This window comes from Caballeronia sp. INML1, from assembly GCF_023631085.1.
GTDB lineage: Bacteria > Pseudomonadota > Gammaproteobacteria > Burkholderiales > Burkholderiaceae > Caballeronia > Caballeronia turbans.
Genome location: NZ_JALQDT010000019.1, coordinates 57,672 through 171,177 on the forward strand (window position 1 = coordinate 57,672; position 113,506 = coordinate 171,177).

The following is a 113,506-nucleotide window of genomic DNA, read 5'->3' on the forward strand; positions in this document are numbered from 1 at the left end:
ACCGTGTCGATGAAGCATCTGCTGCGCGTCGAGACACTCCACGGTTTCGCCTTTGCATCGAGCTATCCGAGCCGCGTGACGATCCGGCACGTCGGCAGCGGACAGACCTGGCATCTGCCGCTCAAATGGGCCGCGGACCATAGTGCCGACTCGACCTTCACCGTGCCCGTCGCGGCCAAGCTCGGCGAATACAGCGTGACGCTCGACAACGGCGCGACGTCCGAGAATGACGGCAACGACAACGACAACGCGAACGACAACGCCAACGCCAACGACAACGCCGTCACGCAGTCGTACGAATCGGGCAGCTTCCGCGTCGAGGAATTCCGCCTGCCGGTGTTCAAAGGCTCGATCAGCGCGGGTGACGGCAAGTCGCCCGGGCTCGTCGCGGCGCCGGAAGCGCCGGTCGCGGTGCGGCTCGAATATGTGCAGGGCGGACCGGCGTCGAATCTGCCGGTGCAGGTGTCCGCGCTCGTGCGCGATACGGCGCCGCCCTTCGCTTCGCAGTACGAGGCGTTCAGCTTCGCGCCATATCGGAAACCGGCGAACGATGGCGCCAGCGCGCCCGCCGAGGACGAAGACAGCGAGCAGCAGGACAACGCGACGACGAAGCTCATCGCGGACAAGCTGCGTGTCACGCTCGATCGGGACGGCGTCGGCAAGGTCACGGTAAAGCCGCTGCCGGCGGTCGAATCGCCGAAGCGTCTCGCGCTCGAAGCGAGCTTCGCCGATCCGAACGGCGAGATTCAGACGATCAGCGGCGGCACCCTGCTCTGGCCGGCCGCGGTGACCATCGGCGTGAAGGCGGGGCATTGGGTGTCGGTCGGCGGCGCGCTGCCCGTGCAGGCGCTCGCGCTCGATTTGCAGGGCAAGCCGCGCGCGGGCGTATCGGTCGATATCAAGGCCGTCGCGCGCGTGATGTCGAGCTCGCGCAAGCGCATGGTGGGCGGCTTCTACGCGTACGACAATCACACCGAGAGCAAGGATCTCGGCACGCTGTGCAGCGGCAAGAGCGACGACCACGGCATCGTCTCGTGCGAGGCGAAGCTCAAGGAACCGGGCAACGTCGATCTGATCGCGCTCGCCAAGGACGGCGACGGCCACACGGCGAACGCGAGCACATCGGTATGGGTCACGCGCGAGGACGAGTTGTGGTTCGGCGGCGAGAACACCGACCGCATCGACGTGTTGCCGGAGAAAACGAGCTACGAGCCGGGCGAGACCGCACGCTTTCAGGTGCGCATGCCCTTCCGCTCGGCGACGGCGCTCGTCGCGGTCGAACGTGAAGGCATCATGGAGACGCGGGTCGTCGAACTGAACGGCAAGGATCCGACCGTCGAGCTGAAGGTCGGGAATGCGTGGGGGCCGAACGTCTACGTGTCGGTGCTCGCGTTGCGCGGGCGTATCCGCGAAGTGCCGTGGTATTCGTTCTTCACGTGGGGATGGAAGGCGCCGGTCGAATGGGCGCGCGCGTTCTGGTACGAGGGCCGGCAGTATCAGGCGCCGACGCCGCTCGTCGATCTGTCGAAGCCCGCGTTCCGTTACGGGCTCGCGTCGATCAGGGTGGGCACGGCGTCGCACAGGCTCGCGGTGAGCGTGAACCCGGACGCGACGTCGTACACCGTTCGGAGCAAGGCGCACGTGAAGGTGAAAGTCGCGCTGCCCGATGGCAAGCCCGCGCCCGCCGGCACGCAGATCGCCGTTGCGGCCGTCGACGAAGCGTTGCTCGAACTGATGCCGAACCGAAGCTGGGACGTGCTCGAAGCGATGCTGCAGCAGCGCGCGTATGGCGTCGAGACGGCGACCGCGCAAATGGAGATCATCGGACGGCGTCACTTCGGGCGCAAAGCGGTGCCTGCGGGCGGCGGAGGCGGACACAGCGCGACGCGCGAGTTGTTCGACACGCTCTTGCTGTGGAATCCGCGCGTCACGCTCGACGCCAAGGGCGAAGCCAGCGTCGATGTCCCGCTGAACGACGCGCTCACCCGCTTTCGGATCGTCGCGATCGCTGCGGTCGGCGCGGGGCAGTTCGGCACCGGTAGCGCTTCGATTCAAAGCGCTCAGGATCTGCAACTGATCTCGGGATTGCCGCCGCTCGTGCGCGTCGGCGATGCGTTTCGCGCGCAGTTCACGCTGCGCAACACGACGGCGCGAACGATGCGCGTCGTCGTCACGCCGCGCGCCGGCACGCTCGCGCTCGACGCGCGCACGGTGCAGCTCGCGCCGGAATCGTCGCAGGAAGTGGTCTGGGATGTGACGACGCCCGATGTGCCCGGCGCGGAATCGTCCGCGAGGCTTGCCTGGGAGGTGAGCGCCGCCGAACAGGCCGGCCCGCGCGCAAGCGATGCCGTAAAAGTGGCGCAAAAAGTCGTCGCGGCGGTTCCGGTCACCGTGCAGCAGGCGACCATCGCGCAAGTCGACGGCACGTTCACGCTGCCCGTCGCGCCGCCCGCCGATGCGAGCAAGTCGAGCGATGGCGCCGTGCGCGGCGGCATCGCGGTGTCCCTGCAGCCGAAGCTCGCCGATGGCCTGCCCGGTGTGCGCCGCTGGTTCGAGCGCTATCCGTACAACTGCCTCGAGCAGCAGACCTCGCGCGCGCTCGGCCTGATGGACGCCGCGCAATGGCAGGCCGTACTCGCGAAGATGCCGTCGTATCTGGACCGCGACGGCCTCGCGAACTACTTCCCGCCCGCCGACGACGAGCGCCCGACCGGCAGCCCCGCTCTCACCGCGTATCTGCTCGCCGTCACCGATGAAGCTGCGAAGCAGGACGGCCGCTTCGCCTTGCCCGCCGATCTGCGCAACCGGATGGCGGCGGGTCTCGCGAATGTCGTCGACGGCAAGATCGAGCGCAAGTTCTGGGCGCCGCGCAACGATCTCGACTTCGAGAAGCTCGCGGCCATCGAGGCTTTGTCGCGCTATGGCCTCGCGCAGGCGCGCATGCTCGACTCGATCACGGTCGCGCCGGATCAGTGGCCGACATCGGCGGTGCTCGATTACTACGCGATCCTGTCGCACGTCGACGGCATTCCGAATCGCGAGGAAAAGCGCGCGCAGGCCGAGCAGATCATCCGTGCGCGCCTGACGTATGAGGGCACGCGCCTCACCTTCTCCACCGAGCGCGACGACGATCTCTGGTGGCTCATGACCGGCACCGAGACGAACGCCGCGCACGCGGCGCTCATTTTCGCGGACGCGCCCGGATGGAAGGACGAGATGCCGCGCGTCGTCGCGGGCTTGCTCGCACTGCAGAAGAACGGCGCGTGGCAGACGACGACCGCCAATCTGTGGGGCGCGCTCGCGGTCGGCAAATTCTCGCGGCTCTTCGAAAGCACGCCGGTGACGGGTCATACGTCGATTCAACTCGGCGCCTCGACGCAAAGCGTGAACTGGAGCGCGCCGCCTTCGAGCGCGCCCGCATCGGCGACGTCCGTCACAAAGACCGCCAGCGTGCGCAGCGTAATGCTGCCGTGGAGCAGCGCTTCGCTCACGCTGACGCAGGAGGGCACCGGCAAGCCGTGGGCGACGATCGAAAGTCTCGCGGCCGTCGCGTTGAAGGCGCCACTCGCGGCGGGCTATCGCATCGCGAAGACCGTGACGCCGGTCGATCCGGCGGTGAAAGGCGTGCTCTCGCGCGGCGACATCGTGCGTGTGCATCTCGATATCGACGCGCAGAGCGACATGACCTGGGTCGTCGTCAACGATCCGATTCCCGCGGGCGCGACGATTCTCGGCTCCGGCCTCGGACGCGACTCCGAAGCGGCGACCCAGGGCGAGAAACAGGATCGCGGCGCGTGGCCTGCTTTCGTCGAACGCAGCTTCGATGGTTACCGCGCGTACTACGGCTATCTGCCCAAAGGCAAGCTGACCGTCGAATACACCATGCGGCTTAACAATCCCGGCACCTTCGGCTTGCCGCCCACGCGCGTCGAAGCGCTCTACGCCCCCTCGTCGTTCGGCGCGTTGCCGAATGCGCCGGTGGTGGTAAAGCCGCTTGCCGCAAAGTGATGTCATGAAACGCGCCGCCGGCTTCGTCACCGCGTGCGTTCTTTCGGCGGCGGCGCACGCGTCGCCGGGCTTCGACGACGTGCGCGCGAACTGGCGCAGCTCCGACTGGGTCCTGCTCGCCCGCGACGGCGAGCCGCTTGCCCGCACGCGCATCGACAAAAGCGCGCGGCGCGGCGAATGGGTCGCGCTCTCGGATGTATCGCCGGCATTGCGCGAAGCGATCGTCGTATCGGAGGACAAGCGCTTCTACGAACACGCGGGCGTCGACTGGCGCGGCGCGGCGGCAGCCGCGTGGGGCAATCTGTGGAATACGCGCACGCGCGGCGCATCGACGGTGACGATGCAGCTCACCGGACTCATCGAAGCCGATAAATCGGCCGGCCGGCGCTCGATCGGCGAAAAGGCCGGGCAGACGATCGGCGCGCTTTGGCTCGAACGAACCTGGCGCAAGGATCAGATTCTCGAGGCGTATCTGAATCTCGTGCCGTTCCGCGGCGAGATCGTCGGGTTGTCGGCGTTGTCGCAGACACTTTTCGGCAAGGCGCCGTCCGGGCTAGACGAACGCGAGGCCGCGCTCGCCGCTGCACTCGTGCGCGCGCCGAACGCCCCGTATGCGAAAGTCGCCGCGCGCAGTTGCGTGATCCTGCGCGATATGCACGCGCTGCACGGCGTCGCCCGAAGCGTCGATCCATGCGTCAATCTCGACAGCTACGTTCAGCTCACGCTCACGCGCACGGCCGCCGCGCCCGCTTATGCGTCAGGCGACGACGCCCTCGCGCCGCATCTCGCGCGACGTGTCGCGAGCGAGGTGCATCCGGCGGCGGGCGCGCGCGTGCGCTCCACGCTCGATTCACGCCTGCAACGCTTCGCCCGCGACACGCTCGCGCGAACGCTCGCCGAACTGAACGCGCGCGCGCATCCGCGCAACGTGCACGACGCGGCGGCCATCGTGATCGACAACCGTTCGGGCGACGTGCTCGCGTGGATCGGCTCGGCAGGCGGTTTGTCGAACGCGCCGGAGGTCGATGCCGTACTCGCCCCGCGTCAGGCGGGCTCGACGCTCAAGCCCTTCCTCTATGCGCAGGCCTTCGACGAGAAGCGCCTCACCGCCGCCACGCTGCTCGACGACGCGCCACTCGATCTCGCGACCGGCGGCGGCCTCTACATACCGCAAAACTACGATCACGATTTCAAAGGCTGGGTGAGCGTGCGTACGGCCCTCGGCTCTTCGCTGAACGTGCCGGCGGTGCGCACGCTCGTGATGGTCACGCCGCATCGATTCGCGAAGACGCTGGTCGCGCTCGGCATTCCCTTGTCGCGGGCGGGCGACTACTACGGCTTCAGCCTCGCGCTCGGCAGCGCCGACGTCACATTGGCGTCGCTCGCCAACGCCTATCGCGCGCTCGCCAACGGCGGCATCGCTCGCCCCATCTTCGATCTCGCCGAACATCGGCCGACATCTGCCGCAAATCGCGTCTTCAGTCCCGAGGCGAGCTTCATCGTCACCGACATCCTCGCCGACAACAACGCGCGCACGCGCACCTTCGGCTTCGACAGCGTGCTCGCGACACGCACCTTCAGTGCGGTCAAAACGGGCACGAGCAAGGACATGCGCGACAACTGGGCGGTCGGTTTCACTTCGCGATACACCGTGGGTGTGTGGGTCGGGAACGCGGACGGCGCACCGATGTGGGACGTATCCGGTGTGACGGGCGCGGCGCCGGCGTGGAACGCCATCGTCAACTATCTAAACCGGCGATCGGATAGCCGTCCGCCGCCAGCGCCGCCGGGCGTCGTACAGACGCGCGTCACGTATCAGAACGAGATCGAACCCGCGCGCAGCGAATGGTTCGTGCGCGGCACGCAGATGAGCGCCATCGGCCTCACGGCGAATGCGTCGCAGACCGCACGCGGCGCGAATACCGATGCACGGGCGGCACGCATAGGCGCGCCCACGGACGGCACGATCTTCGCGCTCGACCCGGACATTCCGCCCGCGCGCCAGCGCGTGTGGTTCGAGCGCGCGGACAGCGGCGCGCGCCTTGCGTGGCGGCTCGACGGAAAGCCCTACGGCCACGACGCCCGCGCCGCATGGCTGCCGTGGCCGGGCCGTCACGTGCTCGAACTCATCGATGCAAAAGGCGAAATCGTCGACAAGGTCGGTTTCGAGGTTCGCGGCGCCTTCGCGAAAACGGCCTCGGCCGCGTCGAAGTGATGAAGGTCGGCAGACACCGCGACGTCATCCATCCGGCATTTCGCAACGTTAAAGATTGTGCGGAAAGCGCGGTGCGCGCGGCGGGGTCGTGCACAATGCGAACCGTTATCGTTGCGGGACCGGGTTTTTGCCCTATCCTTAACGGCATCTTTCCGACTGGCCCGAACTTATCGATTCATCCTTTCTCTCTCAAGCTGGAGTGCCGTCATGCTGAAAAAGCTGCTGATGCTGTGCATAGCGTTGATGCTGTCGATGGGTGCGGCGTTCGCCGCGGTCGATGTCAATACCGCCGACCAAGCCGCGCTGGAAGCGGTGAAAGGGCTGGGGCCGGTGAAGTCGAAGGCGATCATCGACGAGCGCACGAAAAACGGCCCGTTCAAGGACGCCGACGATCTCGCGACCCGCGTCAAGGGGCTCGGCACCAAGTCGGTGGCGACGCTGGAGCAGAACGGCCTGACGATTGGCGGCTCGTCGCTGCCGCCTACGGGCAAGACCCCGAAGCCCGCGACCACGTCGACGCAAGGCGGCAGCGCCGCGCCGAACTCGACGGTGAAGTCATCGGCGGCGGCCACCGGCGCGACGTCGCCGGCGGCCACTACGGCGCAGACCCCGGCTACGGCACCTGCCGCGCCGGCATCCGGCACGAAGGCGTCGAAGAAATCGAAGAAGGAAAGCGCGGCTGCAGAAACGGCGAGCGCTTCGGGCCCGTCCGCCGCGAGCGACGCGAAGCCCGCCAAATCGAAGCGCAGCAAGAAAGACAAGGCCGCCAGCGCCGCGGCTGCCAGTCAGTGATTCTTCGGGGAACCATGTCGAAGGAAAGTTGCCTTCGTATGACCATCGTTGAACGGCCGCTCGCGGCCGATGCCCGCGACGCCATGCCCGGTTCAAAGCCGGACGCGGCGGTGCGGGCGAACCCACCCCGCAACCTCTCGTAGTGAGACTGTCATGAGCCTACTCGATATCCTCGCCTCCTCCCTCGGCAATTCATCGCAACAACCAGGCGGCCAACAGGGCCAGTCCGGCCAGGCCGCGCTGATCGCAGCGGCGCTCGCATTCGTCAACAGCCAGCCGGGCGGCATCATGGGCCTGATCCAGCGCTTCCAGCAGCACGGCGCGGGCGATGTCGTCCAGTCGTGGATCGGCACCGGTGAGAACAAACCCATCAGCCCCGACACGCTCACCAACGTGCTCGGCCAAGACAATGTCGGCGCACTCGCGCAAAAGGCCGGCGTTTCGGGCGACCAACTCTCGGGCATGCTGGCGGCAGTGCTGCCGCATATCGTCGATCGCGCGACGCCCAATGGCGAAGTGCCGCCCGAAGGTCAGCTCGATCTGACCGGCGTGCTCGGCTCGCTCGGCGGCCTCGCCGGTCTCTTCGGCAAGAGCGAAGAGCCGAAGCAGGGTTAAGCGCGCTAATTCGGCTTGCATCGAAGGCCCCGCAGGCATCGCGCCGCGCGGGGCTTTTGCTTTTCGCACAGCGCTTTCGAGCGAGCAAAAAAGAAAAAAGGGCAACGAATCGCTTCGTTGCCCTTTTGCATGAACGGCCGCCCCGCTTGCGGGACGGCCCCGTGGCGCGTCAATGCACGACGCGATCGAACACGAACTCGCCTTCCCGCACATCGACCGGAATGACGTCCTTCGGCCCGAAACGCCCGGCGAGGATGAGCTTGGCGACCGGATTCTCGATCTCCTGCTGAATCGCACGCTTGAGCGGCCGCGCGCCGAACAGCGGGTCGTAACCGACCTTGCCGATCTGCCCGAGCGCCGCATCCGACACTTCGAGCTGCATGTCGAGCTTGGCGAGACGCTCACGCAGACGCTGCAGTTGAATCCTCGCGATCGACTCGATGTTCGTGCGGTCGAGCGCATGGAACACGACGACGTCGTCGATACGGTTCAGGAACTCCGGCCGGAAGTGCAGCTTCACTTCTTCCCAGACGGCATCCTTCACCTTCTCCTGCGGCTCGCCGACCATGCCCTGAATGACTTGCGAACCAAGGTTCGACGTCATCACGATCACCGTGTTCTTGAAGTCGACGGTGCGGCCCTGGCCATCGGTCATGCGGCCATCGTCGAGCACTTGCAGCAGCACGTTGAACACGTCCGGGTGTGCCTTCTCGATCTCGTCGAGCAGAATCACGCTGTACGGCTTGCGGCGCACGGCTTCGGTCAGATAACCGCCTTCCTCGTAGCCTACATATCCCGGCGGCGCGCCGATCAAACGGGCGACGCTGTGCTTCTCCATGAACTCGCTCATGTCGATGCGGATGAGATGATCCTCCGAATCGAAAAGGAAGGCCGCGAGCGCCTTGCACAACTCGGTCTTGCCGACGCCCGTCGGCCCGAGGAACAGGAACGAGCCATACGGGCGGTTCGGATCGGACAGACCTGCGCGCGAACGGCGAATCGCATCCGCCACCGCGCCGATTGCCTCGTCCTGGCCGATGACGCGCTCATGCAGCTTGCTCTCGATCTGCAGCAGCTTCTCGCGTTCGCCCTGCATCATGCGCGACACGGGAATGCCGGTGGAACGCGACACCACTTCCGCGATTTCCTCGGCCCCGACTTGCGTGCGCAAAAGGCGCGGACGCGTCGGATTGTTCTGCTCCTGCGATTCGGCCTGCGTCACCTGCTTCAGGCGCGCTTCGAGCTCGGGCAGCTTGCCGTACTGCAACTCGGCGACTTTTTCGAGCTTGCCTTCGCGCTGCAAACGCGTGATGTCCGCGCGCACCTTCTCTATTTCTTCCTTCAGCTGCGCGCTGCCCTGCACTGCCGCTTTCTCGGCAGTCCAGATTTCCTCGAGATCGGAATACTCGCGGTTCAGCCGGTCGATTTCCTCTTCGATCAGTTGCAGACGCTTCTGCGACGCCTCGTCCTTCTCCTTCTTCACGGCTTCGCGCTCGATCTTCAACTGAATGAGACGGCGGTCCAGCTTATCCATCTCTTCGGGCTTCGAATCGATTTCCATCTTGATGCGCGACGCGGCTTCGTCGATCAGATCGATGGCCTTGTCCGGCAAGAAGCGGTCCGTGATATAGCGATGCGACAGTTCCGCGGCCGCGACGATAGCGGGATCGGTGATTTCGACGCCGTGGTGCAACTCGTACCTTTCCTGCAAGCCGCGCAGGATCGCGATGGTCGCTTCCACCGACGGTTCATCGACGAGCACTTTCTGGAAGCGCCGCTCGAGCGCCGCATCCTTCTCGATGTACTTGCGATATTCGTCGAGGGTGGTTGCGCCGATGCAGTGCAGCTCGCCGCGCGAGAGCGCCGGCTTGAGCATGTTGCCCGCGTCCATCGCGCCTTCGGCCTTGCCCGCGCCGACCATCGTGTGAATTTCATCGATGAAGACGATCGTCTGGCCTTCGTCCTTCGCTATGTCGTGCAGCACGGCTTTCAGGCGCTCCTCGAACTCGCCGCGATACTTCGCGCCTGCGAGCAGCGCCGCCATATCGAGCGACAGCACGCGTTTGCCCTTGAGCGTTTCCGGCACTTCGCCGTTGACGATACGCTGCGCGAGCCCTTCGACGATCGCCGTCTTGCCGACGCCCGGCTCGCCGATCAGCACCGGATTGTTCTTCGTGCGACGTTGCAGGATCTGGATCGAGCGACGAATCTCGTCATCACGGCCGATCACCGGATCGAGCTTGCCCGCGCGAGCGCGCTCGGTCAGATCGACGGTGTATTTCTTGAGCGCCTCGCGCTGGCTTTCGGCGTCCTGGCTATTGACCTGCGCGCCGCCGCGCACGGCGTTGATCGCGGCTTCGAGCGCTTTTCTCGACAGACCGTGCTGCTTCGCCAGACGGCCCGCTTCGCCCCGGTCGTCGGCCACGGCGATCAGAAACATCTCGCTCGCGATGTAGGTGTCGTTGAGTTTCTGCGCTTCCTTGTCGGCGGCATTGAGCAGGCCCGCGAGTTCGCGGCTCACTTGCACGTTGCCGTCCGTGCCCTGAACTTGCGGCAGACGGTTGATCGCTTCGTTCAGCGAGGTCTGCAGCGCCTGAACCTGCACGCCGGCATGCGAGAGCAGCGAGCGCGCCGAGCCGTCCTGCTGCGCGATGAGCGCCGCGAGCAGGTGCACCGGTTCGATGTACTGGTTATCACGACCGACCGCCAGGCTCTGCGCGTCGGAGAGCGCTTCCTGAAATTTGGTGGTGAGTTTGTCGATTCTCATTTTTTGAAAGCTCCAATTCTGAATACGACCAAAATGAGGCGCTTTTTGTCACTTTCAAGCACGCTTTGGCGCAAAAAGTGCGTTTTTTGCTCTCCGACAATGACGGCGTGCACCGTCCGCACGCTCAGGATTGACTGCGGCGTTCGAGCTTTGTTCAGCGCGTGACGCGTCCGCGCGCGTCAGGACGACGCGCGGACCGGCACTAAGGCGCCCGCCGGAAGCGGCGCAATGCTGACGATGCCGAGCAGCCGCGCGAGTTCGTTCGCCGGCTGCGCGAGCTCGCCGACCGTATGCTTGTCGAGTTCGGCGAGAAAGGCGTCGCGCGCCGCCGCGAGCACGCCGCGCAGGCGGCAGTTCGGCTGGATCACGCAGCGCGGACGGGTTGCATCTTCCTGATCCGCGAAGCAACCGACGAGCGCGAAATCACTCTCGGTCTTGCGCACGATGTCACCGATCGTGAGCTCGCGCGAGCGCGACGAAAGCCGCAGGCCGCCGTTGCGGCCGCGCACCGTCTCGACCCAGCCGAGCTCGCCGAGCTGCTGGACGATCTTCATCAAGTGATTCTTCGAGATGCCGTACGCATCCGAAATCTCCTGAATCGTCGAAAGGCCCGAAGGTCGAACGCAGAGATAAAGGAGAACGCGCAGCGAATAATCGGTGTAATCGGTGAGTCGCATGATTTCGCGCGAATAGAATTGGATGAAGGCACATCGGTGATTTGACGGACCGCGCGTCTCGTCAGAAACCCTCGCGCAAGAACGTCTCTTATCGTCGCTGTTGACGTGCTACCGGCGCAGCGAACCGAGACGCATAAGATACGGACGAACGTCCATGCGTTTCGGGCAACACTCGGGCAACATTCGGACAACTCACGGCACATGCATGCCGCCCGCGCACGGAAGCACCATTTTGCGTCATCTTGATATGCTTCGTCAGCAAAATATCTGATCTACTCTCTCTTTGTTTCGCAGATCGACGATGAACACCGAACACCCGGCCACCGACGCGCCACGTGAGCGCGAACCGAGCGAAGCCAACGTCCGCGCGTTGGTGGAAGCCTTTTATCGTCGCGTCGACGACGATCCCCTGCTCGGGCCGATCTTCTCGCGCGCGCTCACGGGACGTTGGGACGAGCATCTCGCCAAAATGACGACTTTCTGGTCGAGCCTCGTGCTCGGGTCGAAACAGTATCGGGGAAATGTCCAGGAAGCCCATCGTCCGATCGACGATATCGAGCCGCGCCACTTCGCGCGCTGGCTGTCGCTGTTTCTGAACACGGTCGAGTCGCGCTACGAACCGGCCGCCGCCGTGCAGTTCATGGAACCGGCGCTGCGCATCGCGCAGAGTCTGCAACTCAGCAAGTTCGGCTGGGATTATCAGATTCCCGTCGAGCAGCAGGAATTGCTCGCGGCGCTCAAGCGCCAGCGCACGGGCGGCGCCCCCGAGCCGCGCTTTCCCGAGCGTCCGGGCGCGGAGCCGTTTCCGGCGAAATTCATCGGCACGGGCGCCGACGAAAAGTAACGCCAATCAGGACGGATAGTCCTGCCAGCGCGCGAGCGCCGCATCGTCGGATTCGCGCGCGTCGACCCAGCGTTCGCCCGCTTCGGTCTTTTCCTTCTTCCAGAACGGCGCTTGCGTCTTGAGATAGTCCATCACGAAAGCGCACGATTCGAACGCCTCTGCGCGATGCACCGCCGTCGTTGCGACGAGCACGATCTGATCGAGCGGCTTCAGCTTGCCCACGCGATGCACGATGAGCACGTCCGAGCCGCGCCAGCGCTCGCGCGCCTGATCGGCGATCGCTTCGAGCGACTTCTCCGTCATGCCAGGGTAATGCTCGAGCTCCATGGTTTCGACGGCGCTGCCCTCGTTCAGATCGCGCACCGTCCCGACGAAACACGCGACCGCACCGACCTTCGGATTGTCGGCACGCAGCGCGGCGACTTCCGCGCTGATGTCGAAATCGGCTTCCTGCACGCGGACTTTGGAACGCGTCGACATGTCAGCCACCCGTGACCGGCGGAAAAAACGCAACCTCACAGCCCTCGGTGATGCGCTGCGACGGATTCGTCATCACGTGATTGCACGCCATGCGCAACGCCCGGCCTTCGGCGAGCGCCTCTTCCCACACGCCGCCGCGCAGGCGCAGCCAGGCGCGCACATCGCCGACATTCACCACCGTGTCCGGCACGCTGACCGTCTCGTTCGCGACGCCCAGCGCCTCGCGCACGCTCGCGAAAAACCTCAGTTCGACTTTCATATCAGTTCTGAAAATGGGATGAAGCGCACGATCTCGCCAGCGCTGATCGCATGATTCGGCGGATTGTCGATGAGACCGTCGCCCCAGACGGTCGATGTCAGCACGGCCGAGCTCTGGTTCTCGAAGAGATCGAGCCCGCCCGACGCGTTCACGCGCGCGCGCAGGAATTCGTTGCGACGGTCGCCTTTTTTCTGACTGAAGTCGGCGCGCATCGAGTAGACGCGCGGCGTGACCTTCTGCACGCCCGCAAGACGCAGCAGGAAGGGCCGCACGAACAGCAGGAACGTGCAGAAACTGGACACCGGATTGCCCGGCAAGCCGATGAAGAACGCCTCGCTGCCTTCATCGCCGCGCCGCACCGCGCCGAAGGCGAGCGGCTTGCCGGGTTTCATCGCGATCTGCCACATCGAAATGCGCCCTTCGGCCTCCACCGCCGGCTTCACGTGATCTTCCTCGCCGACCGACACGCCGCCGCACGTCAGGATCAGATCGTGATCGGTCGCCGCACGCCGCAGCGTCTCGCGGGTCGCGTCCAGCCGATCCGGCACGATGCCGAGATCGGTCACCTCGCAGCCGAACTTCGCAAGGAGCGCTCGCAGCGTGAAGCGGTTGGAGTTGTAGATCGCGCCGGGTTCGAGCGGCTCGCCGGGCATGCGCAGTTCGTCGCCGGTGAAGAAGATCGCGACACGCACGCGGCGCACGACATCGAGCTCTGCGCAACCGACCGACGCCGCCAGCCCGAGCGCCTGCGGCGTGAGGCGCGTGCCCGCGGGCAGGATCACCGAATCGCGCCTGATATCCGCGCCTTGCTGCGTGATCCACTCGCCCGCTGCGGGCGTCTGCGCGAACGCGATGCGCCCGTCATCCGCAACACGCGCCATTTCCTGCATGACGACGGCATCCGCGCCGGGCGGCACCGTCGCGCCGGTGAAGATGCGCGCGGCCGTGCCCGCCGCGAGCGGCTTCCCCGCGTGGCCCGCCGGAATGCGCTGGGACACCGGCAGTGCGACGGGCGCGCCTTCGTTCGCGCCGGCGAGATCGGCGGCGCGGACCGCGTAGCCGTCCATCGAGCTCGTATGCATGGGCGGGACGTCGAGCGGCGAGGTCACATCGGCGGCGAGCACGCGGTTGAGCGCGTCGAGCGTGCCGACGCGCTCGCGGCCGTCCACCTGACGCGCGGCGTCGAGCAAACGGCCGAGCGCATCGGCGGTGGCGAGCATCGGAGGACGGTTGGAAGCGGGTGGCGTGGTTGACATGGAGTTTGCTTCAGGCGCGCGAGGCGCCCCGATCGTGAAAAGGGACACGGCAATTCTGGTCAACTATTGTAGCGAGAAGGCAGGCATCGCACCTTCGGCTTCAGGGAAGCCAGTCATGCGACGCGACTGATGCCGCAAACCGTTTGAGTGCCTCAAAGCCGCCGCGGTGCGGTGATACACTCGCAGCACATCTCCCACGTCCATTTCCATGAAATTCTGTTCCGTCTGCGGCCACGAGGTCGGCCTCGCCATTCCGCCCGGCGACAACCGTGAGCGCTTCGTCTGCAACAACTGCGGCACGGTTCACTATCAAAATCCGCGTAACGTCGTAGGCACCGTCCCGGTGTGGGACGACAAGGTGCTGCTGTGCCGCCGCGCGATCGAGCCCCGCTACGGCTACTGGACCTTGCCCGCCGGCTTCATGGAAATGCAGGAGACGACGAGCGAAGGCGCCGCGCGCGAAACGCTCGAGGAAGCGGGCGCGCGCGTCGAGATCCAGAGCCTTTTCACCTTGCTCAACGTGCCGCACGTGCATCAGGTGCATCTCTTCTATCTGGCGCGGCTGCTCGATATCGAAGTCGATCCCGGCGAGGAAAGCCTGGAGGTGAAGCTCTTCGAGGAAAGCGAGATTCCGTGGGACGAGATCGCGTTTCCGACGGTCGGCCAGACGCTGCGCTTTTTCTTCGCCGACCGCGCCGCCGGCAATTTCACGCTGCACACGGGCGACATTTTCCGCACGCTGCGCGACGGCTGATCGCATCGCTCGCTGACATCACAGAACGCCACTCACCCGAGAACATGGTTCCCTGGCTCGCCGACGACGATCCTTTTCCGCCCGTCGAGCGCGCGCTCGGCGCGGCGAGCGGCGCGCCGGGCCTGCTCGCCGCAAGCGCGGACCTTTTGCCGTCACGGCTCATCGATGCCTACGGTCGCGGCATTTTCCCGTGGTATTCGGACGGCCAGCCCGTGCTGTGGTGGAGCCCCGACCCTCGCATGGTGCTCTTTCCGGCCGAGTTCAAGGTATCTGATTCGCTGCGCAAGACCTTGAAGCGCGTCGTGCGCGATCCGGTCTGGGAAATCCGCGTCGACGACGATTTTTCCGCCGTGATGCGCGCCTGCGCCGACACGCCGCGCGACGGCCAGCGCGGCACCTGGATCACCACGGACATCGTGGATGCGTACACCACATTGCACCGCGCGGGTAGCGCGCACAGCATCGAAACGTGGCACGACGGCGTGCGCGTCGGCGGGCTTTACGGCGTGTCGTTCGGGCGCATGTTCTTCGGCGAATCGATGTTTGCGCACAAGACCGATGCGTCGAAAATCGCGCTTGCGGCGCTCGTCGGACACTTGCGCCGCAATCAAATTGAGATGATAGACTGCCAGCAGAACACGTCGCATCTGGCGTCGCTGGGCGGCCGTGAGATCGCACGCCGCGCATTCGTGGCGCATCTCCGGCGGGCCACGGCGGAACCGGCGATCGGCTGGCGCTTCGACAAATCCGTCCTTCTCGACGTGCTGGCACGCTGAACGCTGCGCGCGACGCCCCGAGCGACACACGAAATGCAGCCGCCGCGCGCGCCCGGAAAGTGGAATCTACGCGCCGGTCGGCAACGACGAGACGACGCCTGCGAGAGCCGCCAACGTGACACATCCGAACGAGCTACCGCTGTCACCGCTTTCCGCGCTGCAATTCTATGCAACAGCGCCCTACCCTTGCAGTTATCTGGAAGGGCGCGTCGCGCGCTCGCAGGTCGCGACGCCGAGCCATCTGATCAACTCCGACGTCTACACCGAACTCGTCAAGGCCGGTTTCCGGCGTTCAGGCGTCTTCACCTATCGCCCGTATTGCGACGGCTGCCGCGCCTGCGTGCCGGTGCGCGTGCCGGTCGCGCGTTTCGTGCCGAACCGCTCGCAGCGGCGCGTGTGGAAGCAGCACGGCAATCTGGTGGCGAGCGTCGCGCCGCTGCACTACGACGAAGAACACTACGCGCTCTACATGCGTTATCAGTCGGCGCGGCATGCGGGCGGCGGCATGGATCGCGACAGCCGCGACCAGTACGAGCAGTTCCTGCTGCAGAGCCGGATCAATTCGCGTCTCGTCGAGTTCCGCGAACCCGCCGATCCTGCGCACGCGGACACGCCCGGCGTCCTGCGCATGATCAGCATGATCGACATCCTCGGCGACGGGTTGTCATCGGTGTACACGTTCTTCGAGCCGGACATGCCGAAGACGAGCTACGGCACGTTCAACATCCTCTGGCAGATCGAGCAGGCGAAGAGCCTCGACCTGCCGCACGTCTATCTCGGCTACTGGATTCGCGAAAGCGAGAAAATGGCCTACAAGGCGAATTTCCGGCCGCTGGAAGGTCTGATCGACGGACGCTGGACGCTCCTCGATCCCGCCAGCACGCAATCCGCCGGCACGCTGCCGATGCCCGGGCGCATCCACGGTCCGAGCCAGCCGAAATAGCCGCCGGAGCAACCCGCAGAGTGCGACCGGCCCGCCGTCCAAAGCCGCTAAAATAGCGGTCTTAAAAAAATCCGCCGTCGCCGGCTTTCATTTCGTGTTCAGTTCCCTCTACCCGATCGCGCGTTCGCATCTCTTCAAGATGGACGCGGAAGATGCTCATCACCTGACGCTGCGCATGCTCGGCGCCGCCGGCCGCACCGGGCTCGCCGGCATGCTCGCGAGACGCGGCCCCGATTCGCCCCGCACTGTCATGGGCATCACGTTCCGCAACCCGGTCGGCCTGGCTGCGGGCCTGGACAAGGACGGCGCGTGCATCGACGGGCTCGCCGCGCTCGGCTTCGGCTTCATCGAAGTGGGCACCGTGACGCCGCGCGCGCAGCCGGGCAATCCGCGTCCGCGCATCTTCCGGCTGCCGGAGGCGGACGCGCTCATCAACCGGATGGGCTTCAACAACCGCGGCGTCGATCAGTTCGTCGCCAACGTGAAGGCGGCGCACTATCGCGGCGTGCTGGGCCTCAACATCGGCAAGAACGCCGATACGCCGATCGAGCGCGCCGCCGAGGACTACCTTTACTGCCTCGAGCGCGTCTATCCGTTCGCGAGCTATGTGACGATCAACATTTCGTCGCCGAACACGAAGAATCTGCGGCAGCTGCAAGGCGCGGGCGAGCTCGATTCGCTGCTGGGCGCACTGAAGGAGAAGCAGGCGCGTCTTTCCGACCTGCACGGCAAGCTCGTGCCGCTCGCGCTCAAGATCGCGCCCGACCTCGACGACGAGCAGATCAGGTCGATCGCGGGCACACTGCTCGCTCACAAGATCGACGGCGTGATCGCCACGAACACGACGCTCTCGCGCACCGCTGTGACCGGCATGAAGCACGGCGACGAAGCGGGCGGCCTGTCGGGGCGGCCAGTCTTCGACGCATCCAACGAGGTGATCCGCAAGCTGCGCGCGGAAGTCGGCACGGAGGTGCCGATCATCGGCGTGGGCGGGATTTTCTCGGGCGAGGACGCGCGCGCGAAGCTCGCGGCGGGCGCGTCGCTCGTGCAGCTTTACACGGGGCTGATTTATCGCGGTCCGGCGCTTGTCCGCGAATGCGTCGACGCGCTCGCGTGAACGAGCCGATCCCGCATATAGACATGAGCAAACGGTATTACGCGGCGATTGCATTCTCACTATGATCGCCGCATCCGAAAAAAACGCTGTGCCCATCAAGAGGAAAACAACACAATGAAACTGTCCACGCTCAAGAAACTCGTCGCTGCCAGCCTGATCGGCGCGGCATTCACCGCCGTCACCACCGCGGCACACGCCGACGACCTGCTCGATCAGGTCAAGCAGCGCGGCACGCTGCGCGTCGGCCTGGAAGGCACCTTCCCGCCGTTCAACTCGAAAGCGCCGAACGGCGAGCTGGTCGGCTTCGATGTCGATATCGCCAAAGCCGTCGCCGCCAAGCTCGGCGTGAAGCCCGAGTTCGTCACGACCGAATGGAGCGGCATCATCGCGGGCCTGCAGGCAGGCAAGTTCGATGTGATCGTGAACCAGGTCGGCATCACCGACGCGCGCAAGCAGACGCTCGACTTCTCGCCGGCGTACACGTATTCGAACGCGCAATTGATCCAGCGTTCGGACGACAAGCGCGAGTTCAAGACGCTCGAAGAACTGAAGGGCAAGAAGCTCGGCGTCGGACTCGGCACGAACTACATGGACATGGCGAAGTCGGTGCCGGGCATCGACGTGAAGACCTATCCGGGCGCGCCCGAGTATCTGCGTGACCTCGCCGCCGGCCGTCTCGACGCGGCGCTCAACGACCGCCTGATGCTCGCGTATCTGCTGAAGAATTCGCAGTTGCCGCTGCGCACGGGCGCGAATGTCGGCGCGGGCAATCCGTCGGGCATTCCGTTCAAGAAGGGCAATCCGAAGTTCGCGAAGGCAATCGACGACGCGATGAACCAGCTCGAAGCGGACGGCACGTTCACGAAGATTTCGGACAAGTGGTTCGGCATCGACGTGACGAAGCCCGCGAAGTAAGTCTGCGCTTCTGGCGCTTCAGGGCGGCATCGTTCGACGGTGCCGCCCTTCGCTTTTTCCTCGCCGGTTATGATGTGCCGAATTTTCTGACTCGCCACGCCGGTTCTTTCACGTTCCCCCGTCCATGTCCACGACATCCCTGCTCGTTCAATCGGCGCCCGTGCTGGCGCAAGGTGCGCTGCTGACAATCAAGTTCGCGCTCTACTCGATGTTCTTCGGCCTCATCGCGGCCGTCGTGCTGGCGTTGATGGGCATCAGCCAGAATCGCGCGCTCGTCGCGATCGGTCGCTGCTATGTGAGCGTGATGCGCGGCACGCCGCTGCTCGTGCAGATTTTCGTCATCTACTATGGCCTGCCGAGCCTCGGCATCTCGCTCGAGCCCACACCCGCGGGCGTGATCGCGCTGTCGGCGAACGTCGCCGCGTATCTGTCGGAAAGCATGCGCGGCGCGATCCTCGGCATCCACACCGGACAGTGGCTCGCGGCCTATAGCCTCGGGTTGTCGCGCACGCAGACGCTGCGCTACGTGATCGGGCCGCAGGCGCTGCGCATCGCGGTGCCGAGCTTGTCGAACAGTCTCATCAGTCTGATCAAGGACACGTCGCTCGTCTCGGTCATCACCGTGACCGAGCTGTTGCGAAGCGCGCAGGAAGTGATCGCGGCGACCTATCAGCCGCTGCCGCTCTATCTCGCGGCGGCGTTCGTCTACTGGATTCTGTGCAGCGTGCTCGAATTCGTGCAGCGGATTTTCGAACGGCGTCTCGCGCTGCCGGGACGACACTGAGCGACATCGACGAAAAAGAGCCGCTGAAAAGCGGCTTTTTCGTATCAGTCGGTCTCGAAGGGAAAGCGCAGCTTCAGATCGCGCCGCGCGGCGTCGATGATCGCGATCATGCGCATCGACATCGCGTGCGGCATCACCGGGCTTTCCGTTTCGCCCGCGCGCAGCAGCTCGCAAAAATGCGCGGTTTCGTAGTTGAGGCCGCCGCCCGTGAAAGGCTCGTCGAGTTCGATCTTGCGTCCGTCGGTGTACGCAATCGTCGCGCGCGCCGGATTCCACCAGTTTTCGTGAATCGTCACCGTGCCGAGGGTGCCGCCGATGAGCGCATCGCCGCGGCCTTGCAGATCGAGGCCGCAGAACAATTGCGCGATGCCGCGTTCGTGGCGCACGTTCAGGCTCGCGAACACGTCGACGCCGGAGGCGCCGAGGCGGCCGATAGTCTGCACGTCGAGCGCCTCGCCGAGCCAGTCGACCGCAAGAAACGCCTCGTAGATACCGATGTCGAGCAGCGCGCCGCCGCCCGCTTCGAGCGAGAACGACGGATGATCGAGCGGCACGTGCGCGATCGAGCAACCCGCGCGCACGAGCCCGATTTCGCCGATGGAATCGTGCTCCAGATGCGCGCGCAGGCGGCGATACAGCGGATAAAACGGCGGCTTCATCGCTTCCATGAAGAGCAGCTTCGCCGCGCGCGCCGCGTCGATCATGCGCTGCAGATCGCGCGCGCTCACGGCGGCGGGCTTTTCGCACAGCACGGGTTTGCCCGCCGCGAAGGCGCGCAACGCGTATTCCGGGTGACTGTCCTGCAAGGTCGCGATGTAGAGCGCGTCGACATGGTCGAGCATCGCGTCGAATTCGTCGAACGCGCGTGCATCGAATGCGTCGGCCAATGCGCGCGCCGGTTCCGCGCGGCGCGACCAGACGGCCGCGAGGCGCGCGCCATCGACATGCGCGAGGCTTTCGGCGAAGCGCCGCGCGATGCGTCCCGCGCCGACGATGCCCCAGCGTATCGTTGCTGCGTTGATGTTCGTGTCGGTCAATCCTGCCTCCATGCGCCATGTTCGTCGTGCGACGCATTGTGCCTGATTGCATCGCATGTCGAATTCGCACGGCGCGCAGACGGCAAAAAGCCGGGACATGTCCCGGCTCCATGCTTGCGGCCCGATGGTCTCCTACGTCGCGCTATTTGAGGACGTCACACTCCCGCGGACGCATTCACATTCGGCGAGGCGGGCTGACTGTTCACCCGCTCCAGCGAGAACGCGCGGCCCACTTCTTCCGCGGCCAGATCGACGAGCGCGCGCGTCGCGGATTCGGCGGCGGCGGAATCCTTCGCCTCGATCGCCTCGACGACGCTCTTCTGCGCCGCGAGCGTCGCCTCACGCACGGACTCGATGCCGTCCACGATAGGATTGACCGTCACCAGCGCGCCGCGCACGATCGCCGTCATCTGGCGAAAGAACTGGTTGCCGCTCGCCGCGACGATGCGCGTGTGCAGCACCTCGTCGGCCGCCTGATACTCCGGCTCGCCGACCTGCAGGCGCGAGAGCGTGTCGAACGCGTCGCGGATGCCGGCGATCTCGTCCGGCGTCGCCCGTGCGGCGGCCAGCGCTGCCGCGCGCGGCTCGATCAGCATTCGGAATTCGATTACATCGCGCAAAAATGTCTGATCGGGCTTGGCGCGAAATCTCCAGCTCACCACGTCCTCGTCGATGAGACGCCAGTCGCTCATCGGACGAATACGTGTGCCCGTTTTCGGCCGCACGTCCAGCATGTGCCGCGCGAGCAGCATCGAGAGCGCCTCGCGCATGACGGTGCGGCTCACGTCGAACTCCTTCGAGAGGATGTCCTGCGGTGGCAGTATCGCGCCATATTTTTGCTCGACGATGCCGGAGACCAGTCCGTCCATGACCTTCGCCACCAGCGATCGCTCTTTGTTGTCATCCATCTCGCTTCTCCCCTTCTCGCCTGTTCCGTAGCCGTATGTATGAGCGCATCGCTTTCGCTTTCCCCGGGCTGCGAAAGGCACGACGAGTTCCCGACAGGCCCATTCGTCGTGCTAGATACGTTGCGTCTTCGTTGCTTCGAATGCCAGTTGGGAAACACCTGACAGGGTAATCCCTCTGACGTCGATATTTCGTCGATTCTTACCGCTTCGCGTGTATCCGCTGCACTCGCGCCGCGCGCGCGCAGGCATTCATCAGGGAAACTGAAGAATGGCGGCGTCGCAGCGCGGCGGGTGCGTTTTTCGGTCCCTTATGTCCTCGGACCGATCATGCACTCATTTGAGCAAGCATCTCGTAGGCGTTCTGTGCGAACGCGAACGGAAGGCCGCTGGCATGGGCCTTTTGTATGATCGGACGGTTTGAACGAAAGCACCGTGGCGCGGTGCGAGCGCGGCGATTCGTCAGCCCTATGCTTAAATCGCGCCATCCGTTGCTCGAGGCCTTCGCGCATCGAGCGCGAGCCGCTGGCGCTGCATCGCTTCGCGTTCCGTGAGCGTGTGCTGATAGACCGCCATGTAGTCGCTGCTTACTCTCTCGACCGAGAGCGGCTGCAGGTTTTGCCGCGCACGCGCCGCGAACTGGCCGCGCGCCTGCCCGTCGAGCAGGAGCCAGCGCAGTTTCGCCGCCGCCTGTTCGATATCGCCTGCGGGCACGAGCACGCCTGCCGCACCGTCGTCGAGCATTTCGGGAATGCCGCCCACGCGTGTCGCGACGATCGCGCAGCCCGCCTCGCGCGCCTCGGCGATCACGAGCGGCCCCGGATCCTGACGCGACAGGAGCGCGAAAATATCCGCGCTCGCGAAATAGGGCCGCGGATCGGCGACAAAGCCGGCGAAGTGCGTGATCTCCGCGATGCCGAGCTCTGCCGCGAGTGCTTCCATCGATGCTCGCTCGGGGCCATCGCCGACGAGATACAGATGCGGCTCGGCCATGAACTCCCGCTCGCTCTCCGACTGCTCGCGCACGAGCGCGAACGCTTGCAGCAGATCCGCGATGCCTTTCCTGCGATACATGCCCGCCACGCAGACGATGTTCGGATGCCTAAGGCGCAGCGGCTTCGCGGCGGGCCGGCACACGAGGCGCGGCGCGCCCACGGCGCCGTTGAGCACGATCGACATGCGCCCGGGATCGATGCCGCGCGCCTCCAGATCCAGCGCGAGCGCGCGGCTCACGGCGACCATGCGATCGCCCGCGCGCACGAGCGATGCGCTTTTCTGCAGTTCATGATGAACCGTCGTCACGAGCGCGAAACGGCGCCGCATGCTGGAAAAACGCGAGATGAGCGCACCGGTCATCATGTGCGCATGCACGATGTCGGGATCGAAACGATCGATGAGACGATTGAAGCCCGCGATCATTGACGGCACGCGCCAGGGCTGCCGCGATTGCTGCAGCGGAATATGCAGGATGCCGTGACGGCGCAGGAGCGGCTCGAACCCGCCGCCGGACGACGCGATCACGACATCCTGACCCATGCTCGCCTGCATGCAGGCGAGATCGACCATCATGTTGACGGTGCCGTTGCCGATCGTCTGCGCGTGATTGGCGAGATGGACTATTCGCATGAGATAGGCTGTTTTTGCGCTCGCCGGCGCTGGCCGGCTGCGTCGATCTTATTGTTTCGAGGACACGCTTGGTTATTGCGCCGCTATTTCGTCGCTATTGCGCCTTCCTTGCCTCGATGCCCGGATGGTCTACGCCTTCAATGCCGCCGACTCGTGCGTTCCTTTGCGTCGCTCGTGGCGCTTACAGCAACTCGTACGTGGTGGCGCGCTCGCTCGGCGCGAACCGCGCCTTGCCCGTGCCGGACGTCTCGCGCGGCTGACGGCTCTTTCTCGTCAGACCGATGTAGGGCATGCCATGCTCGAGGAACGGGCCTTCGGTCTTGCGAAAGCCGAACGCCTCATAGAAGCCTCGCAGACTCACGGGCGCGCTCAGGCGCACGCCGCGGCCGGGCCAGCGCTCGGCGGCCACCGCCAGCACGCGTTCGATCAGAGCGTGCGCGGTGCCATCGCCACGACGCAGCGGGCTCGTCAAGATCTTGTCCACCACGACCTCCGGATCTTCCGCATCGCCTTCGTGAATGCGTGCATAGGCGAGCACGGGCATCGAGCGGCTCATGTCTTCGGCGGCGAATACATGCGTACCGGTTTCGTCGCGGCCATCCGGATCGAGATGGACATGCGACTGTTCGACGACGAACACCGCACTGCGCGCGCGCAAAATCAAATAAAGCTCACGCGCAGTGAGTTGTTCGAAATCCAGGGTTTTCCAGTTCATCGATTATCTCCATGCTTTACCGGCAATTACCGGCGTTACGACGATTGAACGTTACGTGCCGGCCCGCCCGGAATCAGTGCGCCATCGCACCGACCCACGCCTCGCGCGCCTTTCAAATAAGCTCGACCACACGCAAAAAGGCGTCCCGGGGAAAAAGACGCCTGCCCGACGATCGACACGACCACGCAACAGCCCTTCGATGCGGGCTGCCGCGCGCGTTCGCATGGCGTCGATAGCGCTCGCGTAATACGGCACCTTCATGGGAAAATCACAATGCATACCGCCATCGAACGCGACAGAGACGCACAACGAAAAGGACACTCGCTCGGACGCGCACGCGGTATCGAACGCCGGCCCTGCCGGCCCGAGGTCACGGCATGAGCGCGTTCCATACGAGCGGTGTGACGGATTCAGGCGCGAGTCGTTCCCGCGTCGTATCGCTCGATCCTTTACGCATGCGTGCGCGGCGCCATCATGCGCATGCGCTGCATCGCGGCGAGCGCATCTGGCGCGAGGCCGTCGCGCCCGTCAATCTGTGGATTGAAATCCTGCACGGCAACGGGCTCGAACCGCGCGCCGCGCTGGCCTTCACCGTTGCTCAGGACTTCGAAGCCGATCAGTTCACGCTCGGCAAGCTGCCGCTGGACGACATCGAAACGCTCTATGGCCTGCAAGTTCAGGAGCTTTCCGTGTTCGATTCGCTCGAAGAGCGCGCACTCGTGCAGACGCGCCGCGCGAACATCGTGCTCGTCGAAGTGGATGCGTTCTTTTTGCCCGACATGCGCACGGCGTCGTATCACCGCGAACATGCGAAAACGACCATCGGCATCGATGTGATCGATCCCGACGCGCGGCGTCTCGGCTACTTTCATCACACGGGTTATCACCTGCTCGACGGTGACGATTACGACGGCGTACTGCGTTCTCAGGCGACGCCGCAGCCCGCACTCTTTCCGCACGTCGAATTCGTCAAGCGGGTACGGGAACCGGTGTCCGGCACGCCGCTCGCCGAGGCCTCCGCCGACGCGCTGTGCGCGCATCTGTTACGGCGTCCGATGCACAACCCCATCGCGCGCTGGCGCGCTGCCTTTCCCGAGCATGTCGATACGATGATCGCGCGCGGCGAATCGTACGCGCGCCTTTACGCGTTCAATGTGATGAGACCGCTTGGGGCCAACTTCGAATTGCTCGCGCATTACCTGCAATGGATGCGCGAACAAGGCTTCGACATTCCCGTTCAGACGCACGCGGGCGCACGAAAGATCGCAAGCGAAACGATGGTCATGCAGTGCCGGCTCGCGCGTGCGCTTTCGCGCGGACGTCACGAGCTTTGCGAGGCATCGTTCGACGCCATCGAGGACGCGTACGAACGCGTTATTCCTCCGCTCGCGAATATCGTGTGTTGACCGAATGCGGGCGCAATCGCATTACGCGCCGATTTGTATAAGCAAACGCTTGTCGCTTAAACATATTCGAACCGCTAATTCAAGGGGTTTTTCACTCGCTTACCTGAATTGTGAAGTCGGTTCGTGACTTCGTTATGTCTTCACTGCAATTCGGGCGATGGGTTTTTTGCATGCTTAAATCGGTGCCGCATGAAATTGTCCGCAATGAAACATTTCCGGGCACCGCGCCTCGCATGGTCCAGATGTATCTCAAAGTATCGATCCGACGAAATGCGCGCAAACGTTTGACGAAGAAACGCCGTCGCTTGTGGCGCCTGACAGGTTAGCGCAAGCCCTGTGTGAGCCATTCCGCGTGCGGTTGAGCGCTCGGTGCACGCGCACATGCGAGTCCCCGCGTACCGATTTTTCACTTCGTGCAAGCGACGCATCCTTTCCGCTTCATGAAGCGCCTCGCGGCAGACTTTTCCGATCGCCCGCGATACCCCGTCTGGCAAGGCTCCGGGGGCAATCGAGCGCTGGCGAAAATGACGGGCGTTAGCAAGCCCGCTAGGGCGATGGAACATGGATGAATCATTTTCCATTGTCCCTACGAAAGAAGGTGTGCTGTCGAGGGGATGTCGACCTGTGAGGCCTGTCGCACGGTGATTGCAAAACTCTGAACCGCCAAACGGGGGGATTGCGCTGATGAAACGTATCGGTGCCCGCGCGCATTCCTAAGACCACCGATGTTCAAGACTGAAACAAAAACGCCGCGCTGCGCTGCAATACAAAAACCGCCTTATTTATGAGGCCCCGCCAGCATTGCGATTGCGCGCATTGGCACAGTCCTCGCTAATAGAGTCGCGCAACCCGAAAAAACGCGAAACAACAAATTCAATCCACGCGTGAACGGGCGGCTACGGGGCTGGCGAGATGCTTCATCGACGGGTTCGCTACGAGACCACAGTCGAAAACGATCACGCCAGTAAATAAAAACTGAAGCGCAACGCGCGAAGTTACGAGAGAGAACAAATCATGCTGACCCTCCAGTCCGACCTGCACGGCAACCATCTGCTTGGCGCACTTCCGGCCCACGAATGGCAGGCGCTCACGCCGCATCTCGAACTCGTGCAACTGCGCACCGAGCAACTGCTGTGCGACTCAGGCCAACGTATTCACCACGTTTATTTCCCGACGACGGCGATCATCTCGCTGCTGCATACGATGGAAGACGGCGGCTCGGTCGAGATCGCCGCGGTGGGCCGCGAAGGCATGACGGGCGTGCCCGTGCTGACGGGGGGCGAAACGATGCCGACGCGCGTGCAGGTGCAGTGCCCGGGCTTCGCCTATCGCATGAGCGCGCAGGCCCTGCGCGAACAGTTCGGCCGCTCGGACTTCCTGCGCCGCCTGATGCTGCTCTATATGCAAGCGCTTCTCACGCAGGTCGCGCAGACGGCCGCGTGCAACCGGCATCACTCGTTGAACAAGCAACTTTGCCGCTGGCTGCTGATCGAAATCGATCGCACCGCGTCCAACGAGCTGCAAGTCACGCAGCAACTGATCGCCGACATGCTCGGCGTGCGCCGCGAAGGCGTAACCGAAGCGGCCGGCAAGCTTCACGACGCGGGTCTCATTCATCACAGCCGCGGCTGCATCAAGGTCGTGGATCGCGAGGGACTCGAAGCCCGCGCCTGCGAGTGCTATGGGCTCGTCAAGCGAGAGTTCGACCGACTGCTCCCGCGTCTTCGTGCAACCGAGGCGGCCTCTGCCTCCAGTGTTTAACGGCTTGGATTAATGCAAGAAAAAAATCACGACTTGTTTTCATGGCTGGCACGTTGTCTTGATGTCTGTCTCATCATCGCGGGCGGATTGATCGCGCATGACGTACGCTTTTCCTCGCTCGATTTCAGCGATATCGAAAGGCTTCTGATCGCGTTCAACTCCGCACTCGCTCTTCTGCTTTTCCCGGCTTTCGGCGTGTACGAGACCTGGCGCGGCAAGCCGTTCGCCATGATGCTGGCGCGCGTCACGCTGGCGTGGATGGCGGTGGTCGCCGCGGGCCTTCTGCTCGCGTTCACGCTGCATCGCATGGATACCGTGTCGCGGCTGTGGTTCGCGTATTCCACGCTCATATCCGGCGCGCTCATCATCGCGGCGAAACTGCTGGCGTATTCAGCCTTGCGCCTGATGCGCGGGCGCGGCCTGAACCAGCGCACCGTGGCGATCGTCGGCGCGCAAGGCTTCTCGCGCACCTTGCTCGCGCATCTGTGCAGCACGCCCGAGCAGGGCTTCACGCCCGTGTGCGTGCTGGACACGACCGGGGACGCGGAACTGCATGCGACCGGCGCAGGCGGCGTGAACGCCCCGACGACGGCAATCGGCATGGGAGGCAATCGTTTGCCCGTGCTGAACGACTTCGACGATCTCGTGGACAAAGTGCGCGCCGAAGGCATCGACGAAGTGTGGCTCGCGCTGCCCCTGTCGCAGGAGCACACGATCTACCGGTTCGTGCACGCGCTGCGGCACGACTTCGTGAATCTGCGGCTGATTCCGGACACGCGCAGCATCTCGCTCTTCAATCATTCGATGACGGATGTCGCCGGACTCGCGACCATCGACCTGACGGCGTCGCCCGTCAATTCGTTGCAGATGTGGCCGAAGATGCTCTTCGACCGCCTCTTCGCGGCGACGGCGCTCCTCGCGCTGTCCCCTCTGCTGATCGCGATCGCGATCGCCGTGAAGACGACGTCGAAGGGTCCGGTGTTCTTCACGCAACATCGCAAGGGCGCGGACGGACGGCCGTTTCGCATCTACAAATTCCGCTCGATGGGCGTGCATCGGGAGCACAAGGGTCACGTGACGCAGGCGACGCGCAACGATCCGCGTGTGACGAAGGTCGGCGCGATTCTGCGGCGCACGAGTCTCGACGAGCTGCCGCAGTTCCTGAATGTGCTGTTCGGGCACATGTCGGTCGTCGGTCCGCGCCCGCACGCGCTCGAGCACGACGATCTCTACAAGGACCTCGTCTACGGCTACATGTTCCGCTACCGCATCAAGCCTGGCATCACGGGCTGGGCGCAAGTGAACGGCTATCGCGGCGCGACGGAAAAAGTGGAGCAGATGCAGAGCCGCGTGAAGTTCGACCTCTTCTACATCCAGAACTGGTCGTTCTGGTTCGACATCAAGATCGTCGCGATGACGATGTTCAAGGGATTCATCGGACGCAACGCGTACTGATCGATTCAGCAGCAGAAAGCGCGGCACGCCCACGTCGGGCGGCCGCGCGTTTTGTCTTTACTTGTAGTCGATGCGCTCGACGCCCGTTTCGGTGCCGAGCAGACAGATGTCCGCGCCGCGCGCGGCGAACAGCCCGACCGTGACGACGCCGGGCCACGCATTGATCCGTGCTTCGAGCGCGCGCGGATCGGTGATCGACAGGCCCTTCACGTCGATGATTTCGTTGCCGTTGTCGGTGATGAACGGCGAGCCGTCCTTCGTCACACGCACGATCGGCACGCCGCCGAGCGCCGCGAGCTTGCGGCCGATCGCGGTGCGGGCCATCGGCACGACTTCCACGGGCAGCGGGAACGTGCCCATCACCGGCACGCGCTTGCTCGAATCGGCGATGCACACGAACACGTCCGCCACAGACGCGACGATTTTCTCGCGTGTGAGCGCGCCGCCGCCGCCCTTGATCATCGCGCCGCTCGCGTCGATTTCATCGGCGCCGTCGACGTAGATCGAGAGCGTCTCGATGTCGTTCAGATCGAACACCTTGAAGCCGTGCGATTCCAGTCGCGCAGTCGTCGCGAGCGAACTCGACACCGCGCCGCGATAACGCGCCTTCGACTTCGCGATGGCGTCGATGAAACAGTTGGCCGTCGATCCGGTGCCGACGCCGATGATCGCGCCTTCCGGCACGTTCGCGTTTACGTAGTCGGCTGCGGCCTGGCCGACGAGTTGCTTGAGTTCGTCTTGAGTCATGGGAGCGGTGCTGCTTATCGGTGAAAAACGGAATTTTATCGGAGCGCGCGAGGCGCATCCTCCGATCATGCCATCGCGCGCAGGAAGCCGAGCGGATCGTGCGAGCGCGCGACCGATGCGATGAACGCGAACACGATAATCGCCAGAACGCCATACACGGCGCGCGCGCCCTTCGTGCGACCGCGCTTGAGCGCAAACGTGCCGAGCACGACATAGACGACGAGGCCCGCGATTTTTGCGCCGAGCCACGCGGCGTTCGCGGAGAAGCCGATGATCGCGACCAGCGCGATGGCGCTTGCGAGCAACAGCGTGTCGACGATGTGCGGGAGGATTTTCGTCGCGCGCGTCGTGAGGAGCCGCGAATTCGTCAGCATCCAGATCCAGCGCAGCACGAAACCGGCGATGGACACGCCCGCGAAGATCATGTGGAGCGCGCGCAGCGGCAGAAAATAGTCGCTCATCGGGCTTCCTTTTAGTTGGAGAAGTACTTGTCGAGCAAGGCTTGGGCGATGGCGTCGCTTTCCGCGTCCGCATTGCCCGCGTAGTCCGACGGACGGAAGTGCATCTGGAAGGCGCTGAAAACGCGGCGTGTCTTCTCGTCAAGCACGCCGTCGGTCGCGATGTCGTAACCGTAGCGCTTCAGCTTTTCCTGCAGCGCGCGCACGTCGCTCGGCGCTTTGGGATCGCGTCCGGCGAGATGTGCGGCCACGGTTGCGTCGTCGGGCCATGCGCCCACGCCGGCATCGTATAGCGCTCGCCACGGAAAAAGCGGGCCCGGGTCGATCTTGCGTTGGGGTGCGATATCGCTATGGCCGACGACGCGCGTCGGCGGGATCCGGCAGCGCGCGACGATATCGCGCGAGAGTTTGATGAGCGCGTCGATCTGCGCGGGCGGATACGGCTGCCACTTGCGGTCGCCGCCTTGTTCACCGATAGGCCCGAGGTTCACATTCTCGATGCCGATCGAGGACGCGTTCAGTTCCGTCGCGCCTTGCCAGGAACTCACGCCGGCGTGCCAGGCGCGCTTGTCTTCGGGCACCAGCTGATAGACGACAGGCTCGCCCTTTTCGATGCGGGGGGCGTCGGGGACCACGTAATGCACGCTGACCTGATCGCCCGTGAGCACCGCGAGCGATCGTGTCTCGTCGATCTCCGTGTAGTGCATCACGAGGAAACGGACGCGGGAGTCGGCGTTTTTGGCGTGATACCGGGTGTCGGCGATGTAGGTGCCGCGGTCGATCTGGGTGGTGGTGCAGGCGGTGAGGATGCACATCGATATCGATGCGGCTAAGCCGAGCGCTTTTCTTATGCCTATCACGATTGCCTTTCCCGAATCGATCGCACGTGCATCCAGTGAATCTGCAGCGCTTCGCGACTTGGTCGTTGCTGAGGATGCTTCGGCAAACGAAGCAAACGTCCTTCGAGCGAGGCGTATTCGCTTTCTCGCAGCGCTCGAGCGATCGACACTTCGTGAGTCAACGGATCGATCGCGATCAACGCGCGGTCGTAGAGTGTGTGCAAGTCGGCGCGCAGCAAGAGTCCGTTTCGGACGTCGTTGGTTTCCGGGCCCATGTAGCCGCAGATGTGAGCGGCTTCGAGAACCTGTGGGACATCGCAGCCCGTTAGCGCGCAACGCTGTTCATAGGCATTGAGCAAGGCCTTGCGGAACGCGGGCTGCCCTTGACGCATGACGATGGCGGAGAGTGTCTTTTTGCGGGCATCTTCGATACTCGAGGGATTGAAAGCTCCGCTTGCTTCGACTTGCGCCCCCGCCTCGGTTTCGGCCTTGATTTCGGCCTGCGCGGGCCTCTCGGCTTCGCGCCGCAACGTGAAACTCGTGGGCATCGAGCCTTGGTGCGAGACGTATTCGAAGGAACCTTCGTACTTGAATCCAGCGCCCGGGTACTCGTACTTTCTCGTGCGATAAAACAGCAGAAGCTCGAGGCCACGAAGCCGATGTTCGACGATCAACGAGTCTGAACGTCCAGCGTTCTGCCCTTGCCAGTGCAGGACGTCGCCTTCGAGCTTATCGACATACTGAACACGGTCCGGCGTTTTCGTCTCGGTGACGAACAGCAGAACCGAATCGAAACCCGCTGGGCGGAACACGCCCGTATTGATCGTCGCGTCCTGGGTATCGAGAACACCCTTCAACTGCTCGCGCGTGTACACGCTTTTTGCGGCGAGCAGATCACTAAGTCGATTTAACGCCATGACTGATGTTCGAAGCTTCGAATTGCCGATGTGACTAGTGGACGCCGGCCGTTACTTCTTCACCTGCCTCTGCCTCACCGCCTCGAACAAGCAAACCCCGCTCGCCACCGACACATTCAAACTCTCGACCGTCCCCGCCATCGGGATATTCATGACCTCGTCGCACGTCTCGCGCGTGAGCCTGCGCATACCCTCGCCTTCCGCGCCGACGACGATCGCCACGGGTCCGTCCAGCTTCGTCTCATAGAGCGAAGCCGTCGCCTCGCCCGCCGTTCCGATCACCCACACGCCCGCGTCCTTGAGCTCGCGCAGGGCGCGCGCCAGATTCGTCACGGTGATGTACGGCACGCTCTCGGCCGCCCCACTCGCCACCTTTGCCGCCGTCGCGTTCAACCCGGCGGAGCGGTCGCGCGGCGCGATCACCGCATGCGCGCCGGCCGCATCCGCGACGCGCAGGCACGCGCCGAGGTTATGCGGATCGGTGACGCCGTCGAGCACCAGCAGCAACGGCGTGCCCGAGATGCCGTCGAGCAGTTCCGCCAGGTTCTGCGCGAGCGGAAGATCGTTCGCGCGCGCGACGATGCCCTGATGCTGGATGTTGCCCGCGAGCCCCCACAGGCGCGATTCGTCCGCCGCGATCAGCCGCACGCCCGCTTCCTTCGCGGTCCGCAGAAAGTCCTGCATGCGCCGGTCCTTGCGTGTGGGGTCGTACAGCACCTCCTCGATCGAGGATGCGTCCGCGCGCAAACGTGCGGTCACTGCGTGAAATCCGTATAGAACCTTGAGACGTGACATGACTGATTCGAACCTTCGGTGAAAACTTGAAAAGCACGACGCGGTCCGAAGCACGAAGCATCGGACCGCGCGTATTCGATGGCGACAGTATTGCGCCCCGCCCTAACGCTTCTTGCGCGCCGGCCGCCCCTGCGGCGCCGACTTCGACGCCGCACCGCGTTTCTTCGCCGCGCCAGCGCGCGGGTTTGTTGAAATCGGCGCACCCTTTTTCGTGCCGCCACGGGCGCGCGTGCCCGGCAGGTCGTCGTCGCCGAACGGGCGGATACGCGGTCCCGCCCCGCCATTGCCGACGTTCGCGGTCTCGCCCGCTACCACCGGCGGACGCGGCGCCGGCGGCTTCACCGGCGTATCGCGGACGAGCCGGAAATCGATCTTGCGCGCATCGAGATCGACGCGGCCCACCTGCACACGCACGCGATCCGACATCCGGTAGCGGATGCCCGTGCGCTCGCCGCGCAGTTCGTTCTTGATCTCGTCGTACTGGAAATAATCCGAGCCGAGTTCGGTCACGTGCACGAGACCTTCGATGAAAAGGGAATCCAGCTGCACGAAGATGCCGAACGACGTCACGCCGTTCACCATGCCGCCGTATTCCTCGCCGAGCTTGTCGCGCATGAAGTAGCACTTGAGCCACGCCTCGACATCGCGCGAGGCTTCATCGGCGCGGCGTTCGTTCGACGAGCAATGCAGACCGAGCTCCTCCCAGATCGCGACGCTGTTGCGCGCGCGGCCTCGCGCGGTGTCGTCGGCTTTCTGCATCTCGCGCGCCGCTTTGGTGAGGCCGGTGCTCAGCGATACATCGTGACCGATGTCCGGCAGATACTTCTTGCCCTGCAAGATCGCGTAGATCGCGCGATGTGTGAGCAGGTCAGGATAGCGTCGAATCGGGCTCGTGAAGTGCGCGTACGCCTCATACGCGAGTCCGAAATGGCCGATATTGTCCGGGCTGTACACGGCTTGCTGCATCGAGCGCAATACCATCGATTGCAGCATCTGGGCATCGGGCCGGTCGCGGATCTGCGCGATCAGCGCGGCGTAATCGCTCGCGTGGGGCTTCGCACCGCCGGTCAGCGTGAGGCCGACGCCGCGCAGGAACGTGCGCAGATTCTCCAGCTTCTCTTCCGTCGGCCCGGCATGCACGCGATACAAACCCGGATGCTTGTTGCGCTTCAGGAAGTCGGCCGCGCAGACGTTCGCGGCCAGCATGCATTCCTCGATCAGCCGATGCGCGTCGTTGCGATGACGCGGCACGATCTGCTCGATCTTGCCCTGCGAGTTCACGACGATGTAGGTCTCGGTCGTATCGAAATCGATCGCGCCGCGTTTCTGGCGCGCGGCATGCAGCGACTTGTACACGCCGTAGAGATCCTGCAACTGCGGCAGGATATCGGCGCGCTTCGCCGCTTCCGGACCCTTCGTATTGGTGAGTACGGCCGCGACTTCGGTGTACGTAAGACGCGCCGCCGAATGCATCACGCCCGGATAGAACTGATACGCCTTGATTTCGCCGCGCGCCGTGATGACCATATCGCACACGAGCACGCAGCGGTCGACATTCGGATTTAGCGAACACAGTCCGTTCGACAGCTTTTCCGGCAGCATCGGAATCACGCGGCGCGGGAAGTACACCGACGTGCTGCGATCGAGCGCATCGACGTCGAGCGGCTCGCCGGGCCGCACATAATGCGACACGTCCGCGATCGCGACCAGCAGGCGGAATCCCTGACCGCGCCCGACCGCCACCGGCTCGCAATAGACGGCGTCGTCGAAGTCGCGCGCGTCCTCGCCATCGATGGTGACGAGCGGCACGTCGCGCAGATCGACGCGATGGCGGATATCCACCGGGCGCACTTCGTCGGGCAGCTTGGCGGCCGAGCTCAGCGCGGCGTCGCTGAACTCATGCGGCACGCCGTATTTGCGCACCGCGATCTCGATCTCCATGCCGGGATCGTCGATATCGCCGATCACTTCGGCCACGCGCCCGAGCGGCTGCGAGTGACGGCTCGGGAAATCCGTCAGATCGACGGACACCACTTGTCCGACCTTCGCCTTCTTCGGATTTTGCGTGATGAGGATGTCGTGACCGATGCGCTTGTCTTCCGGCACCAGAATGAGCGCGCCGTTCTCGTTGACGAGGCGTCCGATGATGCGCTTGTTCGCGCGATCGGTCACCTCGACGATATGCCCTTCCGGCCGCCCGCGCCGGTCATATCCGACGATGCGCGCGAGCACGCGGTCGTTGTGCATGACCTTCTGCATTTCGCCGTTGGGCAAGAACAGATCGTCCTGACCGTCGTCGCGGATCAGGAAGCCGAAGCCGTCGCGATGTCCCTGTACGCGGCCCGCCACAAAATTCGACGGATGCGTGAGTTGATAGTGGCCGCGCTTGTCGAGGCGGATTTGCCCGTCGCGTTCCATTGCCGCCAGTCGCTTGAAAAATCCTTCGCGCTCCTGGCGCTTGATCGACAGTGCCTCGGCAATGTCGTTCGCGGCATGCGGTGTCTCGCTCGTGCGCAGCACGCCGAGAATTTCTTCGCGGCTCGGAATCGGATACGGATATTTGCTCAAGGGCGTAGTCGTGATTTTTCTCGTTGGACGGGACTTTTGCGGTGCTTTGCAACCAATAATGCGGTCATCGTTGCGGGTCATTCTAACACCCGTCTTTTCAGCCTCACGGGGCTGGCAAGCCGATACGGCGAGCCCGGCGCGTCGTTACGCGCATTGCTACGAAACGCTTGACAGGCACATTGGGGTCGCTATAATGGCGTTCTTTGCTGGACGCAAAGCAAATTTGCAGCACACGCACCCTTGCCCAGGTGGCGGAATTGGTAGACGCACTAGGTTCAGGTCCTAGCGGTGGCAACACCGTGGAGGTTCGAGTCCTCTCTTGGGCACCAAGGTCCCTCTTTCGCGATACGCTGATTCAAGCGCATCGCACGCAAAAGCCCCACGCATCGTCGTGGGGCTTTTTGTTTCCCGCCTTCATTTTCTATTCGATTTTCTTTCGTTTCTGATTCGGCTCTTTCCATACCGAATTGAAACTGAATCGAATCCGTATTCTCCGATTCATATCGCTCACGCGCGAACGCGGATTCGCCCGCTCGCTTAAGCAATCGATTAATCGACGGCGTACACTCGCACGGACGAAACCCCGCAACGCCCGGTCCACGCGCCTGCGGCCGTTTCGCTAATTGCTAAAACCGCACAAGCAACCCTCGCCAATCGATTATCGAATCGGAGAAACTGGCAATGAGCTGGACGCGCGAACAAAGAAACGTGACGATTGCCGCCTATTTGGGCTGGACCCTCGACGCATTCGATTTCTTTCTGATGGTCTTCGTATTGAAGGATATTGCCGCGGAATTCAATACGAAGATCCCGGACGTCGCCTTCGCGATCACGCTCACGCTGGCGATGCGCCCGCTGGGCGCCCTGCTCTTCGGCCGGCTCGCGGACAAATTCGGCCGCCGCCCTACGCTGATGATCAACATCGCGTGCTACTCGCTGCTCGAGTTGCTTTCCGGCCTCTCCCCGAATCTCACGACGCTGCTCATCCTGCGCGCACTCTTCGGCATCGCGATGGGCGGTGAGTGGGGCGTCGGATCGGCACTGACGATGGAAACCGTGCCGACCGCCGCACGCGGCGTCGTTTCGGGGCTTTTGCAGGCGGGCTATCCGAGCGGCTATTTGCTTGCGTCGATCGCTTTCGGCGTGGTGTACCCGTTCGTCGGGTGGCGCGGGATGTTCTTCATCGGCGTCGCGCCTGCCCTGCTCGTGATGTACGTGCGTGCGCACGTGCCTGAATCGCCGGCGTGGCGTGCGATGGAAAAGCGCCCGCGCCCCGGCCTCATCGCCACGCTCAAGCGAAACTGGACGCTCTCGCTCTACGCAATCGTGCTGATGACCGCGTTCAATTTCTTCTCGCACGGCACGCAGGATCTTTATCCGACCTTCCTGCGCGAGCAGCATCATTTCGATCCGCATACCGTGTCGCTCATTACGATCACGCTGAATGTCGGGGCGATCGTCGGCGGGCTGTTTTTCGGGGCGCTGTCTGAGAAGATCGGCCGGCGAGTGACGATTTTCATCGCCGCGTTGATCGCGTTGCCGGTGCTGTCTCTGTGGGCATTCTCGACGACGCCTCTCATGCTCGCGATCGGCGCGTTCCTCATGCAGATCTCGGTGCAAGGCGCGTGGGGCGTGATTCCGGTCCATTTGAACGAAATCTCGCCCGATGAGATTCGCGCGACCTTCCCGGGACTCGTGTACCAGCTCGGCAACTTGCTCGCGGCGGTGAACGCGACGATGCAGGCGTCGCTCGCCGCATCGCACGGCAACAACTACGGCATGGCGATGGCGATCGTCGCGGGCGTCGTCGCCGTGGTGATCGCGGGGCTGATTTTCTTCAGCCACGAGCGCAGAGGCATCGATATGACGCGCTCCGCGCGCGAAGCAGGCGCCACGGGATAGCCGTGCCCAACGGAGACTGCCTCGCATTGCGCGGGGGCGACGCATTCAACCGCGCGATTCGGAATGCAATCCCGTGGCGCCACGCTCATGAACGCGAGGTGCCGGAAAGGCGAGCATCCGCAACAGGGAATTCGTATTCCGCGGACGCAGCGCAACGACGCCTTGCAGTCCCTTTCGATACCGGTAGACCGTCGCCTCCGACACGTTCACGCCGCGCGAAACCGCCGCGACCGACGCGCCGTGCTGCAACAGCGCCAGCGCCTGAAATTTGCGTTTGGGATCGATCCGTCCTCCGGCGGCGGCGCTCGGTGATACTTCGATCACGCGAATATCCTTGTGCAGCATTTCGAGCGCGGCCCCTTCCAGCGACGTGGAGCGATAAGCATAGCCACCATCTTCGTTGCCGAACACATAAAGCCTGTTGTCGTAGATGTAGCTTTGGTCGATCGCCGCGATCTCTCGAAATAGCGAGTTGATTTTTAGCTCCACCGGGTAAACACATTTGTTTAGGAACACTTATTCTCCTGTTGCTGCTTGTTCAGGGCAGGTGATTGCTGCCTACAGGAGGAGTTCTGTAGTTTTGCGATCGTCGTGAGCGGGTCTGCCAACTCACTCACGACATGTCCTACGGGTCCCGGCTCCGCGCTAGCGGACCCGGGATCGACACCACGCGCGCGCCCCGACCGGCCAGATCGTCGCGCGCCCACTGTGCGCCGCGCATTCTTGAGCCGCCGCGTGCTGGCGACTTTTCGCAAGATCCTGCCGGAGATGTCGTCGACGGAGCGTGACGCCATAGAAGCCGGCACCGTCTGGTGGGACGCCGAACTTTTTTCGGGGCGCCCGCGATGGGACAGCCTGCTCGAACACGGCGCGCCGAAGCTGACGCAGGAGGAGCAAAGCTTCATCGACAACGAATGCGCGCGGCTGTGCGAGTTGTCGAACGACTGGGACACGACTGCGATCTGGCAGGACTTGTCGCCGCAAGCGTGGGCCTACATCAAGGAACAGGGCTTTCTCGGCATGATCATTCCGAAGCGTTACGGCGGAAAGGCGTTCTCCGCGTACGCGCACTCGCAGGTGATCATGAAGCTCGCGACGCATTCATCGGCGGCGGCTGTATCGGTGATGGTGCCGAATTCGCTCGGCCCCGCCGAACTGCTGCTGCACTACGGCACCGAGGAACAGAAGAACCACTATCTGCCGCGTCTCGCGCGCGGCGACGACATTCCGTGCTTCGCGCTCACCAGCCCTTACGCGGGATCGGACGCCGCCGCGATCCCGGATGTCGGCGTCGTGTGCCGCGGCATCCACGAGGGCCGCGAGACGCTCGGCTTTCGCGTTACCTGGGAAAAACGCTACATCACGCTTGGGCCGATCGCGACCGTGCTCGGCCTCGCCTTTCGCGCGCTCGACCCCGACCAACTGCTCGGTGACGACGCCACACCGGGCATCACCTGCGCGCTCATTCCGACGAACCATCCCGGCGTCGACATCGGACGGCGGCACTGGCCGCTCAACGCCGTGTTCCAGAACGGCCCGAACCGGGGCAAGGATGTGTTCATCCCGATGGACTGGGTCATCGGCGGGCGCGCACAGGTGGGCAACGGCTGGCGCATGCTGATGGAATGCCTCGCCGCCGGGCGTGCGATCTCGCTGCCTTCGTCGAACGTCGGCATGGCGAAGCTCGCCGTGCGCGGCACGGGCGCATACGCCGCCGCGCGCCGGCAGTTCCGCACGTCGATCGGGCGCTTCGAGGGCATTCAGGAAGCGCTCGGTCGCATGGGCGGCAACCTGTACGTGATGGACGCGGCGCGCCGCCTGTCCGCGCAGGCGGTCGATCTCGGCGAGAAACCTTCGGTCATTTCGGCGATCGCGAAGTATCACATCACGGAACGGGCGCGCAAGGTGATCAACGACGGCATGGACGTCGTCGCCGGCAAGGGCATCTGCATGGGGCCGTCGAACTTTCTCGCGCGCGCGTATCAGCAGATGCCGATCTCGATCACCGTCGAAGGGGCGAACATCCTGACGCGCTGCCTCATCATCTTCGGACAAGGCGCGATCCGTTGTCATCCCTACGTGCTCAGGGAGATGGCTGCGACGCGAGAAGCCGATCCGCGCCGGGCGCTGCGCGATTTCGACGACGCGTTTTTCGGCCACGCGAGCTTTCTCGCGTCCAACGCGGTACGCAGCCTCGTGTATGCCTTCGGCGGCAGCGCGCTCATGCGCAAGCCCGCGCGCGCCGATGCGCGTCTTCTGCCCTACTACCGCGCAGCCACGCGCCTGTCGAGCGCGTTCGCGTTGTTCGCCGACGTGTCGATGCTCGCGCTCGGCGGCGAGCTCAAGCGCCGCGAGCGTCTGTCGGCGCGGCTCGGCGACATCCTCTCGCAGTTGTACCTGCTATCCGCGACGCTCAAGCGCTTCGAAGACGAAGGCCGTCCCGAGAGCGACTTGCCGCTCGTGCGCTGGGGCGCCGAAGACGCGCTCGATCAGGCGAGCATCGCGTTCGAAGGCTTGCTCGCGAACTTTCCGAACCGCGCCGCCGCCGCGCTGCTGCGCGCGCTCGCGTTCCCGTTCGGCCTGCCGCATGCACCGGGCAGCGATGCGCTCGGCAACGAGGTCGCGATGCTGATGCAAACGCCCGGCGCGGCGCGCGAACGCCTCGTCGCGGGCTCGCACGTTTCGACCGTCGAAACCGATCCGATCGCCCGCGGCGAGAAGCTGCTCGCGCTCACGCCCGCCGTCGCGGCGCTGGAAATGCGTGTGCGCGATGCCGTCAAAGCGGGCCAGACCGATCCGCTGCCGCAAAGCCCGCAAGACGTCGAAGCATGGGCGCAGACGGCTTGGGCGTCCGGCATCATCGACGAAAGCGAGCGCGCGTTGCTGGCCGAATGGGCGGCTCATGCGCGCGAAGCCGTGAAAGTCGATGATTTTTCCGCAGACTTCGGTATCCTCGAAGCATTGCAAAAGCGCAGCGCGGCACTCGAGCGGCAATGGCCCGAAACCGTCGCCTGAAGCACGCAGGCCCGAGGCCACGCCGCGCGCGCCCCGACGACCGATCGCCAATCGATGAAAGACCGCTATCTCGACTTCGTCAATTCGCCCTTCGGCACGAGCATCGCGCGCTCGCTCGGCCTGCCGCGTCCCGAGGTGTTGCGCCGCCATCGCGCGGATCAGGCCGAATTCGGCGGCATGGCCGCTATCGGCGCGGGTCCGTCGCCCGCGCTCTTCGATGAATTGATGGGCGTGCTGTCCGCCATCGGCATGACGGGCATCGCCCACGAAAGCGCGACCGGCTGGCTGCCCGTCGCCGCGCGCCACGGCGCGATGAGCGGCCGCTTCGAGCCGCGCGCGCGCGACGCATCCCCCGGCGATCGCGTCGAGGCGCTGATCTTCGATGCGACCGGCATCGACGAAAGCGCGCAACTGCATTCGCTGTACGCCTTCTTCCACGACGCGCTGCGCTCGCTCGCGAAGAACGGACGCATCGTCGTGATCGGGCGTCCGCCCGCCACGCGCGCGAGCGTTGCCGCCGCCACCGCGCAGCATGCGCTCGAAGGCATGACTCGCTCGCTCGGCAAGGAAGCGCGCAACGGCATCACGTCGAATCTGCTGCGCGTGGCCGATGGCGCGGACCTCGAGTCCGCACTGCGCTTCTTCCTTTCGCCTCGCTCGGCCTACGTGTCGGGCCAGGTCGTGACCCTCGACGCACCCGCCGCCGCGCCCGAAAGCTGGACGAAACCGCTCGCGGGCAAGCGCGCGATCGTGACGGGCGCGGCGCGCGGCATCGGCGCGTCGATCGCGGCGGTGCTCGCGCAACACGGTGCGATCGTCACCGGGCTCGATGTCGACGCCGCCCGCGACGCGCTCGATCAGACCATGCTCTCGATCGAAGACGGCTCGCCCTCGGGCGGCGCGCATGCAGCGCTCGTCGCGGACATCGCCGCGCCCGAAGCGGCCGGCGAGATCGCCGCGACGCTTGCCGCGTCGGGCGGAATCGATATCGTCGTGCACAACGCGGGCATCACGCGCGACAAGACCATCGCGCGCATGAGCCCGGACATGTGGGATAGCGTGATCGACATCAATCTGCTCGCGCAGGCGCGCATCGACGACGCGCTGCTCGCGCGGAACGTGTTGCGCGAACACGGACGCATCGTTGCTGTTTCGTCGATCAGCGGCATCGCGGGCAATCGCGGGCAGACCAATTACGCGACCTCGAAGGCGGGCGTGATCGGCCGCGTGCGCGCGATGGCGCCATCGCTGCGGGGCCGCGGCATCACGATCAACGCGGTCGCGCCCGGCTTCATCGAAACGCACATGACCGCGCGCATGCCGTTCGGCGTGCGCGAGGCCGGCAGACGGCTCAATTCGATGGGACAAGGCGGCTTGCCCGTCGATGTCGCCGAGACCGTCGCGTGGCTCGCGAGTCCGGGCAGCGCGGGCATCACGGGCAACGTCGTGCGCGTGTGCGGCCAGAGCCTCATCGGCGCGTAGGGAGGCGACTGCATGCACGCACCGACCATGCCGCGCGCCCGCACCGTCGTCATCGATACCTTGCCGCCGCCCGCAAAGCTATACGGGCGCGCGCTGCCCGCGCTCTTCAGGCGCGCGCGCTCGCCCGAGCTGCCCGCGCTGCGGCTCGTGCGCCCCGATGTCAGGCTCGACGCGGAGCAGGTCGGCCGCTACGCGCGCGTGTGCGGATTCATCCCCGAACATGGCGTGCCGCTCACGTTCCCGCACGTGCTCGCGTTCCCCTTGCATCTGATGATGCTCACCGATCCGTCGTTTCCCTGGTCCGCGCTCGGCGTCGTGCATCTGTCCAACAGCGTGCGGCTGCGTCGTCCGCTCGCGGCGGGCCAGGGCTTGCGCATCGAAGTCGAGTGCGGTCCGCTGATGCCGCATCAAAAAGGTCAGGCGTTCACGCTGCATACGCGCATCTACCGGCGCGGCGAGGCCGTGTGGGACGGCGACAGCGTCTATCTGAAGCGCGGCGTGCGCAGCGAAAGCGCAGCGCCTTCGATCGAAATGGCCGAAGCATCCGATGCGCGCGTGCCGCTCCTCGCACGCGAAGCGCGCTGGCAGCTTCCGCCGCAGCTCGGACGCGATTACGCGAAGGCATCGGGCGACTTCAATCCGATCCATCTGCATACGCTGAGCGCGAAAGCGTTCGGCTTTCCACGCGCGATCGCGCATGGCATGTGGACGCTCGCGCGCACGCTCGCGGCGCTGCATCCGATCAAGCCGCTCGCCTCCGGATACGCGCATGGCGATTTCAAATCGCCGCTGTATCTGCCCGGCGACGCCACGCTCTGGACCGCCGCGCCCTCGCCCACCGCGCGTGAGTTCGAAGTGCGCGATCTTGCGGGCGACCGGCCGCATCTGCGCGGCCATTTCGAATGGGAGCTGCCATGAGCGAAGCGCGGCGCGAGATTCGGCGCGAGGTTCGTCGGATTGCGATCATCGGCAGCAATCGGATTCCGTTCGCGCGCTCGAACACGGCGTACGCGAGCGCGTCGAATCAGGACATGCTGAGCTTTACGCTGCAAGGTCTCGTCGATCGCTTCGACCTGCATGGCATGCGTCTCGGCGAAGTGGCCGCGGGCGCGGTCGTCAAGCATTCGCGCGACTTCAACCTGACGCGCGAGGCCGCGCTCTCGACCACGCTCGCGAAGGAAACGCCCGCCTACGACGTGCAGCAGGCATGCGGCACCGGCCTCGAAACGGCGATTCTCGTCGCCAACAAGATCGCGCTCGGGCAGATCGACGTGGGCATCGCGGGCGGCGTCGATACGGCATCGGATGCGCCCATCGCCGTGAACGAGCGCATGCGCAAGATCCTGCTCGAAGCGAATCGCGGACGCTCGGCGGGTCAACGCGTCGGTGCGCTCGCGAAACTGCGTCCCGGCATGTTCTTTCGCCCGCTCCTGCCGCGTAACGCGGAGCCGCGCACGGGCCTCTCGATGGGCGAGCACTCCGAACTGATGGCCAAGCGCTGGAAGATTTCGCGCGAGTCGCAGGACATGCTCGCGCAGGAAAGCCATCGCAAGCTCGCGTCCGCCTATGGGCGCGGTTTCTTCAACGATCTGATGACGCCGTACAAAGGGCTCGCGCGCGACAACAACCTGCGTCCCGATGTCACGCTCGATCAGCTCGCGCAGCTCAAACCGGTCTTCGATCGCGACGCCGGCACGCTCACGGCGGGCAACTCGACGCCGCTCACCGACGGCGCATCGGCGGTGCTGCTCGCGTCCGAGCAATGGGCGGCCGAGCGCGGCCTGCCGGTGCAGGCGTTCCTGACATTCTCCGCGGCCGCCGCCGTCGATTTCTTCGACAAGCGCGAAGGCCTCCTGATGGCGCCCGCCTACGCGGTTCCGTCGATGCTCGCGCGCGCCGGGCTCGCGTTGCAGGACTTCGACTTCTACGAGATTCACGAAGCGTTCGCCGCGCAGGTGCTGTGCACGCTCGCCGCGTGGGAAGACGAGGAATACTGCCGTACCGCGCTCGGCCTGAACGGCCCGCTCGGCCCGATCGACCGCGCGCGCCTCAACGTGAACGGCGGGTCGCTCGCGACCGGACATCCGTTCGCGGCGACGGGCGGGCGCATCGTCGGGACGCTGGCGAAGATGCTGGCGAAAGCGCCCGAACGCAGCGACGGCAAGCCGTTGCGCGGACTGATCTCGATCTGCGCGGCGGGCGGCCAGGGCGTCGTCGCGATACTGGAGCGGTAAGGAGCGGAAGCAAAAATAAGGCGCGCTGTTCGACGAAAACGGATCGCGCCAACGGAGACACCACATGAGCCCGGGACAGACAGCGCCGCGCGGGGCGTCCAAGCCGCACGCGACGGACGGCATCTGGTACGCGTCGTATCCGCGCGATGTCGCGCACGAAATCGATCCCTCGCGCTATCGCTCGCTTGCGCATTTCTTCGATGAGTGCGTCGAGCGCTTTCGGGATCGCGTCGCCTTCGTGAGTCTCGGCTCCGAGCTGACATTCGCCGCGCTCGGCGAGAAGGCGCGCGCATTCGCGTCATATCTGCAGAGCATCGGCGTGAAGCCCGGCGATCGCGTCGCGCTGATGATGCCCAACACGCTCGTCTATCCCGTCGCGCTTTTCGGCACGCTGATCGCGGGCGCGATCGTCGTCAACGTGAATCCGCTCTACACGGTGCGCGAGCTCAGCCAGCAACTCAAGGACAGCGGCGCGCAGACGGTGGTCGTGTTCGAGAAATTCGCGAAGACCGTGCAGGACGCGCAGCCGGGCACGCGCGTGCGGCATATCGTCGTAACCGGGCTCGGCGATCTGCTGGGCAGCGGGCTCAATGTGAAAGGCCGCGCGATCGATCTGTTCCTGCGTCACGTGAAAAAGCAGGTGCCCGCTTACGCGCTGCCCGATGCGGTCCGCCTGCCGCAGGCGCTCGCGCGCGGCGCGCGGCAGAAGTTCGAGCCGGTGAGAGTCGGTCACGGCGACATCGCGTTCATTCAATACACCGGCGGCACGACGGGCGTCGCGAAGGGCGCGATGCTCACGCATCGCAATGTCATCGCCAATCTGCTGCAGGCGCTCGCCTGGGCGGGCGGACGGCTCGTCGACGGCGAGGAGATCATCGTCACGCCGCTGCCGCTCTATCACATCTATTCGCTGACCGTGAACGCGCTCGCGTTTCTCGCGATCGGCGCGCGCAATGTGCTGATCGTCAATCCGCGCGACATCGGCGCACTCATGCGCGCGCTGCGTCACGAAAACTTCACGGCGATCACCGCGCTCAACACGCTCTACAGCGCGCTCATCGACAACGACGCATTCCGCCGGCGCGACTTCTCCGCGCTCAAGCTCGCGATGGCGGGCGGCATGGCGACCCAGCGCGTGATCGCCGAGCGCTTCCGGGCGATGACGGGCCAGACGCTCGTCGAAGGCTACGGCCTCACGGAGTGTTCGCCGCTCGTCGCCGCGACGCCGCTCGATGCCCGCGGCGCGAGCGAATTCGACGGAACCATCGGCGTGCCTGTGCCGTCGACACTCGTGCGCATGCGCCGCGACGACGGCACATGGGCGAACGTCGACGAACCGGGCGAGCTCTGCGTGCAGGGCCCGCAAGTGATGAAAGGCTACTGGAACCGTCCCGAAGATACGGCGAAAGCGATCGACGCGGAGGGCTGGCTCGCGACCGGCGACATCGGCGTGATGGATGCGCGCGGCATCATCCGGCTCATCGACCGCAAGAAGGACATGATGATCGTGTCGGGCTTCAATGTGTATCCGAACGAGATCGAGGAAGTGCTCGCCGCGCATCCGAAAGTGCGCGCGGTGGCCGCGGTCGGTGTGCCCGATCCGGTGACGGGTGAACGCGTGAAGGCGTTCGTCGTGCGTCGCGACGACGCGCTCACGGTGGAAGAACTGTTGAAGTTCGCCCGTTTACACCTGACCGGCTACAAGGTGCCTTCCTACGTCGAGTTTCGCGACGCGCTGCCGCTCACAACGATCGGCAAGGTGCTCAGGCGCGAACTGCGCGACGCCGAATGGCAAGCACGGAAATCGCAGGACTGACTTTTAGGAGATGTTCATGCCGCGTGCGCGATGCCGCCGGGCTTCGGACTTGCGGCTCGCGTGCGCGGGCCTGTTGTGTTTCTTCATCGCGTTCGCGGCCGTGTTCGTGCCCGCGCCCGCGCGCGCCGACACGACGGAGGACGCCGCGCGCGTCGGCGATCTGGGCGTTGAGCAGCAGGCGCAATGGCTGTCGCACGCGGCCGAAAGCGGCGCGCTCGCGAAACTCGACGACGCGCAACTCGTCGCCCTCTTTCACTCGCTCGACGCGCGCACGCTGCCGCGCTACTTGCAGGAAGGCCTGCACGAGTTCCAGTCCTGCGAGTTCACGATGCGCCGGCGCGAGCGCATCAAGGGAAAGTGGCCGAGGCGCGCGGATCACATGCTCGTGCGCGTCACGCGCGAGCCGTTGCGCATCTACGCGAAATGGCTGCCCGATGGCGCGCATGCGGGCCAGGAAGTCATCTACGACCATTCCAAGCGCCCCGACGAGCTCTACGGTCATCTCGGCGGCTTTCTGGGCGTCGTGCCGATGTGGGCGTCGGTGAACGGCGCCCTCGCCCGTGCGCAGTCGAATCATTCGATTCGCGAGCTCGGTATCGAAGCGGTCACGCAGCGCTTCATCGACGAGGGGCGCAGATTCGCCGAAGCGGGGATTACGAAGCCGGCGAATATCGAGGTGAAGACCGTCGACGGACTGCGCGTCGTCGCGCTCACGTATGAAACCCCCGAGGGACAGCCCGATTTCTACGCGAAAAAGGAAGTGCTCGGACTCGACCTCGAACGGCCGGTTTTCCGCACGCTGGAGTCGTACGACAACGAAGGCAATATTTTCGAAAGCGTCGTGTTCGAGCGCATCGAAGTCAAACCCTTCGATGATCTGACGTTCGACCCGAAGAATCCCGACTATCGCTTCTGATCGGCACGCCAATGAAATGCCCGCTGATTTCGTGACATCGAATGTAACAACGCGTCGCACCGCGCGCCGCCCATTTTTAAGTTTCGCCTAAGAGTCGGCCGATAACCTGCCCGCACTCCATCGACATCAAGATCCGCGCGCAGGCAGTAGCCGGGAGCGCCGCACATCGTCATGCAAACCTGAGGACATCTTTCATGAACCTCCGCCGTCCGGCCTCCGCACCCGTGCGAGCCATCAAAAGGCTTCTGAGCCATCACGAAATCGCCACACTGCTGTTGCTGTTGCACGCGCCTATCGACGCGATGGCCGCGACGCCCGACGTTGCTTCGTTGCAGGAATACGGCTATGTCGAGATCGTGTCGCCCGATACCGGTGCGCCGAAAGTGCGTCTCACCGAGGACGGCAACGCCGTGCTGCGCGGCCTGGGCGTCAGGTAAGGCGTCGGGCCGCGGACCCGACCACGCGAACTCTGTAATAATCGGTCGATACTTTTCATCATCGACCAAGGAGTGATTCGCGATGTCCGCCCTCTCACCCATCGTGCAGCGTGTCCTCATCACCAACGACGACGGCATCGACGCGCCCGGCCTCGCCGTGCTGGAAGCGGTCGCCGCCGAACTCGCGCACGAAGTCTGGGTCATCGCACCCGAGCACGATCAGAGCGGCACGTCGCACTCCATCAGCCTGCATTCGCCATTGCGCGTGTCGCGCCAGGGCGAGCGGCGCTACGGCGTGCAGGGCACGCCGGGCGACTGCGTCGTCATGGGCGCGCGTCATATCATGAAAGACGCGCCGCCGACGCTCGTGCTCTCCGGCATCAACCGCGGCGCGAATCTCGGCGTGGAGACGATGTTCTCCGGCACCGTGGGCGCCGCCATGACGGGCCTGCTGCTCGGCCTGCCGTCGATCGCGCTCAGCCAGGCGTTCACCGATCGCGAGAACGTGCGCTGGGATACGGCGCGCGCGCTCGCGCCGGGCGTGATCCGCCAGTTGCTCGCGATCTCCCACGATGCGCCCACCTGCCTGAACGTCAACTTCCCCGATTGCGACGCGCCCGCCGCCGGTCCGCTCACCGTGACGCGGCAAGGCGTCGGCCTCGTGGAAGGCATCGATGTGCTGCCGCTCGTCGATCCGCGCGGCATCGAATATCACTGGCTGCGCTTTCAGCGCGGCCCGCGCCCGAATTCGCCCGATAGTGAAACCGCGGTGGTCGCGTCCGGCCGCGTCTCGGTCACGCCGCTGCATTTCGATCGCACCGACGAGCGCACTTTCGCGACACTCGAAGCGGGTCTGAAAGGCGGCGCCTGAGTGGTGAATGCGCGCCGCTAGAACGTTTCCTCCCAGACGGGATCGATCGCTTTCTCGTATGCTCGGGCGATCACGACAAGGAGACGACATGACCCGTTCCATCGGCTCGCGCGGCGCGCGGGTGACGCTCGGCGCGCTTTGCGCCATCTTTGCCATGAGCGTTTTTGCACAAGCGGCAACGCCCGTCGGCACCTGGCAAACCATCGACGATCAGACCGGCAAGCCGAAAGCGATCATCCAGATCGTCGACGACGGCAGCGGCCAGTTGTCCGGCAAAGTCGTGCGCGGTATCGGCGAGTTCGATCATCCCGACCGCCGCTGCACGGCCTGCACCGACGAGCGCAAGGATCAGTTGGTCAAGGGAATGACGATCATCACCGGCATGCGGCAGAACGGCGATGCGTGGGACGGCGGCCAGATTCTCGACCCCGAGAGCGGCAAGCTCTACAAGTGCAGGATGAAGATGGAAGACGGCGGGCAGAAGCTCGTCGTGCGAGGGTATATCGGCGTGTCGTTACTGGGGCGTTCGCAGACCTGGCTGCGTCAGCAATAGGTTTCAAAAAGCACAAAGCCGCTCGAAGAGGTGTGTCTGCGACCGGCTTTGTTCATTTCGCGCGTGCGCCCGAGTCGATCATGCGGCGCGACGCTGGTGCGCCTCGTCCGCTTGCACTACTACAGGCAACTCAGCGCTCTCGAGCTTGAACTCCGGCGGCACGCGCATGCGGGATGTCATCAACGCATAAAGCGATTCTCCGGCCGGCCCGAACAACTGTGTCATCACGCGCAACAGGACGCCCGATTCGTGCCATGTCTTGAAACGCCGATACGGAAAAGCGCTGTGGGCCGCGTCCAGCAAGGCTGTAGCTTCTGACCGGGTTCCATTGGGACACTACTGGGACACCGACATGGCGACGATCACACATAGACCGGACAATGCACCTGCACGCAAATGGCAGGCGAAGGTCAGAAGGAAAGGCTTCCCGTCACAGAGCAAAGCGTTCGCCTCGCGCACCGAGGCAGAGGTATGGGCTAGAGGCATCGAGGCCGAATACGACAAGGGTCATGCGGTCGATCACAGCGACGCTCGGGACACCATGCTCCGCGATCTGCTCAGGCTTTACCTCGCGGAAGCGGTGCCACGTCAGAAAGGCCGTGAGCAGGAAGGTTACAGAGTCAAATTCCTATTGCGTCAGCCGGTCACGGCGTTCTCGCTAGCCAACCTCACCCGCTCGGCGCTCGTTGCGTACCGTGACCATCGGCTGCGCGCCGTCAGCGGCTCGACAGTGCGGCACGAACTCCTCGTGATGCGTCGCGCCATCGAATACGGCAGGAAGGAGCTAGGGCTGTACTTGGCTGAGAATCCGCTCGCATGGATCAGGTTGCCGGATGAAAACGAAGCTCGGGACAGGCGGCTCGCGCCGGGAGAGGAAGAACGGCTGCTCGTGGAGTGTCAGGCGGCTCGTGCGCCGTACCTGCTGCCGCTCGTAGTGCTCGCCATCGAGACGGGCATGCGGCAGTCCGAGATGCTTGCGCTAACGTGGGAGAGAATCGACACGGCGCGGCGGGTCGCGTACCTGCCAACAACGAAGAACGGTCAGCCGCGAGGTGTGCCACTCACTAGGCGGGCTGTCCAGGTACTGGAAACGATGCGAGATGCCCGCATTTACAAGTGGTCCCGCGAACCTGCTGATGGGCCTTTCCTGCACGTCTCTGCGACCGTAGTGCGCCACGCTTTCATGCGGGCCAGAGACAAGGCCGGGATGCACGATCTGCGGTTCCACGATCTGCGACATGAGGCTGTCTCGCGGCTATTCGAGCGCGGGCTGAACGTGATGGAAGTCGGTTCAATCTCGGGCCACAAGACGCTTTCAATGCTTCGCCGGTACAGTCACCTGTCTATGGATCACCTACTGTCCAAGCTCGATTGACTGCGCTTATCGGTTGGGTGGGCTGCTGGTGGGTTGAGATACCGCGCCGCTGCCCTTGCATCGGACGCACTCTTGCTGCATGAGAGCGTCTAGGAATCCTCGCCCGCCACAGCGCGGGCATAGGCATTGTCCTTCTTTCAGTTCGGGTGGTTGCATGTTCGCCCTCTCCTCTTTGCTATCAGTCTACATCGTGGGCGGTCTTCCGGCCTGCGCGGCTCGCGTCGGCTTCGCCTCGCTCGGCTGACGCCCGCGCCAACAGATGGCGCATCGAAAGGCGGCTCGCGCCGCCCTCCTTAGATGAACGTCCGATGCTTGCGCCGCACGATCAAGGAGACAAGCGACTCGCTCACGCCGTACTTGCGGGCGAGCGCTGCGCCGCCGTACTCCTTGCTGCCGCGCACGTACTCCGCACGGATAGCGCGCACCTGCTCCTCAGCCAGCTTCGAATTGCCGTTACGTGCGCCGATGAGTTCTGTACCGTCGCGGCGTCGGTCCTTCGCGTTCTCCTTCCTCGTCTTCCAGTTCAAATGCACCGGATTGCAGCATAGCCGGTTATGACAGGGACCATGAGCCGCCTCAACGTACTCACCGTCCTCCGGCCAACCACGCGCCAGCATCAGCGAAAGCCGGTGCGCATTGATCCATCGGCCTCTGTGATAGGCCCGCCCGTATCCGTTGTCTCTGCGCGGGCCTTGCCAAATCCAGCAGCCCTGCTCACTGACGATGCTCCGGCTTCTGATCTCATTTAACGTCACATATTCTCCTTAAAGGTTTGGTGTTGATGTAGTCCTGAACCTCGTGTCACACTGTCTCCGCTGAGTGGCACGCGACACTGACCGGCCTGCACCTGCATTCGATCAACTATCGGAGAGCAAGGTATGGGTACGCTTCAGGAACGTCCGAACGGCAACTGGACGGGCAAGATTCGCCGGAACGGTTTTCCCTCGCTATCGCAGACATTTCGCCATCGCTTCGAGGCCGCAGCTTGGGTCGCCGAACAGGAAGCCGCACTAGAGAAACGCATCGCTACCGTGCGGACGGCCGAACACAACAAGCGCATCGCGTCCGAAGGAGAACGTCGCTATTTGTTGTTCGGCGATCTCATGCGCCGTTACATGGAAGAGGTAACGCCGCACAAGGGCGCGGCTGCGGACGAAGCTATTCGCCTAGTCGGGCTTCTCAAGCAAAGCATCGCCGAATGTCCAGTCGGGGCGCTGAACGGCGCACGCGTGGCGCAATGGCGCGATGAGAGACTGAAGTGTGTCAGCGGATCAACGGTAAGACGCGACAAGAATCTGCTCTCAAACGTAGTCGAGATCGCCCGGAACGAATGGGAAGTGAACATCGACCCTAACCCGTTCAAACGCGTTCGGATGCCGCGAGAAGGACTGCCTCGCGAACGTCGCCTGTCACCCGCAGAGGAGTTTGCGCTGCTGGCCGCGTGCAGCGAAACGTGGAGTCCGTTCATCCGACCCATCGTGATCCTTGCGCTGGAAACAGCGATGCGGCGAAGCGAGATCATTGGGCTGACGTGGGAACGCGTCTTCCTGTCGGAGCCGTCCGTCCAACTGGTACACACCAAGACTGGTAAGCCTCGCGGCATTCCATTGTCTCGGCGGGCAGTCGCCGTGCTGCAAGAGCTACGTCCGAACGCGCCTGAAGGCACGCAGTTAAAGGGCAGCGTCTTTCCTGGCTTGACCGCCAACGCGCTGAAACTTGCGTTCCGGCGCGCTGTCGAGCGGGCGAAGCTCAAGGACTTTCGGTTCCATGATCTGCGGCACGAGGCAACGTCGCGACTATTCGAGAAAAGACTAGCCGTAATGGAGGTAGCCAGCATCACCGGCCATCAAGACGTGCGGATGCTTCGCCGTTACACGCATCTGCAAGTACGCGACTTGGCCCGCAAGCTCGACTAAGCCCAACGCTGGCGCGGCAGCAGCCTCGTGAGAAGCCGCTGCTGCACCGCGTTAGATTAGAAGACGCCCGCTACCGGGTCGCCCAGTACATCGCCGGGTTTGTTGCCGTAAGACAAGTCCAGCGACTTCTTCGCCATACGCTTGCCGAAGCTCGCCGCGTCCACCGTGATGTTCAGCGCCGAGTGGTCGCCCTTGCGGTAGAGGTTGAGGTTAAGATTGCCGCCACCGAGGTAGCTGCCCCACTGGACGTGATACGCAGACGGGTCGAAGTTCGCCATGTCGCCGCCTTGCTTCTTCACGGCTTCGCGTGCGAGGTCAGCGATCTCCTCGCGCATCGCGTCCTGATAGAGCTTCGAGTCCTGCGAGGCCGTCGCGCCGGGAACCTTCGCCACGTAGTCCTTGAACGTCTGACCGGGACCGAAGCGGCCCTTGTCCTCCGGGATCAGCGCGCCGGGTACAGCCGTGGCAGAGCCGACCACTTCCTGATACGCCATGCGGCTCGCGTCCTCGTCGGACAGGCCGAACGCGGCCTTCTTCGCTGCCATGCGGTCAGCGATCTTGCCCGCGAGCAGTTGCTTGTTGCCGTCGCTGATGTCCCATGCCGAGAGGTTGCCCTGACGGAACGGGTTCCACCACGGACCCGACTGTGCGTTCACGTACGACAGCGCCTCCTTCTTGTCCGCTGCGTTCGCCTGCGCGAGCCGTCCGCGATTGCGCTGCGTGCGCAGCATGTCGAACTGCTGCGGGTCCGTGATGTCTGCGCCACTGTCGAGGATTGAGAGCACTGACTCGGCGTTATCACCGAAGTACGCCTTCACCGCGCCTGCGCCGCCCGGTCCTTCGCGGAGCTTCTGTGCGAGGCCGATAACGTCGCGCTGCTGCGAGGTCGCAGGGCCGGTGCCGTCGAACAGCGTACCCATCGTGCTGTTGATGTAGCCTTGGAGCATCGGCGGCTGCATGTCCTTGTCGCGTGCGTTCGCGCTGGCGTGCTGCCAGAACGTATTCCACGTCGGGTCGTTCTCACCGTTCGCCAGCTTCGCCTTCAGCGCGTCCTGCCATGCGCCATTCAGCACCGACACATGCGCGCCTTCGGGGATCGGGATACCCTTCAGAGACTCAGGCTTGTCCGAGGCCCACGCGTTCGCCACCATCGTCTGACCTTGCTCGAAATTCAGCAGACCCATCTGCGCTCGCTGCAAAGCGCGCTGCTGCCGCAGATTGTTCACATCCATCTTTTCCAACGTCTGCGCGATCTTCTCCGGCGTGAAGGGGACCGTGGCGTCGCCGTTCTTCAGCTTCCAATCCGCGTTCACCTTTTCCATCTGAGCAATCGCGGCGGCGTGCCCTTCCGCCGAGGTCGCGTACGGGCTGATGCCCTGCGTCATGCGGAATTCCAACGTATGAACATCATCGAGCGTCCGCACGTTGTCCGGGTTCTTCATGGCCCACTGCGCTTCGAGGCGCGGAATCTTGTCCGCGAGTTCGGCCTTCATGCTCGCGTCGAGCGACTGATACTCCGGCTGCTGCTGGATGGCGCGCACCGCCTGCCAGTTCCCGGTCATCGCGTTGGACACCGTAACGTCCCGCAGCGCCCGCTGATACGAGTTCAGGTCCATGTTCTCCGGGCGAGCGATCTGCTGCCGGAAGCTCTCATGGGCCTGCGCCACGTCATCGTCCGTGAGGTTCGGATTCGCGCCGAGCGTCGTCTGCATCGACTTGGCCGCAGTCGTCGCCATGTTCGTGAAGCCGTTGTAGTTCTGCTCCTGCGTGAACTGCACGTAGTGCTGCATGTGCTGCGATAGCATCTGCGGCATCTGCTCCGCGAGTTTCTGCTGCACCATCGCGTCAGTCCACTGGTCGCCTGTCGGCTGCACCTCGGACATCTTCTGCACGACGTACGCCCGCACCTGATCCGGTGACTTCTCGCGCAACTGCGGCATGGCCTGCATGAACTGCGTCTGCGCATCGTTCATCGCAGCGTTCACGTTGAACATCTGCGCGCCCTGCACCGTGGCGTCCGGGCCGTACAGCTTCGTGTACCACGGCTGGTCGTTCTCGATCTCGATAAGCGACTTGCCCTGTGATGCCTGCGCCATGCCCTCGGCGTACTGCTCCTTCTTGGCGCGGTCGATGTACGGCTGGATCATGCCCTGCGTCAGCTTGTTGAAGCTGTCGATGTCGATGCCTGATCCGAGCACGCCCTGACGACGCTGCGCGTTAGCGAACGACGCGATGTCCGTGCCGCCCTGTGCTAACTGCCCACTCGACTGCTGAGCGTACGAGCCACCGCCGCTGAAGGAGGTGGAGCTTCCGCTCGTGCCGCTGGACTGCTGGACGACTACACCGCCGTCGCTGCCGAGACTGAAATTGATTCCCATAGTATTCCTTATCGTTAGTCTGTTGGGTAGAGCATTAAGACGGCGGGCTATAGCGCCAAGAGCGAGCGGCTACCCATCAAACGTCGCCCGACAATGTGAAGTTGAAGCCGCCGCTGCTACTGCTGTCGCTGCCGCCGAGATTCCAGTCATTGCTGGACTGGCCGCTACTGAAGCCGTAGCTGTTGCCGCCGCCTGCGTTTGTGCTCGTCCAGGTGTCGCCTACGGAGTTGACACCGTTGATGACCGCGTTGGACGAGTAGCCGTTCGTCTGCCCTACACCTCCGCTGCCGTTGCTGTTGTCGCTGCCGTAGCCCACGGACGTACCGCCACCGCCGCCATTGCGGAACTGGCTGAAGCCACCGCCGCCTGCCGCGCCCATGAGCGCCATCTGAGCCGACGTGAGATCAGGTGCCTTCGCGGGCTTGATATACGTCGTCGGGATCGCCGCCTGATAGCTCATGTTCGCCACCGTCGAGCCGTAGTCTTGTGACATGACGAGATTCGAGCGCAGCCCGTTGTTCATGATTACGGCGTCGAAGGATGCCTGCTGCATCTTCGTGTTCTGCGCGACACCGAGCCGTGCATTGCGGCCCTTCATAGTGGCCCGCATGATGTCGGCGCTGCTGCCGCCAACACCACGCGCCGCGTTGTCGGCGTTGATCGCGCCGAGCGCCTGAGCAGCCTGAATCTGCTGCTCGACGTTGCCACGAATCATCGAGTCGAGCACGCGACCTTGGTTCACCTGTGCGGTGTTCCACTGCGCGCCCGCCGCCGATGCCTTGATGTTGTTGCTGATCGAGCGTTGCGTGTTGGCGAGGTTCGCCTGCGCCGCCGCAAAGCCGTTACCGGCCTCGCGAAGCTTGTTCGCATTATCCGCCTGATCCTGCGAGAGCAGGTTGGCCGCGTCGGTCTTGGCAGAGTCCACCGTGTACTGCGCGTTGTTCTGCGCATTTAGGATGGTGCCTTGGTAGACGCCGCTAACCGCGCCCGCGATCATCTGCATGAATTGACACATATGTTTGTCCCTTAATGAATTGTTGGAGAGGCCATCACTGGGATCAGCCCGAGCATTGCGCCTCGCCCGAACTGCGTTAGGTAAGTCAGTACCTCAGCCCGCGCCGGATGTCCCGGTCGGATGATTACTAGACCCATGAATTCAGCTAGCTTCATCTCGCCCTCTGCCGAATTGCGAGCGTATTCGTTCGCCTCGGCTGCGAGTTCCACCAGCGTCCGGCCTGACGGCATCCGGCAAGGCCCTCCGATGTAGTTAATGCTCATTGTTCTCTCGTTAGATTGACCAGCCCGCGAGCCGAAGCACAGCAATCAGGTCGGGGAATTGTTCGCAAAGCTGGAAGATGCGCCAGCCGGGAACGCTGTTGAAGTCCTCGCTGTCGATGTTTAGCGAAGGACAGCGCACCGCGAGCCGCCCTGTCGGGTATTGCCGAGCGCACCATTCACCACTGCGGTACTCGACGGATTCGCCAGCCCGCTCGCGCCGTCGCTCGTCTTGTCGCGCCAGATAGCCGTCGCGGGATTGGTTCGCCGTCCAGCGCGTGACGCAGCGCCCTCGGACGTCCGTCTCGAAGGGCGTGCGCTTCCGCTGGCATGTCCAGCACGAGGAGTCGTACACCCTGCGCCGGGTCGTGCCGCACCTTGCGCACAGCCTGCCGTCGAACCATGTGCGGCCAGCGATCAGCGCGTCAATGCGGGCCGGGTAGCGCGTCTGCTCGCGCAGATCGCGCTCGAAGGCGTGGTCAAATCTTGCGATGTCGCGGTGCCGCCTAGTCAGCTTCGCCGCGTACGGCGCGATGTGCTAAGCGGTAAGCGCTCGCTTCTTACGTGCGCCGCGAGGGAGGCTCACGGAATTGCCGCTAGCGACTCGGCAATGCCGGGAGCGCCCTCGGCCTGTGGGAGCGTCATTGCCTGTTCAACCTGCGCGAAGACGAGGGCTAAACGCAAAATGCCCTCTACCTCGCTAGGTTCGATCTCAACACTCGCAGCGATGGTCGCGACACTCGCGCCGCACAGGAACAAGCGCGTGATAAGCATCCGATCCGGTCCCGTACGGCACATCACAGCGCGGCCCCGTTCAGCACAGCGGAGGTGCGGGCATGGATCAGCGCGCCGCGCACCGTCTTGAGCACAGCGGTCTGCGTGCTGCCCATGTCCTCTGCGATGTCGCCGATGCGGTCGCCGGACAGGAAGCGGTCGAGAACAGTGGCTCGCTCCTCGGGCGTCAGGCTCTCGTACGTCATGGCCCGGTGTACGTCGGACGGATGCACGCCGATGCGCGCCGCCGTAGCGTTGAAGCGTTCGCCGCTGAAGCCGACACGAGCGGCACGGATTTGAGTCGAATCGACTTTCATATGTAGTCCTTTGTTCTTATGGCAATGCGGCGCGTCTACAGCGCCAGCAGCGGCCTTGCGTTAATTGAATGATGGCGAAGCAGCCGGACGGCTCAGGAAGCCCTTGGCGGGCCTCTGAAGCGGCTTACCTCGCCCTGCGGATCACGCGCTGATGTAGCCCCGTGCGTGGTCGCGGTAGTGCTTTTCCAGCGCCGTCATCGGGTCAGCGTCTCGCCCGCGCACGTCAGCCGGGATAAGCTCGGGCCGTGCGGCGATAGCCGCCCACATGACGCGGTCGCCGCTGCTCAGCAGCTTGCCGTCCAGAGGGACGCCTTTGTAGGTGCCGATGACGCGGTACTGTCGCAGGGCGTTCGCCAGCGCAATCGACTGCGGCGGGACGTACTCAATGCGCTCGACCTGATAGCCGGATGCCGCACGCTCGAAGTCGTTGCGCCGGATGCCGTCGAGATTCTCATTGATGAAGGCTACTTCCGCTTCCGCTGCGCGCAGCACGTCTGCTGCGTCCAGCAGCCGTTTAAGCTGCGCCGCCAGCGGCTTCGTTTCGTTGATGAGGGTTCGCAGTTCGATCATGCGCTGCCGCGCTGCTGCCTCGTTGCTCGGGAGGTTGAAATTCAATTCAGGCTTACGGGCCATGTGATGCTCCTTGGATAGTCTGTTGGTTGGATGCCGCCCGCGCTGCGGGTCGGCTCTCACTGCGGATGCCCGGATGACGCTCCGGGCCAGCGGCGGAGGGCTATTCGCCTGCGGTGCGGTCAGCGGCTTGCTCTTCGGCTGTACGGGCCATGCCGTTGCCGAAGCGCCTCCTGAATGTGTCCGCGTGCTGCGCCTGCCGCTCTACCTGCATGCGGACGCGCTCACTTGCCGGGATGCGCTCACCGTCGATGTGAGTTGGAACCTGCTCCATCACAGCGAGATGAACGCGGACGCCTTCGCGTCAGCCGGATAGTTCCCGCCAAGCGACGCATGAACGCGGCTCGATGCCATGTAGCCGGTCGATGCGCGGGCTTGACTGCGGACCCGTACGGATTCGGCCAGCAGATGCGCCGCAAGCTCCGGGTATTTGCGGACGTTCTCGACGTGCTCCGGGCTGATACGGAGGCCCGCGATCTCTGCGTAGCGCACCGGGTCTACGTCTACCGCCACCACGTCACCGTTACCAGCGCGCAGGCTGTACGGCATCGCGCCAGCCAGCGCCGCGTCAGCCGCCGTGCGGTCGTACTGCACCGAGTTACCGGGACCAGCGCCAGCCCATTGCAGGCCGTCGCCGCCCTTCGACACCGACCAGCTACGCGACGCCTGCGCCGTGCCGCTACCGCGAGCCGGAAGGCCACTACCGAATTGCCGGATTTCATTACCTTGTGCGTCCACGCGGACGACTTGTGCTCCGCCTGCCATAATCAATACTCCTCATTGAATTTCTCGTGCGGAAGGCCACGAGCGAGCCTGTGATTAGTGCTGCACTGCCTTCACTGCTGCCTTCTCGCGGGCCTTGTACTTACGGGCCGCATACGTCGGGAGCGAGCCGGTAAGCTGCTCAACGACTTCACGCCATGTGCAGACGCCGCTCTTGCTCGCCCGCCGCGCCAGCGACTCATAGTAGGCGCGTGCTTCGACGTTGTGCTCCAAAGGGTGAACGATGGTCTTCATATTGCTCTCCGTAGGACGCCCGCTCCGGGCGTCATTTGGTTAGGTTGAACGAGAACGAGAAGTCCGCTTCCGCTTCTCGCGCCTCTTTGATGCGCTTCGAATGATCCTCGTCTCGGATCATCGCGGGCGTCATGCAGCGGCCATTGATCTCGCGGTCGCTGACCCACTGCTTCCACTGCTGTCTTGTGTTCGGCTGGTTCATGCTGCGGCCTCCGGGCTGTACGTGCCGCGATGCTTAGTAAGCAGTTCGATTGCCGACAGCAACGCCGCTTCTTTCGCCCGCGTCATACCGGATTGCGGAGCCGGATTGCTCGGGAGTGTGCCGCCCCATGCCGCATACACTTCGTTCTCAGCGTCAACGACTTCCGCCCACTCCGGCGCGGTCGCCAGCGTGTCGGTCAGGTCGAACATCAGGCGCTTGCATTCGAAGGTGACAGCCGCGCCCTTCTGTGCCATCAGATCACCGAAGACACGTTCGGCATTGGAGTCTTCATTCAGGTGCGTGGCCGCGTTCGTCTTGCTCCCACTCACCTGCCATTCGACACCGACCAGCGACTCACCGGCCATGATTCCGGCGTTACGCAGCGCAGGCAACAATCGGCGGACGTTATCGGGCCGCTTATCGGCATAGACCGCGTACCAATGACAGAGCTTGTCGAAGCCGGGAGTCACACCACGGCGCTTGTTGCGGAACTTCAGGCAGAACTGGGCGAGGGATCTGGCCTCGGGCCGCATACCGCTAAGGACGATCTCCCGACGTAGCGTCTTCTCACCGACATGGCCTGCCACGGTGATACCGAGCCTCGACGCTTCCTCGGCGGCGATGATCTCGCCAGTCACTAGATTCACGTAGCTCAAGGCTTCTCGGACCTGATACCGGGTGACGACATGGCCATTGATCTTCAGGCCCTTCGATAGCCTTCTCCACTTCAGTGCCGTCTCAAAGACAGCCCAATCATCGACGGACTCGGCGCGGTCGGCATTCGGGATTAGGTCCGAGAAGCATCGACCGCTCTTGTACAGGGTATTGCTCGTGTGCTGCATTGAAATCTCCTTCGGGTAGTTGAGCCAACTGGCACAGGCGTGACCGTACGGCGACGTGCTGGCGCATCGCATAGTCATCTTATTCAGGGGTATTGCAACTCATTGATTTCACAGGTATTCCACCCCTCTGAAAGTGAGTTATTCGTGGGGTTCTGCATCAGTCCGGGGCGGACCAATGGACCGGGAAATCTGCTAGACCGTGCTGAGCGCTCGGTGGGCTTGCTCTCCGCACGCATCTGTTCAACGCCCTCCGAGGGTGGCGGGCCTGCGGTCACGCCTGCGCCGGACTCGGAAGCCGTAGCCGCACGGCACGAGATAGTCCTGTGCCATTGACTGAATCCCTAGTTGTTGTGTCTTTCAAGTCGTCCGTAATTGCCCAGCCTTGCGGGACGGGGCTTACGGGTTACTGGATACCGTTCACTAGAAGCCGGAATGAGTCGCTCGCCCCCAATGACAGAAGCCCGCACAGTGGCGGGCCTCGTCTGTGGCTGCTGCGGCCTACCGCGTCGCTCAATGTGCGTGTTCGACGGTCGCCGTCACGTAGCGAGCGTCCAGCACGCACTCGCCAGCCGCCTCCGCACGGATCAGCGCCTCGATAGCTCGAAGCTCGGCGTGCTTCTCGCCGGTTGCCTCTGCTACGGCCTGCCATGCCGCAGCGCCAGCCCACGCCGCACGGACTGCCCGCAGCGCCCTCTCGCCGTCGCTGGCGTCAGCGCCCCACGGCTTGCCCTGAAGCTGCCAGCCTGCCGTATCTGCGACGGTCCCGGCCTCGGCAAGCGCCTCGTACCCGGCCTCGCCAGCGGTGGCAAGCTCCGTCGCCCGGTCCTCATAGCCAACGTAGAACTCCATCTGCTCCTCCCGGTCGCCCTGCCATGCCGGGAAGACTGCCCGCGACACGAACGCCCACGCCATAGCGCAATGCTCGGCCATGCTCGAAGGGCGGTGCCCGATCATCTCGGCTTCCTCGGCGGTCGGCTCCTCGCCAATCGACATCAGCCAGCCCCAATCGACTTCAGCGAAGAAAGCGCCCTCGCTGTACGCGTCGTTCGGCACGGAGCGCGTGATGGACGGTTCGAAGGTTCCTGCGTTGTTGTTCTGGTTCATGATCTTCTTTTACGGTATCGTGCGAGCGCGCTGGCCCGCGTGTTCAGGGTTGCCCGGTCGGTCCCTGCCAAGAGTCAACCGGGTTGCTACGGTGTGCGGTGCCAGCGCCCTATTCGGCCTCGCCCTCCTTGCCTACCTTCAAGATGGTGTTCGGCGCGACGCCGTATTGCTTCGCCAACGCCCTCGCGCTCGTGTCGCCAGCCGTGAGCGCCGCACGAATCTCGCCCTTCTGAGCGTCCGTTAGGGCGTCCGGTCTGCCGCCCTTCCGTCCTTCGGCGCGTGCCCTCGCCAGCCCCGCGTGCGTGCGCTCAATCAACAGATCGCGTTCGAACTGCGCGACAGCAGCCAGGACAGTCATGTGCAGCTTCCCGGCTGCGCTGGTCAGATCGACGCCCTCCAGAGCCAAGCAATGCAGACGCACGCCCATTGACGCCAAGCGCTCGACGGTAGCCAGCACATCGCTCGTGTTCCGGCCCAATCGGTCCAGCTTCGTGACGATCAGCGTGTCGCCCTCGTCCAGCTTGTGCTCGACCAATGCCCGGAACTTCGGGCGCTCCATCGCGGCGACGCTGCCGCTGATGGTCTCCTCGACCGTGCGCTTCGCATCCACCGTAAAGCCCTTGGTCTTTGCCTCGTGAAGCTGGTTGGTCGTTGTCTGCTCGCCCGTCGAGACGCGGGCGTAAAGGAAGGTGCGGCTCATGTTCGCGTCCTGTTCAACAAAGGTGTTCACATACTGCATGTGTGCAACAACCCTGTCAACGGTCTTTTTGCACACCACACAGCCGCCGTTGCGTATGTGCATCAATCGGTCGTTTGTTGAACACAGAGGAGGCGATGATCGAGCGCAGCCGTCACATGCCGTGGCGCGACTTCTCAGAGGAGCATTCGTGCGCGTGCGTCCGCGTCAAGAAAGCGCGCTGGCGGGCGTACGGGGGCGCAGGCAGGCGCGTGGGCGGCGTAAGTGCCCGCGAATAGGTGGATCATTTCTAGGTCGGCAGATAAACTTACCGATCCACCAACTACGCGGTTGACGCATGCAGAATAACAAGACACCAGGGTTACGAGTCAGCGCGTTCACCTGCCCTAATTGTGGCGCGTATGCTGAGATGCGGTGGGCGCAAGCTCAGGATGGTCCGAACGCCTACTTCCCCGTTTATGCTGCAACATGCGGAGCCTGCAAAAGGCAGAGTTGGTGGCTGGAGCAGGCTAGTCCGACAGGTGTTGGCAGTTCAATCGCCCGAATGATGTGGCCCGTCCGTACAACCGCGCCACTCGCGCATCCCGACCTTCCGACCGACCTACAAGTAGACTTCGAAGAAGCTCGTACGATCTCACAGGCTTCCCCACGAGGCGCTGCTGCGCTGCTTCGACTGATCGTTGAGAAGTTGGTGAAGGAGCTTGGGGCGCAGGGCGACAACATCAATGCAATGATCGGCGACCTCGTTAAGAAGGGATTGCCTGTTCAAGTGCAACAGGCGCTCGATAGCGTGCGCGTCATTGGCAACAACGCCGTCCACGCCGGGAAGATGGATCAAGCTGATGTAGAGTCCACAGTCAATCAGCTTTTCGCGCTAGTCAACATCATCGTGGAACAGCAGATCACACAGCCTAGAAAGATAGCCGAGCTTTTCGGGACACTTCCGGAAGGTGCGCGTGGTTGGATCGAGAAGCGCGATGCGGCGAAGTGAGCGCACGCAACGGCCCGATCACTGGCGCCGACAGGTAATCCACACTCAAATGGAGAGACTATGAGCAGCCCAAACATTTCTGGTGGTATCGCCTCCGCCACCTCGCCGATACCCATCAAGCTAGTTACAGCCGGAAGGGATGTTATTGCGTCCGGCTCGGTAATCACTGGGAACAACAGTAACCTTGAAGTTTACATCGCCCAATTTAGGTTCGTGTTTAACTTTCTCGTCGATGGTGCAACGCACAAGGTAGCGTACCGAAACGATGGTCCAACTACGCTTATCCTCGATCTATACAATTTTGTTGACGCACTGCCTGCTGGCACTACCGAGCCAGTGAAAATGGGAAAACTTCTCGGGCGGCAGCTTTACGTCTCATTCTTTGTCAGCGCGTTAGGTCCCACGTCAAGCAAGTCGGTCACTTACACGTTCTCGCTCGGTGAGGCAGTCGCATGAGTGACGAACTGATACCGCCGAAGGAGCAGCCCATTGAAGATCAAACGGGCACCCTCGTAGCACCGCCTCACGGCCTCGTGGCTTTGCAGATTGGAACCGGCAAGAATGCGCAAACCTCGATCGTATACAAGACGATCTTCTGGAGCTTTCTGGCGGCGTCCGGCTTCGCGTTACTCGCATTTGGCTACGCATGCTGGAGCGACGGCGACCCGTTAGAAGCAATTAAAGGCGTCTGGACACTCTTCATCCCTCTTATAACTCTTTCACTCGGCTACGTATTCGGCAAGGCATCTTAGCGGGCCAATTTCGCACTCGGCTTTGCGGCTCCTGTATAGGGTAGCGTTGAGGACACGAAGGACGTGGCACAATATGCGCACAGGGCCGTCGCATCGTTGCTCGAATCGCTGGGACAACGCTGGGACAATCGGCCTGCCAAAACCCGGTCAGAGAACCACACTCTACCCGCTGTGGCCTGCACCGCAAGGCTCCCGCAACAGCACGCCCGATTCGTGCCACGTCTTGAAACGCCGGTGGCACGTCTGATACGACGGATACTTGCGTGGCAGCGTGGACCACGACGCGCCGCTGTACATCACCCAGAGCACACCGTTGAGCACGGCGCGGGTGTTGGCGAGCGGCCGGCCCCGCAGTTCCAGACGGGGGCGCAGTTCGGGAAGCAGCGGTGCGACCATCTGCCATTCTTCGTCGGACATGTCGCGGTAGGGCTTCACGGTAATTTCTCCAATTTGCTGACTCATAACCGGCATCGACGATACCGAGTACCCGAAAGCCGGCAAATCGGAGTGATCCGAATCTTGAAATAGCCACCAAAGCCTTATGCCGATTGGCCTATCGCAGATTTTTGATACTCGTATTAGGTAAGCGAAATATCCGCGACGCGCCGTGGCGCCTCGAGATACTCCTTCGACTGCATCTCGATGATGCGCGACACCGTGCGCGCGAATTCGTTGGCCATGGGCCCTTCCACGTACAGCTCTTCCGCGGGCACGGCTGCCGACATCAGCAGCTTCACCTTGTGGTCATAGAACACATCGATGAGCCACGTGAAGCGACGCGCCTCGGACGCCATGCGTGGCGTCATCTGCGGTACGTCCGACAAGATCACCGCATGAAACCGGTTCGACAGTTCCAGATAGTCGTTCTGCGAGCGCGGCCCGCCGCAGAGCGTCGCGAAGTCGAACCACACGACGCCGTCGGCACGGCGCAGCGCCTTGATCTCGCGCTTTTCGATGTGCAGGATCGGGCTTTCGTCGGGGACGGCCGCGAGCTTTGCGTAGTCCGCGCGCAACGCCTCGCTCGCCGCCGCCCCGAGCGGCGTGTGATACGCCTTCACCTGCGACAGCGTGCGCTTGCGGTAGTCGGTGCCGGCGTCGACGTTGAGCACGTCGAGATGTTCCTTGATGAGCTCGATCGCAGGCAGAAGACGATCGCGATGCAGCCCTTCCGGATACAGCGTGTCCGGCTGGTAATTGGACGTCATCACGAACTGCACGCCGTTCTTGAAGAGGCGGTCGAGCAGGCGATAGAGAATCATCGCGTCGGCGATATCCGAGACATGGAATTCGTCGAAGCAGATCAATCTGAAACGCTTGGCGATGCGTTTCGCGAGTTCGTCGAGCGGATCGGCCTGCCCTTTCAGCTCTTCCAGCTCGCGATGCACCTCGCGCATGAACTCGTGAAAATGCAGGCGCGTTTTGCGCTGCACGGGCACGACGGCATAGAAGCTGTCCATCAAAAAGCTCTTGCCGCGCCCGACGCCGCCCCACAGGTAGACACCGCGCGGCAGGTCCGGACGCACGAGAAACTTCTTGAGCGCGTTGGAGCGGCGGCCCTTGTAGGCGACCCACTCCTCGTAGCAGCGCTGCAGGCGCGCGACCGCCGCGAGCTGCGCCTCATCCGATTGATAACCCCGCGTGCGCAGTTCGCTTTCGTAGTATTCGGTGACGTTCATCTTCTGCCGTATGAAGTGACGAAGGCGAGCGGTTTCATCCGCTCGCCTTCGTGTGCGATGCCTTACTGCCCGAAGCCGAGCTTCTTACATGTTCAGCGCGCGCTTGTCGACGGCCAGCGCCGCTTCGCGCATCACTTCCGACAGCGACGGATGCGGATGGCAAATACGGCCGATGTCTTCCGACGCCGCCTTGAACTCCATCGCGACGACCGCTTCCGCGATCAGATCCGACGCGTCGGCGGCGATCACGTGCACGCCGAGGATTTCGTCGGTCTTCGCGTCCGCGATCATCTTGACGAAGCCTTCAGCCTTGCCGATGCCCAATGCGCGGCCGTTGGCCATCATCGGGAACTGGCCGGTCTTGTACTCGCGGCCTTCGGCCTTGAGCTGCTGTTCGGTCTTGCCGACCCACGCGATTTCCGGTTCCGTGTAGATGACCCACGGAACGCAGTTGTAGTCGATGTGCGGCTTCTGACCATCGATGATCTCCGCCACCGCCACGCCCTCGTCTTCCGCCTTGTGAGCGAGCATCGGGCCGCGCACGACGTCGCCGATTGCGTACACGTTCGGCACGCTCGTCGCGCAATGATCGTCGACGTCGATGAAACCGCGCTCGTTGGCCTTCAGGCCGATCGCTTCCAGACCGAGGTTATCGGTGTTCGGCACGCGGCCGATCGACACGATCAGGCGGTCCGCTTCCAGCGTTTGCGCGTTGCCCGCGTTATCCGTGTAAGCGATCGACACGCCGTTGCCCGTCGTCTTCACATCGCCGATTTTCACGCCGAGGTGAACGTCGAGGCCCTGCTTCTTGAACTGCTTCGCAGCTTCCTTGGCGAGGGCTTCGTCGGCGGCGCCGAGAAATTGCGGCAGCGCTTCGAGCACGGTCACGTCCGCACCCAGACGACGCCACACCGAGCCGAGTTCCAGACCGATCACGCCCGCGCCGATCACGGCGAGCTTCTTCGGCACCGAGTCGAACGAGAGCGCGCCTTCGTTGTCGGCGATCAACGTGTTGTCCACCGGAATGTTCGGCAGATGACGTGCCTTCGAGCCCGTCGCGATGATGACGTTCTTCGCCGTAACGACTTCCGTCTCGCCTTCGCCCGAGACTTCGATCTGCACGCCGGCGTTGTTCTTGCCCGTGAACTTGCCGTGCCCCTTGAGCCACGTGATCTTGTTCTTGCGGAACAGGAACTCGATGCCCTTCGTCATCTTCTCGACGATGCCGTCCTTGCGGGCGAGCATCTTCGACACATCGAGCTTCACATCCGACACGCTGATGCCGTGATCGGCCAGATGCTTCGACGCATTCTCGAATTCTTCCGACGACGCGAGCAGCGCCTTCGACGGAATGCAGCCCACGTTCAGGCACGTTCCGCCGAGCTTCAGCGCGCCGGCCGGATTCTTCCACTTCTCGATACACGCAACCGTCTTGCCGAGCTGCGCTGCGCGAATCGCCGCGATATAGCCACCAGGGCCCGCGCCGATCACGACGACATCAAATTCTTTGGACATGACTTTCCTTGGTCTATCTCCGCTCATGCGGAGCAGCCTCATGCGATGCGCGCGAGCCTATCGCGCGCATCGAAGGCACTGAGTTCTTACAGGTCCAACAGCAGACGGGCCGGATCTTCCAGCGCGTCCTTCATCGCGACGAGCGACAGCACGGCTTCGCGGCCGTCGATGATGCGATGGTCGTACGACAGCGCGAGGTAGTTCATCGGGCGGATCACGATCTGGCCGTTCTCCACGACCGCGCGTTCCTTCGTGGCATGCACGCCGAGAATCGCGGACTGCGGCGGGTTGATGATCGGCGTCGACAGCATGGAGCCGAACACGCCGCCGTTCGAGATGGAGAACGTGCCGCCGGTCATTTCTTCGATCGACAGCTTGCCGTCCTTCGCTTTCTGGCCGAATTCGGCGATCTTCTTCTCGATGTCGGCGAGGCTCATTTGATCGGCATTACGCAGGATCGGCACCACCAGACCGCGCGGCGAACCGACCGCGATACCGATGTCGAAGTAGCCGTGATACACGATGTCGTTACCGTCGATCGAAGCGTTCACGAGCGGGAACTTCTTCAGCGCGTGCACGGCGGCCTTCACGAAGAACGACATGAAGCCGAGCTTCACGCCGTGTTCCTTCTCGAAGCGATCCTTGTACTTGTTGCGCAGATCCATGACGGGCGCCATGTTGACTTCGTTGAACGTCGTCAGGATGGCGTTGGTTTGCTGCGATTCGAGCAGACGCTCGGCGATACGCGCGCGCAGACGCGACATCGGCACGCGCTGTTCCGGACGGTCCTTGAGCCATTGATCCGCCGATGCCGGCGCCGAAACTTGCGGCAGCGAGGGCTTGGCGGCGCGCGCGGGCGCGGCGGCCGGAGCCGGCGCGGCAGCCTTGGCGGCAGGTGCGGACGCCGAAGCGGCGAGCGCGTCGCCCTTCGTGATGCGGCCGTCACGACCCGAGCCGGAAACCTGATCCGCCGACACGCCCTTCTCGGCCAGAATCTTCGTCGCCGCGGGCGATGCTGCACCACCGGTCGAACCCGCCGATGCCTGCGCGACTGCGGGAGCTGCCGTCGCGGCGGCCGCTTCAGCTACGGGCGCGGGTTTCACTTCGGAGTCGCCGGCAGCGGCGACGGCTTCGCCCGCTTTCGCTTCGGTGTCGATCTTCGCGATGATTTCGTCGGCGGCGACGATATCGCCGTCGTGCTTGATCACTTGCGCGAGCACGCCAGCGGACGGCGCGGGCACTTCGAGCACGACCTTGTCGGTTTCGATTTCGATGAGGATTTCGTCCTGGGCGACAGCTTCGCCCGGCTTCTTCTTCCATTGCAGCATGGTCGCTTCCGAGACCGACTCGGAAAGCTGGGGAACCTTGACTTCTACGATAGCCATTTCTGTATTGTCCTAATGCGTGTCTGTGTGTTCGAGCGTCGGGACCGGGCTGCGGCGCGCGCGCCCGGTCTCTCAAGCGTTGATTACTTCGCGATGACCTGCGCGCCCTTCAGGCGGCCGAACGCGCCTTCCACGAGCGCCTTCTGCTGCTCGTAGTGCTTCGCGTAGTAGCCGACCGCCGGCGAAGCCGAAGCCGGACGGCCGCTGTAGGCCAGCTTCATGCCTTCGCGCATGCCTTCGCGCAGATGGTGCTCGACGTAGAACCAGGCGCCCTGGTTCTGCGGCTCGTCCTGCACCCAGACCACTTCGGTCGCGCTCTCATACTTCTTGAGTTCCGCGTCGAACTGCTTGTGCGCGAACGGATACAGCTGCTCGATACGCACGATGGCGACATCGTTGCTCTTCGCTTCGCGGCGATGCGCGATGAGGTCGTAGTACACGCGGCCCGAGCACACGATCACACGCTTGACCTTCTTCGCCTCGATCCCTTCTTCCACTTCGCCGATGACCGGCTGGAACGAGCCCTTCGACAGTTCCGCCAGATCCGACACGGCTTCCTTGTGGCGCAGCAGCGACTTCGGCGTGAAGATGATGAGCGGCTTGCGGAACAGGCGGATCATCTGACGGCGCAGCAGATGGAAGACCTGCGCCGGCGTCGTCGGCTGGACCACTTGCATGTTGTGATCCGCGCAAAGTTGCAGGAAGCGCTCGATACGCGCCGACGAGTGCTCCGGACCCTGGCCTTCGTAGCCGTGCGGCAGCATCATCGTGAGACCGGAGACGCGGCCCCACTTCACTTCGCCCGACGAGATGAACTGGTCGATCACGACTTGCGCGCCGTTCACGAAGTCGCCGAACTGCGCTTCCCACGCGACGAACGTGTTCGGCTCGGCCGTCGAATAGCCGTACTCGAAACCGAGCACCGCTTCTTCGGACAGCACGGAATCGATCACCGTGAACTTGGCCTGGCCTTCCGCGATGTTCTGCAGCGGAATGTACGTGCCGTCGTTCCAGCGCTCGCGGTTCTGATCGTGCAGCACGGCGTGACGGTGCGTGAACGTGCCGCGGCCCGAGTCCTGGCCCGTCAGACGCACGGCGTAGCCCGATGCGACCAGCGACGCGAACGCGAGATGCTCGCCCATGCCCCAGTCGAGCTTGGCTTCGCCGAGACCCATCGCGCGGCGGTCGTTGATCACGCGCTCGACGAGCGGGTGAACCTTGAAGTTCTCTGGAATCGTCGTGATGCGCTCGGCGAGACGCTTCAGTTCGGCGAGCGGCACGGCGGTGTCGGCCGCGTCCGTCCACTTGCGGTTCAGGAACGGCACCCAGTCGACCGCGTACTTGCTCTTGTAGTTCGAGAGCACAGGATCGATCGTGTGATGGCCTTCGTCCATCGCCTGACGATATTCCTTGACGTACTTGTCCGCGTCGTCGGCCGTGATCACGCCTTGCTGCACGAGCTTTTCCGCGTAGACGGCGCGCGTGCCCGGATGCTTCGCGATGGTCTTGTACATCAGCGGCTGCGTGACCGCGGGGGTGTCCTGCTCGTTGTGGCCGAGCTTGCGGAAGCAGATGATGTCGACGACCACGTCCTTGTGGAACTTCATGCGGAAGTCGATGGCGAGCTGCGTGGCGAGTACGACGGCTTCGGGATCGTCGCCGTTCACGTGCAGCACCGGCGCTTCGATCATCTTGACGACGTCCGAGCAGTACAGCGTCGAGCGCGCATCGCGCGGGTCCGACGTGGTGAAGCCGATCTGGTTATTGATGACGATGTGCAGCGTGCCGTGCGTGCCGTAGCCGCGCGTCTGCGCGAGATTCAGCGTTTCCATCACGACGCCCTGGCCCGCGAAGGCCGCGTCGCCGTGCACTTGCACCGGCAGCACTTGCAGACCTTCTTCGTCGCCGCGGCGGTCCATACGCGCCTTGGCCGAACCTTCGACCACCGGATTCACGATTTCCAGGTGCGACGGATTGAACGCCAGCGACAGGTGAACCGGGCCGCCTTCGGTCGACACGTCCGACGAGAAGCCCTTGTGGTACTTGACGTCGCCGGCCGGCAGGTCATCGACGTGCTTGCCTTCGAATTCGGCGAAGAGGTCCGCCGGCATCTTGCCGAGCGTATTGACCAGCACGTTCAGACGCCCACGGTGCGCCATGCCGATGACGATTTCCTGCACGCCGCTCTTGCCGGCGTGGCGCACGACTTCGTCCATCGACGCGATGAAGCTCTCGCCGCCTTCCAGCGAGAAGCGCTTCTGACCGACGTACTTGGTGTGAAGGAAACGCTCGAGGCCTTCGGCCGCCGTCAGGCGATTCAGGATGTGCTTCTTCTTTTCATTGGAGAAGTTCGGCGTCGAGCGGATCGACTCGAGCTTCTCCTTCCACCAGCGCTTTTGTTCCGGATCGCTGATGTACATGAATTCGGCGCCGATCGTGCCGCAGTACGTATCGCGCAGCGCCTTCACGATGTCACGCAGCGATGCCTGCTCGAAACCGAAGTACAGGTTGTTCGCGTTGAACACCTGATCCATGTCGGCTTCGGTGAAGTCGTAGAAACCGGGTTCGAGTTCGGGGATGGCCGGACGCTCGCGGCGCTTGAGCGGATCGAGGTTGGCCCATTGCGTGCCGAGGAAGCGATACGCCCCGATCAGCGATTGAACGTAGACTTGCTTGCGCGCGGTGGTGAGGTCGCCAGTGCTTTCACGCGGCAGAAAGGCGTTCGCCTTCGCGCGCTGGGCAAAAGACTCGACGATCGGGCCGTGGGCCACGTCGTTGTGAGCCGTGCCGTCCGAAGCGGGCACGTTCTGCAACGCGTCGAAGTAGGCTCGCCAGGTCTCGGGCACTGACGCGGGATTATCGAGATATTGCTCGTACAACTCTTCGACGTACGGAGCATTACCGCCGAACAGATAGGAGTTCGACTGGAATTGCTTCATCATTTTACGCTCACCTTTCTTCGAGTTTCTCGAGGAAGTGCGGGTTACGAAACCTTCCGCGCCACGGCCTGACCGTTTAGCGGATTGCGCGAATCAAGTCTGCTTGGAAGGACCTAAAAAGCGACAGCTAATCTAAGAAGCATAGCACAGAACCAATCGTCATATGACCGATCGCCGCATGCGCTCGACCTCGTCATCCTTTATGCAACAAGCATGTGCGGGCTTTCACGAGATAAGCAAGGGACTCTTGCACGCCGTCGAAAAAGGAAAAGCCGCCCGAAGGCGGCTTTTGCCCTGTCAATGCGAACCGACGCCTGAAGCTTACTCGGCGTTCGCCTCGCGGCTCGCGCGGCGGCGCTCGTGCTCCTTCAGATGACGCTTGCGCAGGCGGATCGATTGCGGCGTGACTTCAACGAGTTCGTCGTCGTCGATGAACTCGACCGCGTACTCCAGCGACAGCTGAATCGGCGGCACGAGGCGCACGGCTTCGTCGGTGCCCGACGCGCGCACGTTGGTCAACTGCTTGCCCTTGATCGGGTTCACGACGAGGTCGTTGTCACGGCTATGAATGCCGATGATCATACCTTCATAGAGCGCATCCCCAGGCGACACGAACATGCGGCCGCGATCCTGCAGCTTCCACAGTGCATACGCCACGGCGGCGCCATCGTCCTGCGAGATCAGCACACCGTTGCGACGCTCGCCGACCGAGCCTTCCTTTACCGGCGCGTACGAATCGAACGTGTGGCTCATCAGACCGGTGCCGCGCGTGAGCGTCAGGAACTCGCTCTGAAAGCCGATCAGACCGCGCGCCGAGATCTTGTACTCGAGACGCGTGCGGCCACGGCCGTCGGAGGTCATATCGAGCATTTCGCCCTTGCGGCGGCCGAGTTCTTCCATCACGCCGCCCTGATGCTGGTCTTCGATATCGACCGTCAGGTTTTCATACGGCTCGCACTTCACGCCATCGATTTCCTGCAGCACGACGCGCGGACGCGACACCGCGAGCTCATAGCCTTCACGGCGCATGTTCTCGACGAGAATCGTCAGATGCAGTTCGCCACGGCCCGACACTTCGAATGTGGTTTCGTCGCCCGTGTCTTTCACACGCAGCGCCACGTTATGGTTCAGTTCCTTGGTGAGACGGTCGCGAATCTGGCGGCTCGTCACGAACTTGCCTTCCTTGCCCGCGAGCGGCGACGAGTTCACGAGGAAGTTCATCGTGAGCGTCGGTTCGTCCACGGTGATCATCGGCAGCGCTTCGGGGTTATCCGGCGAGCAGATCGTCACGCCGATGCCGATTTCCTCGATACCGTTGATCAGCACGATATCGCCGGCCTGCGCTTCTTCGACCTGCACCCGCTCGAGACCGTGGAACGACAGCACCTGATTGATCTTGCGATTGATGATCGCGCCGTCCGGACCCGACCGCACCGCCACCTGCATGCCAGGACGAATGCGACCACGCGCGACACGGCCCACGCCGATACGTCCGACGTACGAGTTGTAGTCGAGCGACGTGATCTGCAGTTGCAGCGGACCGTCAGGATCGGCCGGACGCACCGGCACGTGTTCGAGAATGGCTTCGAAGAGCGGGCGCATCGTGCCTTCGCGCACTTCGGGGTCGAGGCCGGCGTAGCCGTTCAGACCCGACGCATACACCACCGGGAAGTCGAGCTGCTCTTCGGTCGCGCCGAGCTTGTCGAACAGATCGAAGGTCTGGTTGATCACCCAGTCGATACGCGCGCCCGGACGGTCCACCTTGTTGATGACGACGATCGGCTTGAGACCCAGCGCGAGCGCCTTTTTCGTCACGAAGCGCGTTTGCGGCATCGGGCCTTCGACTGCGTCGACGAGCAGCAGCACGGAGTCGACCATCGACAGCACGCGCTCCACTTCACCGCCGAAGTCGGCGTGTCCCGGCGTATCGACGATATTGATGTGCGTGCCTTCGTATTCGACAGCGCAGTTCTTCGCCAGGATCGTGATGCCACGTTCCTTTTCGATGTCGTTCGAGTCCATGACGCGCTCGGCGACCTGCTGGTTTTCCCGGAACGTGCCCGACTGACGGAGCAACTGGTCGACGAGCGTGGTCTTGCCGTGGTCGACGTGGGCAATGATGGCGATATTGCGGAGGGCGCGAGTCATATAGAGATGTCTTGGTTGTGCGCCGTCGGAGCGAGTCTCTTCAGTGAGACTTCATGGCTCGGCAAGCCCCCCTTGAAACCGTCATGCAAGCATGACTACGCGGGCCCGGCGCGGTGAGAACCGTAAATTATAGCACGCATGGATGTCCTTCCCTTGCAATAGGACGCAACCCGTAAGACGGCCAGGCAGAAGCCGCCACCGCCCCCGCGCGGATGGATTGTTAAGCAGATTCAGAAAAGCTTCTTGCAGCGACTAAAATGCCCCCCTATAATCCTGCCTAGTCAACTATTGCAACCGCATAATATTTTCCATGAGCGACGCTCCCAAATCTGCGGCGATCGGCGAATACGTGCTCGCCGAGAGCGTCGGCTACCTGATCAGCCGGGTGCGCTCGACCATGTGGAACATGGTCACGCAACACACGACCTCCGAACTGGGCATCACGAGCACACAGGCGAGCATCCTCTTCATGCTCGCGGTCGGCAAGTGCCTGACGGCCGCGGACATCGCTCGTGAATACGGCATAGACGCGAGCGCCGTGACGCGCCTCATCGACCGGCTGGAAAAACGTGACCTGCTTTCGCGCGTACGCAGCGAGGAAGACCGGCGCGTCGTGCGCCTCGCGCTGACGGACGAAGGCCAGGCAACGGCCGAGAAGATTCCCGCCATCTTTACGCGCGTGCTGGACAACCTCCTCGCGGGCTTCACGCCCGAAGAAGTGGGCTTCCTGAAGAGCATGCTGCGCCGGATTCTGGCCAACTCCTGTGATCCCTCCGTGGCATCGTTGCTCGCCGGAAACGATAAGCCTGGTACGTCATTGCGATGACAAGCAAATTTGTCGTCGGCAGCCTACAAAATGATTGCAACGTCCATCTTTAAGTCTCATCTCAAGAAACGAGATATGAAACAGCTTTCCCTGTCCGCGCTGCGCGGCGAGCGCCGTGTCAATAGCGCCGTGGTCGCCGCAATAGCCGCGCTCGCGCTTGCCGGTTGCGCGAACTACGCAGGCATCTCGAGCGACAAGCAGATTGTCGCGCCTGAAAACTTCGAGGCTACGCAAAGCCTGCCGGGACAAGGCGGCCAATGGCCGGCGCTCGATTGGGCGAAGCAGTTCGGCGATCCGCAGTTGCCGCGACTGATCGACGAGGCGCTCGCGGACAATCCCACCATCGCGCAGGCGCAGTCGCGGATCGCGAAGGCGTCGTCATATATCGAAACGTCACGCTCGGCGCTCTATCCGAAGGTCAACGGATCGTATTCGTGGACGCGCGAATTGTATTCGGCCAACGCCCTCTTCCCGCCACCCTACGGCGGCACCTGGTTCAGCGAGAACAACGTGCTCGCGAGCGCGTCGTGGGAACTCGATCTGTGGGGCAAGAATCGCTCGCGGCTGAACATGGCGGTGTCGCAGGAGAAGGCCGCCGAAGCGGACATGCAGCAGGCGCGTGTGACGCTGGCGGCATCGGTTGCGCGCACGTACAACCAGCTCGCGCTGCTGTACGCGCTGCGTGACGTCGCCCAGCGCGAGATCGCGAACCGGCAGGACGTCGGGCGCATCACGAACGGACGGGTCGCGGCCGGGCTCGACACCAGGGTCGAGAGCCGCACGGCGGAAGGCAACGTCGCGACGAGCCAGACCAATATGACCGAGCTCGACGGACAAATCGAAACCGTCCGCTATCAGCTCGCCGCGCTGCTTGGCAAGGGCCCGGACCGCGGTCTGCAGATCGCCAAGCCCGTGATCGATCCGAACGTCAACATGACGCTGCCGGACAACGTTCCCGCCGACCTCATCGCGCGCCGCCCGGATATCGTCGCCGCGCGCTGGCAGGTAGAAGCCGCGACGCACAACATCAAGGAAGCGAAAGCCGAGTTCTTCCCGGACATCAACCTCGCGGCGGCCTTCGGTTTCGACGCGTTCGGCTGGAGCCGCTTCCTGCAGGCGAGCAGCCGCCAGATCCAGATCGGGCCGGCGGTGCATCTGCCGATCTTCGATGCCGGCGCCCTGCGCGCCCAGTTGAAGGGCCGTTACGCCGACTTCGAGGGCAATGTCGCGAACTACAATCAGACGCTCATCAATGCGATGAACGATGTCGCGACCAACATTTCCGCGATCCGCTCGCTCGACAAACAGATGGCGGATGCGCAGCGCGCGCTCGCGGCGGCGACGAGCGCGTATCAGCTCGCGGTAATCCGCTACAAGGCCGGCCTGTCGCCGCAGTTGCAGGTGCTCAACGCCGACGAAAACCGTCTCGCCAACGAGCAGACCGTAACGAACCTGCGCCTGAAGCGCACCGATCTGCAAATCGCGCTGATCAAATCGCTCGGCGGTGGCTTCGACGCGACGAGCACGAATCTCGCGATCGACGGCAGCGGGCAGAATCAGGCGAACACGCAAGCGGCAAATCAGGCCACGCCATCGAAGTAAGCCGCGCACAAGAACACGCATCAGACCAATACGGAATATTCGGAGTCTTTCATGAGCGACCCTCAACAAACCGCGGCCGCGCCAGCGCCGAAGCAAAACAACGGCAAACGCCGCCGGCTGATGACGCTGATCGTGCTGGTCATCGTCATCGCCGCTGTCGCGTACGGGCTGTATTACTTCCTCGTCGCGCGCTTTCACGAAGCCACCGACGATGCGTACGTCAACGGCAACGTCGTGCAGATCACGCCGCAGGTCGTCGGTACGGTGATCTCGGTGAACGCGGACGACACGCAGACTGTGAAAGTGGGCGACCCGCTCGTCGCGCTCGATCCGGCCGATTCGAAGGTCGCGCTCGACCAGGCCGAAGCGAATCTCGCGCAGACGGTGCGTCAGGTCCGCACGTTCTTCGTCAACAACAACCAGTACGAAGCGCAGATCGCATTGCGCAGATCGGATCTGTCGCGCGCGCAGGACGATCTGAAGCGCCGCATGCAGGTCGCACAGACGGGCGCGGTGTCGCAGGAAGAAATCTCGCACGCACGCGACGCCGTCCGTAGCGCGCAGGCCGCGCTCGACGCCGCCGAGCAGGAACTCGCGTCGAACCGCTCGCTTACGGCAAACACGACGATCGCCGAGCATCCTAATGTGCTTGCGGCCGCCGCCAAGGTCCGCGACTCATACATCAACTTCGCGCGCAACACGCTGCCGGCGCCGGTGACGGGCTACGTCGCGAAGCGTTCGGTGCAGGTCGGCCAGCGCGTCGCGCCGGGCAATCCGCTGATGGCGATCGTGCCGCTCAACGCCGTGTGGGTCGATGCGAACTTCAAGGAAGTCCAACTTAAGCACATGCGCATCGGCCAGCCGGTGGAACTGACTGCCGATCTGTACGGTTCGAGCGTCGTGTATCACGGCAAGGTCATCGGCTTCTCGGCCGGCACGGGCTCGGCGTTCTCGCTGCTGCCCGCGCAGAACGCGACGGGCAACTGGATCAAGGTCGTGCAGCGCCTGCCGGTGCGTATCGAGCTGGATCCGAAGGAACTGGAGCAGCATCCGCTTCGTATCGGCCTCTCGATGAACGTCGACGTAACGATCAAGAACGAGGAAGGCGGCCAGCTCGGCAACGCGCGGAACACGGTGTACCAGACCAACGTGTTCGACAACTACGGCGCGCAGGCCGATCAGGAAATCGCGCGCATCATCCAGCAGAATGCGGGCACGGGTTCGTCGGCGCAGAGCACATCGTCGGCGCGCGGCAAGGCGACGAAGTCCGCATCGGCCGCCAAGCTGATGTAAGCGGACTCGCCCAATGTCTTCGCAAAACGTCGTTCATCCCCCGCTGTCGGGCGGAAAACTCGTCATCGGGACGATTGCCGTATCGCTCGCGGTGTTCATGAACGTGCTCGACACGTCGATCGCGAACGTCTCGATTCCATCGATATCCGGCGACCTCGGCGTGTCATCGGATCAGGGCACGTGGGTCATCACGTCGTTCGCGGTCGCCAATGCGATCTCGGTGCCGCTCACGGGCTGGCTCACGCAGCGCATCGGCCAGGTGCGGCTCTTCCTCGGCTCGATCATCCTGTTCGTGCTCGCGTCGTGGCTCTGCGGCCTTGCGCCGACGCTGCCGTTTCTGCTTGCCGCGCGCGTGCTGCAAGGCGCGGTCGCCGGCCCGATGATCCCGCTGTCGCAGACCCTCCTGCTCGCGAGTTATCCGCGCGAAAAAGCGCCGATGGCGCTCTCGATGTGGTCGATGACCACGCTCATCGCACCTGTCGCGGGCCCGGTGCTCGGCGGCTGGATCTCGGACAACATCTCGTGGCCCTGGATCTTCTACGTGAACATTCCGGTCGGAATCGCCGCGGCGATCGCCACGTTCGCGATCTTCCGGGATCGTGACTCCGCGATCCGCAAGTCGCCGATCGACACCGTCGGGCTCGCGCTGCTGGTAATCTGGGTGGGCTCGCTGCAGGTCATGCTAGACAAGGGCAAGGATCTCGACTGGTTCAATTCGACGACGATCGTCGTGCTCGCGCTGATCGCGGTGATCTCATTCGCCTTCTTCATCGTGTGGGAGCTGACGGCGGAGCATCCGGTCGTGGACCTGTCGCTGTTCGAACTGCGCAATTTCACCGGCGGGACGATCGCGCTGTCGATCGGCTACGGGCTCTATTTCGGCAACCTGGTGCTGCTGCCGCTATGGCTGCAAACCGATATCGGCTACACCGCGACGAACGCCGGCCTCGTGATGGCGCCAGTCGGCCTGTTCGCGATCCTGCTTTCACCGATCACCGGGAAGTTCCTGCCTCGAACCGATCCGCGCTATATCGCGACTGCGGCGTTTCTCGTGTTCGCGTTGTGCTTCTGGATGCGCTCGCGCTATACGACCGGCGTCGATACGTGGGCGCTCACGTTGCCGACGGTGATTCAAGGCATCGGCATGGCGGGCTTCTTCATTCCGCTCGTGTCGATCACGCTGTCGGGCTTGCCTGGGCATCGGATTCCGGCGGCGTCGGGCTTGTCGAACTTCGTGCGGATCATGTGCGGCGGCATCGGCACGTCGATCTTTTCGACGGCGTGGGAGCATCGCTCGATCGTGCATCACGCGCAACTCGTCGAGCAGGCCAACTCGTATAACCCTATCTTCGCAAACTCGATGCAGCAGATGGGCACGCTCGGCTTCTCGAAGGAACAGTCCTACGGCCTGTACAACAGCATGGCGACACAGCAGGCCGCGCAACTCGGCGTGAACGACATGTTTTATATCTCGGCGGGGATTTTCGTCGCGCTGATCGCGCTGATCTGGATCACACGGCCCGAGCGTTCGGGCGGCGGGGATTCGGCAGCGGCGGCGTCGGCGGCGCATTGACCGAATTGTCGCTGCAGAAAGAAAAGAGCCCGATTGATCGATCAATCGGGCTCTTTTTCATTGCGCTGTAACGATCAGCCGTTCGGGCGCAAGCACACCTTCGCCCGCGCGCGCCACGCCGAGCAAGCGACCGCCGCCCTGCGCATAGACGCGCACGCGGCCTTCTTCGAGACGAGTTTCGACGACGTCAGCCAAGCGCAGGCGTTGGCCGTGCAGGAAGCGCTTCGTCGCTTCATCGTTCAACTGGACCGCGGGAAAGGTCGAAAGAAGCGCATCGACGGGCTGAAGCCGTGCATCGCGCTCTGCTTCGTTCATGCCGGTCAGTTCGTCCAGCGTGACCGCGTGCTCCAGAGTCAACGCGCCGACGCCCGTGCGCCGCAGCGCCGTCAGATGCGCGCCGCATCCGAGCGCCTCGCCGATATCTTCCGCCAGCGTGCGCACATACGTGCCTTTGCTGCACGTTACGCGAAACGTCACGAGCGGCAATGCGCATGCGAGCAGCCGCAACGCGTGAATCGTCACCTGGCGACCTTCGCGTTCCACCGTCTGACCCGCACGCGCGTATTCGTAAAGCGGCTTGCCGTCGCGCTTCAGAGCGGAGTACATCGGCGGGACCTGCATGATGTCGCCGAGAAACTTCGCCATCGCTTCGGAAACCGCCGCCTCGTCGCACGTAACCTCACGCGTGTCGATGGCCTCGCCTTCGGCATCGCCGGTCGTCGTGCGAATCCCCAGTCGCATGGTCGCTTCGTATGTTTTGTCGGCATCGAGCAGATCTTGCGAAAACTTCGTCGCTTCGCCGAAGCACAGCGGCAGCAAGCCCGTCGCAAGCGGATCGAGCGTGCCCGTGTGGCCCGCCTTTTTCGCGAGATAAATCCGCTTCGCCTTGATGAGCGCGTCGTTGCTCGACAGCCCGAGCGGCTTGTCCAGCAACAGCACGCCATCCAGCGCGCGGCGCGCAATCTTCGGCCGCGCCTCGTTCTTCGAACCGCTCATCGCTCAGGCGCCTTCCTGACCGTCGTCGGCATCCTTCGCACGCGAAGCGTTCGCTTCGTCGATCAGGCGCGACATTTCGACGGCCTTCTCGATCGTCTGGTCATAGTGGAAATGCAGCGTCGGCACCGTGTGGATATGCAGGCGCTTGAACAGCATATTGTGAAGATGTCCTGCGGCGTGATTCAGACCCTGCTCGGTCTGTTTCGGATCGCCGGTGAGCGTCGTGAAATAGACCTTCGCGTGAGCGTAGTCGGGCGTGAGCTCGACGCTCTGAATCGTCACGAGACCCACGCGCGGGTCTTTGACCTCGCGCATGAGCTCCGAAAGATCGCGCTGAATCTGGTCCGCAATCTGCACGTTGCGGTTCGTGGATGTCCGTCTTTTAGCCATGATGTCGTTTCCGTGTTTCTTTTCGCGCCGCCTGAAGCAAAAAGGGCGGAGCGAGCCGCCAGGCTCACCCCGCCCTTTTCTCGGCGGCTAGCGCATTACAGTGTGCGAGCCACTTCCGTCACTTCGAAGACTTCGAACTGGTCGCCTTCCACGATGTCGCTGAAGTTCTTGATCGACATACCGCACTCGAAGCCCTGACGCACTTCCTTCACGTCGTCCTTGAAGCGCTTGAGCGAATCGAGCTCGCCGGTGTGGATCACGACGTTGTTGCGAATCACGCGCACCGACGAGGAGCGCTTGACGACACCGTCCGTGACCATACAACCTGCGATCAGGCCGACCTTCGGCACGCGGATGACCTGACGCACCTCGACCATGCCCGTCACCGTCTCGCGCTTCTCCGGCGCAAGCATGCCGGACATCGCCGCCTTCACCTCATCCACTGCGTCGTAGATGATGTTGTAGTAGCGGATGTCGATGCCGTTCGACTCGGCCAGCTTGCGGGCTTGCGCATCCGCACGCGTGTTGAAGCCGATGATGACCGCCTTCGACGCCGTCGCCAGGTTGACGTCCGATTCGCTGATGGCGCCGACCGCGCTGTGCACGATCTGCACGCGCACTTCGTTGGTCGACAGCTTCTGCAGCGACTGAACCAGCGCTTCCTGCGAGCCTTGCACGTCTGCCTTGACGATGAGCGGCAAGTTCTGCACTTCGCCTTCGCCCATCTGTTCCAGCATGTTCTCGAGCTTGGCGGCCTGCTGCTTCGCCAGCTTGACGTCGCGGAACTTGCCTTGACGGAACAGCGCGATTTCGCGCGCCTTGCGTTCGTCCGGCAGCACGATGACTTCCTCGCCCGCCGCCGGCACTTCCGAAAGACCCTGGATTTCCACCGGGATCGACGGACCGGCCGATTTCGTCGGCTTGCCGGTTTCGTCAAGCATAGCGCGCACACGGCCGTAGGCGCTGCCCGCGAGAACCACATCGCCGCGATTCAGCGTGCCCGACTGCACCAGAATGGTCGCGACCGGACCCTTGCCCTTGTCGAGCTTGGCTTCGATGACGAGACCCTTCGCAGCGGCCTCGACCGGCGCGGTCAGCTCCAGCACTTCGGCTTGCAGCGACACGTTTTCCAGCAGGTCGTCGATGCCGCGGCCAGTCTTCGCCGACACTTCGATGAACGGCGAATCGCCGCCGTACTCTTCCGGCACCACGCCTTCCGCGACGAGCTCTTGCTTCACGCGGTCCGGGTTGGCTTCCGGCTTGTCGATCTTGTTGATCGCGACGACGATCGGCACGCCGCCCGCCTTCGCGTGGGCGATCGCTTCCTTCGTCTGCGGCATCACGCCGTCATCCGCCGCGACCACCAGAATGACGATGTCGGTCGCTTTCGCGCCGCGCGCACGCATTGCCGTAAAGGCTTCGTGACCCGGCGTGTCGAGGAAGGTGATGACGCCGCGCGGCGTTTCGACGTGATATGCGCCGATATGCTGCGTGATGCCGCCCGCTTCGCCCGCCGCCACTTTCGCGCGACGGATGTAGTCCAGCAGCGAGGTCTTGCCGTGGTCTACGTGGCCCATGACGGTGACGACCGGCGGACGCGGCAGCTTTTCTGCCGTGTCTTCCGTGGCTTCGCCTTCGACGAGCAGCGCTTCCGGATCGTCCAGCTTCGCCGCAACCGCGCGATGGCCCAGTTCCTCGACGACGATCATCGCCGTTTCCTGATCCAGCACCTGGTTGATCGTGACCATCTGGCCGAGCTTCATCATCACCTTGATGACTTCCGAAGCCTTCACCGACATCTTGTGCGCGAGGTCGGCCACGGAGACGGTTTCCGGCACATGCACTTCACGGATGATCGGCTCGGTCGGCGCCTGGAAAGACGTCGACTGGTCCTGATGCTTGCCGCGACCCTTCGGACCGCCGCGCCAGCCGCGATCAACGCCGCCGCTCGAATCGCCGCGTGTCTTCATGCCGCGGCGCTTCGAGGCGTCGTCTTGCTGCCAGCCGCCCTTGCCGGCCTTCTTCTTGTCGCCAGCGCCTGCCGGAGCCGTCGACGCGGGAGTCGTCGCACCGCCTGCAGCCGGCTTCTTCGCCGCCGGACGTGCCGCCTGCGCGCCTTCCGGCTTCGCGGGCTTGTGCAGCGTGCCCTTTGCTTCGGCGGCCTTCGCCGCTTCCACCGGCTTCGGTGCGGGCGCGGGTTCCGGCGCCTTCACCTGCGCCTTGCGCGGGGTGTTCATCATTTCGCGGATCGCGCGCGCTTCGGCTTCCGCCGCTGCACGGCGCTTCGCGATGGCTTCCTGCTCCAGACGCGTCTTTTCAGCCTTGGCTTTCGCGTCTTCTTCCGCCTTCTTCGCGGCTTCACGCTGAGCAGCACGCTCGCTCGCAGCCTTCTCTTCCGCTGCCTTTTCCGCGGCTTCGCGTCGAGCGGTGTCGTCCTGCTTCGGTTCCGGCTTCGCTTCGACTGCCGGTTGCGTGCGCGTTTCCTGACGCGCGGACTGCACCGAACGCGAGATTTCCGCGGCCTGAGCCGCGGCCGCCGCACGGCGCGCCGCTTCCGCTTCTTGCTTCTTGCGCTCGGCTTCCGCCGCTTCCTCGCGGGCGCGGCGCTCGGCCTCTTCGCGTTCGAGCTTCGCCTGTTGCTCCTTCAGTTCGCGCTCTTCGCGCTCGAGCTGCTCGGCGGCGTGGCGCGCTTCTTCCTCGCGACGCTGCAGTTCGGCCTCGTCGACTTCCGGCTCTTCGACGTGATTCGGCGCCGCCTCGGCCTGCTCGAGACCGGGTTCGTCACGCTTCACGAAAACACGCTTCTTGCGCACCTCGACCTGAATGGTGCGAGCTTTACCCGTTGCGTCGGATTGCTTGATTTCCGACGTATGCCGGCGGGTCAAAGTGATCTTGCGCTTGTCGGCGTCGGCGGAACCGTGCGACTTGCGCAAATGATCGAGCAGACGCGCCTTGTCCGTTTCGGACAGGTCGTCATTCGCGCTCGCTTTCTGGACGCCAGCCGCCTGCAACTGCTCGAGCAGGACGCCCGCAGGCATTTTGAGTTCCGCGGCAAATTGGGCTACGTTGTTACTCGCCATTCATTCCTCTTGATGCAAGGACAGATCCTTGCGGTTAGATCGGGGTCACGCGGCCAAACAGGCCGCCAAATATCAGTGCGCCATGGTCATTTCTCACTGGAACCAGTGTTCACGTGCTTTCATGATCAACGCCTTAGCGGCATCCTCTTCCATACCGGTCATTTCGACCAGTTCATCGACTGCCAGCTCCGCGAGTTCGTCGCGGGTCTGAATCTGGTGCTCCGCGAGCTTTGCAAGCAGCTCGTTGTCCATGCCATCGAGGCTCTTCAGATCGAGCGCGACGCCTTCCACTTTCTCTTCGTTGGCGATCGCCATCGTGAGCAGCGCGTCGCGTGAGCGGTTGCGCAGTTCGTGCACGGTGTCTTCGTCGAAGGCTTCGATTTCGAGCATTTCGTTGAGCGGCACGTAGGCGATTTCTTCGAGGCTCGTAAAGCCTTCGTCGATCAGGATGTCGGCGACTTCCTCGTCCACATCCAGACGCGCCATGAACAGGTCGCGCAACTTGCCACGCTCTTCGTTCTGTTTCAACGCCGACTCGTCCGGCGTCATGATATTGATTTGCCAGCCGGTGAGTTCGCTCGCGAGTCTCACGTTCTGGCCGGCACGGCCGATGGCGACGGCGAGCTCGTTCTCGTCCACGACGACGTCCATCGAGTGCTTTTCTTCATCGACGACGATCGACTGCACGGCTGCCGGCGCGAGGGCGCCGATAACGAACTGCGCGGGGTCTTCCGACCATAGCACGATGTCGACGTTCTCGCCACCGAGCTCGTTGCGCACGGCCTGTACTCGCGAACCGCGGATGCCGACGCACGTGCCGATCGGGTCGATGCGCTTGTCGTAGGCGATCACCCCGATTTTCGCACGCACACCGGGATCGCGCGCGGCCGCCTTGATCTCCAGCAGCCCCTGTTCGATTTCCGGTACTTCCAGTTCGAAGAGCTTCATCAGAAACTCGGGCGCGGTGCGCGAGAGCTCGATCTGCGGACCGCGCGCGGTGCGGTCCACCTTCGCGATATATGCGCGCACGCGGTCGCCCACGCGCAAATTTTCCTTCGGAATCAGCTGATCACGGCGCAGCAGCGCCTCGACCCGGCCCGACTCGACGATGAAATTGCCCTTGTCCAGGCGCTTCACCGAGCCGGTCATAATTTTTTCCCCGCGCTCGAGGAAGTCGTTCAGGATCTGCTCGCGCTCCGCGTCACGCACCTTCTGCAGAATGACCTGCTTGGCGGCCTGCGCGCCGATGCGGCCGAACTCGATCGACGGAATCGGCTCCTCGATGAAGTCGTCCACCTCCGCGTCGGGCTTCTGCTCCTTCGCTTCGAACAACAGGATTTCCTGATCCGGCTCTTGCAGGCCGGCCTCGTCCGGCACGACGCGCCAGCGGCGGAAGGTTTCATGCTCGCCGCTCTCACGGTCGATGGCGACGCGGATATCCACGTCTTCTTCGAAGAGCTTCTTCGTTGCGGAAGCAAGCGCAGCTTCCAGCGCTGCGTACACGACGTCCTTGTTGACGTTCTTTTCGCGTGCCAGCGCATCCGCCAGCATCAATACTTCGCGACTCATTGTTTGCGGCTCCTAAAATCAACCTTGGGGACGAGACGTGCTTTATCGAGGTCCGCGAGCGTGAAATCGAGCATCGCAGCGCCGTCCTTCCCTTCAAATTCCAATCCGATCTTTTCGCCGTCAGGCGCGTGCAAGATGCCACGGAACGATTTGCGCCCGTCCAGCGGCTTTTTCAACGTGATGGAGACTTCGCTCCCCGCGAAGCGCTCGAAATCCGCCAGTTTCTTGAGCGGGCGGTCGAGCCCCGGCGACGATACTTCGAGCCGGTCGTAATCGATGTTCTCGACTTCGAGCAAGTATTGGAGCTGGCGCGTGACCTTCTCGCAGTCTTCGATGGCGATACCAGCCGGCTGGTCGATATAGACACGCAACATGCCGCCTCCCGAACGTTCGAGATCGACAAGCTCGTAGCCTAAGCCCGAGACCGTGGTTTCTATCAATTCCGTCAGTTGCACAGTAACTCCAAGGTGTTTCGCGCGCTCCACGCCAAAACACCTGCGGGCGAGCGCCTTCATGCGGGCGCGCACCCCTGCTCCCGAGATGCCGAACCGAAAAGCCAAAAAAAAATGGGCGCAACGCCCATCTTCTTCAACAGAGGTCGCACCCGGGCAGCGAAAAAACTACGTGCCCAGCGACTTTGTGATTTTAGCCATTTTTCAGGATAAACGCAAACGTAACGCGCTCTTTCAGCCCTGTTGAGCCCAAGTTCACGTTGATCTGTCTGCGCGATCCCGAAGCGTCAGCCACATGTTTTTCGTCACCGGAAGCAGGCGCGAGTCATCGGACCCGATTCGCGGCGACGTATATGTGCATTCTTTGCGCTTTACCGCGGTCAGCGACCGCGCGAGCGGTTACGCCCGCCCCGGTTGGCGCTGCCGCCGGCCTTGCCCTGCCCCGAACCCTGCTGCGCACCGCCCTGGCGATTTCCGCGCGGCGCATTTGCGCCCGCGGCGCGCTTGCCCGCGCCGCCCATGCCCTGCGTCGCGCCTTGCGGACGAGCGCCGCGCGGACCCTGCCGGCCGCCGTTGCCACGATTGCCGTTCGGCTCGTTGCCGACGCGATTGCCGTTCGCTTCGCGCCCGCCGCGACGGCCCATGCCACCGGCGTTGCCCGTGCCCGCGTTGCCGCCGAATCCGCCCATGCCGCCGAGCCCGAAGCCGCCTGCCATGCCGCCCGGCTGACCTCGTCGCCCGCCGCGTCCCGGCGTCTGCTGCTGCGTCATGCGCGCGTGCGAGCTCAGCGCGGGCTCGCGCGTGATGAATCCCATCGACGTCTGCATCGGATCGGGTTGCACGCGCGGCGCCGCATTGCGCCCGCCCTTCTCGGCTGTCGGCAGCTTCAGGCCGACCGACTCCATCAGGCTGCGCACTTGATTGTCTTCGAGTTCCTCCCACCGGCCGCGCTTCAAACCTCGCGGAAGCGCGATCGGACCGTGACGCGTACGGATCAGGCGGCTCACCATCAGACCCGCCGCCTCGAACATGCGGCGCACTTCGCGATTGCGGCCTTCAGCCAGCGCGACGTGATACCAATGATTCGTGCCTTCGCCGCCGCCGTCCTGAATGCGCAGGAAGTTGGCCGGACCGTCGTCGAGTTCGACGCCCTTCAGCAGCTTCTGCTTCATCGCCTCCGACAACTGGCCGACCACACGCACCGCGTATTCACGCTCGACGCTGTAGCGCGGATGCATGAAGCGGTTCGCCAGATCGCCCGACGTCGTCAGCAGCAGCAGGCCTTCCGTGTTGAAGTCGAGACGGCCGACCGCGAGCCATTTCGCGGTTTTCATCGACGGCAGCTTGTCGAACACGGACGGACGGCCTTCCGGATCCGCGTGACTGACGATCTCGCCCGTCGGCTTGTGATAGAGCAGGATGCGCGGCGGCTTGCTCGCGAGCTTGCGCTTGAGCGGCTTGCCGTTGATGCGCACCTGATCGGACGGCATGATGCGCTGGCCAATATGCGCCGGCTCGCCGTTCACCGACACGCGGCCGGCGATGATCAGCTCTTCCATGTCGCGGCGCGAACCCATGCCCGCATCGGCGAGCACCTTGTGCAGCTTCGGCGCATCGTCGTCCGGTTCCAGCACGCGCTTTTGCTGCGGGGCGTTGCGGCCGCGTCGCAGCATAGGTGCACGCACGCCGCCCGAACCGTTGTCGGCGTCGAAAGCCGGGGAAGTCACGTAGGCGAACACGTCGTCGACCGCGGCAGCGGCTGCGCTCTCGACGGTCGCGGGGCCCGAGTCGTTGCGCTTGCCGCGCTTTTGCTGCGGCGGGTTCTTGCGCCGCCCGCCTTCACGCGGTGCGGGCACGGCGGCCTGCGCGACCGGTTCGTCCGCCGCGTCGACACTGGCCTCACCCGTCGCGGCGCGCACGTTCTTGCGACCGCGCGGGCTGGCCCCTTCGCTCTTGCGCGGCTTTGCGCTTGGGTCCCTGCGCGGGGTGCGGACCGGTGCGGCGACGACGCCATCGGGCGGCGTCTCGTTCACGGCATCCGGCGCGCCTTCGGCGTCCTTGGTCTTCGCGACAGCGCGACGCCGTGCGATCAGGCTGCGCGGCCCGCGGCGCAGTCCGCGACGCGGACGATCTTCGCCCTCGCTGCCTTCATCGGCGCGGTCGGCGCGCGTGCGTTCGCCGGCATCGGCCGACTCGGGTGCGTCCGCGGCATGCGCCGGGCGCGCGGATTCAGGCGAATCGCTGTCGTGGGAGTGTGTCAAAACAACCTCAAATGTCGAAGCGCGCCCGTCGCGGGCGCGTCTAAAAATCCGCTGATCGGTCCGGCTGGTCGTCTCGAAATGATCTTTATGGAGAGCCGGGTTGCGAGATCAGGGGCCTTGCAATTTGCGTCAGGCGCGGCGCGCCTTCGGTTCTTCGGAGTCGTCGTCCAGTTCTGCGTCGTTCGATGGACTCGCGTCTCGTTCCTCTTCACGCGGCAACGACGCGGGTGCGTCGTGCGCGCTGCTCAGCGGCTGCGCGTGAATCCCGGGCGGCAATGCGACGCGCTCATCTCGCGCATCGAAATGTTTCGCTCCGAGTGTTTCCTGCTGTTCTTCTGCCTGTTCTTGCTTCACCGAGACATCGGCTGCGCTCGCATCGCCGCCGGGCACTTCGGTTTCGACGGTTTCAGCCGATTGCATCGCTTCAACGGCGTTGACCGGCGCGAACGCATCGTGTTCCCCGTTATTCATTGCGTCCGGCACGCCGTGCGTCTGGGCGCTGGCCGGCTGCACGTCCCCGGCAATGCTGTCGGGGAATTCGATGGAATGCTGCGCGAGCAGCGATGCCTCGAGTTGCGCCGCCGGATTGTCCAACGCAGGCAGCTCGTCGAGCGCGCTCAGGCCGAGGTCGTCGAGAAACTGCTTGGTCGTCGCGTACAGCGCCGGGCGGCCCGGCACATCGCGATGACCGATCACTTCGATCCAGCCACGGTCTTCCAGCTGCTTGACGACCTGCGTGTTCACCGTCACGCCGCGAATCTCTTCGATATCGCCCCGCGTTACAGGCTGCCGATACGCAATGATTGCCAGCGTTTCGAGTACGGCCCGCGAATACCTGGGCGGCTTTTCCGGGTGCAGCCGGTCGAGATAGCCCCGCATGGCAGGCTTGCTCTGAAAACGCCAGCCCGAGGCAAGCGCTACCAGTTCGACGCCGCGTCCCGACCAGTCGGCCTTGAGCGCTTCGAGCAACGTGCGAACGGTATCCGCCGAAATGTCGTCGGCGAACAGCTTGCGCAATTCATTCAGCCTCAGCGGTTCCTGCGCGCAGATCAAGGCAGTCTCGAGGACGATCTTCGCCTCTTGGGTATTCATGCAGCTTGGGTCAACCCTGTATGGTCAATGATTCAATTCAAAATCGGGCTTGCGCAGGACCGAACGCCACCAAACTGGTGCGAACGATAAAGCTGGACGCGGAGTTTCAAGACGCGCTCGCCCGATTGTAATCGGTCATATTGATTGGGAGCACGCACCGGGGAGAGGCGGTAAAGGGCGATCGGTGAGCGAATCGCCGGGCCATCCCAGCCGGACGAGGTGGCGCTTTCCTAGGCGAAAGCGCGTGACTGAGCGCCATATTACGCAAAAACAACCGGGGCGTAAAGGTGATCGCTTGATCGTCAGCCGAACTCACTCGACGCCGGTCCTGACCGAGCGGCGTGCGCCGGCACGACTCAGGCGACGGCGCGCGCCGCTAGAAAACGCTGCAAACGCTCGACACCCGCGTCGAGCCGCGCCGGATCGCACGCGTAGCACCAGCGCACGAAGCCTTCGCCTTCCGGGCCGAACGCGCTACCCGGCGCGAGCCCGAGGCCGGCTTCGCGCACGAGCGACTTGCACAGATCGAGACTGCTGGACGCGCCCGGCAGCGAGAAGAACAGATACATCGCGCCGTCGGGCGCGCGAACATCGACGCCTTGGATCGTCTTCAGCGCCTTCACCAGATGATCGCGGCTCGCGCGCAAATCGGCGACGAGCGCCTGAGTGAAGCGTTCGCCCTCTTCAACCGCGACGATGCCCGCCTGCTGCACGAACGACGGCGCGCACGAAGTGTTGTATTCCACGAGCTTGCCGAGATCGTCCATCAGTTGCGTCGGCGCGACGAGCCAGCCGAGCCGCCAGCCGGTCATCAGCCAGGCCTTCGAAAACGAATTCACCGCGATCACGCGCTCGTCGCGCGCGGCGAGATCGAGGAAAGAAGGCGCGACGCGCGCGCCATCGCCGTAATACAGACGCTCGTAGACTTCGTCCGCGACGATCCAGATGCCGTGACGGCGGCAATGCTCCAGCACGGTGCGTTGCTGCTCGCGCGTCATCGTCCAGCCGGTCGGGTTGTTCGGCGAGTTGATCATCAGCATGCGGGTGTCCGGCGTGAGCGCCGCGAGCAGGCGGTCGAGATCGAGCGTCCAGCCCCGCGCGCCATAGGTCAGCGAGACCGTGTCGACACTCGCGCCGAGAATTTTCGGAATCTCGACGAGATTCGGCCAGAGCGGCGTCACCGCGACGACGCGATCGCCCGCTCCGACGACGAGCTGCGCCGCGAGCATCAGCGCATTCACGCCGGCGCTCGTGACGGCGATATGCGCCGGCGCCGTCGCGCCGTGCAGCGCGCTCACGTAGCGGCTGAGCGACTCGCGCAGCGGCGCGATGCCGAGATTGTGCGTGTAGAAGGTGGCGCCATCGGTGAGCGCGCGGCTCGCGGCGTCGCGAATAAACTGCGGCGTCACGCGGTCCGATTCGCCGAACCAGAACGGAAGCACGTCGGGTACGCCGAAGCCGGCGTTCGCAACCTCGCGAATCTGCGACGGCCTCAACGCGCGCACCGCGTCGCGGGCATTCGGCGCACCGGACCCGTGCAGGCCGGCCAATTGACTCAGTTCGCTGACCACCGCTCCTTCCGACTCACTCATCGCTCCCCCCGTCGTCTTGTCGTAAAAAATGAAGTCTAACGCGCGCGCCGCGTTTTCGAGACGGCAGACCGGCTTATACGAGGTCTTCCGCACGCCGCGGCAGCGATGCGATCAGCGACCAGACCGACTCCGCCGCTGGCGACAGCGAACGATCGCGCCGGCGCACGAGTTCCACGGTGCGCTCGGCGCGCGGCTCGAGCGGCAACGCAACGAGCGACGAGTCCGCCGGCAGCGGCAATGCCAGCCACGGCAATACGCTCACGCCGACGCCCGCCTCCACGAGGCCGAACACCGTCGCCGAATGGCCGAGTTCCTGCACCACTTGCGCTTCGACGCCGTGCTCCTGCATCACGGCGTCGATGATCGGCCGGCTCCCGGACGCGTAGTCGAGCATGACGAGCCGCTCGCCCGCGAGCGCCTCCCATGGCACGGCCGTCTCGCGTCCGAGCGGATGATCTCGCCGCGCGACGAGACAGAACGAATCGGTCATTACGGGCTCGCCATGCAGATCGTCGGAGGAAAATGGTCCGATCACCACGCCGAAATCGACTTCGCCGGACTTGACCTTTCGCAGGACATCGGACTGAACGTCATCGCGCAGACTCAGCGTGATCAGCGGAAATTGCTGCAGGCACGAAGCGATCACGCGCGGCATCAGCCGGCAAGCGACAGTCGGGCTCGCCGCGACGATCACGCGTCCGCGACGCTGCTCCCCGAGATCGCGCACTTCACGCAGCGCCTCGTCGAGATCCGCCAGGAGACGCGACACAGTGCCGACGAGGTTTGCGCCGACGTCGGTCAAGAGCACCTCACGCGTCGTCCGATCGATCAGCTTGAGGCCGATTTCCCCTTCCAGTTCGCGCACGCAACGGCTGACCGCCGACTGTGTCAGGCCGATCTCATCACCCGCGCGGCTGAAGCTGCGCAGCCTCGATACCTCGATAAAGACGCGCAGTTGCCGCAACGTCACGTTCAATGGCGCACTCATTCGAATTGCTCATCAATTAGCCGATTTCATGCGCGAGTATAACGGCGGTTCGTATGATTTCATGCGCGAACGTACGTTACGCTGCGGTGCAACAATTTACTGAAACGCACGCTGGATGGGCCTATTGCACTTGATTGGTGATTGTCCCGATTTCTTAATCAGTCTGTTTCGGGTCTGATACGGGCCATGCTGGCATCGCGTCAGCCTACTGCCATGCGGGTTTCCCGGATTTCGCAACATGCATGGCACGGTTCTCGCATTTCTTTGCGCACAGAGGTCGGAGCGACAGGCGGTCATTGAACGTTGTCCGCCGCCACCGCTTTGACCTTCCCAGGCATTCGTTTATCGGATTCCGCCCAGAGTGCGCGGCGCGGGGCAGCGCACCGGGGTTAGCTTCGCTGAGGTGAGATATGGTGCTGTTCGACGATTTGAGAGATAACGAGTGGGCGCTGGTCGAGGCGTTGTTTTGTGCCGAGCCGGCACGGAGCGAACGGCGCGGACGTCCGCGCGTCGAGGCGCGAGCCGTGGTGAACGCGGTTTTGTGGGTGCTGTCGACTGGCGAAGGCTGGTCGAAGCTGCCCGGACGCTACCCGTCCCCGCCGACCTGCCGCCGCCGCTTCGATGAATGGCAAGCGGACGGTACGCTCGCCGAGATCGTGAAACGTCTTTCCAGCAACGGCCGTGAAGTGTCGCTGCGCGGACGCATAGGGTCGAGCGCCGCGAAACCCCCGGCGCCGCCGAGTCGCGATCGTCTGCGCGGCGCGTTCTGGACGAACCCGGAATCGTGGCGCGCTCCGGCGAAGATGGCCTGATCGGATTTGCTTCAATTCGAGGCCGGTAACCGCCGGCCTCGCGCAGATATTCTGACTCTCGCGCAGGTCACGGCCTTCGCGATCTCCACTCTCTTCCGAATTCGACTAGCGGCATCGATGGACCGCATCTGTCCGTGTCGACGGTCGCACGGCGCGCCGTCGCGACGAAACAACTCTTTACTATTCCTTACAGCGCCACTGCGGAACACAGCATAGCTTGGTGAATGATCGAACAGGCCCCACGAAGGCTTCGAGGATTTCATCATGAAGGCATCGACTCTGCTCGTGCACGGCGCCGTTGTCGCGCTGACGAGCACCGCGGCGATGAGCCAGGCCCAGCCCCCGCCGCCTGCTTCCGATTTCCATGTGGGCACGAAGGCCTCGGTGGCCGCGTCGCAGAGCGCCAGCCGGAATCGCGACGCCGCGCCGCCCGCGCCGCGCGGCGATCTGCGCGGCGACATTGCGAGCAACGCGCGCCCTCGCCCGGATTCGGACCGCGATCCGCATGTCCAACATCGCTGAATGCGCCTGCATCAATGATGCGCGCTTCGCGGAACCACTTCGGCGCGCGTCAGTCACACCCCATGCCATGAACAGCGCGTGGCAACAGTGATATCCGGTCTGCCCGTGTCGTTCGCGGCACGGGCGCTTTTTTGACTGGAGCGCCGACTGCAGGTCGATTGCCGGGTCTTTTGTCCGACGACAACGTGCCCTCGACCCATGCGTCGACTGTCCACCGCTTCCGGCGTATCCGGCAGGCTAGACGCGCGCCTCCAGAACTGCTTCCTGTCCACCGAACGTGTAAGGCTCCGCACGACGCAGATCCCAGTCGCTCGAGCGTTCATCACGTGAAAGGCGCAGGAATTCGTGCTTGCCGCGCTCGGTGACGACCGCGATATCGACGGGAGCATGAAATCCGGGCGCGGGTGCCACGGTGCGCTGCCGGGTGAGTTCGAGCAAACCTAGCGCGCGCAGGAGGTCGAAAACGTTGGGACGTTTTGCCCAGGGAACCTGACGATACTGCGCTCGGCGAAGTGCTTCGAGTACAACTTCGTTGGAATACGTGGTCATCTCGTTCTTTCTTCCTGTGCAGCCATGACGACGCTCGTGACGGTCGCAAGACGGTTCGCGACGTCGACTAAACGCGGCGCGCCGAATCTCGTCTGCGATGGCGATTCGCAGCTGAATGTTTGGCCGCCGCTTGCGTTAGGTGCTGCTTTCTATTACAAGCCCCCGTTGAGAGCGCGCTAATCACGCGCTTTACTGCGACAACCGCCGATGCGTTCCAAGCACGCGATGACGGAACGAATTGTCCTCAAACCAATACGTTACCCCAATCAAATTGGTTCTATTCACTTTATTGCTGCTTTTTTTTGCATTATTTGCGCTGTGGCGGCGCCGCCGCTTTCAGATCGCGATCATCGTGGCTGCGCTCGCGTGGGCAGTCGGCTCCGGCTGGCTCGCGACTCCGCTGCTCGATCTCGCCCAGCACGGCTATCGTCATACCGATGTGCCGACCTTCGCTCCCCGGACGACGATGGTGCTCATGGGCGGCGGAACGGCCCGCAGCGAAGGGGGACTTGTTCCGCAGTTCAATGCGATGCGGCGTATCGACGCGATCGGCATGTTGTATCGCGAGTGCCGCGAAACCGGCGCGTCCTGCAAGGTGATCCTGAGCGGCGGCGACCCGCAACGCCACGGGCAGGCCGAAGCCGACAATTACGCGCCTTACGTGCTCGCGCAGGGCGTCGCGCCGGATGATCTCGTGCGCGAGAATCAAAGCCTCAACACTTACCAGAACGCGCGCAACGTGGCCGACATTCTGGGCCCCGCACATGACAACCGTTTGATCGTCGTCACATCTGCGTATCACATGCGGCGTGCGTTGCGTGCCTTCGAGGCGTTCGGCTACGCGCCGGTACCCTACGTGTCGGATGTGCGGCCCAATCGCGTCACGTTGTTTCCGCGCATCCGAGGCTTTGCGAACAGTGAACTCGCCATGCACGAACTTGTCGGGCTCGCGCGCTTCGATGTGTATCGCTGGCTGAATCTCTACTAGCGGCGACGCACCCAGCGCGACGGATGCTAAGGACTCTGGAACAGTTCGACGATGACACGCGCCACACCGTTGCCCGATTCCGGGCTTATGATTCACATTGTCTGAACGTTAGGCGCGTGAAGTTCGCGGCTGACGTCCCGCGATGCGGCGGGAGCGATTTTTGCTCGGATGCAAGCGTCATTCCACCGGATCGGACAGACGATTCCCGGGTTCAACTGCTACTAGGAGGTAACAATGAAGAAAGTGTCCCTGGCTGTTCTGTTGTCCCTCAGCGCGGTCGCATCGGGCGCTTACGCCCAGGGCGATCAGGGCGTGACCATGAGCACCGATCCTGCGAAGATTTCCGATATCGAATCGCGTGCGCAAAATTTGCAGTCGCAGCAAGACAACATGCAAAACATGCGCTCGCAGACACCTTCGCACAAGTCGATGCATCACAAGAAATCGCCTAACAAGCCGGCGGCTGGCTCGAGTCAGTAAGCCCGGCGCGCCTCAGGCACGGGGCCATTCACGCGCCGCCTTCAGTCGACCCGTCGGCGCGAAGGCGGCGCGAGAGTATGTGCACGTCGTATTCGCCAACGCTCATGCGCGGGTAGCGCGGTGCGAAACCCAGTCGCCGCTTTCAATGCGCGGCCGTCCGGCAACGGCGGCAGCCGCGACCGGATAGATCAGGCAATCGATCCGATCCGGTCTGCCTTCGACATTCACGTCCACATGCAGGCGATGCGAGCGGAATAACCCTTCGACGCCCGGATACACTTCTTCGATTTCATCGAGCACAGGTACAAGCGCGTCGTCGATGCGATAGACGTCGCCGCGAATCGGCGCGCCCTCTTCGTCGATCACAAGCCCCGGATAGCTGCCGAAGTCGAAAAGCCGCCCCTGAACATGCGCGGCGCCTATCCATTCCGGCATGGCGATGCCGTTGCGCCCGGCCGCCCGGTTGATATCGTTGACCTCGCCAGCGCGCAACGTGCCGTAAACGAAAACGTATTGCATCGAAAAGCCCGCTCCTGTCGTCGGAAGATGATCGACGGCCATTATGCGCCGCGCAAAATCGCGGCGCGCTCCGGTAAGCGCTTTCGGCTACCATCGGCGCGTGCCCCCTGATGACTCCGCACGCCCGAGCACACTCCAACCTGAGCGAACATGGCTACGTTAGTCGAATCGAGAACGTCGAGCGAGGAAGTCGAACATCTCGACATTCCCGTTGAGCATTCACCGACGCTCGATCATCCGATTCGCGTGCGGTCGCGGCCGGTTCCTTATGGCGTGCGTATCGCGCTGCATACGCATCCTTGGGCTCAGGTCGCGTACACCTCGCGCGGCGTGCTGCGCGTCGCAACCGCCGATTCCACCTGGATGGTGCCGCCCTCGCGCGCGATCTGGGTGCCGCCCAATGTCACGCATGAAGTCGTGATCGTGGAGGATGCCTATCTGCGCACGCTGTATGTCGATGCGAGCGTCGTGCCGGCCGGACTCGGCGCCTGCCGGGTCGTCGAAGTGTCGGCGCTCTTGCGCGAAGTCATCGCCGCTCTCGACGAAGAAGCGATTTCCCGTCAGCGCGAGCGGCTGCTCGGCACGCTCGCACTCGATGAAATCATCCGTTCGCAGCCGTTGCCGCTTTCCGTGCCGATGCCAAGCGAGAAGCGTCTGCGCGCCTTGTGCAACGCCGTGCTGGCCGACCCGTCGCATTCGGATCTGGAGCGTTGGTCGTCCGAAGCGGGCGCGAGTTCGCGCACCATCGCGCGGCTCTTCAGACGCGAGCTTGGGGTGAGTTTTTCGCAGTGGCGCCAGCAGGCCGTTCTCGCACGCGCGATCCCTTTGCTGAGCCAGGGCCGCCCGCTCGCGCTGGTTGCGCGCGAACTGGGCTATCAGAGCCAGAGCGCGTTCTCCGCGATGTTCCGTCGCGCGTTTGGCGAGAGCCCGCGCGCATTTTTCGCGCGCGATAGCCGCGATGATCGCGATACGCGCGACATCGACGGTGCATAGGACACGGACGCTCCCGCGTCAGACGCGCCGCACCATGTGCCGGATCGCGCCGAGCTGCGCGAGACGCGAGCCGGCCGGCCGGTAGCCGAGACGACTGTAGAGACGCGCCGCCGGGTTATCGACGAACACGCGCAACTGACATTCGGCAAGCCCGCGCGCTCTCGCCCAGCGATGCGCCGTGTTGAGCAGGAACGTTCCGGCTCCGCGCCCGCGATAACCCGGTGCAATTTGAACGTCGCGAATATGCAGCGAATTGTCTTCCTCGGTGACGCGCATGACGCCGATCGGAATGCCGTCCGCCTGCAGGATGAAATTCTCTGACTCGCGCCAGCTCGAGAGGAAGAGATCGCCGCGCCACACGAGGTTATGACGCCGGTAATAACCGACCATGTTGTCGTGCGTGAGCGCTTCGGCGAAGGCGAAGTCCGCCATGGTCGCCTGGCGCAGTTGATAGAGCGAGAGGTCTTCGGTCGGATCGAGCATCGCACGGGCACGAGAACAAGTGCCTAAACACTAAGACAGTGCGCGCGGGCTGGCAATGGCCATTATTACGGTCGAGTGCGGATCGAACGCGTACTTGAGGGATCGTCCCGGCGAGCAGGCAAAAAAAATCCAGCCGACAGGCTGGATTTTTCGCACAACGATTTGGCGGAGCGGACGGGACTCGAACCCGCGACCCCCGGCGTGACAGGCCGGTATTCTAACCAACTGAACTACCGCTCCACTTCTTTTCATCGATTCGCGGCGTGACCTGCGAATCTTGCAGCGCTTCTACTAGCAGCCGCCGATGTTCTGGCGTCCCCTAGGGGATTCGAACCCCTGTACTCACCGTGAAAGGGTGATGTCCTAGGCCTCTAGACGAAGGGGACTTCAACTTCTACGCAGCCTGCGGCGAAAAAAAACCGGCTCTCATTAGCCGGAGTGTTCCTGCTCGCAAGTGTTGGCGGAGCGGACGGGGCTCGAACCCGCGACCCCCGGCGTGACAGGCCGGTATTCTAACCAACTGAACTACCGCTCCACTTCTCTTCATCGACCCGCCGTGTCACCTGCGAGCCTTGCAGCGCTTTCTACTAGCAGCCGCCGATGTTCTGGCGTCCCCTAGGGGATTCGAACCCCTGTACTCACCGTGAAAGGGTGATGTCCTAGGCCTCTAGACGAAGGGGACAGAAACTTGTCATTCTGTCTTTACCACGCTCCGCTTATTGACTCACTTACTGCCGCCAATCAGCGAAGACCGAGATTCTAAACAACTTCGCGTTGCTTGTGAAGTATTTTTTGCGACTTCCGTTTTCGGACAACCAGCTTCGCGTTACTTCACCTGTTCTTTGGTGGAGGTAAGCGGGATCGAACCGCTGACCTCTTGCATGCCATGCAAGCGCTCTCCCAGCTGAGCTATACCCCCTTGCAGAACAGAAACGAGATTGTATAGGGCGTTTTTTAAGCTGTAAATACCTTCTGACGACTTAAGTGAAACTTTTTTGTCTCGCCTGACGCCGATGCGCGCAATGGATGGCGCGCGGCGGCCGCCGCGAGCCATCCGCCGTTGCGCGTCAGCCGTTCGCCTTCTCCAGACGCTTCAACACGGTCTCACGACCGAAGAGCATCAGGACCGCGTCGATCGATGGCGTATGGGTCGTGCCCGCGACCAGCAAGCGCACCGGCATCGCGAGTTGCGGCATCTTGAGCTTGTGCGCTGTGAGCGTCGCCTTGAGCGCCGCCGCGATCGCCTCCTTGCTCCACTCGACGTCCGCGAGCGCCGCACGCAAGTCTGCGATGGCCGGACGCACAGCATCGGTGACGTGCTGCGCGAACGCGTCCGGATCGATGGCAGGCTCGCGATAGAACATTGCGGCGTTATCGGCAATCTCTTTCACCGTCGATGCGCGATCCTTCAGGAGCGCGATCGCCTGATCGAGGGGCGCGCCGCCGTCGATGGCAGCCGCATCGATGCCCGCCTGCAGCAGGAACGGCCGGGTCAGCTCCGCGAGCCGCGCGTTGTCCGCTTCCTTGATGTAATGCGCGTTGAGCCAGTTGAGCTTGTCGTGGTCGTACTGAGCCGGCGACTTGCCGAGATGCTCGAGATCGAACCATTCGATGAACTGCTCACGCGAGAAAATCTCGGCATCGCCGTGCGACCAGCCGAGGCGCGCGAGATAGTTCACCACCGCCTCGGGCAAATAGCCGTTGTCGCGATAGCCCGTCACGCTCATCGCGCCGTGGCGCTTGCTCATCTTCTCGCCCTGCTCGTTCAGCACGGTCGGGAGGTGCGCGTACACCGGCACTTCGCCGCCCAGCGCGCGCAGGATGTTGATCTGACGCGGCGTGTTATTCACGTGATCGTCGCCGCGGATGACGTGCGTGATTTTCATGTCGAGATCGTCGACGACCACGCAGAAGTTATAGGTCGGCGTGCCATCGGGACGCGCGATCACGAGATCGTCGAGTTCCTCGTTCGAGATTTCAATGTGGCCTTTCACCGCGTCGTCCCAGGCGACCGCGCCGGTCAGCGGATTGCGAAAGCGCACGACCGGCTTGACGCCCTCCGGAATCGGCGGCAGCACCTTGCCCGGCTCGGGACGCCACGTGCCGTCGTAGCGCGGCTTTTCGCCGGCGGCGCGCTGCCGCTCGCGCAGCGCGTCAAGTTCTTCCGTCGACATGTAGCAGTGGTAAGCGAGCCCTTTCTCCATCATCTGCGCGACGACCTCGCGATAACGGTCCATGCGCTGCATCTGATAGAACGGGCCTTCATCGTAATCGAGTCCGAGCCACGCCATGCCTTCGAGAATCGCATCGACCGATGCATCGGTGGAGCGCTCCAGATCGGTGTCCTCGATGCGCAGCACGAAGGTGCCCTTCATCTTGCGCGCGAACGCCCACGGATAGAGCGCGGAGCGGATGTTGCCGAGATGGATGAAGCCGGTGGGGCTCGGTGCGAAGCGGGTACGGACTTGGGTGGTCATTGCTGTTTGCTCGATGAATGGCGGTGCGCGCTCGCGCTCGGATTCCGCTCAAAATGAGACGAAATTATACTCGCCGACCGCTTTGCGCCGGTCCGCGCGCCTTTTGTTTTATGATGTGCGCGCTTTTTTCGATCTCCCGCAACGCCCGTGTGCAACGCCCGCACGGACGGGCCGCCCGGGACCCGCTGCATCGCCGGAGCACACCTTGAATTCATCGTCACCCCGTCTTTCGCGGCGCGCGTTCTCGCTCGCGGCCGCATCGTCCATTCTCGCCGCCTGTACGACCACGAAGGGCGGCGTGTCAGGCGAGACCGCCTCCGGCACACCGGTCGCGCCGCCGGCGAACACGGAGCCGCAGCGCCCGATGCGCATCGGTCTCGCGCTCGGCGGCGGCGCCGCGCGCGGCTTCGCGCATATCGGCGTGATCAAGGCGCTGGAAGCGCGCAACGTGCGCGTCGATCTCGTCGCGGGCACGAGCGCGGGTTCGGTGATCGCGGCGCTGTACGCATCGGGGATGAGCGGCATCGCGATCAACAAGCTCGCGCTGACCATGGACGAAGCCTCGATCAGCGACTGGGCGATGCCCTTTCGCACGCGCGGCATCCTGCAGGGCGTCGCGCTGCAAAACTACCTGAACAAGACGCTCGACAACCGTCCGATCGAAAAGATGGCGAAGCCGCTCGGCATCGTCGCCACGGATCTGAAGAGCGGTCAGCCGATTCTTTTCCAGCGCGGCAACACGGGCATCGCGGTGCGGGCGTCGTGCAGCGTGCCGTCGATTTTCGAACCGGTGAAGATCGGCGATCGCGAGTATGTCGACGGCGGGCTCGTGAGTCCCGTGCCGGCAGCGTTCGCGCACAAGATGGGTGCCGACTTCGTGATCGCGGTCGACATCTCGGCGCGGCCGGAAACCGGGCTCACGTCCAGCTCGTTCGACGTGCTGATGCAGACCTTCACGATCATGGGCCAGACCATCAAGGCCTATGAACTCGACAAATACGCGAACGCGGTGATTCGCCCGAATCTCATGGCGATGAGCAGCAGCGATTTCAGCCAGCGCAACGCGTCGATTCTCGCGGGCGAGGAAGCGGTCGCCAAAATGTGGCCGACGCTGCAGCGCCAGCTTGCGGAGCGCGGCGCGCGAGTCTGATCCCTTCGTCGCGCGCCCAATGCAACGAGGCCACGCAATATCGCGTGGCCTCGTTTTTTTTGGAGCGTCTGGAGTTAGCGCAGCGACTTGACCTTGTCGGCGGTCACATCGCCGGGCTGTCCGCCCCACGTCACGCGAAGATAGTTCGTGAGCTGCGCGATCTGCTCATCGCCATAGGTTCCGGCGAAACCCGGCATGGCCTGCATGTTCTCCACGCCCGGAAAGCGCTGCGCCTCGAGGCCATCGAGAATCGACGTGATGACGTTGCGCGGGTCGGCCTCGCGCAAGGTCGAGTTGCCGTCCATGCCCACCGCGACATGCGGCTTGCCCTGACCGTCGATCCCGTGACAGCCCGCGCACGAATCGAGGTAGAGACCGCGGCCCGCCGACACTTTCGCCGTGTCGTCGATCTTCACGGTGGCGCGCGGTGCGGCTTCCGGCGGCGCGTCGCCGAGCAGATAGGTCGCGAGCGCGCGCAAGTCCTCCGAGCTCAGATGCTGCGTGCTCAGATAGACCACGGGATGCATCTCACCGAACGCGGAGCCTTGCTTCGCCACGCCGGTTGCGAAGAACGCCTGCAGATCCGCGCCCGTCCAGCCGCGCGCGGCGAGCGCGGACGGCGTGATGTCAGGTGCGCCGATGCGTCCGACCCCGCCGCCCTGCAAGGTCTTCGCGTCCTGCAGCTGCCCGAACGCGCCACGCGGCGTGTGACATTCCGCGCAGTGGCCGAGTGCGTTGGCCAGATAGCGCCCTCGCGTCCAGTCGGCCGATTGTCCCGACGATGCATCCGGCAGCGTGTCCTTCAGGAACAGCATGTCCCAGAAGCGCACGGCGAAGCGCACGTTGTACGGAAACTTCAGATCGGGATCGATGTTCGGCACCGCCGCGGGCTTTTGCGTCATCAGGTACGCGTAGATCGCGTCGCTGTCCTCGCGCGACATCTGCCGATGCGACGTGTACGGCATCGCGGGATAGAGCTTGTGCTTCGCCGTCACGCCGTCATGCAGCGCGCGGAAAAATTCATCGGAACTCCACATGCCGATGCCGTGCTTCGGATCAGGCGTGATGTTCGTGCCGTAGAACGTGCCGAATTGCGATTCGAGCTTCACGCCGCCCGCGAACGGCGCGCCGCCATGCGCCGTGTGGCACGCGGCGCAATCGGCGGCATGCGCGAGATAGCGTCCGCGCGCGATCTGCTCGGGCGAGGTTTTCGGCGGCGCCGCGACATCGTTCTGACCGCCGCAACCGGCGAGCACAAAGGATGCCGCCGCTAGCGGCGCAACGAGACGGGTCAGGATCGATCTCATCATGCGGCGTCCTTCACGAGTCCGGGCGTGGCAAGCACGAGATCCTTGACCGCTTCGTAGTAGCGCACGTAGCCGGTGCAGCGGCAGATGTGCTCGTTCAGCGCCTCCATGATCGTCGCTTCGATCTGCTCCTTCGCGATCGGATTGCGCTTGAGCCTTTCGATCAGCACGGTCGTCGCGTTGACGAAGCCCGGCGTGCAATAGCCGCACTGGAAGCTGAAGTGCTCGAGGAACTTCTGCTGCACCGCCGACATTTCGACGACTTCGCCTTGCTCGTTGCGCTTGGCGTGCCCTTCGACCGTGCGCACGGTCTTGCCGTCGAAGAAATGCGCGCCGTTGATGCACGTGCGCACTTCCTCGCTGGTTCCGTCGGCGTGGTCGACGATCACCACGCACGCGTGGCAGATGCCCTGACCGCATCCGAGACGCGAGCCGGTGAGCCCGGCGTACTCGTGCAGAAAATCGATCATCGACAGACCGGCGGGCACCTGCATCGGGCCGACCTTTTCGCCGTTGATCGTCATCGAGAGTGCGCGCGATTCAACGCCCGCGGCGGATTGGATGGCCGTCATGCGAGCACCTCCTGAATGTTTTGCGGCGTCACCGGCAGATCGGTGAAGCGATGGCCGATCGCGTGCGCGATCGCGTTGACGATGGCGCCGACCACCGGAATCATCACCACTTCGGCGATGCCCTTCGGCGGATCGGTTTCGGACAGCGGCGGCAGCACTTCGCCCGTCTGCTTCCACACGGCGACATCGCTCGCGAGCGGCAGGTGATAGCGGTTGAAGTTCCAGGTGCCGTTGCCCGGGCCGTCTTCGTAGAGCGGCAGATACTCGTGCAGCGCGTGCCCGATGCCCATCGCGATGCCGCCCTGCAACTGGCCCGACACGAGTTGCGGCGCGATCTGATTGCCGCACTCCATGATCGAATGATGCGAAAGCAGTTCGACCTCGCCGCTCGATTCGGTCACGGCGAGTTCGACGAGCGTGCCAAGCGCGCTGTAGTACGTGACCGCCGCGTTGTTGCGTTGCACGGGCGGGATGAAGACGCGCTTGCGCTCGAGGACCGTGTAGCCGTTCCCCGTGGCTTTCGCCGCGCTTTTAGCCTTACCGCCGCCGAAGCGCAGCGAAAGGCCGTCGATCGGAAGCCGCTCGACTTCGCCCGCGATGTCGAACTGCGCCTCGCTCCATTGCCAGCGATTGAACGTGTGCACGGCCGCGCCCGTGACGAGCCCGAGCTCGTACGCCTTCTTCGCGAGCTGCTCGAAAGGAATCGGCTCGAGTCCGTCGGCGGACAGCTTGCCGTCCGTCCAGCGCGCGTCTTCGATGCGCACGACGAACGACATCGCCTGACCGCCGCCGATGCCCTGCCCCCAGATCGCGAGCGCCGCGGGCCAGATGCCGTGACGGAAGACCACGCGCGCCGCTTCGCGCGTCGCGTGCGTGAAATAGAACGCCGAATTCGTCGCGCTCGCCGGCGACATGTACGTGGGCGACCAGCGCGGATTCGCGCTCAGGCGATCCTGCTCGGCTTGCGACATGATGTACGGATCGCCGCTCGTGACGACAGGCAGGTCCGTCCAGTCGATCGTCGCCATGTGAACGTCGGCCGCGGGCTTGCCGAGCCATTTCGCGCAGGCGAGCGCCTGCGATGTCGACGCACCGGTGCCGATCTCCGCGCCCGAGTGATGCAGCGCGATGCGGCCATCGGCGGTGAATTCGACCTTCGCGAACGCGCTCTCCGCGCCGGTGCCGAAGTCCTTCTGCGTACACGCGAAACCGACACCGTAGCGCTTGCCCGGGTGCGTCCCTTCGTATTCCGTCTTGCGCTTCTTGCGCTCGGTCCAGAGCGGATGCGCCTGCGCGCGCCGAAGCACGTCCTCGGCGCGCACGGCGCCCGCCGGAATCGCGCCCTGCGTGTTCTTCATGCCGGTGCGCATCACGTTCTTCAGGCGCAGCTCGATTGGGTCCATGTCGAGCGTCTGCGCGATGTCGTCGATCATCATCTCGGTCGCCGCCATGCTCTGCAGCGTGCCGTAGCCGCGCGCCGAGCCGGCGTCCACCGCGCGCGATGCGACCGCGGTGGCGGTCAGATCGCTCTTCGGGATGTAGTAGATGGACTGGGCCGCCGTCGCCCCGACCATCGCGACCGACGGCGAGAAGTTGCAGCGCCCGCCACCGTTGGCGACGAAATCGCCCTTGAACGCCTGAATCAGCCCCGATTTCCGGTCGATCGCCATGCGATAGCGCATGTCGAACGCGTGCCGCTTGAGCGAGCACTGGAACTGCTCGAAGCGGTCGTTGGCGAGACGCACCGGCCGGCCGTCGCCGTACAGCGACGCGAGGAGGCCGTAGAACGGCATGTTGTAGTGGTCCTTCGAACCGTAGCCGACCGTATAGCACGGATGCAGGAACAGGTTCTTCACCGGAAAATGCGACTTCGCCGTCATCTCGATCGCGCTTTCGGCCACTTCATGCGGGCCTTGCGTCGGGATGACCATGTGCAGCGATTGCGTCGCCGCGTCGTACCAGCAATTCGCGTTGTCGGGTTCGAGCGCAGCAGTGTCGACGGATTGCGTGCGGTAATCGCGATCGACGACGAGCCATTCCGGCGGTGGGTGATCGAGCGCTTCGGCGATTGCGTTCGCATGGAACACGCCCTGCTCGTCGAGCTTGCCGTGCTCGGCGGCGCTCGCCCAGACCGGCTCGCGCTTCTTCATCATGTGCGGGAAGAGCGGCGTGTCCTTCAGGCTCGAAAAGGTATCGTCGTCGTAAGGCGTCTTGCCGCCGACGCGCACGAAGCGGAACGCCGCCCACGGGTCGCGCTCGAGCGGGCCGGTCGTCGCGCCGTAACGGATGACGCCTTCGCGAAACTGGAGCTTGTCCTTCGCGAAGCGAAAGCGCGCGAAATCGCGATAGATCAGGATCGCGACCGCCTGCCCGAGATACGCCGGCGTCTTGCCGGCGGGCAGCAGCATGTCATCGCCGTAGAAGGCGGGGAACGCGAGCTTGTCGCGCGCGAGATCGTCCGCCGTGACGATGCGATCGGGCGCGAGGCCGCCGTCGAGCATCGAGAGATCGAAACCTTCATAGATGCAATCGGCGCGCGTCGTGCGCAGGATCATTGCGTGCGATGCGATTGCTCTTTCGGCCAATGCGGCATGTCCGCGGCGCGGACATCGCGCGCGAATACTTTCGCGCCCGTCACCTTCGCAATACCGTCGATGCGAAACTTCGCGCCGCCGCTCGTCGCATCCCACTGAACGGGAGTCAGAATCTTTTCTTCGAACAACGCGGCGAACGCACGGCTGCCGAGCGGCGCTACGAACACCGACACGCCAGCGAGCGCACTCGCCTTCAGAAAACCGCGCCTCGACAGGCCGAGTTTCCCCATTTACTTCTCCCCAAGTGATCGCCAGCGGATCGTCCGCAGCGGGACCGTGGCCCGCCGCCAGTTCGGCAATGTGAAATTTGTTTGCAATGCGAAGCACTGCCACGCGGGCGATTCCTTTCCGGACGCGTGACTCAGCGCATCGACATTAGTTGCCGACGCGCAGCGGGGGCGATTTTAAGTCGCAGGGGAAGGGGCAACAACGCGCGCAACGTCAAGTTCTGTCAAACATGAAATGCGTTGCGGATGTTTGGAAAGTCGCGAATGAAAACAAAAACGGCGGCTCGCAAGAGCCGCCGTTCGAGAAATGCAGGCAGGACCGGGTCAGTAATCCGCGTCCTCGATCCACGCCGCCTGGATCGCCTCCAGAATCTTCTCGTTGGATTTTTCCGGATCGTCGTCGAAACCGTCCAGTTCAGTAATCCAGCGATGCAGGTCAGTGAAACGCACATATTGGGGATCGATATCCTGATGCGCGTCGGTGAGTGCCATCGCGATCTCCTGAGTATCTGTCCACTTCATGGGCGAGCCTCCTGTCAGTGATTTTCTTTGGCGTGATTGATGGAGTACCGCGGGATCTCGATCACCAGATCCTCGTCGGCAGGCACCATTGCCTGACATGATAACCGCGATGTCGGTTCGAGACCCCACGCTTTGTCGAGCAGATCGTCCTCGTCCTCCTCGGACGGCTCGAGCGCGTTGAATCCTTCCCGGATGATGACGTGGCACGTCGTGCACGCGCACGATTTCTCGCAGGCGTGCTCGATCTCGATGCCGTGTTCCAGCAGGTTGTCGCAGATGCTCTTGCTCACGTCGGCGTCGATCACCGCACCGTCCGGACAGAGCTCCACGTGAGGCAGCACAACGATTTGAGGCATGGGGCTGATTTTCCGTAAATGCTTCTTTGTTCAATAACTGCGCGACGATCAGACGTCGTCGAGCTTGCGGCCCGCGAGCGCGCGGCGGATGCTCTTGTTCATGCGGCGCGCGGCGAACTCGTCGGTGCCGGTCGCGAGCGCTTTCGTGGCCTCTTCGATCTTCTCGACCGAATCGCCGTTCGCAAGCGCCGCAAGCGCGGTCACGAGCGTCAGGATCTCGGCGCGCTCTTCGTCGTCGAGCAGTTCGCCATCGGTCTCGAGCGCGGCGTGCGTCGCTTCGATGAGACGCTCCGCTTCGACCTGCGCCTCGCGCAACGCACGCGCGTGCATGTCCGTTTCGGCGGTCTTGAAGCTCTCTTCGAGCATGCGGGCGACTTCGTCGTCGGCAAGACCGTACGACGGCTTCACCACCACCGACGCCTCCACGCCCGACGCCTGCTCGCGCGCGAACACGGAAAGCAGGCCGTCCGCGTCCACCTGATAGGTCACACGAATGCGCGCGGCGCCGGCCGCCATCGGCGGAATGCCGCGCAGCTCGAAGCGCGCGAGCGAACGGCAGTCGGACACGAGCTCGCGCTCGCCCTGGACGACGTGAATCGCCATCGCGGTCTGGCCGTCCTTGAAGGTCGTGAAATCCTGCGCGCGCGCGGTGGGAATCGTCGAGTTGCGCGGGATGATCTTTTCGGTGAGGCCGCCCATCGTTTCGACGCCGAGCGACAGCGGAATCACGTCGAGCAGCAGCCAGTCGTCGCCTTCGCCCCGGCGGTTGCCGGCGAGCAGGTCGGCCTGGATCGCGGCGCCGAGCGCGACGACCTGATCCGGATCGAGATTGACGAGCGGCGGCTGGCCGAAGAACGCCTCGACCGCGCGGCGGATGACCGGCATGCGCGTCGCGCCGCCGACCAGCACGACGCCCTTGATGTCCTTGGGCGTGACCTTCGCGTCGCGCAGCGCTTTTTTCGTCGGCCCGAGCGTGCGCGCGACGAGCGATTCGGCCAGCGCGGCAAATTGCGCTTCGCTCACCGCCACGTCGATTTCGACGCCCGTGGAAAGCGTCGCCTGCACGCGCGTCTCGGGCACGTCCGAGAGCGCTTCCTTGGCCGAGCGCACGCGATCGAGCATGAGGCGCACGTCCTCCGGCACATCGAGCGTGACGCCCGCCTGCTCCAGCACATGGCGATACAGCGCGTGGTCGAAATCGTCACCGCCGAGGGCGGAATCGCCGCCCGCCGCGAGCACTTCGAAGACGCCTTTCGTGAGCTTCAGGATCGACAGGTCGAAGGTGCCGCCGCCGAGGTCGTAGACGGCGAAGAGGCCTTCGGAGCCGTTATCGAGACCGTAGGCGATCGCGGCCGCGGTCGGCTCGTTCAGGAGCCGCAGCACGTTCAGGCCGGCGAGCTTCGCCGCGTCCTTGGTCGCCTGCCGCTGGGCTTCGTCGAAATAGGCGGGCACCGTGATCACCGCGCCGACGATATCCTCGCCGAGCGTATCTTCCGCGCGGTGCCGCAGCGTCGCGAGAATTTCCGCCGATACTTCGACCGGGCTCTTCACGCCGTCGATCGTGCGGATCTGCACCATGCCGGGCGCGTCGATGAAATCGTACGGCGCGTTCTCCGCGCCCTCGACCTCGCTCTTGCCGCGGCCCATGAAGCGCTTGACCGATACGATCGTGTTGTGCGGATCGGTGACGGCTTCTTCCTTCGCGGTCCGGCCGATGCGCCGGCCGCCCTTCTCCAGATAGCGCACGACCGACGGCAGCAGCACATGGCCGTCCTCGTCCGGCAGCGCTTCGGGCACGCTGCTGCGCACGGCCGCGACGAGCGAGTTCGTCGTGCCGAGATCGATACCGACCGCCACGCGCCGTTGATGCGGCGCCGGCGCCATGCCGGGTTCTGAGATTTGCAGTAAAGCCATCTTTGGTCTTATGGGGTTGGGTGCGGCTGACTCGTCTTACGCGTGTTCCAGCCGTTCGATTTGCGTGCCGATTTCATGAGCCACGCGTTCGATGAACATCAACTGCCGTACCGCCTCGCCCGCGGCCTGATCGGAACCGCTGTCGATCAGCGCCTCGAGCTTCGTGAAACGCACGCGCTCTTCCTCACGCAATTCGTCGAGCAGCGCTTCGAGCGCGCCGATGTTCTTCGCGTTCGCGGCATCCTCGATATTTTCGCGCCATTCCATCTGCTGCATGAGGAAGGCGGGCTCCATCGCGGTGTTGTTCTCCGCGCCGACGTCGATGCCGCGCTGCGACAGCATATAGCGCGCGCGCCTGAGCGGATCGCGCAGCGTCTGATAGGCCTCGTTCGCGTGCGTGGCCCATTGCATCGCGATACGTTTCTGCGCGTCGCCCGCCGCGGCGAAACGATCCGGATGCACTTGCGCCTGCACGGTGCGATATGCGTCGTCGAGCTTCTGCGGATCGACGGCGAAGGTTCGCGGCAGATCGAAGAGATCGAAGTGACTGTCGGTGAGCGAGGCCATGCTATGTCTATGGTTTCAGTGTGCGAATGAAAAAGGCGGCACGCGCCGCCTCTTTTGCCGATACCGCCGGCGTGATTCGCGTCAAACGCGGAACGATTCGCCGCAGCCGCACTCGTCCTTCGCGTTCGGGTTGTTGAACTTGAAGCCTTCGTTCAGACCTTCGCGGGCGAAGTCCAGCTCGGTGCCGTCGAGATACGGAAGACTTTTCGGATCGATCACGATCTTCACGCCCGCCGTCTCGAACACGGTGTCTTCGGGCGCGAGTTCATCGACATATTCGAGCTTGTACGCCAGACCCGAACAGCCCGTCGTGCGCACGCCCAGCCGCAGGCCGACGCCCTTGCCGCGCCGCATCAGATACTTCTGCACGTGCTGTGCCGCTTTATCCGTCAACGTGATTGCCATAGTCTTCGCTTCTCTTCGCTTTACCGTGCTTCGCCGGCTCATCGCGGCGCCGCGCTCATGCGCGGCGCTCGCTTCAGTCGTTACGCCGCGTGCTGTTTCGCTTCCACTGCCTGCGCTTCGGGCGCCGCGACGCCATGACGCTGCTTGTAATCGGCAACCGCTGCCTTGATCGCGTCTTCCGCGAGAATCGAGCAGTGGATCTTCACAGGCGGCAGCGCCAGTTCCTCGGCGATCTGCGTGTTCTTGATCGTCAGTGCCTGATCCAGCGTCTTGCCCTTCACCCATTCGGTGACGAGCGAACTCGATGCGATCGCCGAGCCGCAGCCGTAGGTCTTGAACTTCGCGTCCTCGATCACGCCATCCGCGCCCACGCGGATCTGCAGCTTCATCACGTCGCCGCACGCCGGCGCGCCGACCATGCCGGTGCCGACGGTGTCGTCGTCCTTCGAGAACGAGCCAACGTTACGCGGGTTTTCGTAGTGGTCCAGAACCTTGTCGCTATAAGCCATGATTCAAACTCTCCTTTATTCGGTGACGCGCGTCGCTCAGTGCGCGGCCCACTGGATGGTCGAGATGTCGATGCCGTCCTTGTGCATTTCCCAGAGCGGCGACAGATCGCGCAGCTTTGCGATCTTGGTCTTCAGCAGGTTGATCACGTAGTCGACATCCTGCTCGGTGGTGAAGCGGCCGACCGTGAAGCGGATCGAGCTGTGCGCGAGTTCGTCGTTGCGACCGAGCGCACGCAGCACATACGACGGCTCCAGCGATGCCGACGTGCACGCCGATCCCGACGACACCGCGACATCCTTCACCGCCATGATCAGCGATTCACCCTCGACGAAATTGAAGCTGATATTGAGGTTGTGCGGCACACGGCGTTCCATGTCGCCGTTGACGTACACCTCTTCCATGTCCTTCAGGCCTCTCAGCAGACGGTCGCGCAACATGCGGATGCGCTCGTTTTCCGTTGCCATTTCTTCACGCGCGATGCGAAACGCCTCGCCCATGCCGACGATCTGATGCGTCGCGAGCGTGCCCGAACGCATGCCGCGCTCGTGACCGCCGCCGTGCATCTGCGCCTCGATGCGCACGCGCGGCTTGCGACGCACGTACAGCGCGCCGATGCCCTTCGGGCCGTACGTCTTGTGCGCCGAGAACGACATCAGGTCGACCTTGAGCTTTTGCAGGTCGATTTCGATCTTGCCGGTGGCCTGCGCCGCATCGACGTGGAAAATGATGCCCTTCTCACGCGTGATCTCGCCGATCGCCTCGATGTCCTGAATCACGCCGATCTCGTTGTTCACGCTCATCACCGAGACGAGGATCGTGTCCGGGCGGATCGCCGCCTTGAACTTGTCCAGATCGATGAGACCGTCGTCCTTCACGTCGAGATACGTGACTTCGTAACCTTCGCGCTCCAGCTCACGCGTGGTGTCGAGCACGGCCTTGTGCTCGGTCTTCACGGTGATGATGTGCTTGCCCTTGCTCTTGTAGAAGTGCGCGGCGCCCTTGATCGCGAGGTTGTCCGATTCCGTTGCACCCGACGTCCAGATGATTTCGCGCGGGTCGCAGTTGACGAGCGCCGCGACGTTCTCGCGCGCTTCCTCGACCGCACGCTCCGCATCCCAGCCGTACTGGTGGCTGCGCGAGGCCGGATTGCCGAACTGCTCGCGAAGATACGGGATCATCTTGTCCACCACGCGCGGATCGACGGGGGTCGTCGCGCTGTAGTCCATGTAAATGGGCAGGTGGGGAATATCGTTGTTCATCAGTCGCTCCGGGAAATCGGTCAAAGCTCTTGGCTGTGATGCTTCTATCTGCGCGCCCGGCTCTCGTGCCGGCGCAGCGTTCAATGTCATCCGGCCAGGTTGAAAATGGAATTCGGCCCCTTGGGCGCGACGCGCGCGGCCTCGACGCCAGCCGACTCGGCGCGCCGGTCGCGCAGGACCGCCGACGAACCTTCGCGTGCGCGCTGCTGGTCGACCAGATCCTTCAACGAGACGGAATCGAGATACTCGACCATCTTCTGGTTGAGCGTCGCCCAGAGCTCGTGCGTCATGCAGTGGCCGTCGTGCTGCTTCGTGCCTTCACACGTGCCCTTGCCGCCGCATTGCGTGGCGTCGATCGGCTCGTCGACCGCGATGATGATGTCGGCCACCGTGACGTTCTCCGCACGGCGCGCAAGGTTGTAACCGCCGCCCGGTCCGCGAACCGATTCGACGATCTCATGCCGCCGCAGCTTGCCGAAGAGCTGTTCGAGATATGAAAGCGAGATGCGCTGGCGCTGACTGATGCCTGCCAGCGTCACCGGGCCCTGCTCCTGGCGCAACGCCAGGTCGATCATCGCCGTTACGGCGAAACGGCCTTTCGTGGTGAGTCTCATAATTGGGGGCTACCGCTAATACTCGATGATTTTCGTCAAGTATAAATATCCCACAGTTTTAGTCAAGTATCCCGGACGAGATAAGTAGCTTTTTAATTGGTTTTTTCGCACTCGCACGGAGGGCCGTCGGGCGATGGCCGTCAAGCCGTCAATTGGGCACGCAAGGCGTTCAGCAAACCTTGGCACGCGTTCTCGCACTGATCGAGCACTTTTTCGAAACCATCTTCGCCGCCGAAATAGGGATCGACGACGACGCGGCTGTCATCGCCTGTGGCGAACTCCATGAGCAGGCGGATCTTGCCGCGATGTTCGGGCGGGCAGATCGCCGTCAAGGCGGCGGCGTTGGCGTCGTCCATGACGATGAACAGATCGAAACGCGCGAAATCGGCGGCGGCGACCTGACGTCCGCGCAGTGTCGAGAGATCGTAGCCGCGCTTCTTCGCGGCCTTCTGGGCGCGCTCGTCGGGCGGCTCGCCGATGTGCCAGTCGCCCGTGCCGGCCGAATCGACGACGATCCGCCCGACCAGCTTCGCGCGCTCGACGAGATCACGCATCACCGCTTCGGCGCTGGGCGAGCGGCAGATGTTGCCGAGACAGACGAAGCAGATCGCGATCGAGTTCATCTAAAGCCGGAAAGAGTCGTGACGCCCGGCGACGTCGCCGAGGCAAGCCGCCGGAATGCGTGCGCGATTATACAAAGTGGCACACTTTCCCGCCCAATCGGGCGGTGCGGAACGCATTCATTGCTCGTCGCGATGGATGTCGTGTGTGATGAAACGCGATTCGCCGTTAGGCATGTCGAGCCAGTCGCGATGCGCAAGCGTGCGGCGCATATCGGCGAGACCGCTTTCCCAGTGTTCCCGCATCGTCGAGAGGCCGAACTGGTAGTCCTTGTAATGGCCCTCGTATTCCTTTTGCCGGTAGATCAGATGAACGATGTTGTAGCGCTTCGAGCACGCCAGTTCGGCGGCAAGCCTGCACCATTCATCATTCTTGCGAACCTCTTCGGGCACGAGGTCGAGCACGTGCTGCAGGACATTGCGGTAGCGCTGCGAGCGCTGCATCTGATCCGTGACGAGGCGCGTGCGGCTCGAAAACTGCACGTCCTTCACGCGTCCCATGACATCGACGATGCTGTCCGGCACCGGCCCGCGCGCGCTCCACAGATCGACCTGGAAGGCGAGCGTGTCGCGCCGCGGCGTTGCCTGCGCGATCTCGTAGAGCGGCGTGTTCGACATGAGGCCGCCGTCCCAGTAGAACTGGCCATCGATCTCGACTGCGGCGAAACCCGGCGGCAAGGCGCCCGATGCGATGAAATGCTCGGCGCGCAACTCGACCTGCGTGTTGTCGAAATAGGCGAAATTGCCCGTCGCGACGTTCACGGCGCCGACCGAGACGCGGGTCTCGCCGGAGTTGATGCGATCGAAATCGCAAAGACGCTCGAGCGTGGCCTTGAGCGGCGTCGTGTCGTAGTAGCTCGCGGTTTGCGGCGAGCTCGACGCGATCGGCGACGGCGGCGGAAAGCGCGGAACGAAAAAACCCTTCTGCCCTTCGACGACCGCGCCGAATGCCTGCATCGCGGTGAACGCCTTGCGAATCTCATCGGCGGAATCGAAAAGCGCGCGCTCGACGAAGGCTGGCAAAGGAAAACCGTATGCCGGCTGACAGATCGTCTCCCAGAATTCCAGGAGACGCGTCACGCGATGCTCCGGCGCATTACCCGCGATGATCGCCGTGTTGAGCGAGCCGATCGAGATGCCGGCGATCCAGTTCGGATGAATATCCGCCTCGTGGAGCCCTTGATAGACGCCCGCCTGATAGGCGCCGAGCGCGCCTCCGCCCTGCAGCATCAGCGCGATCGTCTCGTAGGGCGGCAAGTGGATGCGGGACGGCGCGCGTTCCACGACGGATGCGGACGCGGCATCGTTCGTTGGTTTCCTGGCATTGCCCCGACGTAGCGTGTCTTCGTTCTCGATTTCCGACATTGCCCGTCGTCTCCCTTATTGCATGAACCAGCCGTGGCTCACGACGAACGATTGCCCCGTCAGCGCCGCCGTTTCGAACGCGGACAGAAAGAGCACGGTCTGCGCGACGTCCTCGACGGTCGTGAACACGCCGTCCACGGTGCCGCCCAGCATCACGCGCTTGACGACTTCCTCTTCGCTGATCTTCAGTTCCTTCGCCTGCTCGGGAATCTGCTTGTCGACGAGCGGCGTGCGCACGAAGCCCGGACAGACGACGTGCGAACGCACGTTATGCTTCGCGCCCTCCTTGGCGAGCACGCGCGCGAGGCCGAGCAAGCCGTGCTTCGCGGTGACATACGCCGACTTGAGCGGCGACGCCTCGTGCGAATGCACGGAACCCATGTAGATCACGACGCCGCCGCGATCGTCCTTGTACATGTGTCTCAGCGCGGCTTTGGTGGTGAGGAACGCGCCATCGACATGAATGGCCATCATCTTCTTCCAGTCGGCGTATGCGTAGTTTTCGATCGGATTGACGATCTGGATGCCCGCATTCGACACAAGGATGTCCACCGAGCCGAGTTCCGACGCGACGCGATCGATGCCCTGATTGACCGCGTCTTCGTTCGTCACGTCCATCGCGATACCGATGGCCTTGCCGCCGTTGCCGCGAATTTCCGCGGCAACGGCGTCGGCGCCCGCCTGATTCAGGTCTGCGATGGCAACCGCAGCGCCCGCGCCCGCGAGCGTGAATGCGATCGCCCGGCCGATGCCGCTCGCCGCGCCCGTCACGACCGCGGTTTTGCCGTCGAGCTTTCCGTTTGATGACATGCGAACCTCCTATCCAGTGGAAGACATCAGAAATGACAACATCCATCGGCACGACCATCAAGCTGGCCGTTCGGCATAGGAAAACGCCTGCGAAACATGAGAATGCCTATGCCGTTCGGTCGACTGTTCATGAATGTCCGGGAGCGACTATTGTGCATGAAGGATGCAGTGCGCCGCAGCGTAAGCGGGGCGTCACGACTCGTGCGCCGGGCGGCGTCGGCTAGAATAGGCTCCCTTCCCCGCCCCTTTTCATTCCGGTTTTTTTCGCGCCCCGCGCAGGCCTCTTGTCATGCTCAGTTATCGTCACGCCTTTCATGCGGGCAATCACGCCGATGTGCTGAAACACGCAATCGTCATTCAGATGCTTCGCCATCTCGGCATGAAGGAAAAATCGTATTGGTATATCGACACGCACGCCGGCGCCGGCGTCTACTCGCTCACTGAAGGCTTCGCGACGAAAAACGCGGAGTTCCAAACGGGGATCGGGAAACTTCGGGATCGGGACGACCTGCCGCCGCTCCTCGCCGACTACGTCGATGAAGTCAATGCACTGAATCCCGACGGTGGCCTGCAGTTTTATCCCGGCTCGCCCTATCTCGCCTGGCGCACGATGCGCGAGCAGGATCGCATGCGGCTTTTCGAGTTGCACAGCACGGAGATCGACGTGCTGCGCCACAATTTCCGGGACGCCGGCCGGCGCGCGATGATCTATGAAGGCGACGGCTTCGACGGCATCAAGGCGCTCCTGCCGCCACCGCCGCGCCGCGCGCTCGTGCTGATCGACCCGTCATATGAGGACAAGCGCGACTACGCTCGGACGCTCACGTGTCTCGAGGAGAACATCAAGCGCTTTGCGACAGGGACATACGCGGTCTGGTATCCGATCGTCACGCGCATCGAGTCGCAGCGCTTCGCCGATCAGTTGAAGGCCATCCAGCCGAAGGGTTGGCTGCATGCCGCCTTGATTGTGAAAAAACCGCCGACGGACGGCTTCGGCCTCTTCGGCAGCGGCATGTTCGTGATCAATCCGCCGTACACGCTGGCGAAAGAATTGAAGGGTGCACTGCCCTATCTCGTCAACGCGCTCGGCGAGGACGAGCACGCGTCGTTCAAGCTGGAGCATCGCGCGGACTGAACCGGGCGATCGTCAGGGACGAGGCGTGCGCGGAACGCGTGGGCGGGGGCTTCCCCCGGGCGGCGCGGGCACAGTGCTCTGCCCGGTCGAGTACTCGACGTAGGGCGAAACCACGATCGGCGGCTCCGCTTCCTGCGGCGGCCCGGGCAATGTTGCCATCGGCACCATGCCGGGACCGCCGAGCGGTCCGCTCTGAAGCACGGTTCCGCTCACGCCGCTATGGATGCCTGTTTGCGTATCGAGCACGAGAGGCTCGCCGCCTGGCTTGGCGAACGTCGATTGCGAGCCGAGCAACGCCGCGGCGAGCACGCCGCAAACCCATGCGGCTCTTGCGACGCGATCCTGAATGCGAATATTCGTCGTGTTGATGTGGCCTGGCATCGCGCGCTCTTTTATGTAGACGAAACTGCTTTACCTTACCCCGGTGGCAAGCTTTAGGCTAGGCGTTCCGA

The 113,506-nt window shown here is 63.6% G+C and carries 101 protein-coding genes, 6 tRNA genes and 1 pseudogene (1 of these 108 running past the window's edge); 41 read left to right on the forward strand and 67 right to left on the reverse strand.

What is annotated here, in order from left to right; genetic code table 11:
- From NCR38_RS07570 to NCR38_RS07585, 4 genes are all read left to right on the forward strand, one after another.
- Nucleotides 1–4,008: the 3' portion of an Ig-like domain-containing alpha-2-macroglobulin family protein gene (locus NCR38_RS07570; protein ID WP_250476716.1), read on the forward strand. 2,022 nt of this gene lie to the left of the window's left edge; the window shows 4,008 of its 6,030 coding nt (coding positions 2,023–6,030); its start codon lies off the left edge, out of view; the stop codon is at nt 4,006–4,008.
- Nucleotides 4,009–4,012: 4 nt separating this feature from the next.
- Complete coding sequence (pbpC, locus tag NCR38_RS07575; RefSeq protein WP_250476717.1) at nt 4,013–6,223, forward strand: penicillin-binding protein 1C; 2,211 nt, start codon at nt 4,013–4,015, stop codon at nt 6,221–6,223.
- A 207-nt stretch (nt 6,224–6,430) separates the two neighbouring features.
- Nucleotides 6,431–7,015: a helix-hairpin-helix domain-containing protein gene (locus tag NCR38_RS07580; RefSeq protein ID WP_061120372.1), complete on the forward strand. Its 585-nt coding sequence runs from the start codon at nt 6,431–6,433 to the stop codon at nt 7,013–7,015.
- A 153-nt stretch (nt 7,016–7,168) separates the two neighbouring features.
- The gene (locus NCR38_RS07585; RefSeq protein ID WP_061120373.1) at nt 7,169–7,630 is read left to right on the forward strand and encodes a YidB family protein; all 462 of its coding nucleotides are present in this window, start codon (nt 7,169–7,171) and stop codon (nt 7,628–7,630) included.
- 169 nt (nt 7,631–7,799) lie between these two features.
- Here NCR38_RS07585 and clpB read toward each other — a convergent pair whose 3' ends face one another.
- Nucleotides 7,800–10,397: an ATP-dependent chaperone ClpB gene (gene clpB / locus NCR38_RS07590; RefSeq protein WP_250476718.1), complete on the reverse strand. Its 2,598-nt coding sequence runs from the start codon at nt 10,395–10,397 to the stop codon at nt 7,800–7,802.
- 179 nt (nt 10,398–10,576) lie between these two features.
- A complete protein-coding gene (locus NCR38_RS07595) occupies nt 10,577–11,074 on the reverse strand; it encodes an Rrf2 family transcriptional regulator (protein ID WP_250476719.1) in 498 nt (165 codons plus the stop codon).
- 301 nt (nt 11,075–11,375) lie between these two features.
- Between NCR38_RS07595 and NCR38_RS07600 the strand changes: the two genes are divergently transcribed.
- Nucleotides 11,376–11,918 (forward strand): group III truncated hemoglobin, encoded by a 543-nt coding sequence (locus NCR38_RS07600; protein ID WP_250476720.1) that lies wholly within the window; start codon nt 11,376–11,378, stop codon nt 11,916–11,918.
- A 6-nt stretch (nt 11,919–11,924) separates the two neighbouring features.
- Here the strand turns inward: NCR38_RS07600 and moaE are convergent, their stop codons facing one another.
- Genes moaE through glp form a run of 3 tightly spaced genes read right to left on the reverse strand, consistent with a single transcriptional unit; the run spans nt 11,925 to nt 13,877 of the window.
- Entirely contained in the window at nt 11,925–12,398 is a 474-nt protein-coding gene (gene moaE, locus NCR38_RS07605) for a molybdopterin synthase catalytic subunit MoaE (protein WP_061120377.1), read from the reverse strand.
- Nucleotide 12,399: 1 nt separating this feature from the next.
- Complete coding sequence (gene moaD / locus NCR38_RS07610) at nt 12,400–12,657, reverse strand: molybdopterin converting factor subunit 1 (RefSeq protein ID WP_061120378.1); 258 nt, start codon at nt 12,655–12,657, stop codon at nt 12,400–12,402.
- Nucleotides 12,654–13,877: a gephyrin-like molybdotransferase Glp gene (gene glp, locus NCR38_RS07615; RefSeq protein ID WP_409219272.1), complete on the reverse strand. Its 1,224-nt coding sequence runs from the start codon at nt 13,875–13,877 to the stop codon at nt 12,654–12,656. The genes moaD and glp overlap by 4 nt, the downstream gene beginning before the upstream one ends.
- 244 nt (nt 13,878–14,121) lie before the next feature.
- Between glp and NCR38_RS07620 the strand changes: the two genes are divergently transcribed.
- From NCR38_RS07620 to NCR38_RS07645, 6 genes are all read left to right on the forward strand, one after another.
- Complete coding sequence (locus NCR38_RS07620; protein ID WP_035501055.1) at nt 14,122–14,667, forward strand: NUDIX hydrolase; 546 nt, start codon at nt 14,122–14,124, stop codon at nt 14,665–14,667.
- A 44-nt stretch (nt 14,668–14,711) separates the two neighbouring features.
- A complete protein-coding gene (aat, locus tag NCR38_RS07625) occupies nt 14,712–15,443 on the forward strand; it encodes a leucyl/phenylalanyl-tRNA--protein transferase (RefSeq protein ID WP_061120380.1) in 732 nt (243 codons plus the stop codon).
- A 115-nt stretch (nt 15,444–15,558) separates the two neighbouring features.
- Nucleotides 15,559–16,386, forward strand: a complete 828-nt coding sequence (locus NCR38_RS07630) for an arginyltransferase (RefSeq protein WP_061120381.1) — start codon at nt 15,559–15,561, stop codon at nt 16,384–16,386.
- A 94-nt stretch (nt 16,387–16,480) separates the two neighbouring features.
- Nucleotides 16,481–17,503 (forward strand): quinone-dependent dihydroorotate dehydrogenase, encoded by a 1,023-nt coding sequence (locus NCR38_RS07635; protein ID WP_061120382.1) that lies wholly within the window; start codon nt 16,481–16,483, stop codon nt 17,501–17,503.
- Nucleotides 17,504–17,617: 114 nt separating this feature from the next.
- Nucleotides 17,618–18,418, forward strand: a complete 801-nt coding sequence (locus NCR38_RS07640) for a cystine ABC transporter substrate-binding protein (protein WP_061120383.1) — start codon at nt 17,618–17,620, stop codon at nt 18,416–18,418.
- Nucleotides 18,419–18,542: 124 nt separating this feature from the next.
- Nucleotides 18,543–19,202, forward strand: a complete 660-nt coding sequence (locus tag NCR38_RS07645; protein ID WP_061120384.1) for an amino acid ABC transporter permease — start codon at nt 18,543–18,545, stop codon at nt 19,200–19,202.
- 44 nt (nt 19,203–19,246) lie between these two features.
- Here the strand turns inward: NCR38_RS07645 and NCR38_RS07650 are convergent, their stop codons facing one another.
- From NCR38_RS07650 to NCR38_RS07665, 4 genes are all read right to left on the reverse strand, one after another.
- Nucleotides 19,247–20,251 (reverse strand): Gfo/Idh/MocA family protein, encoded by a 1,005-nt coding sequence (locus tag NCR38_RS07650; RefSeq protein ID WP_061120385.1) that lies wholly within the window; start codon nt 20,249–20,251, stop codon nt 19,247–19,249.
- A gap of 143 nt (nt 20,252–20,394) precedes the next feature.
- Nucleotides 20,395–21,147 (reverse strand): FadR/GntR family transcriptional regulator, encoded by a 753-nt coding sequence (locus NCR38_RS07655; protein ID WP_061120386.1) that lies wholly within the window; start codon nt 21,145–21,147, stop codon nt 20,395–20,397.
- A 471-nt stretch (nt 21,148–21,618) separates the two neighbouring features.
- Nucleotides 21,619–22,770: a glycosyltransferase family 4 protein gene (locus tag NCR38_RS07660; protein ID WP_250476721.1), complete on the reverse strand. Its 1,152-nt coding sequence runs from the start codon at nt 22,768–22,770 to the stop codon at nt 21,619–21,621.
- Nucleotides 22,771–22,951: 181 nt separating this feature from the next.
- A complete protein-coding gene (locus tag NCR38_RS07665) occupies nt 22,952–23,485 on the reverse strand; it encodes a GNAT family N-acetyltransferase (protein WP_061120388.1) in 534 nt (177 codons plus the stop codon).
- 377 nt (nt 23,486–23,862) lie between these two features.
- Here NCR38_RS07665 and NCR38_RS07670 point away from each other — a divergent pair, with 377 nt between their 5' ends.
- From NCR38_RS07670 to NCR38_RS07680, 3 genes are all read left to right on the forward strand, one after another.
- Nucleotides 23,863–24,891: a DUF1839 family protein gene (locus NCR38_RS07670; RefSeq protein WP_250476722.1), complete on the forward strand. Its 1,029-nt coding sequence runs from the start codon at nt 23,863–23,865 to the stop codon at nt 24,889–24,891.
- A 1,014-nt stretch (nt 24,892–25,905) separates the two neighbouring features.
- The gene (locus NCR38_RS07675) at nt 25,906–26,652 is read left to right on the forward strand and encodes a Crp/Fnr family transcriptional regulator (RefSeq protein ID WP_014191659.1); all 747 of its coding nucleotides are present in this window, start codon (nt 25,906–25,908) and stop codon (nt 26,650–26,652) included.
- Between the two features lie 33 nt (nt 26,653–26,685).
- Nucleotides 26,686–28,107 (forward strand): undecaprenyl-phosphate glucose phosphotransferase, encoded by a 1,422-nt coding sequence (locus tag NCR38_RS07680; RefSeq protein ID WP_061120402.1) that lies wholly within the window; start codon nt 26,686–26,688, stop codon nt 28,105–28,107.
- Nucleotides 28,108–28,164: 57 nt separating this feature from the next.
- On the opposite strand, the gene rpiA is transcribed toward NCR38_RS07680, so the two are convergent.
- The 6 genes from rpiA to rnr form a co-directional block, all read right to left on the reverse strand.
- On the reverse strand, nt 28,165–28,854 hold the full coding sequence (gene rpiA, locus NCR38_RS07685; protein WP_250476723.1) for a ribose-5-phosphate isomerase RpiA: 690 nt from the start codon (nt 28,852–28,854) through the stop codon (nt 28,165–28,167).
- A gap of 65 nt (nt 28,855–28,919) precedes the next feature.
- A complete protein-coding gene (locus tag NCR38_RS07690) occupies nt 28,920–29,315 on the reverse strand; it encodes a SirB2 family protein (RefSeq protein ID WP_250476724.1) in 396 nt (131 codons plus the stop codon).
- A gap of 11 nt (nt 29,316–29,326) precedes the next feature.
- Nucleotides 29,327–30,127, reverse strand: a complete 801-nt coding sequence (locus tag NCR38_RS07695) for an N-acetylmuramoyl-L-alanine amidase (protein WP_250476725.1) — start codon at nt 30,125–30,127, stop codon at nt 29,327–29,329.
- A 41-nt stretch (nt 30,128–30,168) separates the two neighbouring features.
- Nucleotides 30,169–31,068: an HNH endonuclease gene (locus tag NCR38_RS07700; protein WP_250476726.1), complete on the reverse strand. Its 900-nt coding sequence runs from the start codon at nt 31,066–31,068 to the stop codon at nt 30,169–30,171.
- A 51-nt stretch (nt 31,069–31,119) separates the two neighbouring features.
- On the reverse strand, nt 31,120–31,863 hold the full coding sequence (rlmB, locus tag NCR38_RS07705) for a 23S rRNA (guanosine(2251)-2'-O)-methyltransferase RlmB (RefSeq protein WP_061120393.1): 744 nt from the start codon (nt 31,861–31,863) through the stop codon (nt 31,120–31,122).
- 102 nt (nt 31,864–31,965) lie between these two features.
- Complete coding sequence (gene rnr / locus NCR38_RS07710; RefSeq protein ID WP_061120394.1) at nt 31,966–34,431, reverse strand: ribonuclease R; 2,466 nt, start codon at nt 34,429–34,431, stop codon at nt 31,966–31,968.
- Between the two features lie 242 nt (nt 34,432–34,673).
- Between rnr and NCR38_RS07715 the strand changes: the two genes are divergently transcribed.
- Nucleotides 34,674–34,760: transfer RNA gene (locus tag NCR38_RS07715), tRNA-Leu, on the forward strand.
- A gap of 352 nt (nt 34,761–35,112) precedes the next feature.
- Nucleotides 35,113–36,333, forward strand: a complete 1,221-nt coding sequence (locus NCR38_RS07720; RefSeq protein ID WP_250476727.1) for an MFS transporter — start codon at nt 35,113–35,115, stop codon at nt 36,331–36,333.
- Nucleotides 36,334–36,378: 45 nt separating this feature from the next.
- On the opposite strand, the gene NCR38_RS07725 is transcribed toward NCR38_RS07720, so the two are convergent.
- Nucleotides 36,379–36,849 carry a helix-turn-helix domain-containing protein gene (locus NCR38_RS07725; protein WP_250476728.1) on the reverse strand — a complete coding sequence of 157 codons (471 nt, stop codon included), beginning with the start codon at nt 36,847–36,849 and terminating at the stop codon, nt 36,379–36,381.
- A gap of 192 nt (nt 36,850–37,041) precedes the next feature.
- Here NCR38_RS07725 and NCR38_RS07730 point away from each other — a divergent pair, with 192 nt between their 5' ends.
- The 9 genes from NCR38_RS07730 (at nt 37,042) to NCR38_RS07770 (ending at nt 47,657) form a co-directional block, all read left to right on the forward strand.
- Nucleotides 37,042–39,348, forward strand: coding sequence for an acyl-CoA dehydrogenase (locus NCR38_RS07730; protein WP_250476729.1), 2,307 nt, complete (start codon nt 37,042–37,044; stop codon nt 39,346–39,348).
- Nucleotides 39,349–39,402: 54 nt separating this feature from the next.
- The gene (locus tag NCR38_RS07735) at nt 39,403–40,830 is read left to right on the forward strand and encodes a 3-oxoacyl-ACP reductase (protein WP_061121111.1); all 1,428 of its coding nucleotides are present in this window, start codon (nt 39,403–39,405) and stop codon (nt 40,828–40,830) included.
- A 12-nt stretch (nt 40,831–40,842) separates the two neighbouring features.
- The gene (locus NCR38_RS07740) at nt 40,843–41,748 is read left to right on the forward strand and encodes a MaoC family dehydratase (protein ID WP_250476730.1); all 906 of its coding nucleotides are present in this window, start codon (nt 40,843–40,845) and stop codon (nt 41,746–41,748) included.
- Complete coding sequence (locus NCR38_RS07745) at nt 41,745–43,064, forward strand: acetyl-CoA C-acetyltransferase (RefSeq protein WP_250476731.1); 1,320 nt, start codon at nt 41,745–41,747, stop codon at nt 43,062–43,064. Before NCR38_RS07740 ends, NCR38_RS07745 begins: the two co-directional genes overlap by 4 nt.
- Before the next feature lie 64 nt (nt 43,065–43,128).
- Complete coding sequence (locus tag NCR38_RS07750; protein WP_061121108.1) at nt 43,129–44,880, forward strand: AMP-binding protein; 1,752 nt, start codon at nt 43,129–43,131, stop codon at nt 44,878–44,880.
- A 16-nt stretch (nt 44,881–44,896) separates the two neighbouring features.
- Nucleotides 44,897–45,796 carry a DUF1571 domain-containing protein gene (locus NCR38_RS07755; protein ID WP_061121121.1) on the forward strand — a complete coding sequence of 300 codons (900 nt, stop codon included), beginning with the start codon at nt 44,897–44,899 and terminating at the stop codon, nt 45,794–45,796.
- Between the two features lie 194 nt (nt 45,797–45,990).
- Nucleotides 45,991–46,233: a hypothetical protein gene (locus NCR38_RS07760; protein ID WP_061121107.1), complete on the forward strand. Its 243-nt coding sequence runs from the start codon at nt 45,991–45,993 to the stop codon at nt 46,231–46,233.
- An 82-nt stretch (nt 46,234–46,315) separates the two neighbouring features.
- Nucleotides 46,316–47,104 carry a 5'/3'-nucleotidase SurE gene (surE, locus tag NCR38_RS07765; protein WP_061121106.1) on the forward strand — a complete coding sequence of 263 codons (789 nt, stop codon included), beginning with the start codon at nt 46,316–46,318 and terminating at the stop codon, nt 47,102–47,104.
- A gap of 88 nt (nt 47,105–47,192) precedes the next feature.
- Nucleotides 47,193–47,657, forward strand: coding sequence for a DUF2147 domain-containing protein (locus NCR38_RS07770; RefSeq protein ID WP_061121105.1), 465 nt, complete (start codon nt 47,193–47,195; stop codon nt 47,655–47,657).
- Between the two features lie 78 nt (nt 47,658–47,735).
- On the opposite strand, the gene NCR38_RS07775 is transcribed toward NCR38_RS07770, so the two are convergent.
- Complete coding sequence (locus NCR38_RS07775; protein WP_250476732.1) at nt 47,736–47,960, reverse strand: hypothetical protein; 225 nt, start codon at nt 47,958–47,960, stop codon at nt 47,736–47,738.
- Between the two features lie 49 nt (nt 47,961–48,009).
- On the opposite strand from NCR38_RS07775, the gene NCR38_RS07780 reads away from it, so the two are divergent.
- Complete coding sequence (locus tag NCR38_RS07780) at nt 48,010–49,032, forward strand: site-specific integrase (protein ID WP_250476733.1); 1,023 nt, start codon at nt 48,010–48,012, stop codon at nt 49,030–49,032.
- Between the two features lie 293 nt (nt 49,033–49,325).
- Here NCR38_RS07780 and NCR38_RS07785 read toward each other — a convergent pair whose 3' ends face one another.
- The gene (locus NCR38_RS07785; RefSeq protein WP_250476734.1) at nt 49,326–49,787 is read right to left on the reverse strand and encodes an HNH endonuclease; all 462 of its coding nucleotides are present in this window, start codon (nt 49,785–49,787) and stop codon (nt 49,326–49,328) included.
- Nucleotides 49,788–49,910: 123 nt separating this feature from the next.
- On the opposite strand from NCR38_RS07785, the gene NCR38_RS07790 reads away from it, so the two are divergent.
- A complete protein-coding gene (locus NCR38_RS07790; protein WP_250476735.1) occupies nt 49,911–50,948 on the forward strand; it encodes a site-specific integrase in 1,038 nt (345 codons plus the stop codon).
- Nucleotides 50,949–51,004: 56 nt separating this feature from the next.
- On the opposite strand, the gene NCR38_RS07795 is transcribed toward NCR38_RS07790, so the two are convergent.
- The 10 genes from NCR38_RS07795 to NCR38_RS07840 all read right to left on the reverse strand — a co-directional run bounded on the left by NCR38_RS07795 (nt 51,005) and on the right by NCR38_RS07840 (nt 60,187).
- Complete coding sequence (locus NCR38_RS07795) at nt 51,005–53,326, reverse strand: hypothetical protein (RefSeq protein ID WP_250476736.1); 2,322 nt, start codon at nt 53,324–53,326, stop codon at nt 51,005–51,007.
- A gap of 76 nt (nt 53,327–53,402) precedes the next feature.
- The gene (locus tag NCR38_RS07800) at nt 53,403–54,329 is read right to left on the reverse strand and encodes a hypothetical protein (protein WP_250476737.1); all 927 of its coding nucleotides are present in this window, start codon (nt 54,327–54,329) and stop codon (nt 53,403–53,405) included.
- Nucleotides 54,330–55,398: 1,069 nt separating this feature from the next.
- Nucleotides 55,399–55,692 (reverse strand): hypothetical protein, encoded by a 294-nt coding sequence (locus tag NCR38_RS07805; RefSeq protein ID WP_250476738.1) that lies wholly within the window; start codon nt 55,690–55,692, stop codon nt 55,399–55,401.
- Between the two features lie 141 nt (nt 55,693–55,833).
- Nucleotides 55,834–56,325 (reverse strand): hypothetical protein, encoded by a 492-nt coding sequence (locus tag NCR38_RS07810; RefSeq protein ID WP_250476739.1) that lies wholly within the window; start codon nt 56,323–56,325, stop codon nt 55,834–55,836.
- Nucleotides 56,326–56,595: 270 nt separating this feature from the next.
- Nucleotides 56,596–57,060, reverse strand: a complete 465-nt coding sequence (locus NCR38_RS07815; protein WP_250476740.1) for a hypothetical protein — start codon at nt 57,058–57,060, stop codon at nt 56,596–56,598.
- A gap of 81 nt (nt 57,061–57,141) precedes the next feature.
- On the reverse strand, nt 57,142–57,339 hold the full coding sequence (locus NCR38_RS07820) for a hypothetical protein (RefSeq protein ID WP_250476741.1): 198 nt from the start codon (nt 57,337–57,339) through the stop codon (nt 57,142–57,144).
- A 31-nt stretch (nt 57,340–57,370) separates the two neighbouring features.
- Complete coding sequence (locus NCR38_RS07825; protein ID WP_250476742.1) at nt 57,371–57,541, reverse strand: hypothetical protein; 171 nt, start codon at nt 57,539–57,541, stop codon at nt 57,371–57,373.
- Nucleotides 57,538–58,383 carry a hypothetical protein gene (locus tag NCR38_RS07830; RefSeq protein ID WP_250476743.1) on the reverse strand — a complete coding sequence of 282 codons (846 nt, stop codon included), beginning with the start codon at nt 58,381–58,383 and terminating at the stop codon, nt 57,538–57,540. The genes NCR38_RS07825 and NCR38_RS07830 overlap by 4 nt, the downstream gene beginning before the upstream one ends.
- Nucleotides 58,384–58,893: 510 nt before the next feature.
- The gene (locus NCR38_RS07835; protein WP_250476744.1) at nt 58,894–59,487 is read right to left on the reverse strand and encodes a hypothetical protein; all 594 of its coding nucleotides are present in this window, start codon (nt 59,485–59,487) and stop codon (nt 58,894–58,896) included.
- 109 nt (nt 59,488–59,596) lie between these two features.
- Nucleotides 59,597–60,187 (reverse strand): recombinase family protein, encoded by a 591-nt coding sequence (locus NCR38_RS07840; RefSeq protein ID WP_250476775.1) that lies wholly within the window; start codon nt 60,185–60,187, stop codon nt 59,597–59,599.
- A 334-nt stretch (nt 60,188–60,521) separates the two neighbouring features.
- Here NCR38_RS07840 and NCR38_RS07845 point away from each other — a divergent pair, with 334 nt between their 5' ends.
- The 3 genes from NCR38_RS07845 to NCR38_RS07855 are packed head-to-tail and all read left to right on the forward strand — an operon-like array spanning nt 60,522 to nt 61,927.
- Entirely contained in the window at nt 60,522–61,175 is a 654-nt protein-coding gene (locus NCR38_RS07845) for a DUF4145 domain-containing protein (protein WP_250476745.1), read from the forward strand.
- A 60-nt stretch (nt 61,176–61,235) separates the two neighbouring features.
- Nucleotides 61,236–61,631: a DUF6864 domain-containing function gene (locus NCR38_RS07850; protein WP_250476746.1), complete on the forward strand. Its 396-nt coding sequence runs from the start codon at nt 61,236–61,238 to the stop codon at nt 61,629–61,631.
- Nucleotides 61,628–61,927, forward strand: a complete 300-nt coding sequence (locus tag NCR38_RS07855; RefSeq protein WP_250476747.1) for a hypothetical protein — start codon at nt 61,628–61,630, stop codon at nt 61,925–61,927. Before NCR38_RS07850 ends, NCR38_RS07855 begins: the two co-directional genes overlap by 4 nt.
- 162 nt (nt 61,928–62,089) lie before the next feature.
- On the opposite strand, the gene NCR38_RS07860 is transcribed toward NCR38_RS07855, so the two are convergent.
- The 6 genes from NCR38_RS07860 to typA all read right to left on the reverse strand — a co-directional run bounded on the left by NCR38_RS07860 (nt 62,090) and on the right by typA (nt 71,590).
- Nucleotides 62,090–62,362, reverse strand: coding sequence for a transposase (locus NCR38_RS07860; protein ID WP_250476748.1), 273 nt, complete (start codon nt 62,360–62,362; stop codon nt 62,090–62,092).
- A 143-nt stretch (nt 62,363–62,505) separates the two neighbouring features.
- The gene (gene zapE, locus NCR38_RS07865; RefSeq protein ID WP_061121104.1) at nt 62,506–63,603 is read right to left on the reverse strand and encodes a cell division protein ZapE; all 1,098 of its coding nucleotides are present in this window, start codon (nt 63,601–63,603) and stop codon (nt 62,506–62,508) included.
- 84 nt (nt 63,604–63,687) lie between these two features.
- A complete protein-coding gene (gene lpdA / locus NCR38_RS07870; protein WP_250476749.1) occupies nt 63,688–65,118 on the reverse strand; it encodes a dihydrolipoyl dehydrogenase in 1,431 nt (476 codons plus the stop codon).
- A gap of 86 nt (nt 65,119–65,204) precedes the next feature.
- On the reverse strand, nt 65,205–66,503 hold the full coding sequence (gene odhB, locus NCR38_RS07875; protein WP_061121102.1) for a 2-oxoglutarate dehydrogenase complex dihydrolipoyllysine-residue succinyltransferase: 1,299 nt from the start codon (nt 66,501–66,503) through the stop codon (nt 65,205–65,207).
- A gap of 83 nt (nt 66,504–66,586) precedes the next feature.
- A complete protein-coding gene (locus NCR38_RS07880; RefSeq protein WP_250476750.1) occupies nt 66,587–69,445 on the reverse strand; it encodes a 2-oxoglutarate dehydrogenase E1 component in 2,859 nt (952 codons plus the stop codon).
- 318 nt (nt 69,446–69,763) lie between these two features.
- Nucleotides 69,764–71,590 carry a translational GTPase TypA gene (gene typA, locus NCR38_RS07885; protein WP_061121100.1) on the reverse strand — a complete coding sequence of 609 codons (1,827 nt, stop codon included), beginning with the start codon at nt 71,588–71,590 and terminating at the stop codon, nt 69,764–69,766.
- A gap of 310 nt (nt 71,591–71,900) precedes the next feature.
- Between typA and NCR38_RS07890 the strand changes: the two genes are divergently transcribed.
- The 4 genes from NCR38_RS07890 to NCR38_RS07905 all read left to right on the forward strand — a co-directional run bounded on the left by NCR38_RS07890 (nt 71,901) and on the right by NCR38_RS07905 (nt 76,884).
- Nucleotides 71,901–72,416 carry a MarR family winged helix-turn-helix transcriptional regulator gene (locus NCR38_RS07890; protein ID WP_250476751.1) on the forward strand — a complete coding sequence of 172 codons (516 nt, stop codon included), beginning with the start codon at nt 71,901–71,903 and terminating at the stop codon, nt 72,414–72,416.
- A 75-nt stretch (nt 72,417–72,491) separates the two neighbouring features.
- Nucleotides 72,492–74,018 carry an efflux transporter outer membrane subunit gene (locus NCR38_RS07895; protein ID WP_250476752.1) on the forward strand — a complete coding sequence of 509 codons (1,527 nt, stop codon included), beginning with the start codon at nt 72,492–72,494 and terminating at the stop codon, nt 74,016–74,018.
- A 51-nt stretch (nt 74,019–74,069) separates the two neighbouring features.
- Entirely contained in the window at nt 74,070–75,311 is a 1,242-nt protein-coding gene (locus NCR38_RS07900; RefSeq protein WP_250476753.1) for an efflux RND transporter periplasmic adaptor subunit, read from the forward strand.
- A 13-nt stretch (nt 75,312–75,324) separates the two neighbouring features.
- Nucleotides 75,325–76,884 carry a DHA2 family efflux MFS transporter permease subunit gene (locus NCR38_RS07905; RefSeq protein ID WP_250476754.1) on the forward strand — a complete coding sequence of 520 codons (1,560 nt, stop codon included), beginning with the start codon at nt 75,325–75,327 and terminating at the stop codon, nt 76,882–76,884.
- 57 nt (nt 76,885–76,941) lie between these two features.
- Here NCR38_RS07905 and truB read toward each other — a convergent pair whose 3' ends face one another.
- The 9 genes from truB to NCR38_RS07950 form a co-directional block, all read right to left on the reverse strand.
- A complete protein-coding gene (truB, locus tag NCR38_RS07910) occupies nt 76,942–77,880 on the reverse strand; it encodes a tRNA pseudouridine(55) synthase TruB (RefSeq protein ID WP_250476755.1) in 939 nt (312 codons plus the stop codon).
- Between the two features lie 3 nt (nt 77,881–77,883).
- Entirely contained in the window at nt 77,884–78,270 is a 387-nt protein-coding gene (rbfA, locus tag NCR38_RS07915) for a 30S ribosome-binding factor RbfA (RefSeq protein ID WP_061121094.1), read from the reverse strand.
- Between the two features lie 95 nt (nt 78,271–78,365).
- Nucleotides 78,366–81,350: a translation initiation factor IF-2 gene (infB, locus tag NCR38_RS07920; protein WP_250476756.1), complete on the reverse strand. Its 2,985-nt coding sequence runs from the start codon at nt 81,348–81,350 to the stop codon at nt 78,366–78,368.
- A 93-nt stretch (nt 81,351–81,443) separates the two neighbouring features.
- The gene (nusA, locus tag NCR38_RS07925) at nt 81,444–82,919 is read right to left on the reverse strand and encodes a transcription termination factor NusA (protein WP_061121092.1); all 1,476 of its coding nucleotides are present in this window, start codon (nt 82,917–82,919) and stop codon (nt 81,444–81,446) included.
- Entirely contained in the window at nt 82,916–83,374 is a 459-nt protein-coding gene (rimP, locus tag NCR38_RS07930; protein WP_061121091.1) for a ribosome maturation factor RimP, read from the reverse strand. Before rimP ends, nusA begins: the two co-directional genes overlap by 4 nt.
- Nucleotides 83,375–83,751: 377 nt before the next feature.
- Complete coding sequence (gene rluB, locus NCR38_RS07935; protein WP_250476757.1) at nt 83,752–85,632, reverse strand: 23S rRNA pseudouridine(2605) synthase RluB; 1,881 nt, start codon at nt 85,630–85,632, stop codon at nt 83,752–83,754.
- Nucleotides 85,633–85,761: 129 nt separating this feature from the next.
- The gene (scpB, locus tag NCR38_RS07940) at nt 85,762–86,724 is read right to left on the reverse strand and encodes an SMC-Scp complex subunit ScpB (RefSeq protein WP_250476758.1); all 963 of its coding nucleotides are present in this window, start codon (nt 86,722–86,724) and stop codon (nt 85,762–85,764) included.
- 356 nt (nt 86,725–87,080) lie between these two features.
- The gene (locus NCR38_RS07945) at nt 87,081–88,316 is read right to left on the reverse strand and encodes a pyridoxal phosphate-dependent aminotransferase (RefSeq protein ID WP_250476759.1); all 1,236 of its coding nucleotides are present in this window, start codon (nt 88,314–88,316) and stop codon (nt 87,081–87,083) included.
- Nucleotides 88,317–88,389: 73 nt separating this feature from the next.
- Nucleotides 88,390–89,292: a LysR family transcriptional regulator gene (locus tag NCR38_RS07950; RefSeq protein ID WP_061121119.1), complete on the reverse strand. Its 903-nt coding sequence runs from the start codon at nt 89,290–89,292 to the stop codon at nt 88,390–88,392.
- A gap of 422 nt (nt 89,293–89,714) precedes the next feature.
- On the opposite strand from NCR38_RS07950, the gene NCR38_RS07955 reads away from it, so the two are divergent.
- A complete protein-coding gene (locus tag NCR38_RS07955) occupies nt 89,715–90,116 on the forward strand; it encodes a transposase (RefSeq protein WP_014191699.1) in 402 nt (133 codons plus the stop codon).
- 264 nt (nt 90,117–90,380) lie between these two features.
- Nucleotides 90,381–90,638, forward strand: coding sequence for a hypothetical protein (locus tag NCR38_RS07960; protein ID WP_061121087.1), 258 nt, complete (start codon nt 90,381–90,383; stop codon nt 90,636–90,638).
- Between the two features lie 237 nt (nt 90,639–90,875).
- Here NCR38_RS07960 and NCR38_RS07965 read toward each other — a convergent pair whose 3' ends face one another.
- The gene (locus NCR38_RS07965) at nt 90,876–91,187 is read right to left on the reverse strand and encodes a hypothetical protein (protein ID WP_061121086.1); all 312 of its coding nucleotides are present in this window, start codon (nt 91,185–91,187) and stop codon (nt 90,876–90,878) included.
- Nucleotides 91,188–91,539: 352 nt separating this feature from the next.
- Between NCR38_RS07965 and NCR38_RS07970 the strand changes: the two genes are divergently transcribed.
- Both NCR38_RS07970 and NCR38_RS07975 read left to right on the forward strand, forming a co-directional pair.
- The gene (locus tag NCR38_RS07970) at nt 91,540–92,175 is read left to right on the forward strand and encodes a YdcF family protein (protein WP_250476760.1); all 636 of its coding nucleotides are present in this window, start codon (nt 91,540–91,542) and stop codon (nt 92,173–92,175) included.
- A 234-nt stretch (nt 92,176–92,409) separates the two neighbouring features.
- Entirely contained in the window at nt 92,410–92,655 is a 246-nt protein-coding gene (locus tag NCR38_RS07975) for a hypothetical protein (RefSeq protein WP_061121084.1), read from the forward strand.
- Between the two features lie 102 nt (nt 92,656–92,757).
- On the opposite strand, the gene NCR38_RS07980 is transcribed toward NCR38_RS07975, so the two are convergent.
- A complete protein-coding gene (locus tag NCR38_RS07980) occupies nt 92,758–93,174 on the reverse strand; it encodes a gamma-glutamylcyclotransferase (RefSeq protein WP_250476761.1) in 417 nt (138 codons plus the stop codon).
- A 150-nt stretch (nt 93,175–93,324) separates the two neighbouring features.
- On the opposite strand from NCR38_RS07980, the gene NCR38_RS07985 reads away from it, so the two are divergent.
- Nucleotides 93,325–94,167, forward strand: a complete 843-nt coding sequence (locus NCR38_RS07985; RefSeq protein ID WP_061121083.1) for a helix-turn-helix domain-containing protein — start codon at nt 93,325–93,327, stop codon at nt 94,165–94,167.
- An 18-nt stretch (nt 94,168–94,185) separates the two neighbouring features.
- Here the strand turns inward: NCR38_RS07985 and NCR38_RS07990 are convergent, their stop codons facing one another.
- The 7 genes from NCR38_RS07990 to gltX form a co-directional block, all read right to left on the reverse strand.
- On the reverse strand, nt 94,186–94,650 hold the full coding sequence (locus NCR38_RS07990; RefSeq protein WP_061121082.1) for a GNAT family N-acetyltransferase: 465 nt from the start codon (nt 94,648–94,650) through the stop codon (nt 94,186–94,188).
- A 163-nt stretch (nt 94,651–94,813) separates the two neighbouring features.
- Nucleotides 94,814–94,890, reverse strand: a tRNA-Asp gene (locus tag NCR38_RS07995).
- 70 nt (nt 94,891–94,960) lie between these two features.
- Nucleotides 94,961–95,036, reverse strand: a tRNA-Glu gene (locus tag NCR38_RS08000).
- A 72-nt stretch (nt 95,037–95,108) separates the two neighbouring features.
- Nucleotides 95,109–95,185, reverse strand: a tRNA-Asp gene (locus tag NCR38_RS08005).
- 71 nt (nt 95,186–95,256) lie between these two features.
- Nucleotides 95,257–95,332: transfer RNA gene (locus NCR38_RS08010), tRNA-Glu, on the reverse strand.
- A 161-nt stretch (nt 95,333–95,493) separates the two neighbouring features.
- Nucleotides 95,494–95,569: transfer RNA gene (locus NCR38_RS08015), tRNA-Ala, on the reverse strand.
- A 148-nt stretch (nt 95,570–95,717) separates the two neighbouring features.
- Nucleotides 95,718–97,127, reverse strand: coding sequence for a glutamate--tRNA ligase (gene gltX, locus NCR38_RS08020; RefSeq protein ID WP_250476762.1), 1,410 nt, complete (start codon nt 97,125–97,127; stop codon nt 95,718–95,720).
- 205 nt (nt 97,128–97,332) lie between these two features.
- On the opposite strand from gltX, the gene NCR38_RS08025 reads away from it, so the two are divergent.
- A complete protein-coding gene (locus NCR38_RS08025; protein WP_061121117.1) occupies nt 97,333–98,277 on the forward strand; it encodes a patatin-like phospholipase family protein in 945 nt (314 codons plus the stop codon).
- Nucleotides 98,278–98,351: 74 nt separating this feature from the next.
- On the opposite strand, the gene NCR38_RS08030 is transcribed toward NCR38_RS08025, so the two are convergent.
- From NCR38_RS08030 to NCR38_RS08095, 14 genes and pseudogenes are all read right to left on the reverse strand, one after another.
- Complete coding sequence (locus NCR38_RS08030) at nt 98,352–99,587, reverse strand: cytochrome c (protein WP_250476763.1); 1,236 nt, start codon at nt 99,585–99,587, stop codon at nt 98,352–98,354.
- Entirely contained in the window at nt 99,584–100,156 is a 573-nt protein-coding gene (locus NCR38_RS08035; RefSeq protein WP_061121079.1) for a (2Fe-2S)-binding protein, read from the reverse strand. Before NCR38_RS08035 ends, NCR38_RS08030 begins: the two co-directional genes overlap by 4 nt.
- Nucleotides 100,153–102,980, reverse strand: a pseudogene (locus NCR38_RS08040) (xanthine dehydrogenase family protein molybdopterin-binding subunit). Before NCR38_RS08040 ends, NCR38_RS08035 begins: the two are co-directional and overlap by 4 nt.
- Before the next feature lie 321 nt (nt 102,981–103,301).
- A complete protein-coding gene (gene iscX / locus NCR38_RS08045) occupies nt 103,302–103,499 on the reverse strand; it encodes a Fe-S cluster assembly protein IscX (protein WP_061121077.1) in 198 nt (65 codons plus the stop codon).
- 14 nt (nt 103,500–103,513) lie between these two features.
- A complete protein-coding gene (fdx, locus tag NCR38_RS08050) occupies nt 103,514–103,855 on the reverse strand; it encodes an ISC system 2Fe-2S type ferredoxin (RefSeq protein WP_061121076.1) in 342 nt (113 codons plus the stop codon).
- Nucleotides 103,856–103,903: 48 nt separating this feature from the next.
- On the reverse strand, nt 103,904–105,769 hold the full coding sequence (hscA, locus tag NCR38_RS08055) for a Fe-S protein assembly chaperone HscA (RefSeq protein ID WP_061121075.1): 1,866 nt from the start codon (nt 105,767–105,769) through the stop codon (nt 103,904–103,906).
- Nucleotides 105,770–105,805: 36 nt separating this feature from the next.
- The gene (gene hscB / locus NCR38_RS08060; protein ID WP_061121074.1) at nt 105,806–106,336 is read right to left on the reverse strand and encodes a Fe-S protein assembly co-chaperone HscB; all 531 of its coding nucleotides are present in this window, start codon (nt 106,334–106,336) and stop codon (nt 105,806–105,808) included.
- Between the two features lie 81 nt (nt 106,337–106,417).
- The gene (iscA, locus tag NCR38_RS08065) at nt 106,418–106,741 is read right to left on the reverse strand and encodes an iron-sulfur cluster assembly protein IscA (protein WP_061121073.1); all 324 of its coding nucleotides are present in this window, start codon (nt 106,739–106,741) and stop codon (nt 106,418–106,420) included.
- 80 nt (nt 106,742–106,821) lie between these two features.
- Complete coding sequence (gene iscU, locus NCR38_RS08070; protein WP_061121072.1) at nt 106,822–107,250, reverse strand: Fe-S cluster assembly scaffold IscU; 429 nt, start codon at nt 107,248–107,250, stop codon at nt 106,822–106,824.
- A gap of 36 nt (nt 107,251–107,286) precedes the next feature.
- Nucleotides 107,287–108,510 carry an IscS subfamily cysteine desulfurase gene (locus NCR38_RS08075; protein ID WP_061121071.1) on the reverse strand — a complete coding sequence of 408 codons (1,224 nt, stop codon included), beginning with the start codon at nt 108,508–108,510 and terminating at the stop codon, nt 107,287–107,289.
- Between the two features lie 86 nt (nt 108,511–108,596).
- The gene (gene iscR, locus NCR38_RS08080; protein ID WP_061121070.1) at nt 108,597–109,124 is read right to left on the reverse strand and encodes a Fe-S cluster assembly transcriptional regulator IscR; all 528 of its coding nucleotides are present in this window, start codon (nt 109,122–109,124) and stop codon (nt 108,597–108,599) included.
- Nucleotides 109,125–109,264: 140 nt separating this feature from the next.
- Nucleotides 109,265–109,747, reverse strand: a complete 483-nt coding sequence (locus NCR38_RS08085) for a low molecular weight protein-tyrosine-phosphatase (RefSeq protein ID WP_250476764.1) — start codon at nt 109,745–109,747, stop codon at nt 109,265–109,267.
- Between the two features lie 117 nt (nt 109,748–109,864).
- The gene (locus NCR38_RS08090; RefSeq protein ID WP_250476765.1) at nt 109,865–111,109 is read right to left on the reverse strand and encodes a patatin-like phospholipase family protein; all 1,245 of its coding nucleotides are present in this window, start codon (nt 111,107–111,109) and stop codon (nt 109,865–109,867) included.
- A 15-nt stretch (nt 111,110–111,124) separates the two neighbouring features.
- Complete coding sequence (locus NCR38_RS08095) at nt 111,125–111,919, reverse strand: 3-hydroxybutyrate dehydrogenase (protein WP_061121067.1); 795 nt, start codon at nt 111,917–111,919, stop codon at nt 111,125–111,127.
- 289 nt (nt 111,920–112,208) lie between these two features.
- Between NCR38_RS08095 and NCR38_RS08100 the strand changes: the two genes are divergently transcribed.
- Nucleotides 112,209–113,054 (forward strand): 23S rRNA (adenine(2030)-N(6))-methyltransferase RlmJ, encoded by an 846-nt coding sequence (locus tag NCR38_RS08100; protein ID WP_250476766.1) that lies wholly within the window; start codon nt 112,209–112,211, stop codon nt 113,052–113,054.
- 12 nt (nt 113,055–113,066) lie between these two features.
- Here NCR38_RS08100 and NCR38_RS08105 read toward each other — a convergent pair whose 3' ends face one another.
- Nucleotides 113,067–113,435, reverse strand: coding sequence for a hypothetical protein (locus tag NCR38_RS08105; RefSeq protein WP_250476767.1), 369 nt, complete (start codon nt 113,433–113,435; stop codon nt 113,067–113,069).
- Between the last annotated feature and the right edge of the window lie 71 nt (nt 113,436–113,506).

What these genes read in the sequence shown, in the direction of transcription:
- glp (WP_409219272.1), bottom strand. Translation starts at nt 13,877, where the DNA reads ATGCTCGCCACCGCCGATGCGCTCGGCCGTTTGCTCGACGCCGCGCGT.
- NCR38_RS07660 (WP_250476721.1), bottom strand. Translation starts at nt 22,770, where the DNA reads ATGCGAATAGTCCATCTCGCCAATCACGCGCAGACGATCGGCAACGGC.
- NCR38_RS07600 (WP_250476720.1), top strand. Translation starts at nt 11,376, where the DNA reads ATGAACACCGAACACCCGGCCACCGACGCGCCACGTGAGCGCGAACCG.
- NCR38_RS07670 (WP_250476722.1), top strand. Translation starts at nt 23,863, where the DNA reads ATGAGCGCGTTCCATACGAGCGGTGTGACGGATTCAGGCGCGAGTCGT.
- NCR38_RS08095 (WP_061121067.1), bottom strand. Translation starts at nt 111,919, where the DNA reads ATGTCATCAAACGGAAAGCTCGACGGCAAAACCGCGGTCGTGACGGGC.
- NCR38_RS07640 (WP_061120383.1), top strand. Translation starts at nt 17,618, where the DNA reads ATGAAACTGTCCACGCTCAAGAAACTCGTCGCTGCCAGCCTGATCGGC.
- NCR38_RS07985 (WP_061121083.1), top strand. Translation starts at nt 93,325, where the DNA reads ATGGCTACGTTAGTCGAATCGAGAACGTCGAGCGAGGAAGTCGAACAT.
- hscB (WP_061121074.1), bottom strand. Translation starts at nt 106,336, where the DNA reads ATGGCCTCGCTCACCGACAGTCACTTCGATCTCTTCGATCTGCCGCGA.
- aat (WP_061120380.1), top strand. Translation starts at nt 14,712, where the DNA reads ATGGTTCCCTGGCTCGCCGACGACGATCCTTTTCCGCCCGTCGAGCGC.
- NCR38_RS07845 (WP_250476745.1), top strand. Translation starts at nt 60,522, where the DNA reads ATGCAGAATAACAAGACACCAGGGTTACGAGTCAGCGCGTTCACCTGC.
- NCR38_RS07690 (WP_250476724.1), bottom strand. Translation starts at nt 29,315, where the DNA reads ATGAGCGACTATTTTCTGCCGCTGCGCGCGCTCCACATGATCTTCGCG.
- NCR38_RS07720 (WP_250476727.1), top strand. Translation starts at nt 35,113, where the DNA reads ATGAGCTGGACGCGCGAACAAAGAAACGTGACGATTGCCGCCTATTTG.
- NCR38_RS07770 (WP_061121105.1), top strand. Translation starts at nt 47,193, where the DNA reads ATGACCCGTTCCATCGGCTCGCGCGGCGCGCGGGTGACGCTCGGCGCG.
- NCR38_RS07960 (WP_061121087.1), top strand. Translation starts at nt 90,381, where the DNA reads ATGAAGGCATCGACTCTGCTCGTGCACGGCGCCGTTGTCGCGCTGACG.
- iscX (WP_061121077.1), bottom strand. Translation starts at nt 103,499, where the DNA reads ATGAAGTGGACAGATACTCAGGAGATCGCGATGGCACTCACCGACGCG.
- NCR38_RS07655 (WP_061120386.1), bottom strand. Translation starts at nt 21,147, where the DNA reads ATGGATGACAACAAAGAGCGATCGCTGGTGGCGAAGGTCATGGACGGA.
- NCR38_RS08100 (WP_250476766.1), top strand. Translation starts at nt 112,209, where the DNA reads ATGCTCAGTTATCGTCACGCCTTTCATGCGGGCAATCACGCCGATGTG.
- moaE (WP_061120377.1), bottom strand. Translation starts at nt 12,398, where the DNA reads ATGTCGACGCGTTCCAAAGTCCGCGTGCAGGAAGCCGATTTCGACATC.
- NCR38_RS07585 (WP_061120373.1), top strand. Translation starts at nt 7,169, where the DNA reads ATGAGCCTACTCGATATCCTCGCCTCCTCCCTCGGCAATTCATCGCAA.
- iscA (WP_061121073.1), bottom strand. Translation starts at nt 106,741, where the DNA reads ATGGCAATCACGTTGACGGATAAAGCGGCACAGCACGTGCAGAAGTAT.
- NCR38_RS07905 (WP_250476754.1), top strand. Translation starts at nt 75,325, where the DNA reads ATGTCTTCGCAAAACGTCGTTCATCCCCCGCTGTCGGGCGGAAAACTC.
- nusA (WP_061121092.1), bottom strand. Translation starts at nt 82,919, where the DNA reads ATGAGTCGCGAAGTATTGATGCTGGCGGATGCGCTGGCACGCGAAAAG.
- NCR38_RS07750 (WP_061121108.1), top strand. Translation starts at nt 43,129, where the DNA reads ATGAGCCCGGGACAGACAGCGCCGCGCGGGGCGTCCAAGCCGCACGCG.
- NCR38_RS07595 (WP_250476719.1), bottom strand. Translation starts at nt 11,074, where the DNA reads ATGCGACTCACCGATTACACCGATTATTCGCTGCGCGTTCTCCTTTAT.
- rbfA (WP_061121094.1), bottom strand. Translation starts at nt 78,270, where the DNA reads ATGGCTAAAAGACGGACATCCACGAACCGCAACGTGCAGATTGCGGAC.
- NCR38_RS07745 (WP_250476731.1), top strand. Translation starts at nt 41,745, where the DNA reads ATGAGCGAAGCGCGGCGCGAGATTCGGCGCGAGGTTCGTCGGATTGCG.
- iscU (WP_061121072.1), bottom strand. Translation starts at nt 107,250, where the DNA reads ATGGCTTATAGCGACAAGGTTCTGGACCACTACGAAAACCCGCGTAAC.
- NCR38_RS07665 (WP_061120388.1), bottom strand. Translation starts at nt 23,485, where the DNA reads ATGAACTGGAAAACCCTGGATTTCGAACAACTCACTGCGCGTGAGCTT.
- NCR38_RS07980 (WP_250476761.1), bottom strand. Translation starts at nt 93,174, where the DNA reads ATGCAATACGTTTTCGTTTACGGCACGTTGCGCGCTGGCGAGGTCAAC.
- NCR38_RS07955 (WP_014191699.1), top strand. Translation starts at nt 89,715, where the DNA reads ATGGTGCTGTTCGACGATTTGAGAGATAACGAGTGGGCGCTGGTCGAG.
- NCR38_RS07675 (WP_014191659.1), top strand. Translation starts at nt 25,906, where the DNA reads ATGCTGACCCTCCAGTCCGACCTGCACGGCAACCATCTGCTTGGCGCA.
- NCR38_RS07965 (WP_061121086.1), bottom strand. Translation starts at nt 91,187, where the DNA reads ATGACCACGTATTCCAACGAAGTTGTACTCGAAGCACTTCGCCGAGCG.
- NCR38_RS07620 (WP_035501055.1), top strand. Translation starts at nt 14,122, where the DNA reads ATGAAATTCTGTTCCGTCTGCGGCCACGAGGTCGGCCTCGCCATTCCG.
- iscR (WP_061121070.1), bottom strand. Translation starts at nt 109,124, where the DNA reads ATGAGACTCACCACGAAAGGCCGTTTCGCCGTAACGGCGATGATCGAC.
- NCR38_RS08090 (WP_250476765.1), bottom strand. Translation starts at nt 111,109, where the DNA reads ATGTCGGAAATCGAGAACGAAGACACGCTACGTCGGGGCAATGCCAGG.
- hscA (WP_061121075.1), bottom strand. Translation starts at nt 105,769, where the DNA reads ATGGCTTTACTGCAAATCTCAGAACCCGGCATGGCGCCGGCGCCGCAT.
- zapE (WP_061121104.1), bottom strand. Translation starts at nt 63,603, where the DNA reads ATGAACGTCACCGAATACTACGAAAGCGAACTGCGCACGCGGGGTTAT.
- rlmB (WP_061120393.1), bottom strand. Translation starts at nt 31,863, where the DNA reads ATGTCACGTCTCAAGGTTCTATACGGATTTCACGCAGTGACCGCACGT.
- NCR38_RS07895 (WP_250476752.1), top strand. Translation starts at nt 72,492, where the DNA reads ATGAAACAGCTTTCCCTGTCCGCGCTGCGCGGCGAGCGCCGTGTCAAT.
- NCR38_RS07755 (WP_061121121.1), top strand. Translation starts at nt 44,897, where the DNA reads ATGCCGCGTGCGCGATGCCGCCGGGCTTCGGACTTGCGGCTCGCGTGC.
- NCR38_RS07795 (WP_250476736.1), bottom strand. Translation starts at nt 53,326, where the DNA reads ATGGGAATCAATTTCAGTCTCGGCAGCGACGGCGGTGTAGTCGTCCAG.
- NCR38_RS07880 (WP_250476750.1), bottom strand. Translation starts at nt 69,445, where the DNA reads ATGATGAAGCAATTCCAGTCGAACTCCTATCTGTTCGGCGGTAATGCT.
- NCR38_RS07825 (WP_250476742.1), bottom strand. Translation starts at nt 57,541, where the DNA reads ATGAACCAGCCGAACACAAGACAGCAGTGGAAGCAGTGGGTCAGCGAC.
- NCR38_RS07760 (WP_061121107.1), top strand. Translation starts at nt 45,991, where the DNA reads ATGAACCTCCGCCGTCCGGCCTCCGCACCCGTGCGAGCCATCAAAAGG.
- lpdA (WP_250476749.1), bottom strand. Translation starts at nt 65,118, where the DNA reads ATGTCCAAAGAATTTGATGTCGTCGTGATCGGCGCGGGCCCTGGTGGC.
- NCR38_RS07695 (WP_250476725.1), bottom strand. Translation starts at nt 30,127, where the DNA reads ATGTGCATCCTCACCGCCTGCACCACCACCCAGATCGACCGCGGCACC.
- NCR38_RS07790 (WP_250476735.1), top strand. Translation starts at nt 49,911, where the DNA reads ATGGGTACGCTTCAGGAACGTCCGAACGGCAACTGGACGGGCAAGATT.
- NCR38_RS07740 (WP_250476730.1), top strand. Translation starts at nt 40,843, where the DNA reads ATGCACGCACCGACCATGCCGCGCGCCCGCACCGTCGTCATCGATACC.
- NCR38_RS07945 (WP_250476759.1), bottom strand. Translation starts at nt 88,316, where the DNA reads ATGAGTGAGTCGGAAGGAGCGGTGGTCAGCGAACTGAGTCAATTGGCC.
- truB (WP_250476755.1), bottom strand. Translation starts at nt 77,880, where the DNA reads ATGAGCGGTTCGAAGAACGAGGCGCGGCCGAAGATTGCGCGCCGCGCG.
- NCR38_RS08085 (WP_250476764.1), bottom strand. Translation starts at nt 109,747, where the DNA reads ATGAACTCGATCGCGATCTGCTTCGTCTGTCTCGGCAACATCTGCCGC.
- NCR38_RS07850 (WP_250476746.1), top strand. Translation starts at nt 61,236, where the DNA reads ATGAGCAGCCCAAACATTTCTGGTGGTATCGCCTCCGCCACCTCGCCG.
- NCR38_RS07820 (WP_250476741.1), bottom strand. Translation starts at nt 57,339, where the DNA reads ATGAAGACCATCGTTCACCCTTTGGAGCACAACGTCGAAGCACGCGCC.
- clpB (WP_250476718.1), bottom strand. Translation starts at nt 10,397, where the DNA reads ATGAGAATCGACAAACTCACCACCAAATTTCAGGAAGCGCTCTCCGAC.
- typA (WP_061121100.1), bottom strand. Translation starts at nt 71,590, where the DNA reads ATGACTCGCGCCCTCCGCAATATCGCCATCATTGCCCACGTCGACCAC.
- rpiA (WP_250476723.1), bottom strand. Translation starts at nt 28,854, where the DNA reads ATGACTCAAGACGAACTCAAGCAACTCGTCGGCCAGGCCGCAGCCGAC.
- surE (WP_061121106.1), top strand. Translation starts at nt 46,316, where the DNA reads ATGTCCGCCCTCTCACCCATCGTGCAGCGTGTCCTCATCACCAACGAC.
- pbpC (WP_250476717.1), top strand. Translation starts at nt 4,013, where the DNA reads ATGAAACGCGCCGCCGGCTTCGTCACCGCGTGCGTTCTTTCGGCGGCG.
- NCR38_RS07580 (WP_061120372.1), top strand. Translation starts at nt 6,431, where the DNA reads ATGCTGAAAAAGCTGCTGATGCTGTGCATAGCGTTGATGCTGTCGATG.
- NCR38_RS07990 (WP_061121082.1), bottom strand. Translation starts at nt 94,650, where the DNA reads ATGCTCGATCCGACCGAAGACCTCTCGCTCTATCAACTGCGCCAGGCG.
- NCR38_RS07835 (WP_250476744.1), bottom strand. Translation starts at nt 59,487, where the DNA reads ATGAACCAGAACAACAACGCAGGAACCTTCGAACCGTCCATCACGCGC.
- infB (WP_250476756.1), bottom strand. Translation starts at nt 81,350, where the DNA reads ATGGCGAGTAACAACGTAGCCCAATTTGCCGCGGAACTCAAAATGCCT.
- gltX (WP_250476762.1), bottom strand. Translation starts at nt 97,127, where the DNA reads ATGACCACCCAAGTCCGTACCCGCTTCGCACCGAGCCCCACCGGCTTC.
- NCR38_RS08035 (WP_061121079.1), bottom strand. Translation starts at nt 100,156, where the DNA reads ATGACGGCCATCCAATCCGCCGCGGGCGTTGAATCGCGCGCACTCTCG.
- NCR38_RS08030 (WP_250476763.1), bottom strand. Translation starts at nt 99,587, where the DNA reads ATGATGAGATCGATCCTGACCCGTCTCGTTGCGCCGCTAGCGGCGGCA.
- odhB (WP_061121102.1), bottom strand. Translation starts at nt 66,503, where the DNA reads ATGGCTATCGTAGAAGTCAAGGTTCCCCAGCTTTCCGAGTCGGTCTCG.
- NCR38_RS08075 (WP_061121071.1), bottom strand. Translation starts at nt 108,510, where the DNA reads ATGAACAACGATATTCCCCACCTGCCCATTTACATGGACTACAGCGCG.
- moaD (WP_061120378.1), bottom strand. Translation starts at nt 12,657, where the DNA reads ATGAAAGTCGAACTGAGGTTTTTCGCGAGCGTGCGCGAGGCGCTGGGC.
- NCR38_RS08105 (WP_250476767.1), bottom strand. Translation starts at nt 113,435, where the DNA reads ATGCCAGGCCACATCAACACGACGAATATTCGCATTCAGGATCGCGTC.
- NCR38_RS07830 (WP_250476743.1), bottom strand. Translation starts at nt 58,383, where the DNA reads ATGCAGCACACGAGCAATACCCTGTACAAGAGCGGTCGATGCTTCTCG.
- NCR38_RS07890 (WP_250476751.1), top strand. Translation starts at nt 71,901, where the DNA reads ATGAGCGACGCTCCCAAATCTGCGGCGATCGGCGAATACGTGCTCGCC.
- NCR38_RS07645 (WP_061120384.1), top strand. Translation starts at nt 18,543, where the DNA reads ATGTCCACGACATCCCTGCTCGTTCAATCGGCGCCCGTGCTGGCGCAA.
- NCR38_RS07650 (WP_061120385.1), bottom strand. Translation starts at nt 20,251, where the DNA reads ATGGAGGCAGGATTGACCGACACGAACATCAACGCAGCAACGATACGC.
- fdx (WP_061121076.1), bottom strand. Translation starts at nt 103,855, where the DNA reads ATGCCTCAAATCGTTGTGCTGCCTCACGTGGAGCTCTGTCCGGACGGT.
- NCR38_RS07800 (WP_250476737.1), bottom strand. Translation starts at nt 54,329, where the DNA reads ATGCAGATGATCGCGGGCGCGGTTAGCGGCGTCTACCAAGGCACCATC.
- NCR38_RS07975 (WP_061121084.1), top strand. Translation starts at nt 92,410, where the DNA reads ATGAAGAAAGTGTCCCTGGCTGTTCTGTTGTCCCTCAGCGCGGTCGCA.
- NCR38_RS07700 (WP_250476726.1), bottom strand. Translation starts at nt 31,068, where the DNA reads ATGGCGTTAAATCGACTTAGTGATCTGCTCGCCGCAAAAAGCGTGTAC.
- NCR38_RS07780 (WP_250476733.1), top strand. Translation starts at nt 48,010, where the DNA reads ATGGCGACGATCACACATAGACCGGACAATGCACCTGCACGCAAATGG.
- NCR38_RS07900 (WP_250476753.1), top strand. Translation starts at nt 74,070, where the DNA reads ATGAGCGACCCTCAACAAACCGCGGCCGCGCCAGCGCCGAAGCAAAAC.
- NCR38_RS07805 (WP_250476738.1), bottom strand. Translation starts at nt 55,692, where the DNA reads ATGAAAGTCGATTCGACTCAAATCCGTGCCGCTCGTGTCGGCTTCAGC.
- NCR38_RS07810 (WP_250476739.1), bottom strand. Translation starts at nt 56,325, where the DNA reads ATGGCCCGTAAGCCTGAATTGAATTTCAACCTCCCGAGCAACGAGGCA.
- NCR38_RS07735 (WP_061121111.1), top strand. Translation starts at nt 39,403, where the DNA reads ATGAAAGACCGCTATCTCGACTTCGTCAATTCGCCCTTCGGCACGAGC.
- NCR38_RS07855 (WP_250476747.1), top strand. Translation starts at nt 61,628, where the DNA reads ATGAGTGACGAACTGATACCGCCGAAGGAGCAGCCCATTGAAGATCAA.
- scpB (WP_250476758.1), bottom strand. Translation starts at nt 86,724, where the DNA reads ATGAATACCCAAGAGGCGAAGATCGTCCTCGAGACTGCCTTGATCTGC.
- NCR38_RS07840 (WP_250476775.1), bottom strand. Translation starts at nt 60,187, where the DNA reads ATGAGCCGCACCTTCCTTTACGCCCGCGTCTCGACGGGCGAGCAGACA.